The sequence below is a fragment of the Acetomicrobium sp. S15 = DSM 107314 genome, assembly GCF_016125955.1.
In the GTDB taxonomy this organism is placed as follows: domain Bacteria; phylum Synergistota; class Synergistia; order Synergistales; family Thermosynergistaceae; genus Thermosynergistes; species Thermosynergistes pyruvativorans.
Genome location: NZ_JADEVE010000336.1, coordinates 173,015 through 265,678 on the forward strand (window position 1 = coordinate 173,015; position 92,664 = coordinate 265,678).

At 50.3% G+C, this 92,664-nt stretch carries 89 protein-coding genes, 10 tRNA genes and 1 pseudogene (1 of these 100 running past the window's edge); 18 read left to right on the forward strand and 82 right to left on the reverse strand.

Annotated elements, in window-relative coordinates; genetic code table 11:
• The 16 genes from EZM41_RS10435 to EZM41_RS10510 form a co-directional block, all read right to left on the reverse strand.
• Positions 1–122, reverse strand: partial view of a flagellar biosynthesis protein FliR gene (locus tag EZM41_RS10435; protein WP_198471026.1) — the 5' portion only. 91 nt of this gene lie to the left of the window's left edge; only the first 122 of its 213 coding nucleotides appear in the window; it begins with the start codon at positions 120–122; its stop codon lies off the left edge, out of view.
• 339 nt (positions 123–461) lie between these two features.
• Positions 462–1,436, reverse strand: coding sequence for a Gfo/Idh/MocA family protein (locus EZM41_RS10440; RefSeq protein WP_198471027.1), 975 nt, complete (start codon positions 1,434–1,436; stop codon positions 462–464).
• Between the two features lie 95 nt (positions 1,437–1,531).
• Positions 1,532–2,281, reverse strand: coding sequence for a polyphenol oxidase family protein (locus EZM41_RS10445; RefSeq protein ID WP_198471028.1), 750 nt, complete (start codon positions 2,279–2,281; stop codon positions 1,532–1,534).
• Positions 2,256–3,638, reverse strand: coding sequence for a bifunctional folylpolyglutamate synthase/dihydrofolate synthase (locus EZM41_RS10450; protein WP_198471029.1), 1,383 nt, complete (start codon positions 3,636–3,638; stop codon positions 2,256–2,258). Before EZM41_RS10450 ends, EZM41_RS10445 begins: the two co-directional genes overlap by 26 nt.
• Entirely contained in the window at positions 3,602–6,259 is a 2,658-nt protein-coding gene (locus tag EZM41_RS10455; RefSeq protein WP_198471030.1) for a valine--tRNA ligase, read from the reverse strand. The genes EZM41_RS10450 and EZM41_RS10455 overlap by 37 nt, the downstream gene beginning before the upstream one ends.
• Positions 6,260–6,271: 12 nt before the next feature.
• Positions 6,272–8,623: an endopeptidase La gene (gene lon, locus EZM41_RS10460; RefSeq protein ID WP_198471031.1), complete on the reverse strand. Its 2,352-nt coding sequence runs from the start codon at positions 8,621–8,623 to the stop codon at positions 6,272–6,274.
• Positions 8,624–8,626: 3 nt separating this feature from the next.
• Positions 8,627–9,901: an ATP-dependent Clp protease ATP-binding subunit ClpX gene (gene clpX / locus EZM41_RS10465; protein ID WP_198471032.1), complete on the reverse strand. Its 1,275-nt coding sequence runs from the start codon at positions 9,899–9,901 to the stop codon at positions 8,627–8,629.
• Positions 9,902–10,041: 140 nt separating this feature from the next.
• Positions 10,042–11,325 (reverse strand): TRAP transporter large permease, encoded by a 1,284-nt coding sequence (locus EZM41_RS10470; protein ID WP_198471033.1) that lies wholly within the window; start codon positions 11,323–11,325, stop codon positions 10,042–10,044.
• A gap of 1 nt (position 11,326) precedes the next feature.
• Positions 11,327–11,809 (reverse strand): TRAP transporter small permease, encoded by a 483-nt coding sequence (locus EZM41_RS10475; RefSeq protein WP_198471034.1) that lies wholly within the window; start codon positions 11,807–11,809, stop codon positions 11,327–11,329.
• Positions 11,810–11,821: 12 nt separating this feature from the next.
• A complete protein-coding gene (locus tag EZM41_RS10480; RefSeq protein WP_198471035.1) occupies positions 11,822–12,832 on the reverse strand; it encodes a DctP family TRAP transporter solute-binding subunit in 1,011 nt (336 codons plus the stop codon).
• A gap of 325 nt (positions 12,833–13,157) precedes the next feature.
• A complete protein-coding gene (gene clpP / locus EZM41_RS10485; protein ID WP_198471036.1) occupies positions 13,158–13,739 on the reverse strand; it encodes an ATP-dependent Clp endopeptidase proteolytic subunit ClpP in 582 nt (193 codons plus the stop codon).
• Between the two features lie 32 nt (positions 13,740–13,771).
• Positions 13,772–15,148, reverse strand: coding sequence for a trigger factor (gene tig, locus EZM41_RS10490; RefSeq protein ID WP_198471037.1), 1,377 nt, complete (start codon positions 15,146–15,148; stop codon positions 13,772–13,774).
• A gap of 163 nt (positions 15,149–15,311) precedes the next feature.
• Positions 15,312–15,396 (reverse strand) — tRNA-Leu (locus EZM41_RS10495).
• 16 nt (positions 15,397–15,412) lie between these two features.
• Positions 15,413–15,488: transfer RNA gene (locus EZM41_RS10500), tRNA-Lys, on the reverse strand.
• Between the two features lie 15 nt (positions 15,489–15,503).
• Positions 15,504–15,579, reverse strand: a tRNA-Arg gene (locus EZM41_RS10505).
• A gap of 198 nt (positions 15,580–15,777) precedes the next feature.
• Positions 15,778–15,854 (reverse strand) — tRNA-His (locus EZM41_RS10510).
• Positions 15,855–16,377: 523 nt separating this feature from the next.
• On the opposite strand from EZM41_RS10510, the gene EZM41_RS10515 reads away from it, so the two are divergent.
• Positions 16,378–17,181: a cyclase family protein gene (locus tag EZM41_RS10515; protein ID WP_198471038.1), complete on the forward strand. Its 804-nt coding sequence runs from the start codon at positions 16,378–16,380 to the stop codon at positions 17,179–17,181.
• 42 nt (positions 17,182–17,223) lie between these two features.
• Here EZM41_RS10515 and EZM41_RS10520 read toward each other — a convergent pair.
• Positions 17,224–17,300, reverse strand: a tRNA-Arg gene (locus EZM41_RS10520).
• Between the two features lie 214 nt (positions 17,301–17,514).
• Between EZM41_RS10520 and EZM41_RS10525 the strand changes: the two genes are divergently transcribed.
• From EZM41_RS10525 to EZM41_RS10550, 6 genes are all read left to right on the forward strand, one after another.
• Complete coding sequence (locus tag EZM41_RS10525) at positions 17,515–18,462, forward strand: tyrosine-type recombinase/integrase (protein WP_342449294.1); 948 nt, start codon at positions 17,515–17,517, stop codon at positions 18,460–18,462.
• A 254-nt stretch (positions 18,463–18,716) separates the two neighbouring features.
• On the forward strand, positions 18,717–19,364 hold the full coding sequence (locus EZM41_RS10530; RefSeq protein ID WP_198471039.1) for a PH domain-containing protein: 648 nt from the start codon (positions 18,717–18,719) through the stop codon (positions 19,362–19,364).
• Between the two features lie 454 nt (positions 19,365–19,818).
• A complete protein-coding gene (locus tag EZM41_RS10535) occupies positions 19,819–20,154 on the forward strand; it encodes a hypothetical protein (protein WP_198471040.1) in 336 nt (111 codons plus the stop codon).
• A 50-nt stretch (positions 20,155–20,204) separates the two neighbouring features.
• Positions 20,205–20,891, forward strand: coding sequence for a hypothetical protein (locus EZM41_RS10540; protein WP_198471041.1), 687 nt, complete (start codon positions 20,205–20,207; stop codon positions 20,889–20,891).
• 85 nt (positions 20,892–20,976) lie between these two features.
• Positions 20,977–21,543 (forward strand): hypothetical protein, encoded by a 567-nt coding sequence (locus EZM41_RS10545; protein ID WP_198471042.1) that lies wholly within the window; start codon positions 20,977–20,979, stop codon positions 21,541–21,543.
• A gap of 60 nt (positions 21,544–21,603) precedes the next feature.
• Positions 21,604–22,356 (forward strand): hypothetical protein, encoded by a 753-nt coding sequence (locus EZM41_RS10550; RefSeq protein WP_198471043.1) that lies wholly within the window; start codon positions 21,604–21,606, stop codon positions 22,354–22,356.
• Positions 22,357–22,501: 145 nt separating this feature from the next.
• Here EZM41_RS10550 and hxsC read toward each other — a convergent pair whose 3' ends face one another.
• The 23 genes and pseudogenes from hxsC to EZM41_RS14395 all read right to left on the reverse strand — a co-directional run bounded on the left by hxsC (position 22,502) and on the right by EZM41_RS14395 (position 43,449).
• Positions 22,502–23,638 carry a His-Xaa-Ser system radical SAM maturase HxsC gene (hxsC, locus tag EZM41_RS10555; RefSeq protein ID WP_198471044.1) on the reverse strand — a complete coding sequence of 379 codons (1,137 nt, stop codon included), beginning with the start codon at positions 23,636–23,638 and terminating at the stop codon, positions 22,502–22,504.
• A pseudogene (gene hxsB, locus EZM41_RS10560) lies at positions 23,635–25,059 on the reverse strand (His-Xaa-Ser system radical SAM maturase HxsB); the annotation flags it as partial. The pseudogene hxsB and the gene hxsC, both read right to left, overlap by 4 nt.
• 38 nt (positions 25,060–25,097) lie before the next feature.
• On the reverse strand, positions 25,098–25,433 hold the full coding sequence (gene hxsD, locus EZM41_RS10565) for a His-Xaa-Ser system protein HxsD (RefSeq protein WP_198471046.1): 336 nt from the start codon (positions 25,431–25,433) through the stop codon (positions 25,098–25,100).
• Between the two features lie 984 nt (positions 25,434–26,417).
• Positions 26,418–26,494 (reverse strand) — tRNA-Gly (locus tag EZM41_RS10570).
• Between the two features lie 28 nt (positions 26,495–26,522).
• A tRNA-Pro gene (locus tag EZM41_RS10575) sits at positions 26,523–26,601 on the reverse strand.
• A 12-nt stretch (positions 26,602–26,613) separates the two neighbouring features.
• A tRNA-Ala gene (locus EZM41_RS10580) sits at positions 26,614–26,688 on the reverse strand.
• Between the two features lie 168 nt (positions 26,689–26,856).
• Positions 26,857–28,338 carry an IMP dehydrogenase gene (guaB, locus tag EZM41_RS10585; RefSeq protein WP_198471047.1) on the reverse strand — a complete coding sequence of 494 codons (1,482 nt, stop codon included), beginning with the start codon at positions 28,336–28,338 and terminating at the stop codon, positions 26,857–26,859.
• A gap of 13 nt (positions 28,339–28,351) precedes the next feature.
• Complete coding sequence (gene gltX / locus EZM41_RS10590; protein WP_198471048.1) at positions 28,352–29,755, reverse strand: glutamate--tRNA ligase; 1,404 nt, start codon at positions 29,753–29,755, stop codon at positions 28,352–28,354.
• A gap of 2 nt (positions 29,756–29,757) precedes the next feature.
• Entirely contained in the window at positions 29,758–30,942 is a 1,185-nt protein-coding gene (gene ispF, locus EZM41_RS10595) for a 2-C-methyl-D-erythritol 2,4-cyclodiphosphate synthase (protein ID WP_198471049.1), read from the reverse strand.
• A complete protein-coding gene (locus EZM41_RS10600) occupies positions 30,942–32,099 on the reverse strand; it encodes a PIN/TRAM domain-containing protein (protein WP_198471050.1) in 1,158 nt (385 codons plus the stop codon). Before EZM41_RS10600 ends, ispF begins: the two co-directional genes overlap by 1 nt.
• 38 nt (positions 32,100–32,137) lie before the next feature.
• A complete protein-coding gene (gene recR, locus EZM41_RS10605) occupies positions 32,138–32,746 on the reverse strand; it encodes a recombination mediator RecR (RefSeq protein WP_198471051.1) in 609 nt (202 codons plus the stop codon).
• 25 nt (positions 32,747–32,771) lie between these two features.
• Positions 32,772–33,074, reverse strand: coding sequence for a YbaB/EbfC family nucleoid-associated protein (locus EZM41_RS10610; protein WP_198471052.1), 303 nt, complete (start codon positions 33,072–33,074; stop codon positions 32,772–32,774).
• Between the two features lie 51 nt (positions 33,075–33,125).
• Positions 33,126–33,758 (reverse strand): V-type ATP synthase subunit D, encoded by a 633-nt coding sequence (locus tag EZM41_RS10615; RefSeq protein ID WP_198471053.1) that lies wholly within the window; start codon positions 33,756–33,758, stop codon positions 33,126–33,128.
• Entirely contained in the window at positions 33,751–35,139 is a 1,389-nt protein-coding gene (locus EZM41_RS10620; RefSeq protein ID WP_198471054.1) for a V-type ATP synthase subunit B, read from the reverse strand. The genes EZM41_RS10615 and EZM41_RS10620 overlap by 8 nt, the downstream gene beginning before the upstream one ends.
• Positions 35,136–36,884, reverse strand: coding sequence for a V-type ATP synthase subunit A (locus EZM41_RS10625; protein ID WP_198471055.1), 1,749 nt, complete (start codon positions 36,882–36,884; stop codon positions 35,136–35,138). Before EZM41_RS10625 ends, EZM41_RS10620 begins: the two co-directional genes overlap by 4 nt.
• A 3-nt stretch (positions 36,885–36,887) precedes the next feature.
• Entirely contained in the window at positions 36,888–37,154 is a 267-nt protein-coding gene (locus EZM41_RS10630) for a V-type ATP synthase subunit F (protein WP_198471056.1), read from the reverse strand.
• A 5-nt stretch (positions 37,155–37,159) separates the two neighbouring features.
• On the reverse strand, positions 37,160–38,194 hold the full coding sequence (locus EZM41_RS10635; RefSeq protein WP_198471057.1) for a V-type ATPase subunit: 1,035 nt from the start codon (positions 38,192–38,194) through the stop codon (positions 37,160–37,162).
• Positions 38,178–38,807 carry a V-type ATP synthase subunit E family protein gene (locus tag EZM41_RS10640; protein WP_198471058.1) on the reverse strand — a complete coding sequence of 210 codons (630 nt, stop codon included), beginning with the start codon at positions 38,805–38,807 and terminating at the stop codon, positions 38,178–38,180. Before EZM41_RS10640 ends, EZM41_RS10635 begins: the two co-directional genes overlap by 17 nt.
• Positions 38,808–38,811: 4 nt before the next feature.
• Positions 38,812–39,030, reverse strand: a complete 219-nt coding sequence (locus EZM41_RS10645) for an ATPase (RefSeq protein WP_198471059.1) — start codon at positions 39,028–39,030, stop codon at positions 38,812–38,814.
• Positions 39,015–40,928 (reverse strand): V-type ATPase 116kDa subunit family protein, encoded by a 1,914-nt coding sequence (locus tag EZM41_RS10650; protein ID WP_198471060.1) that lies wholly within the window; start codon positions 40,926–40,928, stop codon positions 39,015–39,017. Before EZM41_RS10650 ends, EZM41_RS10645 begins: the two co-directional genes overlap by 16 nt.
• Before the next feature lie 4 nt (positions 40,929–40,932).
• Positions 40,933–41,274 (reverse strand): hypothetical protein, encoded by a 342-nt coding sequence (locus tag EZM41_RS10655; protein ID WP_198471061.1) that lies wholly within the window; start codon positions 41,272–41,274, stop codon positions 40,933–40,935.
• Positions 41,258–41,722, reverse strand: a complete 465-nt coding sequence (locus EZM41_RS10660; protein ID WP_342449295.1) for a CBS domain-containing protein — start codon at positions 41,720–41,722, stop codon at positions 41,258–41,260. The genes EZM41_RS10655 and EZM41_RS10660 overlap by 17 nt, the downstream gene beginning before the upstream one ends.
• The gene (locus EZM41_RS14395) at positions 41,719–43,449 is read right to left on the reverse strand and encodes a WecB/TagA/CpsF family glycosyltransferase (protein ID WP_198471062.1); all 1,731 of its coding nucleotides are present in this window, start codon (positions 43,447–43,449) and stop codon (positions 41,719–41,721) included. The genes EZM41_RS10660 and EZM41_RS14395 overlap by 4 nt, the downstream gene beginning before the upstream one ends.
• 127 nt (positions 43,450–43,576) lie before the next feature.
• Here EZM41_RS14395 and EZM41_RS10670 point away from each other — a divergent pair, with 127 nt between their 5' ends.
• Entirely contained in the window at positions 43,577–44,377 is an 801-nt protein-coding gene (locus tag EZM41_RS10670) for an LmeA family phospholipid-binding protein (RefSeq protein WP_198471063.1), read from the forward strand.
• On the opposite strand, the gene serS is transcribed toward EZM41_RS10670, so the two are convergent.
• Genes serS through EZM41_RS10700 form a run of 6 tightly spaced genes read right to left on the reverse strand, consistent with a single transcriptional unit; the run spans position 44,352 to position 50,622 of the window.
• Positions 44,352–45,632, reverse strand: coding sequence for a serine--tRNA ligase (serS, locus tag EZM41_RS10675; protein ID WP_198471064.1), 1,281 nt, complete (start codon positions 45,630–45,632; stop codon positions 44,352–44,354). The genes EZM41_RS10670 and serS overlap by 26 nt on opposite strands.
• Positions 45,633–45,634: 2 nt before the next feature.
• Complete coding sequence (ribH, locus tag EZM41_RS10680) at positions 45,635–46,117, reverse strand: 6,7-dimethyl-8-ribityllumazine synthase (protein ID WP_198471065.1); 483 nt, start codon at positions 46,115–46,117, stop codon at positions 45,635–45,637.
• A gap of 33 nt (positions 46,118–46,150) precedes the next feature.
• Positions 46,151–47,422, reverse strand: a complete 1,272-nt coding sequence (locus EZM41_RS10685; RefSeq protein ID WP_198471125.1) for a bifunctional 3,4-dihydroxy-2-butanone-4-phosphate synthase/GTP cyclohydrolase II — start codon at positions 47,420–47,422, stop codon at positions 46,151–46,153.
• Complete coding sequence (locus EZM41_RS10690) at positions 47,419–48,060, reverse strand: riboflavin synthase (protein WP_198471066.1); 642 nt, start codon at positions 48,058–48,060, stop codon at positions 47,419–47,421. Before EZM41_RS10690 ends, EZM41_RS10685 begins: the two co-directional genes overlap by 4 nt.
• Positions 48,042–49,151 carry a bifunctional diaminohydroxyphosphoribosylaminopyrimidine deaminase/5-amino-6-(5-phosphoribosylamino)uracil reductase RibD gene (gene ribD, locus EZM41_RS10695; RefSeq protein WP_198471067.1) on the reverse strand — a complete coding sequence of 370 codons (1,110 nt, stop codon included), beginning with the start codon at positions 49,149–49,151 and terminating at the stop codon, positions 48,042–48,044. Before ribD ends, EZM41_RS10690 begins: the two co-directional genes overlap by 19 nt.
• The gene (locus tag EZM41_RS10700) at positions 49,126–50,622 is read right to left on the reverse strand and encodes an excinuclease ABC subunit UvrC (RefSeq protein ID WP_198471068.1); all 1,497 of its coding nucleotides are present in this window, start codon (positions 50,620–50,622) and stop codon (positions 49,126–49,128) included. Before EZM41_RS10700 ends, ribD begins: the two co-directional genes overlap by 26 nt.
• 61 nt (positions 50,623–50,683) lie before the next feature.
• Between EZM41_RS10700 and cysS the strand changes: the two genes are divergently transcribed.
• Entirely contained in the window at positions 50,684–52,102 is a 1,419-nt protein-coding gene (gene cysS, locus EZM41_RS10705) for a cysteine--tRNA ligase (protein WP_198471069.1), read from the forward strand.
• Between the two features lie 6 nt (positions 52,103–52,108).
• Here cysS and EZM41_RS10710 read toward each other — a convergent pair whose 3' ends face one another.
• The gene (locus EZM41_RS10710; protein ID WP_198471070.1) at positions 52,109–53,239 is read right to left on the reverse strand and encodes a sensor histidine kinase; all 1,131 of its coding nucleotides are present in this window, start codon (positions 53,237–53,239) and stop codon (positions 52,109–52,111) included.
• Positions 53,240–53,341: 102 nt separating this feature from the next.
• Between EZM41_RS10710 and EZM41_RS10715 the strand changes: the two genes are divergently transcribed.
• On the forward strand, positions 53,342–54,082 hold the full coding sequence (locus EZM41_RS10715; protein ID WP_198471071.1) for a DUF72 domain-containing protein: 741 nt from the start codon (positions 53,342–53,344) through the stop codon (positions 54,080–54,082).
• A gap of 6 nt (positions 54,083–54,088) precedes the next feature.
• Here the strand turns inward: EZM41_RS10715 and EZM41_RS10720 are convergent, their stop codons facing one another.
• Complete coding sequence (locus EZM41_RS10720; protein ID WP_198471072.1) at positions 54,089–55,372, reverse strand: acetylornithine deacetylase/succinyl-diaminopimelate desuccinylase family protein; 1,284 nt, start codon at positions 55,370–55,372, stop codon at positions 54,089–54,091.
• A gap of 164 nt (positions 55,373–55,536) precedes the next feature.
• Between EZM41_RS10720 and EZM41_RS10725 the strand changes: the two genes are divergently transcribed.
• The 6 genes from EZM41_RS10725 (at position 55,537) to rsmA (ending at position 60,585) form a co-directional block, all read left to right on the forward strand.
• Positions 55,537–56,580 (forward strand): M20/M25/M40 family metallo-hydrolase, encoded by a 1,044-nt coding sequence (locus EZM41_RS10725; protein WP_198471073.1) that lies wholly within the window; start codon positions 55,537–55,539, stop codon positions 56,578–56,580.
• A gap of 431 nt (positions 56,581–57,011) precedes the next feature.
• A complete protein-coding gene (locus EZM41_RS10730; RefSeq protein ID WP_232619292.1) occupies positions 57,012–58,106 on the forward strand; it encodes a D-alanine--D-alanine ligase family protein in 1,095 nt (364 codons plus the stop codon).
• Entirely contained in the window at positions 58,093–59,184 is a 1,092-nt protein-coding gene (locus tag EZM41_RS10735) for a D-alanine--D-alanine ligase family protein (RefSeq protein WP_198471074.1), read from the forward strand. Before EZM41_RS10730 ends, EZM41_RS10735 begins: the two co-directional genes overlap by 14 nt.
• The gene (locus EZM41_RS10740; RefSeq protein WP_198471075.1) at positions 59,102–59,575 is read left to right on the forward strand and encodes a GNAT family N-acetyltransferase; all 474 of its coding nucleotides are present in this window, start codon (positions 59,102–59,104) and stop codon (positions 59,573–59,575) included. The genes EZM41_RS10735 and EZM41_RS10740 overlap by 83 nt, the downstream gene beginning before the upstream one ends.
• Positions 59,576–59,613: 38 nt before the next feature.
• Positions 59,614–59,692: transfer RNA gene (locus EZM41_RS10745), tRNA-Pro, on the forward strand.
• A 56-nt stretch (positions 59,693–59,748) separates the two neighbouring features.
• Entirely contained in the window at positions 59,749–60,585 is an 837-nt protein-coding gene (rsmA, locus tag EZM41_RS10750) for a 16S rRNA (adenine(1518)-N(6)/adenine(1519)-N(6))-dimethyltransferase RsmA (RefSeq protein ID WP_198471076.1), read from the forward strand.
• A gap of 15 nt (positions 60,586–60,600) precedes the next feature.
• Here the strand turns inward: rsmA and EZM41_RS10755 are convergent, their stop codons facing one another.
• The 23 genes from EZM41_RS10755 to selA all read right to left on the reverse strand — a co-directional run bounded on the left by EZM41_RS10755 (position 60,601) and on the right by selA (position 79,258).
• Positions 60,601–60,879 carry an HU family DNA-binding protein gene (locus EZM41_RS10755; RefSeq protein WP_198471077.1) on the reverse strand — a complete coding sequence of 93 codons (279 nt, stop codon included), beginning with the start codon at positions 60,877–60,879 and terminating at the stop codon, positions 60,601–60,603.
• Positions 60,880–60,974: 95 nt separating this feature from the next.
• Entirely contained in the window at positions 60,975–62,297 is a 1,323-nt protein-coding gene (gene der / locus EZM41_RS10760) for a ribosome biogenesis GTPase Der (protein ID WP_198471078.1), read from the reverse strand.
• 7 nt (positions 62,298–62,304) lie between these two features.
• A complete protein-coding gene (locus EZM41_RS10765; protein WP_198471079.1) occupies positions 62,305–64,098 on the reverse strand; it encodes a primosomal protein N' family DNA-binding protein in 1,794 nt (597 codons plus the stop codon).
• Complete coding sequence (gene coaBC / locus EZM41_RS10770) at positions 64,095–65,318, reverse strand: bifunctional phosphopantothenoylcysteine decarboxylase/phosphopantothenate--cysteine ligase CoaBC (RefSeq protein WP_198471080.1); 1,224 nt, start codon at positions 65,316–65,318, stop codon at positions 64,095–64,097. The genes EZM41_RS10765 and coaBC overlap by 4 nt, the downstream gene beginning before the upstream one ends.
• Positions 65,296–65,568 (reverse strand): DNA-directed RNA polymerase subunit omega, encoded by a 273-nt coding sequence (gene rpoZ / locus EZM41_RS10775; protein ID WP_198471081.1) that lies wholly within the window; start codon positions 65,566–65,568, stop codon positions 65,296–65,298. The genes coaBC and rpoZ overlap by 23 nt, the downstream gene beginning before the upstream one ends.
• Before the next feature lie 6 nt (positions 65,569–65,574).
• Positions 65,575–66,150 carry a guanylate kinase gene (gene gmk, locus EZM41_RS10780; RefSeq protein WP_198471082.1) on the reverse strand — a complete coding sequence of 192 codons (576 nt, stop codon included), beginning with the start codon at positions 66,148–66,150 and terminating at the stop codon, positions 65,575–65,577.
• The gene (locus EZM41_RS10785; protein WP_198471083.1) at positions 66,107–66,394 is read right to left on the reverse strand and encodes a DUF370 domain-containing protein; all 288 of its coding nucleotides are present in this window, start codon (positions 66,392–66,394) and stop codon (positions 66,107–66,109) included. Before EZM41_RS10785 ends, gmk begins: the two co-directional genes overlap by 44 nt.
• A 3-nt stretch (positions 66,395–66,397) precedes the next feature.
• Entirely contained in the window at positions 66,398–67,282 is an 885-nt protein-coding gene (locus tag EZM41_RS10790) for a YicC/YloC family endoribonuclease (RefSeq protein WP_198471084.1), read from the reverse strand.
• Positions 67,283–67,296: 14 nt separating this feature from the next.
• Positions 67,297–68,442, reverse strand: coding sequence for a GTPase HflX (hflX, locus tag EZM41_RS10795; RefSeq protein WP_342449296.1), 1,146 nt, complete (start codon positions 68,440–68,442; stop codon positions 67,297–67,299).
• Entirely contained in the window at positions 68,439–69,059 is a 621-nt protein-coding gene (locus tag EZM41_RS10800; RefSeq protein WP_198471085.1) for a lysophospholipid acyltransferase family protein, read from the reverse strand. The genes hflX and EZM41_RS10800 overlap by 4 nt, the downstream gene beginning before the upstream one ends.
• Complete coding sequence (gene cmk / locus EZM41_RS10805; RefSeq protein WP_198471086.1) at positions 69,052–69,732, reverse strand: (d)CMP kinase; 681 nt, start codon at positions 69,730–69,732, stop codon at positions 69,052–69,054. The genes EZM41_RS10800 and cmk overlap by 8 nt, the downstream gene beginning before the upstream one ends.
• Positions 69,729–70,601, reverse strand: a complete 873-nt coding sequence (locus EZM41_RS10810; protein WP_198471087.1) for an HDOD domain-containing protein — start codon at positions 70,599–70,601, stop codon at positions 69,729–69,731. Before EZM41_RS10810 ends, cmk begins: the two co-directional genes overlap by 4 nt.
• A gap of 32 nt (positions 70,602–70,633) precedes the next feature.
• Positions 70,634–71,389 (reverse strand): pseudouridine synthase, encoded by a 756-nt coding sequence (locus EZM41_RS10815; protein WP_232619293.1) that lies wholly within the window; start codon positions 71,387–71,389, stop codon positions 70,634–70,636.
• Positions 71,373–71,945, reverse strand: a complete 573-nt coding sequence (gene scpB, locus EZM41_RS10820; RefSeq protein ID WP_198471088.1) for an SMC-Scp complex subunit ScpB — start codon at positions 71,943–71,945, stop codon at positions 71,373–71,375. The genes EZM41_RS10815 and scpB overlap by 17 nt, the downstream gene beginning before the upstream one ends.
• A complete protein-coding gene (locus tag EZM41_RS10825) occupies positions 71,923–72,639 on the reverse strand; it encodes a segregation/condensation protein A (RefSeq protein ID WP_232619321.1) in 717 nt (238 codons plus the stop codon). Before EZM41_RS10825 ends, scpB begins: the two co-directional genes overlap by 23 nt.
• Entirely contained in the window at positions 72,639–73,628 is a 990-nt protein-coding gene (trpS, locus tag EZM41_RS10830) for a tryptophan--tRNA ligase (RefSeq protein WP_198471090.1), read from the reverse strand. Before trpS ends, EZM41_RS10825 begins: the two co-directional genes overlap by 1 nt.
• 22 nt (positions 73,629–73,650) lie before the next feature.
• Positions 73,651–74,061: a ribonuclease HI family protein gene (locus EZM41_RS10835; RefSeq protein WP_342449304.1), complete on the reverse strand. Its 411-nt coding sequence runs from the start codon at positions 74,059–74,061 to the stop codon at positions 73,651–73,653.
• Positions 74,062–74,144: 83 nt separating this feature from the next.
• A tRNA-Ile gene (locus tag EZM41_RS10840) sits at positions 74,145–74,219 on the reverse strand.
• 52 nt (positions 74,220–74,271) lie between these two features.
• The gene (locus tag EZM41_RS10845) at positions 74,272–74,463 is read right to left on the reverse strand and encodes a ferredoxin (protein WP_198471092.1); all 192 of its coding nucleotides are present in this window, start codon (positions 74,461–74,463) and stop codon (positions 74,272–74,274) included.
• Positions 74,464–74,665: 202 nt separating this feature from the next.
• Positions 74,666–75,541 carry a 4-(cytidine 5'-diphospho)-2-C-methyl-D-erythritol kinase gene (locus EZM41_RS10850; RefSeq protein ID WP_198471093.1) on the reverse strand — a complete coding sequence of 292 codons (876 nt, stop codon included), beginning with the start codon at positions 75,539–75,541 and terminating at the stop codon, positions 74,666–74,668.
• Between the two features lie 60 nt (positions 75,542–75,601).
• A complete protein-coding gene (locus EZM41_RS10855; protein WP_198471094.1) occupies positions 75,602–75,847 on the reverse strand; it encodes a Veg family protein in 246 nt (81 codons plus the stop codon).
• 82 nt (positions 75,848–75,929) lie between these two features.
• Complete coding sequence (gene selB, locus EZM41_RS10860) at positions 75,930–77,864, reverse strand: selenocysteine-specific translation elongation factor (protein ID WP_342449297.1); 1,935 nt, start codon at positions 77,862–77,864, stop codon at positions 75,930–75,932.
• Positions 77,861–79,258 carry an L-seryl-tRNA(Sec) selenium transferase gene (gene selA, locus EZM41_RS10865; protein ID WP_198471095.1) on the reverse strand — a complete coding sequence of 466 codons (1,398 nt, stop codon included), beginning with the start codon at positions 79,256–79,258 and terminating at the stop codon, positions 77,861–77,863. Before selA ends, selB begins: the two co-directional genes overlap by 4 nt.
• A 255-nt stretch (positions 79,259–79,513) precedes the next feature.
• Here selA and EZM41_RS10870 point away from each other — a divergent pair, with 255 nt between their 5' ends.
• Complete coding sequence (locus EZM41_RS10870; RefSeq protein WP_198471096.1) at positions 79,514–80,089, forward strand: nicotinamidase; 576 nt, start codon at positions 79,514–79,516, stop codon at positions 80,087–80,089.
• 96 nt (positions 80,090–80,185) lie between these two features.
• Here the strand turns inward: EZM41_RS10870 and hemW are convergent, their stop codons facing one another.
• Positions 80,186–81,277 carry a radical SAM family heme chaperone HemW gene (hemW, locus tag EZM41_RS10875; protein WP_342449305.1) on the reverse strand — a complete coding sequence of 364 codons (1,092 nt, stop codon included), beginning with the start codon at positions 81,275–81,277 and terminating at the stop codon, positions 80,186–80,188.
• A gap of 62 nt (positions 81,278–81,339) precedes the next feature.
• A complete protein-coding gene (gene lepA / locus EZM41_RS10880) occupies positions 81,340–83,145 on the reverse strand; it encodes a translation elongation factor 4 (protein WP_198471097.1) in 1,806 nt (601 codons plus the stop codon).
• 81 nt (positions 83,146–83,226) lie between these two features.
• Between lepA and EZM41_RS10885 the strand changes: the two genes are divergently transcribed.
• Positions 83,227–84,312 (forward strand): hypothetical protein, encoded by a 1,086-nt coding sequence (locus tag EZM41_RS10885; RefSeq protein ID WP_198471098.1) that lies wholly within the window; start codon positions 83,227–83,229, stop codon positions 84,310–84,312.
• Here EZM41_RS10885 and EZM41_RS10890 read toward each other — a convergent pair.
• From EZM41_RS10890 to nhaC, 9 genes are all read right to left on the reverse strand, one after another.
• Positions 84,237–85,106: a formate/nitrite transporter family protein gene (locus EZM41_RS10890; protein ID WP_198471099.1), complete on the reverse strand. Its 870-nt coding sequence runs from the start codon at positions 85,104–85,106 to the stop codon at positions 84,237–84,239. The genes EZM41_RS10885 and EZM41_RS10890 overlap by 76 nt on opposite strands.
• Before the next feature lie 12 nt (positions 85,107–85,118).
• On the reverse strand, positions 85,119–85,835 hold the full coding sequence (locus EZM41_RS10895; RefSeq protein ID WP_198471100.1) for an ABC transporter ATP-binding protein: 717 nt from the start codon (positions 85,833–85,835) through the stop codon (positions 85,119–85,121).
• The gene (locus EZM41_RS10900; protein WP_198471101.1) at positions 85,832–86,578 is read right to left on the reverse strand and encodes an ABC transporter ATP-binding protein; all 747 of its coding nucleotides are present in this window, start codon (positions 86,576–86,578) and stop codon (positions 85,832–85,834) included. The genes EZM41_RS10895 and EZM41_RS10900 overlap by 4 nt, the downstream gene beginning before the upstream one ends.
• Before the next feature lie 3 nt (positions 86,579–86,581).
• Positions 86,582–87,562 (reverse strand): branched-chain amino acid ABC transporter permease, encoded by a 981-nt coding sequence (locus EZM41_RS10905; RefSeq protein WP_198471102.1) that lies wholly within the window; start codon positions 87,560–87,562, stop codon positions 86,582–86,584.
• A gap of 6 nt (positions 87,563–87,568) precedes the next feature.
• Positions 87,569–88,429 (reverse strand): branched-chain amino acid ABC transporter permease, encoded by an 861-nt coding sequence (locus EZM41_RS10910; RefSeq protein WP_198471103.1) that lies wholly within the window; start codon positions 88,427–88,429, stop codon positions 87,569–87,571.
• A 71-nt stretch (positions 88,430–88,500) separates the two neighbouring features.
• Positions 88,501–89,769: an ABC transporter substrate-binding protein gene (locus EZM41_RS10915; protein ID WP_198471104.1), complete on the reverse strand. Its 1,269-nt coding sequence runs from the start codon at positions 89,767–89,769 to the stop codon at positions 88,501–88,503.
• 182 nt (positions 89,770–89,951) lie between these two features.
• A complete protein-coding gene (locus tag EZM41_RS10920) occupies positions 89,952–90,332 on the reverse strand; it encodes a RidA family protein (protein WP_342449298.1) in 381 nt (126 codons plus the stop codon).
• 58 nt (positions 90,333–90,390) lie between these two features.
• Complete coding sequence (locus tag EZM41_RS10925) at positions 90,391–90,807, reverse strand: hypothetical protein (RefSeq protein ID WP_342449299.1); 417 nt, start codon at positions 90,805–90,807, stop codon at positions 90,391–90,393.
• 74 nt (positions 90,808–90,881) lie between these two features.
• Entirely contained in the window at positions 90,882–92,414 is a 1,533-nt protein-coding gene (nhaC, locus tag EZM41_RS10930) for a Na+/H+ antiporter NhaC (protein ID WP_198471107.1), read from the reverse strand.
• Between the last annotated feature and the right edge of the window lie 250 nt (positions 92,415–92,664).

A 92,664-nucleotide genomic window follows, 5' to 3' on the forward strand; every position in this document is an offset into this window, starting at 1 on the left:
GCGACCCACATAGTTCCACCTGGCCATTTGCCGGCGCTTATATTGTTCACCGCCTTGGCCACAACTAAAGCTGCAAGGAAAAAAACTATGGATAGAAGCCCCTCAATATTTGCTGCAGGCATCGCTCATCCTCCGAGTTTAATCCTCAAACCAATGCACAGAGCGCGTGTGCTTTTCGTAAATCAGTCTGAGCAAGGCATTCTCCATATATACCCTATGGGGATGCACATACATGCTCGCGAAGAAAACCAAAGAGAGCGCCACAACGGACACTATAACGATAACTAAGATCTGTCTGCTTAACGAAGATTTTCGGCGACCCGACATCGGCCGTCACCCCACTTTCAGACAGACAAAGGGAGGGATCTCTCCCTCCCCACTATAGCACATTTTTAGCCTTCGCTATCCAGTTAGCTGCTGTTGGGTTCTATGCAGGTTTCTTATATCTCGCATTTTACATCTTACGTTGATGCGATAGCTTCTATCGAGCCACTCTGACCCCCTTGGTGGATTTGCCTCAAAATCGCGATAGCCACCTCCAAAGCTCTTTTTCCGTCCGCTATTCCAACCAACGGCTGTCTTCCCTCTTTGACGCACATAACAAAGTGTTGCAATTCGAGCCTCAAAGGCTCATATTTCGGGAAAACGGGATGCTCGACGATCTCAACAAGACCGCGTCCGTTTTGTCTTACACAGCGATATATGGTGACATCTTGCGTCTCGTAATTCAGCGTTATGTAACGGGTAGGCTCCATAATCTCAAGGGTCCTAAGGCGCCTTTCTGCCACCCTGCTAACCAGTATATGGGCCATAGCTCCGTTTGCGAAGGCCATCTGAGCCGAGGCCACATCCTCAAAGTCAGATTTTATAGAACGGCCCAAAGCAGAGATGCTCGAAATCTCAGAGTGGACGAGAGAGAGGATTATGTCGATATCGTGAATCATCAGGTCCATGACCACGCCCACATCCGTAGCTCGAGGCGTAAACGGGCCCATGCGGCGAGATTGGATGAAATGAGGAGGGTTTAGGATTTTTTTGACGTATTGCACGGCACCGTTGAAGCGCTCGACGTGTCCCACCTGAAGGACGCATCTCTTCTCCGCGGCCAGGCGGAGCAATTCCTCAGCCTCTTCAACAGTGGTTGTAACGGGCTTCTCTATTAAAACGTTGGTCCCTAACTTTATAGCCTTGCAAGCTATCTCGTAGTGCAGGCTAGTCGGAACAACTATGCTCACCGCATCCGGTTTCGTTACCTCAAAAAAGTGATCTATATCCGTGAAATACGGTACGCCCATGTCCTCGCTGACTGCAGCAGCACGCTCTTCATTGATATCCACTATACCTACAAGTTCAGCCTCGGATAGTTCAGCACATATCCTGGCATGATGATAACCCAAATGCCCCACGCCTATCACGCCAACGCGAACTGGCTCCATTTTCATTTCACTCCTCGCCTCACAACTTCATCGATCTTTCGAAAAACGCTTTTCTTTTTATTATATTCTCACGTTTATCGCGCAAAAGCTGGCCTTTAGGCGAAAAAGGCGAGCAAGATCATGCGCCTTCCCGCATCACCTTTGCGATACGAATAGAAGACATCGCTATTGCAAGATGTGCAATCTCTCAGGATGAAGATTTGGTTTTCCACGAGGCCGCATTGCCACATCTCGGCCTTTATTGCGCTGGCGATGTCGAAATTGACGCTCTTTCCGCTCGAGCGGCTAATAGCCCTTGAAGGAAAGCTTTTGAATGCCCTTTTGGTCCAAAGATCGCCTGTGGCGCTGCGCGCATAGCAGCATGGCCCAATGCCCGGCCCGAGCCAAGCCCAAATGTCCTTGCCATCTGCGCTCCATTCTTTGCGGGCCCAGCTCAATGCCTTAGTGACGAAATGAGAAACAGCACCATTAAAACCGCAGTGAAGGAGCAAAAATCTCGGCTCTGGCGTTGGAGTTCCGAGTATAACAGGCCAACAATCGGCAAACTGAAGCGCTACGGCTACGTTTGCGCTCCGCGAGATTGCGACACCATCTGCCTCACGGCGCTCAGGAAGGGAGCAAGACGGATCCGCCAAAAGAATGTTAGTGCCATGAACCTGACGGGGCATAACTAACGGCAACTCCGGCGACAAGAGCTCTTTTACGCTTTCGCTCACGTCGATCTGCTCCATGAGCGCTCCTTTGAGATAGAGCGTTGCAGAAAACCCGCAAAAAACTGGCGGGAAAAGATAGCGCAATATTGGTTGGTCACCTTGGCGATCAAGCTGAAAGCCTTCCATTTCCATGGTGCACCCTCTCGAGATATGATTTGAGCCATCCTACGAAGTAAAGGCTCCCACAGCATAAAACCGGCAATCCGAAGCGCCTCGCGCGGTGGTATGCTTCCTCTGCGTCATCATAAGCTTCAATTTGGGAGTTTCTACGAAAGACCCCTTTTGCCATCCTGAGCAACTCTTCTGGCTTAGCGCTGCGTTCAAGTGATGGAACCGCTGTGAGCACCAAGCTTTTCGGATTGAGCTCCGATAACATGGCAAGCAGCGTGCGGTAATCTTTGTCTCTCATAACCGCGAACAGAATGACAAATTGAGCCTTTTCGGTGAAGAGTACTTTCAAGCTTTTTACCAAAGATGCCATGCCATGGGGGTTATGGGCGCCGTCCAAGAGCAAAGGAGGGTTTTCGTTAACCCATTCCAAGCGGCCAGGCCATTTCACATTGTGCAAGCCCTCTCTTATGCTCTTTTCCGTTACGTTGGCAAACTGGTCCTTGAGCTCCCACGCCGACGATGCAGCGAGCGCGGTGTTTTTTACTTGATGCAGACCCAAAAGATGGGTCGCGAGGCCCGTAAGTTTAACATCGGATCCCACGAGATCGTATTCGTTGCCGTTGTAGGAAGAGCGCACGTTCTCCACTCTCCAATCCTCAGACAACATGTGCCCAGACACATTTAACTTCTTGCATAAGACCTTGAAGAGCGGTACGAGCCCTTCGGGCTCGCCGGAAAAGAAAGCCTTGCCGTGTGGGCGAAGGACCGCAAATTTCTCCTCGCCTATCTTAAATATGGTGTCCCCTAAGAAAGACTCGTGATCCATAGCTATCGAAGTGATCACGCTCATCGCGACGGGATTGATCAGGTTTGTGGCATCTAATCGCCCGCCCAACCCTGCCTCAACGATGGCTATATCAGGCATCTCTTCGGCTGTTATCGAAAGCGAAAGAGCGGTGATAAGTTCAAATAATGTTGGAGGGTCGCTTCTGAGCTTTTCGTCTTGCTTCAACGCAGCATCGAGGCGGTTGAAATGATCGCTCCACTTCTCCTCGGCCACCAGCCGCTCGTTTATCCTCAATCTTTCTCCCATGTGGATCAGATGAGGGCTCGTATAGAGAGCGGTTTTGTATCCTGAGGCAGAAAATATAGCGCTAAGCGAGGCTGCGGTTGACCCCTTGCCGTTTGTCCCCACAACATGAATAGCAGGGATTCCGAGATGTGGATTTCCCAGCGATGCCAACAGCCGACTGATGCGCTTTAGCCCCGGCCTGACTCCAGGACTTGAAAGGCTTATTAAGCGAGATTCAAGATAGTTAAAAAAATCAGCACTTTTTTTACTTATGATTTCAAGCTCGCCAGGTTTCTCTCTATCCATTCTTTTTGAGAAGCGGCTTCATGTAGGCGCGCCTTCTCTTTTTCCACCACCTCTTCGGGGGCTTTGGAGAGGAAGCTTTCATCGGCAAGTTTTCTTTCGGAACGCTCCATCTCCTTGCAAGTCTCTGCAAGGAGCTTCTCTAAGCGCCCGATCTCTGCATCCACGTCTATCATTTCTCCGACCTCGAGGTATATGTTCCCCTGAGGGAGGACGGCAGTGAGCGACCTGTGTGGTTTTTCCTCTACGAAGCGGATCTCTTCCACCGAGGCAAGCAGAGAAATGAGGTCTGCGTTTTCTTCTACGACGCATCTGGCTTCGGGTACGAAAGAAAAGCATGCCCTCGGCGCTTTTTTCTGAGGGGTGAGCCTCGATTGGGCTCGGAGATTACGAATTGCGCGGATTGATTCTTGAAGCAGGGCTATATCCTCTGCTGCCTTGGGATCATCGAGAACAGGCATGTCCTGTGGCCATGGAACCGTCTCTATAGATTGACCTTCAAAGGCAAAGGCATGCCACAGCTCTTCCGTCACGAATGGAACAAAAGGATGCAAGAGGAGGAGAAGGCGTCTAAAGACGCAAAGCAAGGTCTCCAACGAGGCAGTTCGCCTTTCCTCTCCTTCGTCTCCTCGGAGGGCGGGCTTTGCCATCTCCAGATACCAGTCGCACAGCTCACCCCAAGTGAAATCGTATAGGAGACGACTCGCCTCGCCGAAGAAATATCCCTCCAGGAAATTCGTAACTTCCTTAATTGTCTGGTTGATCTTAGACAATATCCACCTGTCGTGCAAACGAAGGGCAGAGGAAGCAAGAGCGGAAGAAACCCCATCCCCCTCGTAATCGCCGAGGTTTATCAAAGCCAGACGGCAAGCGTTCCACAACTTATTAAGGAAGAAACGGTACGTCTCTATCCTCTGAGCGCTCAAGAATATGTCCCGCCCTTGTACTGTGAGAGAGCAAAGGGTGAAGCGCAGAGCGTCAGCGCCATATTCTGCTATCACATCTAATGGGTCGATGACGTTTCCCTTCGACTTGCTCATCTTCTGCCCCTCTTCGTCGCGCACAAGGGCATGTACGTAAACCTGACGAAACGGGACGTCGTCCATAAATTCGAGGCCCATCATGATCATTCTGGCCACCCAGAAGAATATGATGTCAAACCCGGTGACCAACAAACTTGTGGGATAAAAATAACGGAGTTCAGCGGTATCGTCCGGCCATCCAAGGGTGGAAAAGGGCCACAAGGCGCTGCTGAACCATGTATCCAAAACATCTTCGTCCTGCTTTATATTGGCGCTTCCGCACTTATCACACGATGACGGATCTTCCATCGAGACGGTCATGTGACCGCAATCACCACACGTCCAGGCGGGTATCCTGTGCCCCCACCACAACTGTCTCGATATACACCAGTCGCGGACGTTATCGAGCCATTGATAATATGTGTTGACCCACTGTTCTGGGATCCACTCGATTTGTCCTTCCTTTACGACTTTCATGGCCGGTTCAGCGAGTGGCTTTATGCGAACAAACCACTGCTCGGATAAGAAGGGTTCAATCGCGGTATGACAGCGGTAACAGTGCCCAACGGAATGTTCGTAATCTTCCACCTTCACCAACAATCCGGCATCCTCGAGCTCTTTAATGGCCCTTTGTCTCGCTTCGTAGCGGTCGAGTCCGGTATAAGACCCCGCCGAGCCGTTCATCACACCTCGTGAATCAATGACGGATATCGGCTCTAAACCATGCCTGAGGCCAACCTCGAAATCGTTTGGGTCGTGTGCGGGAGTTATCTTGACGCATCCCGTGCCGAAATCCGGATCGACCATATCGTCTTCTATGATCGGTACAATCCTCCCCGTGAGGGGCACCCGCACATGACGCCCGATCATCGCCCTGTAGCGCTCATCTTTCGGATGCACTGCCACGGCCACATCGCCGAGGATCGTCTCCGGACGCGTCGTCGCAACTATCACTGCTCCATCATTGTCCAAGAACGGATAGGAGACAAAGTAAAGTTTGCCAAGTTCTGGCTTGTATTCCACTTCAAGGTCGGAAAGGGCGGTCTGACAGCGGGGGCACCAATTTATGATATATTTGCCTTTATAGATTAAACCTTTTTCGTAAAGCCTTACAAAGACTGCCCTCACGGCTTTAGAGAGGCCTTCATCCATTGTAAATCGCTCTCTGCGCCAGTCGCAGGAGGCGCCGAGTCGTTTGAGCTGTGATATTATGCGGGAGCCGTAACGCTCCTTCCATTCCCACACCATCTTTATGAATGCTTCGCGCCCGACCTCCTGGCGAGAGAGACCCTCTTTGGCCAGCGAGCGCTCAACAACGTTTTGTGTTGCTATGCCAGCATGATCCGTGCCCGGCAACCAGAGGACGTTGTATCCACACATTCGCTTGTAACGGCATACGACATCCTGCAATGTATTGTTCAGTGCATGCCCCATATGGAGCGAACCCGTAACGTTCGGCGGAGGGATTACGATGCAAAAAGGTTTTCTTGAAAGATCTACATCGGCGTAGAATAGCCCCAATTCCAACCAGCGCTGGTACCACTTATCCTCGATAGGATTAGGGTCATAGCTTTTGTGCAGCGCAATCCGCTTAGCATTCATGGATGATCCCCCTCACTTTGCTATGATGGCCTTCTTAAAGACCGAAGAAATGTGATCGACAAAAGTTATATTCATACCCTTCTTCGTCCAGCTCGGCAACTCTTCGACTTCATTCTCGTTGTCGGCCGGCAGAATTACGTTGCGTATGCCTTGTCTCCTGGCAGCCAAGATCTTTTCCCTTATGCCGCCGACCGGCAATACATTGCCACGGAGGGTAATCTCGCCTGACATAGCTACATCGGAACGTATTTTGAGACCAGATACGGCAGAGTAAATGGCAGTGGCTATGGCCACGCCGGCGGAGGGGCCATCTTTAGGGATTGCCCCTTCGGGAACGTGGACATGGATATCTGTCTCTTCCCATTTCACGCTATCCAGCGCAAGGGTTTCGGCGTTAGCCTTAATATAACCGATGGCAGTCTGGGCAGACTCCTGCATTATTTCGCCCAGGTTTCCGGTTAGCGTAATATGCCCTTTCCCTCTCATCTTGACCGCTTCCAACACCAATACATCGCCGCCGGCCTCTGTCCAAGCAAGTCCTATGGCAGCGCCCATCTGTGGCTCCCTGGGCAGCCGCGGATCATGCTTGCGCGGAGCTCCTAAATAAGACGACAGAAGCCTTGCGTCTATCCGCGTACTTTTGTATGTTTCGATACCGCCTTTAGCCTTTTCTATGTCTTCGACGTAGCGGCGAGCGATACGGCGGGCAACTTTAGAGAGCTGGCGCTCCAAGTTGCGCACGCCGGCCTCATAGGTATACTCTACTATGACCTTGCGGAGCGCAGCGTCGGAGATACTTATGTCGAGCTTTGCGAGACCGTGTTCCTCGAGCAGCCTGGGCCAGAGATGGCGCCTCGCAATGTGGATTTTTTCCTCCTCCACATATCCAGGGATTTGGATGACCTCCATCCTGTCGAGGAGTGGCCTCGGTATTGTATGAGTTACGTTAGCAGTGGTTATGAACATCACGCGACTCAGATCAAACGGAACCTCCAAGAAGTGGTCCGTGAACTGAAAGTTCTGTTCAGGGTCAAGGACCTCCAGTAATGCCGATGCGGGGTCGCCTCGGAAGTCCATGCCTATTTTGTCCACTTCGTCCAATAGCATAACGGGGTTGCGCGCTCCTGCTTGCCTGATCTTTTGTATGATGCGACCTGGCATCGCGCCCACATATGTCCGCCTGTGACCGCGAATCTCGGCTTCGTCCTTCATCCCGCCCAAGGACATCTGGGCAAACTTGCGGTTTAAGGCACGAGCGATAGAGCGGGCAAGGGATGTCTTTCCCACGCCCGGGGGCCCAACGAAGCATATGACTTGCCCCCGCATCTTATTCCCACCCAACTTCTGAACGGCCAAGTACTCTAAAATGCGATCTTTCACGTCTTCTAAGCCGTAGTGGTCTGCATCGAGTGTTTCCCTTGCTACTGCGATATCGAGGTGTTCTCTGGAAGAGCGATGCCACGGCAGTTCGATCAGCCAATCAAGATAAGTTCGCACTACAGTGGCCTCAGCTGACATGGAAGGCATTTTCATGAGGCGATTGAGCTCGTGTAGGGCCTTCTTTTCTATTTCTTTTGGCATCTTGCTCTTCAGGATCTTCTGTTTGAGCTCCTCCGTTTCCGATGCGCCCTCGCCCTGGCCCAGCTCCTCTTGAATGACTTTGAGTTGCTCTCTTAGGTAGTATTCTCGCTGGCTATGTTCCATCTCCTGGCGCACGCGCTCGTTTATGCTGTGCTCCAGCTCGAGAATCTCCACTTCGGAAATGAGAATCTTTAACAGCGCCTCAAGTCTGTCCCTCGGGTCTGTCGTCTCTAATAGCCGTTGTTTTTCATCTATCTTTACGAGCAAATGCGATGCCACCAGATCGGCGAATGCCCCGGCGTCTTCGACGTCGGCCACCGACATGAGCGTACCGGCCGGCAATTTGGGATTGAGCGCAGCATATTTCTCGAATTGCTCCATTACATTCCGCCTCAGGGCTTCTATGTGTGGCCCCTCGATCCTTTCCGGCAACAGGACCTCCACCCATGCTTCCATCAATTCCCTGCCTATTGCAAATTCAAGTACTTTGGCGCGCTCAAGCCCCTCCACCAACACCTTCGTCGTACCGTCAGGCAGGCGGACTGCCTGCAACACAGTACAACAAACACCCATGCTGTACAGATCCTCAGCGGTGGGTTCGTCGATATGCATATCCCTCTGAGTAACGATGAAAAGCTTTTTATCCTGAAGCGTTGCCACTTCAATAGCTTTTAGAGAGCGAGGACGTCCGACAAAAAGGGACACGATCGCCCCCGGGAAAATCACCACATCTCTTACGGGAAGGATGGGGAGGCGAAGAGATGTCGGGGTCAAAACTGCCATCGTCTATGCTACCTCCTCGCCATCCCTTCGCTCTATCTTGGGCATGCCCCTGCCTTCTATAAATTCTTCGGTGAGGATTACCTTCGTTACATCGCTGCGAGACGGAAATTCATACATGAGATCCACCATTATAGATTCCATGATGGAGCGCAACCCCCTGGCACCTGTCTTCCAGGCATTAGCTTTGTGAGCTACTGCCCAGAGCGCTTTGTCGGTCACCTCAAGCTCGATTCCTTCCATGGCGAAGAGCTTTTGGTATTGCCGCATTAGGGCGTCTTTCGGTTCAATGAGTATCTTGACCAGGGCTTCCTCATCGAGGCCGCTCAGTGGAGCAATGACTGGCAGCCGTCCGATGAACTCCGGTATGAAGCCATAACGAACCAAGTCGCGAGGCTGAACCTCTTTGAGGATCTCGTAAGAATCTCCGCGCCTTGAGGCTATTATTTCTCCCTCAAACCCTATTACCTTCCTATTGATCCTTCTGGCAACTATGTCTTCCAGGCCATCAAAAGCTCCACCGCATATAAAGAGGATGTTTGTCGTATTGATCTGGATAAACTCTTGGTATGGATGCTTCCTGCCCCCCTTGGGTGGAACATTTGCCACAGTTCCCTCCATCAGGCGCAAAAGAGCCTGCTGAACGCCTTCTCCGGAGACGTCTCTGGTTATAGACGGGGACTCAGACTTGCGAGAAATCTTGTCAACTTCGTCCAGATAGACTATGCCTCTTTCCGCTGCTTTTACATCGTAATCCGCAGCCTGCAACAAGCGCACGAGAATGTTTTCCACATCTTCGCCCACATACCCTGCCTCGGTCAACGTCGTGGCGTCGGCCATCGCGAACGGGACGTTTAACATCTTCGCCAGGCTCTGAGCGAGAAGAGTCTTACCGCATCCCGTGGGACCAACGAGGAGAATGTTGCTCTTCTGAAGCTCTACGTCCTCGCCCGAATTGCAGTAAATTCGCTTATAGTGATTGTAAACAGCCACAGAAAGGATCTTTTTAGCGAGCTCTTGCCCGACGACATACTTGTCCAAAAATTCCTTGATCTCCACAGGTTTGGGAATCTCTGCGATCTCTTTTAGACCCTCACGGACATTTTTGCTTGAAGCATCCTCTTCGCTCAAGATGACATTGCACAGGTGTACGCACTCATCACATATAGACACACCAGGGCCGGCGATAATCTTTTGCACCTCATTCTGTCTCTTTCCGCAAAAGGAGCAGCGCAGGCCTTTGCGAGGGCTGCTCCCCTCTCCATTTTCAAAACCGAACATCTTCAAAACCCCCTTTGCGGGCGATCGCTCAATCGTCAAAAGCAGTTCATGCTTTATGTTTATATTACCTCAAGAACGACAAAAATGACACCTCGCGATGTAAAGTATTGCAGCTATTGTGATCGCGTTTTCGGTGGATATTATTTATGGAGCAAATTGACGAGACCCATCGATACCCATGGAACATAAGTGAATAAAAGGACACATCCGGTCATGGCTAATAATATATAAAGCAAATTCTTCGAGATGGATTCGATAGGCTCTCCAGAGATGGCCGAGGCAACGAAGAGGTTTATCCCATAAGGCGGTGTGACGAACCCCACGGCGAGGTTCACCGTCATAAACAAGCCAAAGTGGACTGGGTCAATTCCAAGTCGAGTAACTACAGGGAGGAGGATGGGAGTCAATATTATCACGGAGGCGATATTGTCCACAAAACAACCCACGATTAGGAGGAACATATTTATGACTATCAATGTAACCGCAGGTTTTTCTGAAATGGCAGAAAGCCAGGCTGCCACAGTAGCCGGTATCTGAGCCATTGCAAGATACGTAGCGAAGGCTATGGAGAGACCTATCATAAATTGAGTGGCCCCATTTACGAGGGACGAATCGAGAAGACATTCGTAAATCTTTTTTGCATTTAATTCTCTATAGACGAACTTGCCGACGAAGAGCGAATAAACGACCGCCACTACGGCGGCTTCGGTAGGAGTAAATATCCCTCCATATATTCCCCCAAGCACTACAATTGGAATGACCAGCGCCCAAGCCGCTTCCTTAAGCGCCTTACATACAGCGCCGAAAGAAAAGCTGCTGGTGGATCTATTATAGCCCCGCCTACGAGATTCGATGAAACAAACCCCCATCAGAGAGAGCCCTAAGATAAGGCCTGGAATTGCCCCGGCGATGAACATGTCACCGATCGATACCTGGGCAGCTACGCCGTATATTACAAAGGGGATGCTCGGGGGTATGATGACGCCTATCGTTCCAGCCGCAGCAGAGATTGCAGTGGCGAATCCCGCATCATATCCCTTCTCTTTCATGGCCGGAATCATAAAGGAGCCGATAGCGGAGACCGTAGCCGGCCCCGAGCCCGAAATTGCGGCGAAAAACATACAGGCTAATACCGTAACCATGGCCAAGCCTCCGGTTATGAAGCCGACCAGGCTCTCTGCCAGATTTACGAGGCGTTTCGATATACCACCTTGCAACATCAGAGCACCGGCCAGGATGAAAAACGGAATAGCGAGGAGGGGGAAGGAATCCAAACCCGTGACAGATTTCTGGGCTATCAAAACCATGGGAATGTTGGTGGTAAGGCCCAAACAGATGGCAGTGACGAGCCCTATGGTAACGCCTATGGGAATGCCCAGCGACATAAACAAGATCAGCAAACCGAATAGAAGAATCGCTTCCATGTTACGAAGATTTTCCTTCCTTACGTTGATTCAATAACCTCAATAGTTCCTCGAGAAGGTGAAAAGTCATCAAGGTACACCCGACCAAGACCGAAGCGTAGGCCCAACCCATAGGAATCCTCATGGCTGCAGATCTTTGACCGCTATTGAACAAAAACAACGTAAGGCGTGCGCCGTAATAAGCCAGAAATGCACCAAACCCGAACCAGACCAGCGCTATAAATATCTCGAATGCGAGCCGTCTCTTGCCAGTAAAGCGACTGACCAACACCTCCACGCGCAGATGGCTACCTCTGCTGGCAGCATAGCTCGCACCGATCCAGCATTGCCATAAGAATATATATCGGGCCAACTCTTCACTCCAGGAGAGCGAATTTTGAAAAACATAGCGCATCACTACTTGGAGGAATACCAAGGCCACATTTACGGCCATGCTGCCGACGAGAAAATATTCCTCTGCACGAACTAACCAATTATGCCACATGCTTAACCTAAATTATCTGGCGCTCCTTTCGGCGAGCTCGATGATGTCTGATCCAATTTCGCCTTTGAATTGATCATAAACGGCACGAGCAGCTTCGACGAGCGGCTGTTTGCTCTCTGGTGTTAGCTCATTTATGATCATGCCTTTGTTTTTAAGCTCAGCAAGAAACTTGTTCTCTTCCTGAGGCATAACCTCGCGATGTTTCATCACAAAACGACGAGCTCCCTCTTTAACCAACTCCTCAAGATCGTCTGGAAGATTTTCAATGAAGGAGCGATTCGCCAAGATGTGAACGACCGAGAAGACGTGACCCGTGAGCGAACAATACTTTTGGACCTCATAGAACCTGGAGTCGTATATGAGGACGATAGGGTTTTCTTGTCCGTCCACGGTTCCCTGCTGCAATGCGGTATAAAGTTCACCGAAGCTCATCGGCGTAGGGTTGGCTCCGACCTTCTTGAAAAAGGCCACATGGATAGGGGTCTCCATGGTGCGAATCTTAAGACCCTTCAAGTCGTCTATGTTTTGGATCGGACGGCGATTGTTGGTGATGTGCCTGAAGCCGTTTTCGAAGTAGCCCAAATTCATCATTCCCTTGGACAGCAATCGCCTATCGAGTTCCTCGCCAAGTTGGCCATCTAAAGCTTTGAAGGCAGCTTCGCGGGTTGTAAAGAGGTAGGGCATCTCGACCACATGAAAACTCCCTTCAAAGCTGGCCGTAATGGAGGTAACCGGTAGGGCCATTTGGAGTATGCCAAGCTGCACTCCCTCTGACATCTCTCGATCTCCCCCGAGCTGGGCGTTCGGATAAAGTTCGACCTTGATCCTACCATTTGAGCCCTTTCCCACATATTCCTGGAATACCTCCCGCATCAAGACGCAGTCGGGGTGGCTGTCCGGTTGTATAGTGCCCACCTTGATGACATAATCTGCGCCCAAAGCCTGACTGCTTGCAATGACGAGGATAATGAAAAGGAGAATACCCACTCTTGACGATATCGCTATTGACCGCCTCTTTGCCATATCTTCTTTCCCCCTTTATAGAGTCCAGAGTCTGCTGAAAACCTACATCATAGCTACACTATTAACAATATAACTTACAAAACACATAGGAGCCATCTTGATTCTTCTTTACTATTTAGACAAGCTAAGGATAATTGGAAGCAAATTGAGCGACTTTTTCAGTGGTCTCAGATCAATCTAAGCTTATAATATCATGCTTGCACTTTGTTCTACAAGAATAAAATGACAAAAGGAGGCCCTTCCATATATGTAAAGGTGCCGTTTACGCTTAAATCGAAAAGGCTGGGCACAACGGCGCCTCAGCCTTTTCATAGAGAAATAGCCCTTACGATCTCTTCGCTATCACCTTGTCCACTATGCCATACTGTTGGGCTTCCTCAGCGGACATAAAGAAATCGCGATCTGTGTCCTTTGCCACAACCTCTATAGGCTGGTTCGTGTGCTTGGCGAGTATCTCGTTGAGCCTATCCCGTATGCGCATGATCTCCCGCGCATGTATTTGGATATCTACAGCTTGTCCCTGCGCTCCACCTATGGGTTGATGTATCATGATCCGAGCATCTGGCAGGGCGATGCGCTTGCCAGGTGCTCCAGCTGCCAAGAGTACTGCGGCCATACTGGCTGCTTGCCCAACGCATATAGTCGAAACAGGACACTTGATATATTGCATTGTATCGTAGATGGCTAACCCGGCAGTTACCAGGCCCCCAGGGCTGTTGATGTAAAGAAAGATATCCTTGTCGGGGTCTTCGCTTTCGAGGAACAAAAGTTGTGCTATCACAAGGTTCGAAAGGTGGTCGTCTATCGGTTCGCCCACAAAGATTATTCTGTCCTTCAGGAGGCGACTATAGATGTCATATGCCCTTTCACCTCGCCCGGTTTGCTCTATAACCATTGGGATCAACATGGTTTCGTTCACCTTCCTTAAATTGACCGATATTAACCGTTGTCTTCCTCAGAGAGCACGTTGTTTTCTGGGGAAGAGGCAGAAGCGGAGTCCTCCCTTGCTTCTTTTACGGTAACTTGAGACATCAAATAATCCACCGCTTTCTCTAAGCGGATATTATCGATAACGTTTCTGAACAATTCTCTGTCCCGCTCTATGCGAGCACGCAGCCGCTCGATTTTTTCTCCCTGCGATGAGGCAACCCTAGTTATCCATTCATCGATATCGCCCGAAGTGACCTCCACGCCGGCAAGTTTAGCCAAAGCATCTAAGACAAACGCCTGTTTCAATGCTCTTTGTGCCCTTTCCCTTATCAAGCGTTCGTATTCTTCTGCCGTTAAATTTTGCTCAGCTAAGTATGCTTCCAGCGACATGCCGCGTTTTTGCTGTATAGCCTCCGCGTCTCTTCTTTTAAGTGCTTCGGCTTCGCGATCTATCATAGAGGTCGGGATGTCAACATCTGAAAGCTCTATCAGCTTCTCTAAGGCTTTATTGCGAGCATCCAGTCGACTTCTGTTCTCCAGTTGTCTTGCTATTTTGGCCTTCAGCGCTTCTCTAAGATCTTCTATATTTTTTTCTTCTCCACCGGTCACCTGAGCTATGAACTCCTCGCTCAGCTCCGGAAGGATGGGCTCGATAATTTTTTTAATCTCGAAATTGCAGCGAACAGACTTGCCGGCGACGGTAGCGTCTGAATGCCCTTCTTCTACGACCAGTTCTGCAATGACGTGCGACCCTACCTCCTTGGAAAGCAGAGCCTCCTTTATCTGCGGATGCAAATTGGGATGGGCCAGGTTTAGACTAACATCTTCCGCTTTCTCTAAAACGCGCTCGCCTTCCTCGTCTTGAATTGTTGTAATATAATCAACTACCACTGTGTCGCCATCGCGCGAGGGGCGCCCTTCTACGGGAAGGAGTTGGATGTGAAGCCTGCGCAGTTCCTCTATGGCCTCATCCACCATTTCATCCGTCACCTGAGGCAAGTTAATTTCCACCTCGATATCTTTCAGATCTGGTAGGACGGCCTCCGGACGCAGTTCAAGGGTAAATTCAAGATTTAGAGGCTCGCCTTCTTTTATTTCTTTCACGTTAACTGTCGGCTCTGTCGCGAGTTCTATCTCATAGTCCTCGACTATTTGGCTCAATGCTCTCGGCACAATCCTATCCAGCGCATCTTTATATATGGCATCTTTACCGAGATAGAGTTCCAAAACTCTGCGAGGTATGTGCCCTTTGCGAAAACCCTTTATGCTTATGCTTTGAGATAGCCTTCGAATGCTTTCGTTCACAGCCTTAGAAAAATCCGATGCATCGACCTCCACTTTTATGGAAACCGAGTCCTTATCCTGTGATACAATTTCGGATCTCACAAAAATCAACCTCCATTTATGCCTGCGACATCACAGTCCGTGCATCATAAGCATTTTATTTTACTACGCCAACGGCAATTTTGCTATCCCAACTGAAAATAATTCTACATAAAGCATGTCAAGCGCAGTAAAAATGCCTCGACGTCATGCGTCGAGGCGAAAGTGGTGCGAGAGGGGGGACTCGAACCCCCACGGTCGAAACCACTGGATCCTAAGTCCAGCGTGTCTACCAGTTCCACCACTCTCGCACGCTTAAAGTCCTGTTGGTGGGCCGTACAGGAGTCGAACCTGTAACCCCAGGATTAAGAGTCCCGTGCTCTGCCAATTGAGCTAACGGCCCACATAACACCCCAGCTGGCGCGCCCGGCAGGATTTGAACCCGCGACCAACGGATCCGAAGTCCGCCGCTCTGTCCACTGAGCTACGGGCGCATGCGAAGATTATCTCCGGCAGCAATAGGAAACTTATCATAGCTCGATGGATTAGTCAACAGGCATCAGACAACTTTTTGATGTAAGATTCTTTTGAAATCCTCTGGGCATCTCTTGTGGATTGTCCTGATCCTTTGGGAAAAGCAAGAGGTTAAAAGGTAAAGAAATCCTTGTACCGTATGGACTTATTGGTATTTTTGGGGTGGACGAGGGGACTTGAACCCCCAGCCCCTGGAGCCACAGTCCAGTGCTCTGACCAGTTGAGCTACGTCCACCATGTCTATTCGCCGAACATCCAGTCTGCGCAAATACACTTATACCAAAGCGCCTTGCCACGGTGCACATTCGCGCATTCCCATCCGAATATGCTTCCTGCACGAATATGCTACACGCTCTTTCAGGAAAGGTCAAGAAGCCAATGGTAGTTATGACGATTGCCACAGGTGCACGGAGAGGATAAATCGGAGTTAGCAAATTCAAAAGCGCTATCTTTTAAAAAAATATGCATGGGTGTTCTATAATTTGGACGGCGCTCGAGCATCGCAAGTTCGAGGGCGACGGGAATTTGCAGTTGGCATCTAAACGGCAAATGTAATTATCGCCCTCGCCTTTGATACAAGAGCAACTCATGGGAAGCAGAAGGAGGATATGTACAGTAACCCGAACAATCACACATTTACCAGGCTCTTTACCGGAGCAGCCGGGATTTTTGCGATGAATACCTTGTAAGGTAGACGAGTCCATAAATACATGTTCTCGTCTGTTTAGTTTAAAATATGATTCAGGAGGCGAGTTAATATGAGTGTAAACTGGGAACTGAAGAACTGGAAGAACGTGAAGATTTACGATCTCTCCATCCCGATTAGCCATTTAACCCCGCCATGGCCCACTTATGAACCGCTCCAGATTAAGTTCTTCAAGCGCTTGGCGCCAAATGGCGCAAACGGACAACTTTTAACACACTCAAATCACGTGGGCACCCATCTGGACGGCCCATTGCACTTCTGCACCCACGGCAAGGACATTGCAAGTCTCGAACTGAAAGACTTTCTCGTGGGGCCAGGAGTTGTGGTAGACATCAGCGACATCGCCGAGGATTTCGGGATCTATACCAGCAAAGACATTGAGGAGCGGGCAGAGGTTCATGACGGAGACATCCTCATCATCAACACAGGTTACCATCGTTATGGTTGGGACCAACCAGAGGCTGACGAAGTCCGCTACATGGTTATGCACCCAGGCCCTACTAAAGAGTTCGCTCAGTGGTGTAAGAAAAGAAAGATTAAGTGGATCGGCGTCGATTGCGGCTCGGCGGATCACCCGATGAACACTAAGATCCGCGAGTGGATGCCTCATTACGCCAAGCTGGCTGATGAGCATCTTAAAAATAAATACGGCAAGGGGCTCGATGACTTCTTCCCGCCGGAGGATTACCAGCTTATGCATGTCGATCTTTTTCCCGATGATATCATACACGCAGAATGCGTTGGTGGAGATATAGATCTGCTCTCGGGCAAGCGCGCTACTATCGGATGCTTTCCCTGGAGGTTTGAAGGCGGAGAATCCTGCATCAGCCGGATAGTGGCCTTCGTGGAGGAATAACGTTTCTTTAAGGGGGCCCCATCGGCCCCCGAAATTCCATATTGGCGCGCCCGGCGGGACTCGAACCCACAACCTACGGATTAGAAGTCCGTTGCTCTATCCCGTTGAGCTACGGGCGCAAATAAACTTGGAGCGGGAAACGGGATTCGAACCCGCGACCTACGGCTTGGAAGGCCGTCGCTCTAACCAGCTGAGCTATTCCCAACTACGACGCAGTTAATATTAGCATAAATGCGAACTTTAGAGCAACACTCCCAAGGCAAGACTTGCACAAAATCGACCGAGGCCGTTGCTCCTAAATTTTGCTCTCCCTCGAAATTATAAGACACAATCGTGAATGAAAGAGGCCATGTAGTTTTATTCCAGGAGAAGTTTCACTCATGGGATGATGCATTGGAAGCCTTCGCACTCTTCAGGAAGGCTGAGGGCTACTCGGAAAGGACCATCAAAGACTACCGCTATCACGTAACGCGCTTTTTCAAAGAATACCCGCAGGCTTGGAATCCTCAGGATGCCGGCAAAACAAGGATGGCTGTGCTTTCCTTCCTCGGCCAGGACGGTATCTCACCGGCAACGTTCAACATCAGGCGAAAGTATCTTAAAGCCTTCTTTTCATGGCTGATAGACGAGGGAGCTTGCACTAAAAACCCGCTCGACGGGATCGGGGCAAGGAAGGCCGAACCGAGGATCGTTCAGCACTCGGCGGAAGTCTTAGAAAAGCTCTTAAAGCTGCCGGATAGGTCAACTTACTGCGGCAAGCGAGACTACGCCTTGTTGTGCCTTTCCATAGACACAGCCATAAGGCCAGGTGAGGCACTGTCTCTGACCATTGAAGACGTCGACCTCAAAGACATGGTCGTTTTAGTCCGAGCTTCCGTGTCAAAGACCCGCAAGAGCAGGACGCTACCCTTCTCCATAGAGACGACCAAGGCGATACAGGCTCTTGTCATGGCAAGGCCGAAGGAGTGGGAAACACCGCTGCTTTTCACCAACCACGAAGGCCAAAAATTTACGCTCTCAGGATGGACGCAGAGGTTAAAGAAACATTACGCACCCAAGCTCGGCTTAAAAAAGCTTTCTCCCTACGACCTGCGCCACGATGCGGCCTTGCACTTTTTGCGCAACGGCATGAACCCCTTTGCGCTCCAGGCGATCATGGGACACTCAAACCTCGAGACCACTAAGCACTACATAGCCCTCGTGGAGGCGGACATACGCGAGGCGCACGAAGCGGCCTCGCCGGTGAAGAAGCTCCTCGGGAGCAAAAAGCGGGTTAGATAAGGTGAGGTGGGTTAGCCTTTGCTGAGGCCTTCTTAGATGATAGAATAGGAAAGAAAAATGTGACCAGGATGTATGCGTGAAACTATTGCAGGGATAAGGCGTGACACGAACACGGCCACCGCAATCCATCTTAACTCAAGGTCACTTCTTTTTACGGGGAGCATAAGATGTAACTATTAAGTGATACTATGGAAATTAAAGATGTATAAAAGTTTAGTTTTTAATAAAATTGTAATTATGTGGGAGATAATAATATGTATTGTCCAAACTGTGGAAAACAAGTAGATAATGAGAGCAACTTCTGTAGATATTGTGGTGCAAAGGTTTATAAAAGTGATATATGCGTTAGTGATAAAGAAATTCCACAAAATAGTGTACCAAATGGTGTGTCTTTGTATGATAGCCCTAAATTAATCACTGAAGACATGTTTAAATTAAAAAAAGGAGAAAAAATGGTTTTTGAAACAAAACCATCAATAAAATGCTCGCTTTTGATGCCTGTGCTTTGTGGAATTATTACTGCTCTGATAGGACTGCCTTTCTTATATTTTCCACTTCTTGCATTGTTTCTTACATGGATGGGTATAGTTATAGAGTTAATTGCCTTGGGAATAATATTAATTCCCTATTTAGTATTTAAAAATATGATTTATGGATTAACAACTCATAGAATTATAAAAATTACTGGAATAATAGGTAAAGATATGTATGAATGTTCGCTTAATAGAGTTCAAGACCTTAGATTTAGGATAAGCCCGTTACAGAAAATATTTAGTTGTGGAGATATATTGATATCCACCGCGGGCACAGCCGGGATTGAATGCATATGGAGAAACATCGAAAATCCACAAGAAGTACAAAGGATTTTGAGATCTTTATTAGATGCAGTAAGAAAGAATTGACGAATAATTAATAGTGAAGTGAGATAGACACCATTGTGTTCTGTGAAAGTTACGTATAATTGTAAAATTTAGGATGGCACTTTTCTAAAGTAATTTAAAAGGGCCATGCCCTCTTATAGAATAAAATTATCGCAAGCTCAAACTATCGAAGGGATGGAGATGATTCAATTTTATATTACCTTGTATGAGGAGGATTTACACCATCTATTTTCTAGCAATGACGAAAGCTTAAAAAGTCATAGAACAATTTACCAATCAACTCCTGGAACAACAGCGTACGAAGCAGATCAATGCAAAGCCTTACTAGCGTACAGAGCAAAGAAGAGTGGAAGACGCAACAGATGCAGGGAAAGAAGGCTAATTACCAAAGCGAGAACCTTGGCATTGAAAGTACCACAGATAAGAGGAAATTACTAAAACAGCGAAGGTAAAAATAGAGAGAAGGGGGAGGCAAATGAAAAGAAATAACACGGTATTGAGAACTTTACTGATAAGCCTGATTTTAGTAGTCATTTTTGTTTCGATAACTTCAGCGAGTACAAAGTATGTTACAAAAGGCGGTTATCCTTTTGCCACTACCAAAGAGTATCTCAAACAGGCTATTAGCTACATCATTAGCGGCGATAATGAAGCGCTTGCTAAGCTCATAGCGGCTGGCGTTGTAGGCATTCTTGAAGATGGGACGGTTGTTTACATGGAAGGCGCAACGTGGACACTAGTTGAATTTAGGTTTCCTGGAAAAACTAAGAAATTTTGGACGGTGATGGAAGCGTTGTCAGAAGTAAAATGAGATTCAATACTATTAAAGAAAGAAGGCGAGACAAAATGAAGGGGAAGCCTATGAAGAGATGGTTAATTGGGTGTATTGTTTTTGTAATTATTCTGACGAGTAGTTCAGCCTACGCACAAAAACTTGTAACTTTCAGGCCAGACGCTGAATCTGGAGTTTTTATGGGCTTCAAGTGGAATGAAAACATAGCAACAATAAATAACCCATCTTATAGTGTAATTGAAACATATACAACAGAACACCAAAACAGAGCAACAAACAAAGATGAACCTAAGATCATCCCAGGCCTTACGGCTGCGAATATTAAATCAATCCTTGAAAAAAGTTGGGGGTTAGTTTTTAGTGGGCCACAAAAAGGAAAATTACTTTTACATGATAGCGGCGAAGCGGTAGACTCTGACACTGGAATTCACTTAATGTGTGATATTTATGAAACATCACCGCAAAAAGTTCAGTGGGTAAATTTCATAGTTGATGCATCTTATGTTATGGGTTTAATTGAAATTGATCGGATAACCAAATTAGCGGAAAGATATTTCAGTAGTTGTGTGACCATATCTTATGATGGAGCCAACCCAACGAAAGCAAAACAATGGGTTGCAAAAAATGTTTCCAAGGCAATTAAACCAGGAGAGCTTTCAATACAAATTGGCAAGGCAGAAATTAAACTGTTTGGTACTGAATATATGCGTACCTTACAAATTACTCCAATTGGAGGTGCTACACCTCTGTATTGACATTAGATTGATATTTAAGTCATGCTAGAAAGATATATAAATTAATTAATGAACAATCTTGTGATTCAATAGGGGGTAGGATTTTATGCGAAAATGCTGCCATTTGGGGTTTTTATTATTGTTATTGTTACTTCCCATGGTTGCTTACGCAGGAACTCGATTTGTTGAAGGATCAGCTACAGGTAGATATTACAACAATGTATGGAAGACATGGAGCGAAGAACCTATTTATGTATATGTGGACGAAAAAGGCAACACTTACATTAAAGGTGGCGAGGGGCTTATATGTGCAAGAGGGATTATTTATGCAGGAGAGAGACAGAAATTTATAGAACTGCTAAGAAAAGGAATTAAATGGGCTGAAACTGCAAGGAAAGAACAATTAGAAATTACAAAAAATTTGGGTTCATTTATGAAAGAAGGATCATACGGTGACAAATATGGAATTAAACTTACATTCTTTTCCGCAAACAAAGGAAACCAAACTGATGTAATTTTAGATATAGTCGACTTTGATAATATATTTAATACAATAACCCTTTATTTGAATCCATCACAAGTAAAAGAGCTAATTGAATTACTGGAAAAAGTACCTCAAACTCTAAAGGAACTCAAGGAACACGAAAAGAAATCTAAGACATTATTAAAATAACAGTAGTTCAATGAGTTTGCTGAATTGTTCAATAACCAGGATAGCAGGATGCAAAGTAAAATGAAAGAGAAGATATATAGGGTGGCATTGCTAATTGGATGCATTGCTCTTATGTTCGTTTTATTAACACACGATGAATCTCCAGAAAATGAATCATTGACTAAGTATCGCAAACGTGCTAATTCTGATGATGCCCAAACAGTAGAAGAAGCGATATTTCACGCAACTGCCCGTGACCTCATAATTTCACATATAGAACCCAATAAACTAGGCATTAAAGGGCATGAATTCAGGGTAAAACGTAATCCAGTTGGTGAAGGCTGTTTTGTTTATGACCTCGCACCAAATCCAATAATACAGACACAGAAAGACTATTTGGTTTGGTGGGTCCGTGACGACACCCATGCTTATGCGCTTAACGGTCCGAGCAAGATGGTGACACCAACTTTGCCTTATCCAAGAGAGGATTTGGGGGCAAAGTATAATGAGATAACCACAATAGTGGTTAACTATACATTTAGAAACGTTCCAATAATTTACTGGCCAGCAAGCGTCAGCACACCTCCTACTGAGACTTATACCGTTATGGAATACAAAATATACGACTATGTGATCAATGCATCCATGCCAGAAGAGAAAGCCATACAGGAAATGGCCAAGCATTATAATATATCTACTGAGCAAGTAAAAGAGATATGCGATAAAGTCTCTAACATTCTTTACAAGAACAATTGGTTTGGAATGTCATGTGAGCAATTGCTTAAACAGGCATCTGATTGCAATTGGCGCTATAAGTACATTTTATATAGTTAGACAGTTTAAATATCCAAAATTGCGCTATGTAACAGGTAGAAGATACGTACCCCAACAGCATTGTTGTCTTACCCTCACCCTAATAACTTATGCACTTCTTATCAGCTTTTGATAATTCTTGCACAGAATTTTGTTGTTTGCCTATTTACTGTCCAAGAATAGGAGAAATATTTGGACTAACATGCACAGACGTTTCAAAAAGCCCGCAGCAATTTACCCTCTCTTCACAAGAAGAACAAAGATCTAAATAGGTTTTTTTCCATGTTGAAATGGAGTCTCTAGAAAATTCCCAAATATCACGAGGCAAAAGGCATCTTGGTACATTATAGATTGATATATTCATTTCCCGCCTATGAAGTTGAAGTATTGCCTCTCTAAGAAGACCTGCATAATCAACGGGATCTATTCTGATCGACTCAAGATTCTTTGCCGCTTCCCCCGTATACTCCAGCCCCATAAAGGCAATATGCGAAACGAACGGAAGGTTTCGATAGACAAATTCAGCATAATAAGGTAAGCGCTCGTAATTTTGTCGCATAATAACAAAGCGCAGCTCTATTCTGCATCTAAAGCGAGCTAAATTATATAACCCTCGCATTACATGACCAAAGGCGGCCTCGGCTCCTACGATCTCATCATGAACGTCATCAATGTCTCCGTTTAGAGAAATGCAAAAGAGAAGGAATTTGTTCCTTTGTTCAATAAGTTGTTTAGTTTTACTAAAATCAGCTAATGCAATTCCGTTTGTAAGAATAGCAAGATGTGCATTAGGCAATCTCTTTTTGCAAAAGACTAATAAATCTTTTAACTGTTCCATTTCTAACGTAGGTTCTCCGCCTGAAAAGCAGATGGAGTTTGTTTTTGAGCTGACCATAGAAAGAATCTCTTTATTCTCTTTCCAAAAAGACGATGATAAATTAGAGTTAGCAGGTTGTGGGCACATTATGCACCGGCAGTTACACTTATCTGTAACAAAAATCACATTTTGGAGAGATCCTTCTTCCCATACTCTAACAACATTTCCATTGGGATAGATCTTAATAATGTCCCCCGTGCGCAATTCCGAAAGAGATTCAGGACTTATGCCTCCAATATAAGGCATTTTGCCATACAATCTTGGCAAACTCGTACTCGAAGTTAAAAATGCTTTATGTCTTAAGCTCCAATGAAACTTTTCGGCCACAAGAACGGTTTTATGCCTACCAAACGACAAGGCCCTCCTTGAAACTTTTCCTATAAGTGGCTCTAAAATGTTATGTGAGGTTCCCTGAAGAGTTTTCATAAGCGTATTTCCTCTAATGGCCTATGAGTAATCCAAGACCAAAATACATTCATTACCTGTTCATCATTTTCCAAGATATAATTAAACAGGAAATCCATGATACTCTTGTTTTTCCTACAGAAGTCACTGTGTGGGCTAAATCCTACTACGTCTCCGGTTTCTACATAATTCCGGACGGGATCCGATCCACAATAAGTCTGATAAACGCAAGAAGAGCACTCTGGAAGTATTTCAACACAAGATTTAGAGGTAATTGATCTTAGTTTTTCGCCTCCAAATATTTCTTCATATGAATTTTTTTCAACGTTACCTAGGAGAAACCTTTTGTTTCCAGTTCTAGCAAGCATACGAGCCTCATCTGTAGGATAAACGTCTCCGTTATAGTCATAAATTGCTCCACTGATACCAGCACCCGCCGGAGATTGCAGATCCATAAATCCAGTAGTAAATGGAGTTAAAATCCTCGAAAGAAGAAGCGTAGCAAAGTACTCAGCAAAATACTCCCCGTTAAGATTTCTCTGTAAAATGTAACGAAAACCCTCCTTGTAGGTTTCGATGAACTCTTTCATTGAATAACCAAGCGTAGCAATGTCTTCCCTTGCAAAACCGTAAGGATTTAAAGATCTTAAAAAGATTCCTTTGAAACCAAGTCGCATATATTCATCAACAACTTCCCTAATCCTTCCTAAATGATCCCGCGTAATGGTTAGAAGTGGTGATATAGCTTCATCTCCCATAATACGACGTGCAAGTAGAAGATTTTCGACGAATTTATCATATGAGCTTGAGCCATTTCTCATCTTGCGATGCAGGTCATGCAGTTCCTTTGGGCCGTCTAAAGAGGTAGAAATTTGCACACCTTCTGCTTTTAGAAATTTTATTTTGCTCTCATCTAATAATGTCATATTGGTACAAACCACAAATTCTAACTTTTTATTTGCTTTCTTGTTATGTTTTTTGGCATAATGAACAATTCTTACCAGTGTTTCCCAATTGATAAGCGGTTCTCCTCCTTGAAACTCAATTTTGATCACTTTAGAAGGAGATATAAAGATCATATCGACCACTGCATCTGCAATATCAGGACGCATATTTTGCGACATATGTCCTTTTATCAAATCAGAACTAGAGGCATGGCAATAATCACAACGACCATTACAATGCCCTGTCAACACTATCATATGAAGAGAAGTAAAATTTTTTAGGAAGGCTTTTCGAGTTCTTAATTTTGTGGCAAGCATTTCAACTGATAGTTCCAAGTCATGATCTGTAATGAAGTTTTTACTTTTTAATAACGAAAATGTATGAGAATCAACAGTAAAAGGATTCTTCAAAAGAGTTTCGAATTCTTGAATCGAAATTACTGCATATTCTCCAGCATAGTTAACAAGCAAAACATTCGTATTTCCTAAAAACTTAAAGGAGAATGGAAGGAAGGAAAACCATTGTTCAGTCGCTTTTAAGGATTTTTTTTTACCGGCGAAAAGGCATACTCCACAATAATATCTCTAACATGTCCAAACTCTCGTTCAAGATTAACACGAACCTGCTGATCCAAAGCCTCATTTATGAATAATTGGGCATCTTTCTCGACCTCTGCAAGGGTTCTGCCATTTTTAGGTTCAAATAGAACGCCAATCGATTCTTCATCTATAGGGAATACTTTAATAACATTCTCACCTATAAAGTTATAGGCTGCTGAAAAAATGGCAGCCTGACTATAAAGCGACTTTTGAAGGCTAACTAAATAACCTTTCTCCTGAGAAATAACAAAAGAATGTTTAAGATCAATCATCTCTTCATATGATTAAAACATCATGAGATAAACTTGCTACTTGGACGAATAGTGCGAATAATGAGATCGGTGTGAATAATGAGATTGATGAGAGCTGTGCGAATAATGCTCTTGCGGGAGCTGTGTGATTACATTACTTTGAATGTCAGAATTCGCAAGCTCTAAGTAAACTGGTGTATCTTCTGAAATTCTCTCCAGCTTCTGTTTTTCCTGTGCTTGAGATATCTGCGAGAGGCCCAAAAACGAACTCCCACCAACAAGAAGTCCTAAGACTGCGGAAATAATCGAATTCTTCTTCATAGCCAAGCCCTCCAAAGGCTAAATTATAACCTGGCTCCTACCTCAGTTATTTATTATAGAAGTGGATTACTTTCTGTCAAGGCCTTTATCCCTTTCTCTTTGTTTATGCACGGCGTTTCGGGGATCAGGTCTTTGTTTTTTGGTGTTTCTTGGGCTACCATAGCTTCATAAAACGTCACAAGGGTATCTTTTATTGCTGTATTTTAGCACAGGCTTGCTGCCATACACAAACATAAGCCAACAAAAGCAGCTTAAGACCTAACCATTTACTTTATCTTCCCCACCCTCCTTTTAGTGGGCACGAGCTTATTCACTGGCGAGGCGTGCGCATGCTGCTCTTTTATGTCGTCTTGTGTATATGCCACGTAGCGCTTGGTCATGGTTAAGTCTGTGTGTCCGAGGATGCGCTGCAGAGACAATGTGTTGCCGGAAGCAAGCTTGGGAGAGAGGCTGATGTATTGAATGTTATTAATATGTCTCTTAGGATATAATTGAGACGTTGGGGCATCTTCAAAATAGCCGTAAGTTAAAAACAGAAAACACAGCGAAAGGAGGCGAAACTTATAATTCGAGGGAGTTTATTTTCAGTGTAGCTTAAGTTATGGCAAAAATGAGGAGGCCGTCGTTCCTAAATCGAGTATAAAAAATTCCCGACACAGCACAAAGCCGGTCGGGAACTAAACTTGGAGCGGGAAACGGGATTCGAACCCGCGACCTACGGCTTGGAAGGCCGTCGCTCTAACCAGCTGAGCTATTCCCGCCTCTCTGCACTACCAAACTTATAGTTAGTGGTCGGGGCGAAAGGATTTGAACCTTCGACTCCCTGCTCCCAAAGCAGGTGCGCTAAACCAGACTGCGCTACGCCCCGACTCCTTACGCTTGGTGGAGCTGGGGGGACTCGAACCCCCGACCTTTTCCGTGCGAAGGAAACGCGCTCCCTCTGCGCTACAGCCCCATCTGCTTTCGCGCAATCATTGTATTTGTAGGGCCTGGCTTTGTCAAGGTGACAGGGGCTATATGTTAGTAATAGCAATCTCAAGTTCAATAATTTTGTGTGGGTTAAAAATCAACGCATTATTTTTGCTATTTTGAAGCAACCCCCTGCATGTCAAAGCAATGCGTTTTATCCCTCTACGCTGTAGTTTGGCGCCTCTTTGGTTATAATCACGTCGTGAGGATGACTCTCTTTGACAGAAGCTGCTGTAATCTTTACAAAACACCCCTTCTTTTGGAGTTCTGCTATATCCTTTGACCCTGTGTACCCCATTCCTGAGCGCAAGCCACCGACCAGTTGGTATACAACGGCAGAAAGGGCACCCTTGAAAGGAGTTAACCCCTCTACGCCTTCGGCTACGAGCTTTTCCTCTGTCGTCACGCCTTCTTGAAAATAGCGATCTTTGCTGCGTCCTTCTCTCATCGCTGCAATAGAACCCATACCTCGATAACTCTTGAAAGACCTTCCGCGATAGATGACCTCTTCTCCCGGGCTTTCCTCTGTACCGGCAAAGAGAGAGCCTATCATGACCGTATCTGCTCCAGCCGCCAAGGCTTTCGTGATGTCGCCGGAATAGCGAATGCCACCATCAGCTATGACGCAACGGCCACGTTTTTTAGCCACGGAAGAAACTTCCATGATCGCCGTTAGTTGAGGAACACCGGCACCGGCTATAATGCGAGTGGTACAAATGGAACCGGGCCCTATGCCGACCTTGACTGCGTCAGCTCCTGCATCTATTAATGCATTTGCTGCGTCAGCAGTTGCGATATTGCCTCCCACTACCGGCATGTCGCCACATCGCTTTTTCAACGACCTTACCGCATCCAATACGCGTTTGGAATGGGCGTGGGCTGTATCTACGACTAAGATGTCCACTCCAGCCTTTATCAAAGCCTCCGCGCGTTCGTATAAGTCTTCACCGACGCCAACGGCGGCCCCAACCCGGAGGCGTCCCCGCTCGTCCTTACAGGCGTTTGGAAACTCTCGAGCCTTCTGAATGTCTTTTATCGTTATAAGGCCCTTCAGGTGTCCTTCTTTATCAACGAGAGGGAGCTTTTCCACTTTGTGCTTCTTTAATATTTCCTTGGCCTCCTCCAGCGTTGTTCCTACGGATGCCGTGATCAGCCCTTCCTTTGTCATCACAGCTGCGATGGGTTGGGCGTAATTTGTGACGAAGCGCAGGTCCCGATTGGTGATAATACCCACGAGTTTCTTTTGGTCGTTCACTATCGGTACACCGGATATGTGATAATGCTCCATGAGTTTTACGGCTTCGCCGACAGAATCCTCCGGGTGTAGATAAAATGGGTCGACGATCACGCCAGCTTCAGAGCGTTTTACCTTGTCCACCTCTCCTGCCTGTTTCTCTGGAGAATTATTGCGGTGAATGATCCCAATTCCTCCTTCACGGGCCAAGGCTATGGCAAGGCGCGCCTCTGTAACGGTATCCATAGCAGCACTACAAATGGGCACGTTGACCTGTATTTGCGGCGTGATGAAACTCTTAACATCCACATTTGCCGGAAGGACTTCGCTATAATTGGGAACCAATGACACATCGTCAAAAGTTAGCCCCTCAAAAGGTTTAAATTTAACATTCAAGTCCATAACTGATCACTCCTCAATGCCTCCAATCTCGTTCGAGGCGCAAAAGCGCCTCGTCGCGTCCTAAGCTCCACAATACAAGGGCGACGGAAGATCCGTCTCTTGTGCCTGTGAGCATTATTCGCAAGAGATGATAAAAGTCTTTGCTCTTTATCTCCTTTTCGCGGCAAAAGGATCTGAGGGCTTCCCCAATTTCCTCGGCGTTCCACTCCTTCAAGTTGCGCATGACCTGAACCAGCTCCGAAACCCACGGCGGAGACTCTTCACATTTTTGAGGGCGCTGGAAAAGCCAAACGATCTTTTGAGTTATCTCAACGAGCGTGGCACAATCTCCTCGGACGTCATCGATGAGAGCCAAAAACGCTCTTTCGTCGACGGGCTTAAAGTTACCTCCAACACAAGCTATGACTTTTTCGGCAAGCCACGTGAGATCGGCCTTTTTTATGGCTAATTTTCCCCAATAGCGCAGCCTTTCTTCGTCATGGATGGGAGGGGAAGAACTGACTTGATCAAGCGAAAATCTCTCGACCAGATCGTAGAGTGTGGGCACGGTGTCACTTACTTCAATAGACCAACTCAACGTCGCTAAATATGCCACGAGAGCCTTTGGCAGATATCCGAGACTACGATAATGGGCTATGCTTACAGCCCCTAATCTCTTGCTGAGCTTTCGCTTCTCTGCGTCGAGGATTGTAGGGATATGGGCGAAAATTGGTCTCTCCCATCCCAGTGCATCGTATATTAAGATTTGCCTGGCTGCGTTATCTAAATGCTCGTCACCTCGGATTATGTGAGTTATATTCATCAAGTGGTCGTCCACGGCGGCTGCAAATATATACGTTGGCCAGCCATCCGGCCGCATGATGATAAAGTCGCTCAAATCGTCCAAATCGTAAACTCTACGACCATGTATCGCGTCCTCAAAGTCGAGCCTCATGCCCTTTGGGGTGGCAAAACGCAGACTCGGCCTTCTCCCTTCTTTTTCCATGCTTAAACGTTCCGCTTCGGTTAGATGACGACAACGCCCCGAATAGCGGGGTGGTTTGCCTGCAGAAATTTGACTCGACCTCTCCGCCTCGAGCTCTTCTTTCGTGCAGTAACATGGATACGCTCGCTCGAGCGATTCCAAGCGTTTTGCAGCTTCTTGATATATAGAGAGTCGCTCGCTCTGGCGATATGGAGAGTAAGCCCCGCCCACGTCAGGCCCCTCGTCCCAATCGAGCCCGAGCCAGCGCAGGTCTTCCATTATGTTGCGCTCGTAGATTGTGCTCGACCGCGACTGATCGGTATCTTCTATCCGCAATACGAAAGCACCCCCACGATTGCGCGCCCAAAGCCAATTAAAGAGTGCAGTCCTGGCTCCCCCTATGTGAAGTTCACCAGTAGGGGAAGGAGCGAAGCGCGTTCTCACGCTCTTCATGGTCAGGATTCACTGCTCCAGCCGAGAGGTCGCCTCGCAACCGTGGCAGTGGCGTGACATACAAGACATTCACCTCTACCGACGCTTCCCACAGACTCGCCGGACTTCACTTTAATGTTGGCCACGCGCCCCGAGCGCCTCTGGCCTAACTGCAAGACCGACTCCAGGCTTCGTCGGATCGCTTCTATTTTGTCCGCCAATCGCGGGATCTGCGCTTGTAGCGTGGCGTCTACCCATTCTATAGACCAACCCTCGCTCGAGATCAAATCCACCACCTGTTTCAGAAGTTCCATGCTGTTGGCTCCTCTATACGTATCGTCATCGGCTGGGAAAAGTGTTCCTATGTCGGATTCCCCGGCAGCTCCGAGCAGGGCATCGGCCACGGCATGGGCTACGACATCGGCGTCGGAGTGCCCATGTAATCCGAGTGGAGCGTCTGGTATCTCAATGCCGCCCAAACGCAACCTGCGACCCGGCACCAACGGATGGACATCAAACCCGTTCCCTACGCGCATTACCTCCCCGCCCTCGACGATCGCGCTGGCGAGCTCCCAATCCTGTGCGTCTGTGATTTTAAAATTCAGCTTGGCGCCTCTTACGGGAACGAGCTCCTTGCCGGCCATGATCCAAGCTTCGGCCTCATCTCTGAAGCCGTCTTGATGTTCATCGAATGCGCGTAGCAGTTCTTCTCTGGGGAAAACTTGAGGTGTCTGAGTAGCCAGCAAATCCTCTCTTGGCACAATGGTCATTTTGCCATCTGGAAGGACCCTTTTAAGCGCGTCGGCCACAGGTATGACTGGTATTGCCCCTTTGCCGTCCGTCACCGCCTCCATGAGGCGACGGCAGAGTCCCGGCTTCACGAAAGGCCTAACGGCATCGTGCACGAGACACCCCCATGAGTTGGAGGCCAAAAGGCCGGCATGCACGGAATCGGATCTGCGCGGACCTCCAGTTATTACGGTCACTGGAAGCTCAAAATTTTGCGCTTGGTTCTTAACCTCTTCCTCCATCCCAGCTGGGACGACCAAAATTAGCTCTTCTACGAGACCCTGCTTATATAATTCCTCAGCCACCACAGCGCTCCAACACCATACAGGACGCCCTCCGAGTATGCGAAATTGCTTGAGCTCGCCGCCGAGACGGGTTCCCTTTCCGGCGGCAACTATTATGAACGACCATGTCTTCATCAACGTACCTCCCGTCGCATCCGTCCGAAGATCATTCTGCCCGCCGAGGTTTGAAGTATCGAGGTGACGGTCACTTCTACTCGCTTGCCGATATAAGCTTCCCCATCTTCCACGACGAGCATCGTGCCGTCGTCAAGATATCCAACTCCCTGGTCGGGCTCTTTTCCTTCGCGGATTATATCGACTACGACCGTCTCTCCTGGCAGGAGGATCGGCTTCATGGCATTAGCTAAGTCATTCACGTTCATAACTTGAACACCTTGAATTTGAGCGATCTTGTTCAGATTATAGTCGGTAGTGAGGATAGCGGCGTTCTCTCTCCTTGCCAAGGCCAAAAGGCCGTCATCGACGCTTTCTACGCCAAGCTCTCTGAGAGATATATCGACAATATTAAGCGTTATTACAGAAACTTCTTGTAACTCCCTGACAATGTCGAGCCCTCTCCTGCCTTTAGTTCGCCTTGTGGGATCCGACGAATCAGCTATAGCCTGAAGCTCGGCAAGCACGAACTGAGGCAACAAGAAAACGCCCTCTAAAAAACCAGTCCTGGCTATATCCAAGATCCTGCCGTCGATTATGACGCTCGTATCGAGGATTTTCTTTGGACAAGTTCCCTTCTTTTCTGCAGACCCTTCGTGACCTTCGACCGCGCCCTCCGGTTGCCTTCCCTTCCTCAGGGTGAGGTGTTCCTTCAGTGTCCCGAAACTGCTCCACCAGCTCATTATCTCGTCCTTGCGCCGCAAGAAGAGATGGATTCCCAAATAGCCGAGCGTTATGTTCAATACGACAGCTAAATAAATACCTATCCCAGGCAGATCCACGAAGGGGAGGGCCAGAAGATTTGCGATGATGAGCCCTATTATGAGACCCGCCAGGGCCATAGATATATCTTGCCAGCTCAATGATTGAAGGTTATGCTCTAAAAATAGGCCAATAAAGCCGACCAACCTGATAAAAAGAGGCGCTATCACAAAATAGCCTATTAAGGCAAGGACCAACACGAGGCCGGAAAAGATGGCCAACTTTTGCGGCAACCCAGTCCAGGGAAGCCATTGGTTCTGCTGTATATATTGAGCGATCTGGTAACCGGCCAATCCACCCAGCAAGGCAAAGAGTGCTTTCGCTATGCCTTGGAGTACGCCCTTTTCCTCATGCATGTCATCACTTCCTTTCAAAATTTGAATTTCAACTTCGATCATGGTTCATCTTTTATGGTGGTGCGCGATTCCATCGCGGCGTGAAGCGTGGCGCGATCGGCGAAGCTTATGCTGCCGCCCAGCGGCAGACCGTAGGACAAGCGCGAGATTTTTACCTTTAGGCCAGACAATGCCGATAGCACTGACTGCGCAGTGAGTTCACCCTCTACTTGAGGGTCTAATGCCAGTATTATTTCTCTCACTCCTAATTCTTCCACCCGCCTCCTCAGGCGATCCAACGAAGACGGATCGATGTCTTCGCCATCTAAAGGAGAAACCCTACCGCCTAAAACATGATATATCCCCTGATGGATCCCATGCTCCTCCAAAACGAGAAGGTCTTCAGCGGTCTCAACCACGCAGAGAGATACGCGGTTTCGTAAAGGGTCTGCGCAGATATCGCATACTTCCCTTTCGGTGAGGTTGCCGCACTCGGGGCACGGATGAAGGTTCATTCTACATGATAAAATGGCTTCCGCCAACTCTTGAGCGAAGGACGGAGGCTGCTGCAGTATAAAAAACGCCAAACGGCGCGCACTCTTCTCTCCAATTCCAGGAAGGCGAAAGAGCAATTTTAATAATCGTTCAAGGGACCCGGTCGATGACAACGCCAATCCTCCCCATTTGGTCAATCTAAAAGAGACTGCCCATACCGCCTGTCAACTGGGCCATCTGCTCGTCCGCCAACTCCTTGCTCTTGCGCAATGCATCGCTGATCGCTGCAAGGACTAAATCTTCGAGCATTTCGACGTCATCAGGATCAACTACGTCCGGAGATATTTTTATGGAGACAATTTCACCTTGACCGTTAGATATCACCCTCACGGCACCGCCACCCGCTGCGCCCTCCACCTCCTTCGCTTTCAGTTCTTCCTGGATTTTCATCATCTGAGCCTGCATCCTTTGAGCCTGTTTTAAGATCTTGTCCATCTTCACCGGCAACACCTCCCATTTCTTATAAAATCATAGCCCTTCTTCGTCGAAACTTCATCGTTGGAAATACGGTCTCGATGTAATAGACTTTTTTATCAGGAAATGTTCGTACCTCTCTCTATCCCCTAAAATCTCACCAATCCGCTTCACCTCTTCAGTCAACGCAGGAAGGACCGTATGTTGAAGAGTGTTTATCTTAATCTGCGTGCGGCGCAGTTCGGTTTCCAAAGCCTTGAGCTTAGCTTGCAGGTTTATAAATTGCCAAAGCAACCCCTCCACTTTGTTTAAGGCCTCCAACAAGTCTTCTACGTATAGAGAAGTTAAAATGGGATTAAAAACGGCTTCGCCCCTTCTCTTAGATTCATCGATCGCCTCAACGAATTCCGGATATTTGCAGCCGGCGATGGCATGGTCGCGTTCGCGCAGCTTGAGCACCTTTACCCCGACCTCGAGCAGTTTTATCGCCGCATCCCCCTCGAAGAGTCTGACTAGCGAATAAGCGAGATAGACCTGCCTGTAACTTTCGCTGAAGGCAGATCGCATGGTTCTGTAAGCCCTGCGATCTGCCTCGATGGCCCTCATTATAGCGTCCCTTTTCTTCTCCAGCAGTCGCTTGCTGTGCTCTACTGTAGATATGCGGCGCTTGAGGTCTATGAGTTGGCTTCGCGTAGGGGGAGAGTTATTCAACTGCTTTACCTCCACGTCTCTGCGTCGCCTCAGTGGGAAGGCGGTATAGTTCAGTGGACGGCAGCGTTTCGAGACATTGCCAGGCGACGTTTATCGATTCCTCCAGAGAACGATACGTCTCACCTTGGTTTATAAATTTCCCCTCAAAACGATCGCCGAAGGAAAGATACTCCTTCTCAAGGGCGGATAACCCCTCCTCGCCCACGATCATTTTAAGCCTGCGCAGCTCCCTTGACCTCGCATAGGCAGCGTAAAGGGAATCTGCCATGACCCCGTGTATCGGATCAGTCTTGCCTTTTCCGATCCCCTTGCCCATCAATCTGCTGAGGCTCGGAAGGACATCGATCGGGGGAAATATACTTCGCTCGTGAAGCCCCCTGTCTAACACAATTTGCCCCTCCGTTATGTAACCTGAAAGGTCGACTACGGGATGTGTCATGTCATCGTCTGGCATAGTGAGTATCGGCAGTTGTGTTATGCTACCTTCATTTCCCCTGACACACCCCGCTCTCTCATAAATGCTGGCGAGATCTGAGTACATGTATCCAGGATATCCCCTTCTTCCTGGAGCCTCTTCGCGCGCGGCACTGACTTCTCTCAATGCCTCGCAATAGTACAGCATGTCGGTGAGTATCACGAGGACGTCATACCCTTTTTCTAAGGCCAAGTGTTCAGCTACGGTGAGCGCCAAGCGGGGCGTCAAGAGCCTTTCCACCGGAGAGTCACTCGCCAGATTGATGAAGAACACGCCGTGATAAAGAGCCCCGGTATCGCGGAATGCGTTCAGAAAATAAGATGCCTCTCTCCATGTAACGCCCATGGCGGCGAAGATCACCACAAAGCGCGACTCCTCCCCGGGAACGCGCGCTTGCCGGGCGATTTGGACAGCGATCCGAGAGGCCGGAAGACCTGCTCCAGAGAATATAGGAAGCTTCTGCCCCTTGATCAAAGTGTTCATGAGGTCGATGGCGGATATGCCTGTCTCCAGATAGGCATGCGGAGCCAGTCTCCTGACCGGGTTTATGGGGAGTCCAGCCACAGGAAGCTCTCCCTCAGCGCAATTTTCAACAGGAGGACCGCCATCAATAGGCTCTCCATGGCCGTTCAAGATTCGCCCGATGAGAGAAAGCCCCACGGGCATGCGAAAAATGTCCCTCTCAATCCACACGACGCTCTTGCCGGGGTCTATATCGATGTTCGATTCAAAGAGCTGAACGAGGCAAATATCACCATCTACCTGTAGAATCTGGCCTATTCGCGCCTCTCGGCCGGTTTCCACGGTAACGAGCTCACCGAAACCGGCCCCCTTTACTTTGTTTACGAAGACAAGGGGGCCGGAGATGCTATCGATTGCCCTGGAACCTTCTCGAAAAAGTCTCATCGCCCAAGGTCTCCTAAACGTATTGAGTCGATCCAATGCTTTGCCTCCACTTCAAAATCCTCAACGGGGAGCGAGCGCAACCTTAAGAGCTCCTGTTTAATCGGCAACGCTTCGATTTGCTCGTAAATCGTACCTCCCGATAGACTGGCTCTGACCTTCTCATCTAAAGATCGCAAAAGTGCAAGCATCGCTTTTTGTTTGCTCAGGGGGCAATAGGCATCCGCTGGGTCGAAGGCGTTTTGCTGTAGGTAAACGGTTTGGAGCAGTTCGGCGAACAAAAGGAGCCATCTATCCTCATCTGCGAGGGCATCACGTCCCACGAGCTGAACAATTTCCAATGCCTCCTGTCCCCTTTCCAGTGTTTCGTTCAGGAACATCTTAAGCTCAAGCCATTCTCTCCCCAGAAGCTGAACGAAATGATCACGCAGGTCCTCCTCGTAAAGGGTGTAACTCTGGCGCCAATTTATGGCTGGAAAGTGCCTTTGCTGAGCGAGGGATTTGTCCAAAGCCCAAAAGGCGCCAGATAGGCGAAGGCTCGCTTGGGTCACCGGTTCCGAAAAATCTCCCCCGGCAGGGGAGACGGCATTGATCACCGTTACGGATCCCTCTCTCAGTGGTTCACCCAACGGCACTGCACGTCCCGCCCTCTCGTAATATTGGGCAAGGCGACTACCGAGATAAGCTGGATAACCCTCTTCGCCCGGCATTTCGCCCAGACGACCGGATATCTCTCGCAACGCTTCGGCCCAACGCGATGTGGAATCGGCTATAATAGCTACGTTTTTCCCCATGTCTCTGAAATACTCTGCAATTGTCATGCCGAGGTACACGCTGGCTTCCCTTGCGGCCACCGGCATGTTGGATGTATTGGCTATCAAAACTGTGCGGTCCATCAGCGGCAGGCCGCTTTTGGGGTCAGCGAGTCTTGGGAACTCCTCCAAAACCTCGGTCATCTCGTTGCCCCGTTCGCCGCACCCAATGTAGACAATGATGTCGGCATTGCAGTATTTGGCAAGCTGTTGCTGGGTGACCGTCTTTCCTGTCCCGAACCCCCCCGGTATGACCGCGCTGCCTCCCAAGGCAATCGGAAACAGCGTGTCCAATACGCGCTGGCCTGCCAAAAAGGAAATTTCAAGCCCGAGCTTCCTTGCCACTGGGCGAGGTTCTCTGACATGCCATCGGCTTACCATGGTAAGTTCGATACCGTTGGATAACCTGCATATCTGGTCAAAGGCGCGATATTCCCCCTCTGGGGCTATCCACGCGATCTCGCTCTGGATTTCGGGGACGAAGGGAACCATGACCATATGGATAAACCCTTCCTTTTCCGCCACGTTGCCCAACACCGTGCCTGGCATTGCTATGTCTCCCACCTTGAGTCGCGGCTTAAACGGCCACTTTTTGTCCGTTGGTATGGGGCTTTCCCTCCATCCCCTGCCGATGTAAACCTCCCTGTCGGCCAAGAGGGCGAGAGGGCGACCTATGCCGTCCAAGACGCTCCCCAACAAGCCTGGCCCTAAATCGACAGACAGCAATTCACCGGAGAAGTATACAGGCTCGCCGGCTCTCACTCCATCGGTGGCCTCGTATACTTGGACATCCGCTGAGCCTTTCGAAATGCGGATCGCCTCTCCCAAGAGGCGATCGTGCCCCACATAAGCCACCTCGTATGGTCTGACTGGGAAGGGAAACCTCGCCCTCACCACCGGGCCGGATATGGCTGTAACCGTTCCAACCCTATCCATGCTTTACAAGTTCGGCGCTTCCATACCTGGAAGCAACACCCATACAGGATGAATCGAACGCAATGCGATCTTCTTAACGCGCTCCGGCATTTTTTTAAACCACTCCTCCTCAACCAGTACTACGCCTATATCTGCATCCATAACCCTTAATGTGCCCTCCACATCCAGAGGGTCTTCGCAAGTTATAGGCTCAAAGCCCAAGAGGGCCCACATGTCGACAAAGAGCCCTCTGCCGATTGCTGCAGCTCGCACACATAAAAATTCCTCCATGATCTTCACTCCAGGGGAATCAGGCTCTGTGTAATCTGTTCGGGTCTTAGGCCGAGCGAAAGCCCTACAGCCAAGGCGGTCAAATTTTGCCACTCAACTATCTGCCATGTCGAAAAGCCCATGGCCACCTCTATTCCTAAAGGATCTTTTCTGAGCTGCTTGGCCTGCCAGCGCCAAAATTCCACATTGAGGGCTCGGTAAAACTCGTGATGAGATGGTGCAGATATTCGCCTGGTTACGCTTTGCCATGGAGTTTCAGACACCGCTACTCCCACCACTTCGGCTTCCTCCAAGCGGCGGGGATCTATCCAGGCTCCGCCCGTCAGATACTCCACCCCTGTGAGCCCCCTGCCGTAGCCCGACCGTTTTCGTATCCAAAGCCCTAAGTTCCATAAGTCCACGAGTCTCCCCAAAAACTCAAGCACCAATCGCCCGTTTTTGGTGGGGAACTTTATTGCTATTCCTCTTTGAATTTCAAGGAAGCGCACCAAAAAAATCCCTTCGGCTGCGAGCAGGTTGCGATCTGCTTCGAGTTGTCGCAGCGCCTCCGCTATGGGCACCACGAAAGGGTGGTTGAACGAAAGGGCGCGCTCTACGGCCTCCATGGGGGATGAGCAATCAAAAAGCGATTTGTAGAAAGATCTGGGAAGACTGCCATAGAGATGCCATAGCGGTTCCTTCATATGTCCTCCTGAAACTGCGAATGACCGCAAAAGCAGTCTGAAGTTATAGAGGTCGGCACGAGCCAACAACACGGAGAGTAACGCTTTGGGTTCGCCCGACGCATGGGCCAAAAGCCATGAAAGCTGCCGGGTTGATTCATATGCCAGAGCCGTTTCTATCCGCTTGAGTGCCGATGGTTCGGCCGTGACGAGCTGGTATCGATAACTCTCTCCATATCTCCCGCTCAGGATAGCCCCCTCCAAGCCCGCGAGGCTTCCCTTGGCCAACGAGACCAACTCCTCCCATCTGAAGAATAACGAGAGGCGGGAGCGAATTAACGCATTCAGGTAAGCATAATTTTCAGCCGGACCGACCAATCTCCTCCATAAGAGGCCAAAGCGCGGCTGAAATGCGCCTAACGATCGATTTCTTGACCCTCTTTCGTCGTCCTTCAAACGTGTTGTCGACAATCCTCTCTCCCTCTGCATCCGTCACCGTGCATCCTCCTAAAGGTATGTCCTCCTCGTGCACGGCCGACACCCTATCGCACTGAGACAAAAACCTTCCGTCGCCTCTTCCCACGATCGCAACCGCCATCCCGTCTATTTCTATCAGCGCTTCATCTAAGAGTGTCCTCATTACCCTTGTATAGTGCTCTTCATCTTGTCTTATCGTCGCCAATGTCTTCGTTATGCGCTCTTCGGCTGACCGTAGCAATTCATCGGAAAATGCGAGGAGTCTCTCTCTTCCCAATTTTTGCGTGCGTCTTGCAATCAGCTTAAGGTTTTCGTCGTAGCGCCTATTCAGATCTTGCTGGATAGCGACGACCTTTTTTTCTACCGCCAAGCGAGAGCTCGCAATCAGCTCCTCCAGTTCTCTTTCGAGGCGTTTCTCCAAATCGGAGATCTTGCGCTCATATTCTTCGTTTAGAGAACGCTTGAACGCCTCGATCTCTTCTTCGGTCGCCGCAAAGCGCGGTAAATCCGGCATCTCGTTACGCAAACTGGAGGATGAGCATAATTGCTACAACGAAGCCCAAAATGACCATCGTCTCGGGAATAGCTTCAAGAATGATCATTGTGCCCGCTGTTTCCGGTTTTTCTGCCACTGTGCCAGCTCCTGCGCTTCCGATCCTCGCTTGCGCGTAAGCCGTCGCTAAAGCCGGAATGCTCACTGCGAGAGCTGCTGCCAAAGCTATTAACGCCTTTTCCACACGAGGCTCCCCCTTTTCCTTGCGAATGGTTTGTATTCCTTCCCGCCGCCCTTGTAGAACTTCCCCAGAAATTCCACATAGTGCAAGCGGGCTGCGTGCAGGCCAGATCCAGCTACCGCTAAAATCAGATTCAGGAGATGGATGGAAAGTGCCAGGAAGATGCCGAGGAAAGACACCCCTAAGGCATCGACGAAACGAGATGCTACAACGGCCAAGATGGCCGACGAGAGCCCTATAGCGGCTATGCGCACGTAGCTTAAAATGTTTCCCACAGCTCCTATGGTCTCTACGAGACCCCCGAGGAAGCCGACCTTGAGGAGAAGGAGCAGTCCTACGATGGTAATTGAGACTGAAAGAGTGAAAAACGACTTCGGGAGCCATCCCTTAACGTGCACCAAAACGATTATCAGTGCTGTTATGAGCAATATGTTGGCCAAGCGTTCCATCCACATATGTTTATCCCTGTGCCTGAGACCGCGCAAAAAACCGACGAATAACCCCAAAAGCACATGTACGGCGCCAAGGCCTACAGTAAAAGAAATCACGGGCAAGACTGCCTGGCTGCGTTCCACCCATAAAGGTTCCATATGAATGAGGCGATGCCCGAGATCCCCGAAAAATTCGCCGAAGGCGACTCCCCAGAAGGCACTCCAACAAGCCATGTGAACGATCACAGACCCAATGTCGCGCCACAGCTCTCTTTTGCACTTGCGCCGCAAGAGCCACCCCAGCACGCCCATAATTATTGCGTAGCCGATATCTCCAACCATGCACCCCGCAAAGAAAGGGAAAAAGATGGCGATCAAAGCGGTGGGGTCCATCTCGTTGTAACGAGGTACCGGAAGGAGTTTGAGGAAGACCTCAAAGGGTTTAAATTGCGAGGGATTGTCCAACGCGGTAGGGACCTCGTGCCATTCCTCGCTTGAGGGGTAACGCCATTGTATTAAAATTCTACCGTCAAAGCGCTCTTTTAGCCTTGTGATAAGAGCTTCAAGTGCTTCCGCCGGTATCCATCCCTCGATGACAAATATGCCTCCGTTTTCTTTGACCGCGAGCTGCTTGACTGTCAGTTGGTCTAATTTTTCTTCAACCAAAAAATAGAGCGCAGCCAAATGAGGGCCCCATTCCTCTTTGCACTTCTCAAGCTCCTCGTCTATGGATTTTAGTCTTTTAGGAACCCAAGAGAGCTTATCTTCAAGCGCCTCAATGGATTTGAGGAGACTTTCTCCCCTCGTCTCGTCCGGCGGATGCCACGGTATCCCACCGGTTAAACGCATGAAATCCTCCGCTATTTTTTCGCCTTGCGGATCCACGCTTATGGCCAAAATCGTCTCGTCGTCCTTAAGCCGCACACTGTGATGCGAAAGGTAAGGCCTCTCTTTCGGCGAAGTGACAACCTTGAGACGCGACCTCAATTGGGAAAGCGCTCTGGCATGAGATTTGTGATCGAGCCGCCATATGGATACACACTTACCCTTGGACATTTCCTCCTCGAGGAAGGTTTGGAAATGATACGCGACTTGATGACTCATCCTCAGAGATCTTAACATCTCCATCAAGGATGAGCGCTCTTCGAGGAGGAGGTGCAGCCTCCTTTTGAACTCTTCCAAGCTCTTCGCTATTTCGTCTACAACTTCCGGGTTTTCAAATTGGATCTTTCCTCTGATCCTTAAGAGGGCTTCATTGCTGATTCTGTCCCACTCTTTCCAGCCTAAGGCTTCTACCATGCCCAGAATTGTCGCGCCGAGCAGGCGTAATCCTTTGAGTTCCTCGCTAGCAAGCGGCGGAGCGCTCGGAATATCGAGGTGTAGCACACCCAACTCCTGAAGTTCCTCTACAATTGCATCCTTTTCGCTGCCGATTCCCCATACGGCGACGCGAACCATCTCCACTATCACGCTTTTATATCCCCTCCACAGACTCACCGAGGATTGTGCTCACAGCGAAGTCGACGATCTCACCGAGAAGGGCATTTCGATCTATTGTATCGGTTAGACGCCGACATTTTTCCTCTATTTCTGTTTTTAACCTATCTTCCTCTTGGACGAGGTCAGCTTCGAACTCTTTCCACTTTTCCATGGCTCGCTTAAGAGAGAGTTCCTCCAGTTCTCTTAGGCGCTCAAGCGCCTCAAGGCGCCGTTTTTCTAAGGCTTTTCGCTTAGCCTCAAGCTCTTCTTCCAACTGTAATCTATAGCGCTCAAGCTCAGCCTCCACGTTCCGGGTTGCGCTATGGTCTTCCTTCATGGGCCTCCTCCATTAGAAATTCGCAAAAGGCGCCGCGGTCTATGATACCGAGAAGCCTCCCTTCTTTCACTACAGGGAGGCGTTTTATCCTCTTCCGTATCATCAAATCTGCCACAGTCATAAGGCTGACCTCTGGCTCGACGCATATCGGATCTCGGTTCATGAATTCCCCTACCGCCTTATGTCCCAGCCTGCCAAGACGTTCTATGAGATTTCCTTCCGAATTGTCTAAGAAGCCGTTCTGGGCTAATATCTCCAAATAAGTTGGCAGAGCAAACCTTAGAATGTCGCTTTCCGAGAGAAAGCCTACCAGTATCCAATCATCCCTTACAACTGGCAAGCCAGAAAGGCGCTGCATGTATAAGATGCGCACCGCATCGAGCACCAAGTCATCCTCTGCAACCGCAGTGAGATCTCGGTGCATTAGGTCTTTTGCGGTTATAGTCACGGTTCCTCCCTCCACCTATCTATACCCAGGCACGTCATTATGACTAATATCGCGAAGATGGGCAAGCGACTGACGCGTTTTATCCTCCATGGCTCCTGGACAGTTCTGTATAGCCACTCGAGCCCCATCCTTTGCCAAAGAATAGGAGCCCTTTTCAGGCGTCCCGACAACACGTCGAAACTCCCCCCCACGCCCACGCTGACTATGCCGTTCAAACCTTTCAAGTTCCGATCGATCCAGATCTCCTGTTTAGGGGAACCCATGCCGACAAAGAGCAACCGCGCGCCGGAGTTTCGGATCTCTTCGCATATTAAGACATCTTGAGCCTCATTGAAGTAACCGTCATGGACACCGGCCACGACGAGACCCGGATATCTTGCAGATAACTTACAAGCCGCCTCTTCGGCCACGCCGGGTTTGCCGCCCAACAAATACACAGGCCACCCTTGCGCTGCGGCGACTCTGCAAAGTTGATCCATAAACTCTACGCCGGCTATCCGTTCCTGCACTCTATATCCAAGGCATCTCAAACCCCAGATCAATCCCACCCCGTCGGGCAAGACCATATCGGCGGCTCTGACGATTCGTCGATAATTCGCATCGGTGCGACTCCTATAGGCAGCCAACGCATCGGGCGTAACCACATAGCGCGCAAGGTCTCCGGATTCGATCCATCCGCAGACCTTGGAGAGGACATAGGTGAGTGATACGTTATCCACTCGTATACCCCACAATACGGGCCATCGCATGTCGCTTTTAGGTAGGAGCTTCCTGGTGCTGCCCAGCACAACTGCTATGCCGGCGCCCAAAAAGGCCATCGTGAGAGGGCGCGAAGCCCAGCCCAACGGTAGCTCGGAAGAAGCGACAGCGCCGCCGAGGCACATACACACCAAAGCAACCAACCTTATCGCCTTGGGATGATCGATGCCCATCGATATAAAGCGGCGATACAGCGATGGAAAGCGAGTCAAATCTACGGCAAAGGCTCGGCTTGCCACATAGAGCGATGTTTCTAAAATGGGGAGGGCGAAAAGCCCCAAAGGTAAGAATAGCAATACGGTGAACGTTACTCCCTTGCTCACCCCCAGGATTGAAGTGCCAGCTATGAGAACCCCCCACATCCCGGCAAGCGGTTCCCCTAAGCGACGGAAGGGGTGTCCATGGCGGCTCCAAAACACGGCCGTAAAGGCCAATCCCGCCGCCGAAAGCCAGACGGCGTCCGGCGTATGCTGCGGAAGTACGAATGTTACTATAGACATCAACAACCATACGACCGCTAACAGATGGCCCATGAGGCCAGGAGTTTGGTCCAGTTCCTGGAGTAGAAGGGGAAAGAGCGTCATCCAAATTGTGGTCACCATTACCGAGGCCCACGGTGAGAAATAGTAATACTCCCCTCGAGGCAGGCTCATGAAGGATATCCTGGGGCCAAAAGCGCAAAAAGCCATGCCGATAAGTATGTATGCAAGAGACCAAAGTCGATGAGGGTAATATTTGCGCGCTATGCCGACCACTAAGGCCAGAACAGCAAAAGCTACCACGACCTGGGCAGATCTGGAACCCATCGCTATTGCGAGCAGGGCTATGCTACCGATCAGCGTGAGATCGCGCACATAATCCCTCTGATCGGGCAAAAGGACTCTCTTTAGGTTTTTATGAATCAAAAGACAGGCGATCGCTGTGATCATTACTATAGCAATTTGGCCCCATACAAAGCTGCTTATCACCGTCGGGCCTCCCTTCGAGGCAAGGTATGATAGCTATAAGGTCAAAGTTATTGTATCATACCCATGTGCGACGAGGCTATGATCATGCAAAGTGTATCTTGGATCGAAAAAGGAGAGAGGGCGTATAATGAGGAAGGCAATCATGGGTGCGTTCATGTCTGTGCTTATATCTGCATCGATACTCTTTGCCTCCCCCTGCACATCGGCAAACGGATTGATCGACGAACTCGGCAAGGCCATGGTGAGGGAATTCTCCCCAGACTGTCTCGTTTTTACTTCAGCAGAGCCGATCGGTGACGACGGCTTTACTCCACACCTGCATCTCGCCGTCAAAGGCGGCATGATTGACAAGCTACGCGTCGATGAAATTTCGGTTGAGGCTTTCAGTGTGCGGTTCAATTCCCCGGAGATGTGGCATGAGAAATTGCGCCTCGAAACTGTCGACGAAGTAAGGCTCGCCGCGAGGATCACAGAGAAAGACATAAATGCAGCCTTGCTTGGGACAGAACTTGACGAACATTGGAAGAACGTGCGCATTGATTTGAGGCCTGAAGAAATAGTGGCCGTAGGCGTGTATCAGCAGAGTTTCATCTTTAAATTCCGTTTCCTGCTGAAGCTCGCAGGTGGACTGGAGGTCGTCGACGGAAACAAGGTTTATTTGACGAATTATCAATTTTATGCCAATGGCTTTCGCGTAAGTCAGGAAACCACGGACAAAATAGTCGAAAAAATACAGCCTATATTGGATTTGTCCAAGTTCATTTTCCCAGCTAAGCTCAAAGAGATACGCCTAAGCGAAGAGGAGCTGCTCTTATACAGCGACCCTCCGCCGTCTGAGATCAGCGGAGGGATCGTCTGGAGCTTTAAGCGCAGCGGAGTCGCCCAGTGCGACAATGCGAGGATTACCGAAGCGGACCGATCTCCCTGATTCCTCCCATGTAAGGGACTAAGGCATCGGGGACAGCTATAGAACCATCGGCTTTTTGGTAATTTTCCATTACAGCAATCAAGCATCTTCCTATGGCAATACCCGAGCCGTTTAATGTGTGCACAAAGCGAGGACGCCCTCCATCGCGCGGCCGGAAACGCGTGTTAATGCGACGGGCTTGAAAATCCTCGCAATTGCTGCACGAACTGATCTCTCTGTATTTGCCTTGGGAGGGCAACCACACCTCGATATCGTATGTCTTGCTGGCAGCGAACCCCATGTCGCCGCTGCACAGACATATAACTCTGTATGGAAGCTCCAAAAGCTGAAGCACCTTTTCCGCATTGCGCGTCAACCCTTCGAGTTCGTCGTAGCTCTTTTCGGGATGACATATTTTGACGAGCTCCACCTTGTCGAACTGGTGCTGGCGGAGCATCCCTCGCACATCCCTGCCGTGGCTTCCGGCCTCGCGGCGAAAGCATGGGGTGTAGGCGGTGTAATAGATCGGAAGGCGATCTTCGCTCAAGATCTCGCCGGCGTGCATGTTAGTCAATGGGACTTCTGCCGTCGGAATGAGCCAAAGGTCATCGTCGGCACATTTATACAGCTCCTCGGCGAATTTGGGCAATTGTCCCGTTCCGCGCATAGTTGCGGTATTGACAAGAAAGGGAGGTTCAATCTCTATATAACCATGCTCAACGGTGTGCAGATCGAGCATGAATTGAATTAAAGCCCTCTCCATCCTTGCCCCCATGCCCTTCAAGACAGTAAAACGACTCTGGGCGAGGCTGACACCGCGCTCAAAATCCAATATACCGAGGGCTGTCCCAAGGTCCCAGTGCGGCTTGGGCTCGAAGTCGAAATTGGGAGGGTCGCCACAGGTGCGCACGACTACGTTTTCCTCCTCGTCTCGCCCTATAGGAACAGAAGAGTGGATGCGGTTGGGAATCTGAAGTAGGAGGTCATCTATTTTGTCTTGGAGGGAAGAGATTTCCGCATCTAAATTGCCTATCTCTTCGTCCAGCTTTCGCAGCTCATCGAGCAATGTCGACGCATCCTTCCCCTCCCTCTTCAAGCTGCCTACGAGCTTCGACCCCTCGTTTCTGCGGGCCTTCAAGGCTTCTGCTGCGGTCAATCTTTCCCTGCGTACGGTATCGAGCTTTAGCAGTTCATCGAGAGGAAAGTTTGTACCTCGATGTTTCAGCATCAAACGCACTTCTTCTTCGTTCTCGCGTATCCACTTGAGGTCAAGCACCGTCAAGCCTCCCCCGTTTTTGCACGGATCTGGTTGAGCAAATCGGCCATCTCTATTGCGGCCACGGCGGCCTCTGCCCCCTTATTTCCGGCCTTGCTGCCTGCCCTTTGGAGCGCTTGTTCCAAATCGTCACAGGTGAGGACGCCGAACGATACGGGAACGCGATGTCCCAAACCTACGTTGGCCAAGCCTTTGGACATCTCGGAGGCTATGTAATCAAAGTGAGGCGTATCTCCTCTGATCACCGCACCCAAGGCTACTATTGCGTCGTAGCGTCCTGAAAGTGCTAGTTCCTTGACCGTTAAAGGAAGCTCCCACGATCCTGGCGTCCAATATACGTCTATGTTTTGATGGTTGACGCCATGGCGAATCAGAGCATCCTTGGCTCCCTCCAGGAGGCGGCCGGTTATGAGCTCGTTAAACCTCGATACCACTAAGGCGAAACGATAATCCTTCCCCAACAACTGTCCTTGAACGACTCGCATGTTTTCACACTCCCTTATCGACAAACTCTTGATTCAACCGATAAAATCGCGAATGTGCAAAAGGTGGCCCAATTTATCTTGCTTAGTCCTGAGGTAATTTTGGTTGTAAGAGTTGGGTGGTATTTCGATGGGAACCCTGTCCACCACCTCGAGTCCATACCCTCTTAGACCAACGATCTTTTTGGGGTTGTTCGTCATCAAGCGAATCTTGCGCAACCCCAGATGAACGAGGATCTGAGCGCCTATCCCGTAATCTCGCAAATCGGGAGGGTAACCCAATGCCAGGTTTGCCTCCACTGTATCGAGCCCCTTCTCCTGAAGCTCGTAGGCCTTCAACTTTTGAAGCAGGCCTATGCCCCTACCCTCTTGGCGCATGTAAAGGAGTACTCCCATGCCCTCTTTTTCAATAAGTTCCATGGCCTTATGGAGTTGTTGGCCGCAATCGCACTTGAGAGAGCCGAAAACCTCTCCCGTGAGGCATTCGGAGTGCACTCTGACCAATACCGGCATCTCTGTCGTCAGATCTCCTTTGACGAGCGCTATATGGAGCCGCTCCGGCGATTCGTCAAGTATAAAGCGGTATGCGTGAGCAATAAAATCGCCATAAATCGTGGGCAGATGAACGCTTGAAACCCTTTCAACCAGGCACTCCCTCTCATGACGATAGCGTATCAGCGCAGCAATGGTAAGTATTTTAAGCCCATGTTTTTCTGCAAATTGGATCAGATCGGGGACCCTCGCCATAGTGCCGTCGTCATTCATTATCTCACATATGACGCCGGCGGGCTGCAAGCCGGCGAGACGTGCCAAGTCTACCGCAGCCTCCGTGTGCCCAGCTCGCTTCAGTACCCCGCCCTTTCTGGCTACGAGCGGGAAAACGTGGCCAGGACGGCGAAAGTCGTCCGGACCGGCAGATGGATCGGCCAAGGACCGGCACGTCAATGCTCGTTCGGCCGCCGAAATACCTGTGGTTGTCCCTTTAGCGGCATCGACCGTAATTGTGAAAGCTGTCCCATGGCGATCCGTATTGCGCGGCACCATGAAGTCGAGCTGAAGCTCGTGCGCCCTCTCTTGAGTTATCGGGGCACATATTAAGCCTCTGCCATATTTGGCCATGAAGTTTATATCCTCAGGCCTCACTTTTTCTGCTGCCATGAGCAGGTCGCCCTCGTTCTCTCTCTCTTCATCATCCACCACGATTATCATCTTTCCCTGGCGGATATCTTCGAGGGCCTCTTCCACGCTACAAAATGTGCCCGTCGATGACGTTAGCGTCAAAATCCTTCCCCCCTTGCAAATTATCATATCCAGCCGTAGCGAGAAAGCTTCTCCCACGTGAGATGAGAACCGCTTTCGCTGCTGTGGAGGAAGCGTTCGATATATCTGCCGAGGATATCCGTTTCGATGTTGACCTGATCTCCCTCCCTCGCCTTACCGAGCGTGGTGCTTTCGAGTGTCGCCGGTATGAGGCCTACAGAAAAGGTGCTTCCTTCTATCTCTATCACGGTGAGACTGACGCCATCTACAGCGATCGATCCCTTCGGCACGATATATCGAGAGATCTCTTCTTCCGTTTTTATCCACATAGTCTTTGTGCGCTTGCCGCTCGCTACCTTTGAGATAACCCCCACGCCCTCCACATGTCCTTGGACTATGTGCCCATCGAGGCGAGAAGAAGGTTTCAATGACCTCTCGAGATTCAGAAGATCTCCGGGGCGCAGGAAGGAAAGTTTCGTCTTCTTAGCTGTCTCTTCCATCATCTCCGCTATAAAGATACCCCCCCTAATTCCCACAACCGTAAGGCATGCCCCCGAGACAGCTACAGAACTGCCCAGTGCCATATCCTTTGAAACTAAGGGAGCTTCAACCTCGAGTGTTATCGTCTCTCCCTCTCGCCTTATTGACTTGAGTTTTCCTATCTCTTCTACAATGCCGGTGAACATTTCGGCCTTACCTCCAACCACAGATCCCCGTCGAGGTTTTTTACCTCCTTTATCTCTCCTTCAAAAGCCCTCTCTATTGCTACCGTTTCCAGATAGCCCAAGACTGGAAGGCCAACGCCAAGAAATTTCGGAGCCACGAAGATCTCGAACAAATCGACGAACCCTTCTCTGGCGAAAGAGCTCGCTATGGACGGCCCTCCCTCAATCAGGAGGTAGCAGACCCCTCTGTCTGATAGAAAATTGAGCACATCGCTCAAGTTTGGGTGTCCTCTTTCGTCACGCGGCAGGATTACGACCTCGCCACCGGCATCCTCGAGCGCTCGTATGCGTGCGCTGTCGCATCCTTCGGCCGCTATTATCACACAGCTTCCGCCGTCGAGTACCTTAGCCCTTATGGGGGTGCGAAGATTGCTGTCGAGCACGACCTTCAAGGGGTTTCGCCCCTCCACATGGCGGACTGATAGCTCTGGGTCGTCTGATATCACTGTATTAACACCCACGACTACGGCATCGCTTTCGCTTCTCAAGAGGTGAGCCACGCTTCTCGAGCGCAAATTCGTTACCCATCGGCTCTCGCCGTTTTTTAGCGCAACCATGCCGTCCAAACTCACGGCGCACTTGAGCACGACCCAGGGGCGGCGCAGCTCTGTCATCCTGAAGAAGCCACGGTTTGCCCACTTCGCTTCTTCTTCTAAAACACCGACGGCGGTGCGAAGGCCCGACGTTTCGAGGATTTTCATACCGGAGCCGCTCACTGCGGGATTCGGATCGATTACAGCTGCCACCACTTCTGTCACGCCAGCTTCTACCAGGCGAGGCGCGCATGGTGGCGTCTTGCCCCAGTGGGAGCACGGTTCAAGGCTGACGTAGGCCGTGCTACCGGAGGCGTTCTTCCCGGCCATATCGAGGGCCATGACCTCTGCGTGTGGACCCCCAAAAGATTTGTGGTAGCCCCATCCTACCACAGACCCTTCTTTCACCAAAACACATCCTACCTTGGGGTTGGGGCTGACAAAGCCTGTACCCCTTTCTGCCAGACTCAAAGCCATGCGCATGAAGTGCTCGTCAAGGCGTCTTCGAGAGTTCGGCATCCTTACCCTCCCTAAGTGTATTTATTATACGCTTGGCTAATGAGGGGCCAACGCCTGGCACGGCAGTCAATTGCTCGGGCTCGAGGTCCGATATCCTGGCGACGCTTCCGAACATCGCCAAGAGCGCGGCGGCTCGCCTTTTGCCCACGCCAGGGATCTCTTCGAGCGCAGACCGCCGATATCGCTGATCTCGTCCGCGTCTATGGCTGCTTACGGCAAAGCGGTGGGCTTCATCGCGCACGCGTTGCAGCAGCTTAAGGCCCGGGTCTTCGCGCGAAAGCTTCAGGGGAGACCTCTTCCCTGGCAGGTAAAGTGCCTCTTCTTCCTTTGCCAGCGCCACAACCGGCAAGTCCTCGAGGCCCAGTTTGTGCAGGGCCTGAAGCGCAAACTGTAACTGCACTGCTCCTCCATCCACCAAAAGGAGCTGTGGCAGCGCTTCTTCCTCGTCGAGAAGGCGCCTATATCGCCTGTAAACCACTTCTTCTATGCACCTGAAGTCGTCCACGCCCTCGACGGTACGAATTCGAAACTTGCGGTACAGCGATGGATTTGCCACTCCCTGTTCGAAGACTACAAAGACGCCGTACGATTCGCGCCCGCTCAGATGAGATATGTCACAGCCGTCTATCCTCCACGGCAAAGCGGCGAGCCCCAAACGGCTTTGCAGAGCGGTCATTGCGCACCATGTGTCTTTGTCGAGGTCTTCCGATAGAGAGTAGGATACTTTTTGTCGGCTCAACCGCCAAACAGCCCTAATCGCGTCACGCATTCGTGCCGCTTCCTCGAAGGCTAAGGCTTCCGCGGCCTTTTCCATTTTTGCTCTTAGTCTTTCGACCAACGGCAAGGCTTGACCGCGGAGGAGCATGATGATCTCATCCACTCTATCACGATAATCGGACTCAGAGCAAGCACCGGTACACGGTGCCAGACACTTGCCGAGAAAATGGCGCAGACATGGCCTCTCTCGCGCAGGGATCTTTTCAAGCGTCGCGCTGCAGCTCCTCAAAGGAAAGTAGCGCTCTACTAAGCGCAACACCTGCCTCAATTCCGATACGCGCGTGTACGGGCCTATATAAATAGACCCGTCGTCTTCCTTGTGCCTGGTTATTACTAACCTTGGGAAGCGTTCGTTGGTTATTTTTACATAAGGGTAACGCTCCCCCATCTTCAGCTCCACGTTGAAAAACGGCTGATATTGTTTTATCAGCTTCGCTTCGACTACAAGCGCCTCGGCCTCCGTCTCCGTCCGTATGAACGATATATCGCTTATACTGTGGATCAGCTTACGCAACCGGGGCGAAGCTATTTGGGCATGGCGAAAGTAAGAAAGGACGCGCTTCTTCAAAGACCTCGCCTTCCCCACGTATATGACCCGTCCTGTCTCGTCGTGCATTATATAAACGCCAGGACGATCGGGAAATCGCCTCACTTTATCCCTGAGCGCCTCCGGCGTAGGTGGCTTCGTTTCCATAACACAAGTCTCTCCCTTCTGGTATCATTATAATCCCTGACGCAAAAAGGAGGTGCGACTCATGTCGCTGTCTTTATACAATGACTTGACGCATCAAAAGGAAATTTTTACTCCGCTCGAAGAGCGGAAGGTGCGTTTTTACGTATGCGGTCCCACCGTCTACGATTACATCCACGTGGGAAACGCCAGGCCGTTTATCTTGTTCGACATACTGAGGCGCCATATGGAAGACATGGGATACGAGGTGGTCTATGTACAGAACTTCACGGACATAGACGACAAGATGATAAACAAGGCGCGTAACTTAGGGATAAGCGTGGACGAGTTGGCAGAGCGCTTCATAACCGCTTATTTTGAGGACGCCGATGCGCTCGGCATACAGCGCGCCACAGCGCATCCAAGGGCCACGCATTATATCCCACAAATAATAAAACTCGTGGAGAGATTGATAGAAAGAGGGCATGCTTACGTAATCGACGGCGATGTATATTTTGATGTCTTGAGCTTCCCGGGATACGGAAGGCTGTCGAAGCAAAGCCTCGAAGAACTCCTCTCGGGAGCGCGCGTAGAAATTGACCCTAAGAAGAAACATCCGCTGGACTTCGCTCTGTGGAAGGCACAAAAACTGGGTGAGCCGGCTTGGAACAGCCCTTGGGGAATGGGTCGCCCGGGCTGGCACATAGAGTGCAGTGCCATGGCCATCAACATATTAGGAGAGACGATAGACATACACGCGGGCGGAAGCGATCTGCTCTTTCCTCACCACGAAAACGAAATAGCGCAGGCCGAAGCGGCTACGGGGAAGACATTCGTCCGCTATTGGATACATAACGGCTATCTGCTCATAGAGGAAGAAAAAATGTCTAAATCGTTAGGAAATATAGTGTCCGTACGGGAAGCGATGAAGCTCTATTCGCCCATCGCCGTACGCCTGTTCATGCTCAGCGCTCATTACCGTTCGCCTTTGAACTTCAGCGGCGAAGCCTTAAACCATGCCGTAGGCGCCGCGGAGAGACTGCAAAACGGCTGGAAAGAGCTCTCTTTCGCTCTGCGGCACAGACCGAGAAAAAAAGAGAGAGATGACGCCTTGAGAGAGACTATAGAGGCAACAGAAGCGCGTTACGAGGAGGAGTTGAACGATGACTTCAACACCGCCGGTGCGTTGGGTGCGGCATTTGAGTGCGTGCGCGCTGTAAATACATATCTCGCTCAACATGAAGAAGTGGACGAAGAATCTCTGATGGAGGCTGAGCGTTTTTTGGCACGCGTCGACCGGGTGATGGGGATAATAGGCATAGAGCGTTTAAACGACATCGATGATCTGATGACGAGCGAAATAGAAAGGCTCGTCTCCGAGAGAGAAAAGGCCCGCAAGGAAAAAGATTTCAAAAAAGCCGATGCAATCAGAGAGGAGCTGGCAAAAAAGGGAATAATCCTTGAGGATACACCACACGGCACGAGGTGGAGCAAGGCAATGTAGCTCATATCAAAGTGGAACGACGAGCGTGACGATCGTACCTCTCGATGGCGCGCTTTCGACAGAGATCTCTCCCCCCAAGATCTGCGCTCTGTCGAGCATGCTGCGCAAACCCCACGCCTCTTTCTCGGCGACATCAAGCGCTTTTCTAACGTCGAAGCCCACTCCGTCATCTACCACTTTGACTCGCAGGGCATCTTCGCCACCACTTACCATAATTTTTATCTCCTTAGCGCGCGCGTGCCTTGCAGCGTTGATCGTGGCTTCTTGTATAATATAAAACAAGTGTGCGAGCAGGATTTTTCTCAGCGAGGGCATCTTGCCCTCAAAAGATACCTTTACAGGAACGCCGTAGGTAACCTCGGTGCGGTGAGCGAGATTGCGTATGGCACCCTCAAGCGTGTCTTCCGGTTCTAAGGTTTTTAGCCCTTGAATAAAGTTGCGCATGCTCGTCATTGTGCCCTGAAGTTGAGCCTTGGCCTCTTTCAGGCAACTTACGACTTCATCAAATTTTCCCTCGGCACAGAACCGATCTAATAGCTCCAAGGAGAGCAAAAGCGATGCACATTCCTGAATCGGACCATCGTGCAGATCTCTCGATAGACGGCGTCTCTCCCTCTCGATCAACTCAAGCGCTATTGCCAAAGCCCTAAAGTCCGCGCCCTCGAGCAAAGAAGAGATATCGTCCGCTTGAGAGAGGAGAAGCTGTAATGCGAGCTCTAGCTTATGAAGCATTTGGTCGCTCTGCTTCAGCGTCTCCTCGAGTCTTGCTATCTCGCGCTCGAGGTCATTTCTCCTTCGCCTCAGATGAGCCTCTCTCTCTTCGAGTCTTCCTTTTTGCTGAAGGAGGTATTCAGCCTCGTGATACGCCTGCCATTCGGCTGCTTCGTCCTTTGATTTCGTCGCTTCGACAAGACGACGCCTTGCAGCAGCATATGCCCTTTGCGTGGTCTCGTGTTCTGCTATTGTGACCTCCATCTTGCTTTGAATCTCTCCAAACTCCTGCCTTACGATCTTCAAGCGATCCACAGTGCCGCTTCTGATCTTTTGAACCTCGGCGCATCCCTCTTCAAGCGCTTGGGCCACCTTGTCCAATACCTCTTGCAGTTTGCCGAGGAAAGCACCTTTATCTTCGGCCATTTGACCCCCATCCACACCTCATGCTTGGACTATGCGATGTATTTCATCTTACACCTTAAGAGTCAAAGTAGGTAGCTGTTATTATTATGTGGGGGGGCAGACATGATGACGAAGAGAGGAAAATCCTGGGTCGGAACCTCGGGGTGGTCGTATGTGCACTGGGTTGGGCCGTTTTATGCGCCTGAACTGCGACCCGGTGAGTTTCTCAAGTATTATGTGGAGCGCTTCAATACGGTCGAAATAAACAGCACCTTTTACAAGCTCCCGAAGGCGGAAACCGTGCGGCGCTGGCGCGCCTTGGCCCCATCCTGCTTTCTCTATGCGGTAAAAGCGAGTCGCCAGATAACCCACGTCAAGAGGTTGATAGATCCTAAGGACACAATTCCACCCTTTCTGGAACGAGTGAGCTTGCTCAAAGAGAAACTCGGTCCTATACTCTTTCAGCTTCCTCCCAGCATGAAGCTCGATCCGGAAAGGCTCGGCACTTTTCTGGATAACTTGGATAGGTCCCACTTGTGGGCCTTTGAGCTGAGAAACAAGTCTTGGTTTGATGATCGCATCTTCGACCTCCTCAAGCGCCACAATGCAGCCATGTGCCTCTATGATTTTGAAGGCTTGCGTCCGCCTGAAGTCGTAACGGCCAATTTCATTTACATAAGGCTACACGGCCCCGCGGTGAGGTACAGAGGGTCATACTCACAGCAGTTCATAGAGTCATTGGCCAACAAGATATATCGCTGGACCAGCAACGGCTACGACATCTTCTGTTACTTCGACAACGACGAGGCTGGGTATGCTGCCATAAACGCCTTGCAGCTCTCCCAGCTCGTCATGAAACAGTAATTTTTTCTACGCTTTGAAGCCCAACAGAGAAAGGGCGCCTATCGCCATTACTTTTGTGGCTTTGACGAGATGTTCTACTTCTACATATTCGTCGCTTTTATGAGCCAGGCTCAGAGGGCCAGGACCGTAGACTATACACTGATCTATGCCAGCTTTGTGGACCACGTATTTTTGGTCGTCGCTGCCAGGGCTTACGGAGAAATCTGGTTCCCTTCCCAATACTGTCTTGCCCGCTGCGAGAAAAGCCTTGACCACGCTCGTGTCGGTGGGAACGATGGTCGGCTCTGTCTCCATGATTTTGCTTACCTCATACTGAAATGTGGGATCGCTTCCTTTGATCTCTTCCAGACAGGACAGGAGCTCCGCATATGAATTTGATACATCCTGCTCCGGCACAAGCCGCCAATCGAATTGGGCCGTGCACTCATCTGGCACTACATTCACCTTAGCGCCTCCATTGATCACCGTAACGGTCAAGCTGGATTGCCGCGCCTCGGGCGGCATCACGGGATAGGCTGTATTTATGGCTTCTATTTTGGGCCTTATTTTTGCGTTAAACGCGTTTATTACAGTTACCATCTTTTCTATAGCGTTTATGCCCAAGACCGGCATGCTCCCGTGGCACATCTTCCCTTTGGTCTTGACCTCAAACCAGAGCGTGCCGCGGTGGCCTATGCATATCTTGTCATAGTCCAAACACTCTGTAATGACGCAATAATCGCTCTTGTCCTTGGAAATGACCCCTTGCTCTACCAAGTACCCTACGCCGGCCTGGCCGCCGCTCTCCTCGTCTGGAGTCGCGCTCGATTCAACCGTTCCCAACAGGGATATGCCTTCTCTCCTTATCGCCTCTATCGCGAATACTTGTGCCGCTATACCCGACTTCTGGTCCGAGGCTCCTCGCCCATAAATCTTGCCATCTTTCACCACTCCGCCGAAGGGGTCGACGGTCCAATTGCCCCCCGCCGGAACTACATCGTAGTGACCGTTGAAATGGAGCAGAGGCTTTTCTTTTTCTCCCTTTATGCGCCCTACGACGTTTACCCTCGGGAGGCCGTTCCCATGAGGAGCCAGCTCATGAAGCCTTTCTGGTGGGACCTCCACGTAATTGACTTCATGACCAAACTCGCGCATCTTTTCGCCTATGAGTTGAGCGCACTCCTTATAGTATCGACCGGGCGGGTTTTCTGTGGGCACTTTCACCATATCGCTCAAAAAAGTCACAAGCTCATCTCTCATCTCATCGACTCTGCGAGATATCCTATCTACGATATTAGCGGGTACATCCATCAGTTGGGCCTCCTTCTTGAAATAATTTCTAAAGCGGCCAAAGTATCATACCCTATTTTGAGTCACTTTTGAAGATGACAAAAAGCATCTGCGGAATATGACCGGCACGCCTAAATGCCTTTATGTTCTATAATGGGACTTTACATAAAGGTGAGCACATCACGGTGAAGGGAAGTGTAAGCTTGATAAGCAAACTCCTTTTTGAGGCAGTACAGATTCCCGGCCCGTCCGGCCACGAAGGACGCGTAGCGGCGTGGATGGAGGTGAAACTGAGCCCCCATGTGGATGAGGTCTGGCGCGACGGAGCGGGCAACGTCGTTGGGAAAAAGAAAGGCAAAAATTCCCAAAACAGCCTGATGCTCGCCGCTCATATGGACGAAGTCAGCCTCGTCGTAAGATCTGTAAGCGATGTCGTGCGCTTCGAGGTAGTCGGGTGGATAGATCCAAGGACGCTCCTCGGTTCGCCGGCCCTCATCCTTGCCAGGGGCGAAGACATTCCAGGCGTAATCCGCTCTACGAGCGCTCACCTTGCGGAAGCCGGAGGAGAAGTAGAGCTTTGGGTCGACGCGGGAAGCCGCACATCTGACGTGAGGATCGGCGATCCCATCGTGTTTGCCACAAATCCGAGATGGCTCAGCCCAGATGAGAGAATACTAGCGAGTCATGCCATAGATGACAGGATCGGTCTGTGCGTCCTCATCGAGGTGGCCAAAAAGCTGACGGAACAACCCGAGTACGACATATACTATGTAGCCACGGTCCAGGAGGAGGTCGGGGGGCATGGGGCAGTATTCGCCGCCGGAGAGATAAAACCCACCTGGGCTGTTGCAATAGACACGGCCTTCGCCTCCGACCCCGCTCTACCCGAAAACCCTCGTTTGGACTCTGGCCCAGTAGTGCGACGTTTTGTGATGTCTCAACCAAAAGGGCCGCTCTATCCGCCATCAGTTCTCTTTTCGAGCGCTCTCTTAGGCGATGCGATGATGGAAAGCGCTAGAAAGCAAAGTCTCCCCGTAAACGAGGACATAAACTGCCGCACATTCACAGATGCATGCCGAATCTTCGATGCCCACCCCGATATAGCTTGTTTGCCCTTCCTAATTCCGCGCCGTTACTCTCATTCGCCATACGAGGTGGTGGATGTGCGCAACGCAGATATCACCGCACAAATCATCCTTGGTGCTTTACCGCTCATATTCGCCTCATAGTCAGAGCGAGCCCTTGCCAAACGAAGACGGGCCTGTAATTAGAAACATTACCCTTTGTATTTTACCGAAAAAGCGCGGATTGGGTCGACAGGGGTCCTGGCATGTCTTTTGAAAAACTGAGTAAAAATTCGCGCCTCAAACCTATTGTATTTCGTCCAAAGCCGAGTATAATCCGCAAATAAAAGACGTCGAATACAAACGATCTTTCGACATTGCAAGCGAGAAAGCGCGTGGATTATGTGAGTGTGTGCCCCCTGACGGCTATGCGAATGATGCTTTGGGACCGCGATGCCGGTATCACAGGAAGGTCTTGTAGCGTGTCGAAAGATAAATGGAGGTGACGTGAATCGAAGGACTGGAATGGTAGACTTCCGGCCTTAGCTTCACTTCCCGCAAGGGAATAACTCTTAATTTCGGGGGGCGTAGTTGTAATGATGGAAAAGGAGGATCCTGGACCATCGCATGTAAATGAAAAAGCGGAAGTCAGAGTTATAGGCATCGCTTATAATCTGCGGCGCTGCGCCGCTGGCGATGAACCTGACGACCGCTATGAAGAATATGATTGCATAGAGACAGTTAGGTCACTTAAAGACACAATAGAGGCATTTGGGTTTAAAGTCGTTCTGCTGGAGCAGAACGACTTCTTCTTTGACGCCCTCAGGCAAACCAAGCCGGACTTCGTCGTAAACATTGCCGAAGGCTTGGGAGTCATGAGAGGGCGCGAATCGCAAGTGCCGGCAATTCTTGAAAGTCTTGGAATTCCCTATGCAGGCTCAGACTCCGTAGCTTGCGCCCTTGCGTTAGACAAGTGGCTCACACATCATATGCTCGTATCTGCCGGGCTGCCGGTGCCGACGCTCTTCATGTTCTCTGAGGAGGGTGACCTCTGGACACACGGACAGATTTTTTTGCATCACAGGGAATATATAGTGAAACCACGTTGGGAAGGTTCGTCCAAGGGCATATTTGCCGATTCTGTAGTGAGGACTCACACCGAGCTCACCGAAAAGGTGAGGAGGATTTGGGAACGCTACAGGCAGCCGGCCATCGTCGAGGAATACCTTCCAGGAATCGAGATCACCGTCGGTGTGCTTGGCAATAGGCCACCGCAAGTAATAGGCATGATGGCAGTCAACCCGGAACCCACCGACGATGGCCACAGCTTCTACACGCTTGAGCACAAGAGAAATTGGGAGCAAAAGGTCCATTATGCGCCTCCTGAGACCTTGAGCGAAGAGATTCGCCTATCGATCTCAAGAGATGCCATAAGATGCTTTCAATTCTTAGAGCTCAAGGACATCGCACGCATAGATTTCAAGCTTGATAGGTGGGGCGTTCCTAAGATCATAGACGTAAATCCATTGCCAGGCCTTTCTGAAGTTTACAGCGATCTTCCGATCCTCTATAGGCTCAGCGGTGGAAGGTACGAAGACCTCATACGAGGCTTCCTGAGTGAGTCTTTCGCTCGATATGGCCTGTCTTGGCCATATTTAGTCGAGGTGAAGGTCCCCTATGCCGAGTATTAATGATCGTCGCATAGTCGTAGTCGTGGGGCGCGAAGAGACCGATAGGGAAGACGTTTTGGACGTCTTGCGATGTCGCAATTCGGTAATGGAAGCATTGGAAAAGTCGGGTTATGAAGCCATCCCTGCAGATATAACGAGGGAAGATTTTTGCTCATACGAAAGCTTGATGATGAAAATCTTACAGTATGAGCCGGCATGTGTTTTTAACTTATTTGAGGGGTTTTCGAATTCGCCTTTCATGGAGGCGCAGTTCGCAGCTTTGCTCGAATCCCTGGGCATACCATTTACAGGCAATGGATCTCGTGCACTGGCAAACTGCCTCGACAAGGCTATCGCTCGTGAGATGCTTCGCAGGGCTGGGCTTCCGATAGCGCCTGGAGTTTGTATCGCCTCTGAAAGGGATTTACACAAAGTCTCAAGATTGAGGTTTCCTCTCTTCTTGAAGCCACGCTTAGAAGATGGCAGCGTCGGCATAGATGGTGACTCCATCGTCTACGACAAAGTCGATCTTTGGCACCTGTTGAAAGAAAGACTGCAACTCTTCCCCCATGGCGTCATTGTGGAAGAATACCTCGACGGACCTGAATACAGCGCTGCCCTCATGGGGGTGCAACCCTTTGAGTTTGTGGCGGCAGCGCGCGTGGAGTACAGGAAAGACCTTGGCACCAGCACATACCGCGGTTTCGATTCCAAATGGCGCCCTGAAAGTATCGATTATCAAAAGATCGTAACGGTCATAGAAAAAGGGATACAGCCGCAGCGTCGCAGGGAAATCGAGCAACTATGCAGAAAAGCAGGTTCCGTCATGGGCTGTCAGGGGTATTTCAGGGTCGATCTGCGAGAAGGAGCGGATGGACTCTATATCCTTGAGGTCAATCCAAACCCGGATATCAACGTCGACAGCGGCTTTACAAAGGAGAGCGAACATAGAGGGTATGATTATAGTTCTATGGTAGCGAGACTTGTCGAAATGGCCATGAATGGGAGGCTTGGATATGTCAAGCTACGCAAAGGATTTAGTAGCACAGTGCATCGATATAGCTCATCGGACGAATGCCTTCTCGGAAGCCGAAATTGATGTTCTCGAGGAGGTTCTACGCGACTGGGCTGTTTCTAAGGGGAAAGAATATCGCTTGCGTCTCTTTTTCGACGATCAAAAGGTCGGCGGGTTTGTCATCTTTGGGATGACCCCCATGACGAAATACGCCTGGGATGTATATTGGATAGCTGTGGATCCGGAGTTGCAAGGCAAGGGTATCGGGAAATCGCTGATGGCGCAGGTGGAACGAGAAGCTGTTGGACAGGCAGGACAGGCGATCCTAAGGATTGAAACCTCAGGTAAGTCCACTTACACAAGACAGAGGTCATTTTATAAGTCTTGCGGTTTTGAAGAAAAGGGGCGAATTGAGGATTTCTATCAGCTCGGAGACGATTTGGTGATTTACGCAAAGAAGATCTCGCGCGCTTGACCTGAGGACCTCGTCCAGCTAAAATATACGCATAAGCGCGGGACGTGGCGCAGCCTGGCTTAGCGCACCTGCATGGGGCGCAGGTGGTCGGAGGTTCAAATCCTCTCGTCCCGACCAGAAATCTAAGCGGGAAGCCGAAAAAGCTTCCCGCTTTCTTAATTCAAAAGAAGGATATGGCCAGAAGACTTCATTCGACGAAGAGCAAGCTCGGACAAAATTTCCTCGTAGACAAGAATATCCTCGACCAGATCGTGAAATTCGCCGAGGTCAACCAAGACGATGTAATATTAGAAATCGGAGCTGGGGAAGGTAACCTTACAAGGCTCCTCTTGGAGACGGGTTGTAGCCGCTTATATGCCGTAGAGATTGACACAGACCTGAAGCCTTTCCTAAAAACGCTTGAAGGGCCACGCCTTGAGCTCATTTTTGGGGATGCCGTGAAGTTGGATTTTACCGCTCTCGCCCCCGCGCCGAACAAGGTAGTGGCCAACATACCTTACCACATAACTACACCGCTTTTGTGGCATATTCTGGAGGATTTGGCTCCAAAGGGGCTCTGTAGGATCATCGTCATGGTGCAACAAGAGGTCGCACGGCGACTTCAAGCCCAGCCACACTCTAAAGAGCGTTCTCCTTTGGGGATTACGCTTCAGGCTATGGGAAACGTGAGGACATTGCGCTCAGTGCCGCCTACAGCCTTTCGCCCTATGCCTAAGGTCAACTCAGCAATCGTTGAAATGAATATAAGCAGATGGATCGGGTTGGCCAATGACAGGCTATGGAGGCGTGTCCTACGCGCGAGCTTTTCTAAAAGGCGTAAAACCTTGGTTAACGCGTTAAGTTCTTGCCTTCCAATCGAAAAAAAGGTTCTCGAGGAGCTATTAAAGAGACAAAACTTAAGTCCTCTCGTTCGTCCGGAGGACCTGAGCATTGAAGACTGGCTTTATCTTCGAGACAAGCTTGAAGATCTCTTGCTTGGGGGTGAGAGGAAACCCACCCCCGATAATTAAGAAAACGCAATACCGCTATTTGTCCACTGCCTCCCTGAGGGCTTTGCCTGGCCTGAACGCCGGAACCGCCTTTGCCGGAATCTTAATGACCTGGCTGGGGTTCTGGGGATTGCGTCCTTGGCGAGCAGCGCGATTGCGCACCTCGAAGGTGCCAAAACCCACAAGTTGCACCTTTTCGCCCTTGGCGAGAGCAGACGATATAGCGTCGAACACAGCTTCTACCGCCTCTCCGGATGCCTTTTTGCTAAGTCCAGTAGCCTTGGATACCGCATCGATCAAATCCACCTTCGTCATCAAGTACACCTCCTCACTCATGTTTTAGCTTACTTGTAGCAAGTACGCTCACTGGCTCCCATTATTACCTGTTCATTCCTGTCAAGTCAAGTCCTTTACCGCAATTTCGACCGCCTGCTGGCTTTTCTCCAGAAAAAGCGCAGAGGCGTTCCCTCAAATTCCCAAGCCTTTCTAAATAATTTATCTATATGACGTTCAAAGGTCTTGGGAACGAGATCGACATCGTTGACCGAAAAAGCGAACGTGGGAGGAGCTGTGCTCACCTGAGTGCATTTGACGATCTTAAGCTCCTTCCCCACCTTACTCGGAAGCGTCTGGAAAGTCAGAAGATCTCGTAACGTTTGATTCAGCTCTGCTGAAGGGATCTTCCTTTGCCAATTCTCGTGAATTTCTACAATGGCTGGATAAATTTTGTGGACGTTCATCCCGGTCTTAGCGGAGATAAAGAGCAATGGTGCGTAATCAACAAATTGCATGGCATCCCTGACTTCAGCAGTTAGATGGTCCAATGTCGTTCCATCTATCAGGTCGCATTTATTGACGATTAAGATGAGGCCCTTGCCCTTCTCTACAATCTGCCCCGCGATGCGTTTGTCCTGGTCTGTGGCATGCTCTGTGGCATCCATTACCAGGCAGACTACATGAGCTTTGTCTATAGCTCTCTGCGCTCTGAGCGTCGAATAAAACTCCACCGGAGAGTCTATATTGCTCCTTCGTCTGATGCCGGCGGTGTCTATAAAGCGAAAACGCCTGCCGCCGAAGACGATAGCGCTGTCGATCGCGTCTCTGGTGGTACCAGGAGATTCGCAGACCAATGATCTTTCCTGGCCGACAATGAGATTTAACAGACTGGACTTGCCCACATTGGGACGGCCCAATATGGCCACGGCGATCTCTTCATCTTCTCTGCCCTCTGCATATTTGTCCTCTGGCAGAAGCGAGATTATGACATCCAAAAGCTCACCGAGATTCCTGCTGTGTTCTGCGCTTATCCCTACTACATGCTCAAAACCGAGGTTTGAGGCTTCATATAAGGCTGAGTCATGCTTTGGATCGTCTAACTTATTGACGACCAATACGACGGGACGCCCTGTCTTCCTCAATAGGAGGGCGATGTCTCTGTCATCCCACGTGATACCTTGACGACCGTCGATGACGAAGAGGAACAGCTCGCTTTCTTCCATTGTGCGCATGACCTGCCTTTTAATCCCTTCGACAAGCGGTTCGTCTGGATGCGTAGACAGCCCTCCTGTATCGACTATCTGAAAGCGCTCCCCCCTCCACTCTACATCGACATAAAGCCTGTCTCGTGTGACGCCAGGCGTGCTGTCTACTATGGATATGCGCCTTCCCGCGATCTTGTTGAATAGCGTGGACTTGCCCACATTGGGACGGCCCACTATGGCAACGATTCTCAAGATTCCTTCACTCCCGCCGTATCTCGATCTTTGGGAAACCATTTCTCGACTGACCGATATGCATAAATGGCCGCAAAACCTCCCGCAAGCGACACAGTTGCTCAACCTTGACCCATAAGATGTCCTTGTCGGCTTCAGGATCATACACCGTTAAAGCCGCTTTCTTCAAGGTTGCCTCCAACTCTTTCTTGCGGCCGCGAGGGGAAGAGATCTCGACCAGATACACATATGGAGGCAAAGAAAGCTCTCGCCGCTCTTTGAGTTCGTCATCCCAAAAGACCTTCCATCCCCTGACAAGCCCTCTCTGCCATCCCTTACCGGGAATACGACTTTGGACTATCACTTCCCTCTCGTCGGGTTCGATCCCGCGCCAACATGAATCCCAAATCATCCTGAAGGCTTGGAATTTAGCGTCGTAAGAGGGCCTGGAAGCCTCAGCATCCGCGTTCATCCACCCGATCAAAGAAACCTTGTGTATATCCAACAGAGAGAGGGCCAATCTCGAACCCACTATAAGGCCTCCATCCTTAAGGGCCGTGAGCATCTCAGTCAGCTTACGCTGCCTCTGTAGTTCTTTGTGCCACAAAAACGTCGGGTGGCTTCCGCCCAATAAGGCATTTGCCGTATGGAAGAGGATATCCAGTCCCGGTCGGCGCCCCAAAATCAGCGAACTCCTGCACCGCGGGCAGAAGTCAGGCAGAGCGAGCCTCTCGCCGCACAACGGACAAAGCAGTTGCTCTCCCCTCTCACCCAACCTCATAGCAGCGCCGCATTTGGAACAAAAGAAAGACCATCCACACTCCTCGCAAAACGCCTCCATGGCATATCCCTTGCGATCCAAAACCCATAAAACCGTCCGCTTTGCCTTTACCTCTTCCAGTGTGCGTCGGATGAGCAACTGATTTATCGGCAATGCGTCGGCAATGCCCGGATGATCAAATAGATGGGCTCTTTGAATTGAAACGAGACGGACTTTTCCCTTTGAAAGCTTCAGAGGTAGGGGCGAATGCCTCGCGTAGATCGCGCTGGATGGCATGCGCCCACCCAAGACGAAAGATGCCCCTGTGAGATCTGCTCTTTTGGCGACGATATGCCTCGAATTGAAGTACGGCGCCATCTGCCACGTATGGGCGCCGCTGCATTCGTCGTCGATCACGATCAGATCGAGTGAGGGAAAGGGAGCGAAGGTCGCCGATGGAGATCCCACGACCAGCGAAACCTTTCCCAGCCGGACAGAAAGCCACGTTTCCCACGCCTTCTTACCGCCTCCGGCGGGCCAAAGCAATCCCTTTTCTTTTAACTCCGCCGGCAAGGCTTTCCAGAAGAGGTGAGCCTGTATTTGCTCTGGGAACAAAATCAGGGCATTGCCCCCGGCTTTTTCTAAAAGTTCGACATACTGCCCCCATCTGGTGACATCTCTCGGGGCATAGCGAAATGCCAGTTTGCCGCGGGTTGCCTTTGGCGCCACTTGGATGGACGTGCCCACAAGTTCTCCCTTCATGAGCGGTGCCGGTGACATTAGTTTGAGCACTCTTCCCAAGCTGCATAGATATGAAGCCGAAGCCCATTTGGCCAATTCCCAGAGCTCGAGGCCCAATGGTGGCGCGTCGTCCAAAACGGCCTCGACTTCGCGTATTTCACCCTCAGGAGGATGATCGGCCATCGATACCACAAAGCCTACTCGCTTTGTCTTTCTCAAGGGCACTACGACCCTGCAACCGGGATCTATCGGGCGCTCTGTGCGGTAGGTAAGGTTGTTCCACCAAAGACCTAAAAGGGCCACGTCCACAAATGAACTCATCGCGCATAAGGAAGCCGCGTTGACGCTATCTCCCAAACGGAGTCTGCCACAGCTTCCTTGCTCCCACTAAGCTCCGCTATCACGCCTTTTATATCCAAAACTTTGACGACGTTGGTGTCCGAAGCAAAACCAGCTCCGGGCGCCGTGATATCGTTTACGACGATCATGTCGAGGCCTTTGCGGGTCATCTTGGACCGTGCGTTCTCCAGAAAGTTCTCGCTCTCCGCAGCAAAGCCGATCAGCAGTTGATCCTGTCTCTTGTTTAAGCCCACCGCAGCGGCGATATCAGGATTTTGCACGAGTTTTAATTCGAGCTTCTCTTTCTCCTGACGCTTTATCTTTTGAGATTTTCTCTCTTCTGCTTTAAAATCACTTACAGCTGCTGCCTTTACAATCACATCTGCCCACGAGAGATGTTCCATCACCGCTCGGCCCATTTCTTCAGCAGAAGTGACCGAGACAAAGTGCGCCCAGTGAGGCTGAGGCAAATTGACTGGACCAGAGATGAGCACTACCTCTGCCCCCCTATACCAAGCGGTCCTGGCCATGGCGTATCCCATCTTGCCGCTGCTCGGATTACTCAAAAACCGCACGGGATCGATGAATTCCCATGTGGGGCCAGCGGTCACAAGGACGTGTTTGCCCTTCAAATCCTTTTGGGGGCAAAGGGATCGCCATGTCTCTTCCAAGACCACATCAATGCCGGGCAATCGCCCTTTGCCCTCGTACCCACAGGCCAGCTCTCCCTCCTCCGGCTCAAAGACGAAATACCCTAGCTCTCGCAACCGCCTGACGTGCTCCTGAGTGGCTTCATGTTCCCACATATGTACATTCATCGCCGGAAAGATGAGAACGGGAGCACGCGTGGCCAACAGCGCAGCGCCAAGGAGGGTTTCGGCTTCGCCCAGGGCGGCACGGCGCAATACGTTGGCAGTGGCGGGCGCCACAAGGGTCACTTCAGCCCAATCGGCCAATTTGATGTGAGGAATTTTCCACCCTTCCTCCGGATTCAAAAAGTCCGATTGGCGCCAAACCTTCCTTTCCGCCAATGTTGACAGGACCAAGGGAGCGACGAATCCCTCTGCCGCTTCAGTTAAGATTACCTCTACTTCGCAGTTGTAACTTTTAAGCGCCCTCACAATCTGAGGTGCCTTATACGCTGATATCCCACCCGATATGCCGAGGAGCACGCGGCGATTACTCTTCCACAGTGCCGCCACTGGGAATGCCGCCTCCTTCGTTCACTGGGCCTGGGTTGAGCGCAAACATGGGGATTCTGAAGGTGACCCTTCCTTCTGCCACTTCTTTGAGCGCCATGGAAATCAACTTTCTTCTCTCGTACTCTCCCGTCAAGATTTTGTCTTTCCTCGCGCTCAACTGATGGGCTCGCTTGGCTACGACGAGGGCGAGAATATATTTATTAGGTATCCTCCGCTCCCTGCATATTTTTCTCAAATCACAATAGATCATGCGTCTTCACCTCTCGTGTTTTCTATATTGTGCTATTATGCTTGCAAGCTTATCAACGGCTTTATTTATATCGTCATTTACTATGATATGGTCATAAGTAGCCGCGCTAGCTATTTCCTTTTGGGCATTATCCAAACGCACCTTTATGGCCTCCGGGGCCTCTGATCCGCGAGATAAGAGGCGCTCTTCCAAGGCGGTTTCAGAAGGTGGCATGACGAAGATCAACACTGACTCTGGCATCTGCTTTTTGACCTGAGAAGCCCCCTGAACGTCTATCTCCAATATAACATCGCAACCATCTTCCAAAGCCTTCTCCACGTCTTCCCGGTTTGTGCCATATAGATTTCCGTGAACCTGAGCCCACTCGAGAAATTTCCCCTCTCGCAAGAGCTTTCTGAATTTGTCCTCGTCCACGAAGCGGTAATCCCAGCCCTCCCTCTCGCCTGGGCGCGGAAGGCGCGTGGTGTAAGAAACCGAGTAGACGAGGTCGGGGAAGCGCTCCAAGAGCTTCTTCCTGAGCGTACTCTTACCGGCACCGCTAGGGCCGGAAATGATGAAAAGGTGCCCTCTCCTTCGTTCCATCCGTTTCTCCTTCAAATCGACGAGCGATTGTCTCCGGTAAAATCGCCGAGAGGACAACGTAGCCACTATCCGTTACTATCAGGGCTCGAGTCCTCCTTCCCTGGGTAGCATCCACAAGGCGCCCCTTCATCTTGGCTTCCTCCTTTAGTTTCTTAGCAGGGGCGGAATCGGCATGGATGATAGCTATTACGCGCTCAGCCATGACGACATTCCCAAAACCGATGTGGATCAGTCTGTATTCCATGGCCTACTCCACATTCTGAACCTGTTCCCTCAGCTTCTCTAAGGCAGTCTTAGCCTCTACGACGAGCCAACGGATCTCCGCGTCTCTCACCTTAGAGGCCATAGCGTTGACCTCCCTGTTCATCTCCTGGATGAGGAAGTCGAGTTTGCGCCCCACTTCCTCATCCCCGTCGACGGAAGCTCGAAATCTCTCCGCATGGCTGCGACAGCGACTCAGCTCCTCTTCGATGTCCCAACGATCTGCCAAGAGCGCGACCTCCTGACTCAGGCGACCTTCATCTAAAACTTCAAGCCCTTCCACGACTTGACGCAAACGACTTTTCATGGCATCGATGGTCGAATCCTTAGCAATGGGCCACCGTTTTTTAATAATAGCAATAATTTCTTCGAATCTTTCTAAATGCTTCAAGAGATCTCGATAGATGTTTCTACCCTCTGCCAACCGCATTTCCTGCCATCGCAATACAGCTACTCTTGTTAAGCCTTCGACAGCCTTCTGGATCTCTTCCTTCCGCGCCTCCTCCTCTTTAGAGGAGACGACTACCACTCCTGGCAGGTTTACGAGTTGTTCAAGACGAATCTCCTCCAGCAGCTTGAGCCGGTAGTGCACCTCGCTGAGATGGCGGTAATATTTCTCAAGCACTTCATCGTCGATTTTGGCGAGCTCAAAAGCCGGTGCCCAGACGACCGCCAGGCGAACCTGTGCTCTCCCTCGCTTAAAGAAGCCGCGAACAATATCCTGAATGATATATTCTAAATGAGAAAGCTCCTTCGGCAGGCTGACCGATATTTCTTTGTGACGGGCGTTCGTGCTCGAGATCGTGATTGTGGCCGAACCCCAATCGTGCTCCTCCGAAGCGCTTCCAAAACCTGTCATGCTCGACAGCATCGATCTCACCTGCTTTAACTGGATTTTACGAACAGCCTTTCGTGGAGATAGCTCACTTCCTCCTCGATGGCATCGAGAAGCGAGGGGATATTATCACCCCTAAGGGCGCTGATGGGAATAACCCTTTCTCCTTCGGCCACAAGGCGATTTACGATCTTGAGCGTCTCATCCCGAGAGAGCGCATCTACCTTGTTAAGTGCGATCATCCGAGGGATTTTAGCAGCTCCTATAGCTGCTAATGTTTCGTCTATCACCTTAAGTGTCTCGGCCCATCTATCATCGGTTCCGTCCAACACCACGAGGAGAATATCCGCATTTTTTAACTCTTCTAATGTAGCCTGAAATGCAGCGATCAGGTCAGGAGGCAGTTTTCTGATAAAGCCAACCGTGTCGGAAAAGAGGACACTCGTCCCGTGCGGCAAGACAATTTTGCGCACTGTAGTATCTAACGTGGAGAACAACTGATCGGCCACCAATATGCTTTTATCACCGCTCAGTCTCTTGAGGAGCGTAGACTTACCGCTGTTGGTGTAACCCACCAACGATACGGTCGGAAGCCCAACCCTCTTTCGCCTCTTCCGTCGGTCCTCTCTCTGCCTGCGCATGTTTTCTAATGTAGCGCGGATATTGTGCGTCCGTCGCATCAGCTTTCGGCGGTGGCGCTCAAACTCCGTTTCACCAGGTCCTCTCGTGCCTATGCCTCCCCCGGGGCGGGACATCTGCAACCCCAAACCCTTCAGACGCGGTATCTCGTACCGGCAACGAGCCAATTCTACCTGCAATTTCGCCTCAGCGGAGCGAGCTCTTGCTTCGAAGATCTTCATGATCACGAGGTGACGATCCCAAACCTCTAAACCGGTCAATTCGCCGATATTGCTCATCTGGCTTGGAGTGAGAGGGTCGTCGCAAACCAAGAGATTTGCGTCCATCGCCTCGGCTAAAACTTTAGCCTCTTCAACCTTGCCTCGACCCAAAAAATAGGCAGGATCTGGAGACCGCCGTTCTTGCAAAATTCGCCCCACTGGCGTGATGCCTAAATTCTTCAATAGCAGTTCCAACTCGCCGGCGAGCAGTTCGGCTTCTCGATCCTCTTGCGATCCCAAAATTAGCAATAATGCCCTTTTGCTGTCTTTGTCTTGGATTTCCACAGGTCTTTTCACATTTCACCTCCTAACGTTTTAAGCTCTTTTATCAATTGCTCAAGTAAACGTCGTCTCGCCTCATTCGGCGAAAGGCTTAAAAAATTTAGGGGATCTAAAAGAGGGCCGAAGGAGACGGACATGCGAACCGGTTTAATGCGGCTGCTCCCGGGAGGCATGGCCAGATGGCTACCCCTCACGTATGCGGGCACAATCGGCACGCAACACTTGATAGCCAAATATGCCACCCCAGCTTCCAGTGGTTGAAGTTTGCCATCTTGCGAGCGCCCCCCTTCAGGGAAAATCAGGACACTTTGACCATCTTGTAAGAACTCTATAAATTTCTTGAGAACTGCGGCGCGCTTTAGACTATCATCCCTGCTAACCGGTACAGCACCTAAGGCCCTTATGATAGACCCCAAGACAGGAATGCTGAACAGTTCTCCTTTGGCGAGGTATCGCAGCCTCCGCGGAAAGGCAACGCCTACCAACACGGGGTCCAAATTGCTGCAGTGATTAGACGCCACGATTACGGGCCCTTCTGGCAGCTTTGGAGGGTTGCCGCAATTCAGGCGGTTATACAGCTTGAAAAATGTCCAACAAAGCGCTTTCGAAAAGCCGTAAAAAACTCTATCCATCGCCGCCATCGTTTTGTTTTAAATTCTCCACAAGCTCTATTATTTGATCTACCACCTCATCTACAGAAAGGCCGGTGGTGTCGATTACGCAAGCATCTCGGGCAGCCCTGAGAGGCGAGAGGGAACGACCGGAATCGAAGGCGTCGCGTTCTCTTATTCCCTTTAAGATCTCCTCGTATGTGAGTCCTCCTTTGTCGGACGATTCAAGCCATCGACGCCTGGCGCGTTCTTCGGGCGAGGCCGTCAGGAAAACTTTTATTTGAGCCTCAGGAAAAACTACTGTGCCCATGTCTCTACCGTCTGCCACCAAGCCTTTGCAGTTGACTTGGGCTCTCTGAATGGAAAACAAGCACTCTCGAACAGTTGGAAGTGCCGAATAGGCTGAAACTACGGCGTCGACTCGCGACGAACGAATGGCTTCGGTCACATCACAACCGTCGACGTAAACCTTGTCGCCTTTAATCTTAATGCGCAACCTCCTTAGCTCTTCTCTAAGGCACTCTGATTCCTCAGGCGGCACGCCATGTTTATCCAACCACAGAGCTACCGCACGATATAAGGCACCTGTATCCAGATAATCTATGCCTAACCTTTGGGCCACCGCTTTGGCCACAGTGCTTTTACCCGAACCGGCTGGCCCATCGATCGCTATTATCAGGCAACCAGCGCTCATTCCAACTTTATCTCCTCGTCTAACGCTGTAAGTATTTCCACGGCCTCAGACATAACGGGTTCAAGATCTTTAATGCCCATGCGCTCCAATACACCGGGGGCAACTGGGTATTGCAACCCGTCTACGCCTAAGCCAAAACCGAGCATCAAACAGATGACGTTGGCCAAATGGACCCTGTCCACGATCGATCTATACTCCGCCTCGTCATGCGGCAAGGCCTCCGGCTCGTGATGAAAGCGGGCAGCGCAAGCGTAGGCCTCGGGAAGATTCCACTGCGTGATAACGAGCCCTCCTACCTCCGCATGGTCGAAACCCAAGATGGTGCGCTCCGCCTCCATAAAGGGCACACGTTCTTCTTCCGTGAGCTTGGCAATCAGGCTATATCCGAATCGCACGTATTCGTTCAGCACAATCTTTCCCACGTCATGAAGCATTCCGCCCACATACGATTCCTCGGGGTCTCCGTTGCCCACCTTCTGAGCCAAAAAGCGCGAAACATATGCCACCCCCAAAGAATGGCGCCACAGCTCTCCCCTGTCCAGGGCGTAACCGCTAAAATTCCCCCCTACGAATGGGTAAACTGATGCGGCAAGCAGTATCCCCCTTATAGCTTTAAAGCCGAGCAAGGCAACCGCTTCGGTAACGCTCGAGACCTTGCGGGGCAAACCATAAAAAGCTGAGTTGGCCAATTTCAAAACACGCATAACGAGACCTTCGTCTTTCGCAAGCGAAGCCGCAATATCGGAAGCACTCGTGCTCGGATCGTCAAGTTTTTTAAGCGTTTCGATGACAAATTGTGGTAACGAAGGGACGTCTTTAATCCGCTTCAGCACTCGTACCTGTATCAATTCTCGGGTTCGTTCATCCATGACAAGTCTTCACCTCCGGAGTTCCAATTCTCTCACACTGAGCCTCCATCCACGATCATGCGCCATAACGAGTCCTTGGACTTTATTGCCGTTTCTCCAGGCGCAATACTTTCTAAAGTCAGGCGGCCGATGCGCCTCCTGATCAGCCGCAGGATAGAATATCCGAGCACTTCGACCATCTTGCGAACCTCTCGGTTTAAACCCTCTCCCAGGGTTACAGAAACCCATTGTCCCTCCGGATCTCTATCGATCGATGTAACCCGCACGGGACGTCGCATTGACTCATCAACCCATAACCCGCTCATCCACCGTAGCATGTCTTTTTTCTCCAAGGGCCGATCGAGCAAGGCTTCATATTCTTTCAAGATGCCGAAACGCGGATGGGCGACGCGGAAAGCAAAATCCCCGTCGTTCGTAAGGATTAACAATCCCTCGCTCTCCTTATCGAGCCTCCCAACCGGAAATGGTCTCAATACCTTGACGTCAACTGGGAGGAGGTCCAAAACCGTCTTATTCCACTTGTCAGAGGCGGCGCAGATGATCCCTCGCGGCTTATGCATGACCGCATACAACAAACCTGTAGGGTGGACGACCAAGCCGTCTACAGTTACTACATCTCCGGGGAGAACCTTGAGCGCCAGCGAAGTCACCCTCTCTCCGTTTACGCACACGCGGCCTCGAAAGAGCAAACTTTCCACTTTCCTGCGCGACCCAAGGCCGCAGCGCGCCAGATAGCGGTTTATTCTCATAGCCTCATCCGAGGATCTGTCTTTAAGAGAGTTTTTCATCCAATTCCCCTACCTCAATACCGCTGTCATATTCGCTCAAGGGAGGTAGATCCCCTATGGAATTGAGGCCGAAAAGATCGAGAAACAGGTCCGTGGTTCGGTATAGAATCGGAGCTCCAGCCTCTTTTTTCCTTCCCGCTGATCTTATGAGACCACACCTCAAAAGCGTATCAATAACACGGTCGCTTCGAACGCCGCGAATCTCCTCTATCTCAGGACGAGTGACTGGTTGATTGTAGGCTATTATAGCCAGGCATTCCAAGGCTGCCCTGCTCAGGCGCAGACGTTCGGCGTTCACTTGAAATCCGCCTACCACCTCGCATAAATCTGGGGCTGTAGTCATCTGCCAACCACCAGCCGAACGCAAGAGCGACAAGCCATGATCTGCAGCATAGTGTTCGGTCAATCCCTCAAGGGCAGATTCAACCTCACCGAGTGGAAAGCCCAAGAACGAGGCGAGCTCCCGGGTTGAAACAGGCTGTGGCGACATGAATAACAAGGCTTCGATTTTTCTCGTCAAGTTGCGCCTTTCGTCATCGCAAGGCGATGGCCACATCGCTCCAACGGCCCTCCTGACTCAAGCTTATTCGACCCAAGCGGCATAGTTCCAGCAGTGCGAGCAACGTTACCACGAGATACGAGCGGCTACGCCTGCCCGCCAATAAATCGCCTAAAAAAAGCCTCCCCTTTTCCTTCAGGATAGAGCAAACCTCGGCAATGCGCTTTTCCACTTGCTCCTCCTCTGGAATCGGCATGGGAATACCTTCCCACCCCTCTTTATCCTCTACACGGCAGGCCAAGTGGTTCTTTTCCGCATATAATCCCCACCACATAGCCGATAATAAGTATACGTCTCCCACTTCAAATACGGGAGAGCCCTCTTCGGGCGGGCGGTTAAAGAACCTCTGACGCTCCGCAAACTTCTTAGCGAGAAGATCAACTGCTATGCGATAAGGAAGGAGGCTCTCCGTCGGAGGCAATGTATTTTCTTCCTCTTCTTCGATTACGGCATCGCTAACTGGGGGGATTAAAGCTTTGGCCTTGCTCAGTAAAAGATGCGCTGCCAAGATGAGAAACTCCGCGATCGCATCAAGAGAAGTGCGTCCGCTTTTATGGAGAAATTGCCAGTAAGCGGATACTATCTCTCTCGCATTGATGAGAGAAGCATCAAGTTCTCCGCTCTCGAGAAGAGAGCAAAGTAGCTCAAGCGGACCAGAAAATCCCTCAATTTCTACCTCAAATACATCCATCACAGCACGAGGCCAACCGATGCTTTAACCTCCTCCATGACGTTTTCTGCCACGCTCTTTGCCCTCTTAGCACCATCATACAATATATCCAGGAATTCTTCCCTGTGAGCTTCGTAATAGCGCCTTTTGTCTTGAATCGGGTAAAGAGCGCTCTTGATGTTCTCGAACAAAACCTTTTTGCAATCTATACAACCGATCCCAGCAGTGCGGCAACCCCGATCCAATTCCTTTCTCTTGTCCAGGTCCTGCGTGAAGACCTTATGTAGATCCCAGACCGGACATTTATCCGGGTCTCCTGGGTCAGTGCGACGGTAGCGAGCTGGGTCAGTAACCATCGTCCTGAGCTTCTCCCATATGAGATCGAAAGGGTCCGAGATGTTTATGGCATTCCCGTAAGACTTGCTCATCTTCCGTCCGTCTGTGCCGGGGACCCTCGGTGTGGGCGTAAGGAGCATTTGCGGTTCGGGGAAGACCTCTCCAAAGAAGCCGTTAAACCGCCTCGCGATCTCCCTGGTTATTTCCAGGTGGGCAGACTGGTCTTCACCCACAGGGACCACTTCTGCCTTGTAGAGCAAAATGTCTGCGGCCATTAGTACAGGATAACCCAAGAAGGCATAAGTGCCGAGATCCTTGTTTTGCATGTTTAAAATCTGTTCTTTATATGTAGGATTCCTCTCCAGCCAGCCCAAAGGCGTGATCATGGAGAGGGCCAAATGCAATTCAGCGTGTTCTGGCACATGAGATTGCATGAAGACTACTGAACGCCTCGGATCGATACCGACAGATAGCCAATCGAGCAAGACTTCAATGCAATTTTCTTTAATCATCTTACTATCGGCATATTCTGACATTAAGCCATGCCAGTCAACGATACAGAAGAAGCATTCGTATTCATTCTGAAGGCGTACCCAATTAGTGAGGGCGCCAGCCAGATGTCCCAGATGTAGTTTGCCAGTTGGTCGCATTCCGCTGAAAATACGCTTCATCATAAAGATGTCACCTCATCTATCGTTAAAATGCCGACATAGCAGCTCTTGCCGCATCCAGCGTCTCGTTCGCCCAGCAATCGGCCTCGAAGTTTTCCTCCCGGGGCACATGAGCCACGCAATACGAATCAAAGCGGGATAACAGCGACATCGCTTCCTCATGAAGGTGCTTTAAACGGGCTGACCGCACCGCATATCTCCCTCTGATCTGCCTTATCAATAACTCACTATCGGAGAAAAGAGCAAAGCTCTCGACTCCTCTCTTTAGGATGTAGCGCAAGGCCGCCACCAATGCCACATATTCGGCCACGTTGTTCGTGGTCCTGCCTAAATACAAGCCCATGTGATCGACGCGTCCGTCAGGCCAATATACCACAAAAGCGGCGGCAGCAGCTCCGGGATTGCCCCGAGATGCCCCATCCGTATATACCTTCACATCACCCAATGCGCCCTACCTCCGCTCGATAAAGAAAAGCCACCAAACCAGAGGTAGGTGGCCTTCATTGAATGAACCAAAAATGGTGGGCCCACCTGGACTCGAACCAGGAACCTTCCGGTTATGAGCCGGTGGCTCTACCATTGAGCTATGGGCCCCATCGAAATTATATACGAAGACTCGACAAAAGCAAGCGGCGGGACACGATATTTACTCTTTGTCCTCCTCGACTTTTATGCAAGAGACCGGACAACTATCCGCCGCCTCTTTTGCGCACTCCGCCCCTGCGGGCCTGATGACTTTGGCCTTGCCGGCATCTTCGTCAAGTTCGAAGACATCGGGACATATCTGTGCGCAGACGCCACACCCTATGCAATCGTCACGGTTAAGTTTAACTTGCACGCAAGTTCACCTCCTGTCAATTACGTGGGATTGTAGCGCAAAAGATAAAGGTGGTCAAATTTCAGAGTTTGAGGTTCGCGCGCAGCCTGAGAGCCCTCGGGGAATATCTTAATCTCGGGCCGGATAGCATAAAACGGGAGAAGGGCCTTAACCAGCACAGGAACGATTCGCCGCCTTCTCGCGAGGGGCACGCGCGCCTCGCTCAGGCAAAGACCATTATTTGATCTACCAGACTACAAGAGGAGAGCTTTTGCTTCGATCTTTGCGCCTCGCATGTGTCCTCGAATATAGCGAATGCCGCTGCGCCGCTGCCGCTCAAACCCCAAGCCAATGCACCGGTCTTTTCAATAGAGCAAAAAATTTCTTTATAAGCATCGTTATGCTCTGCTAAGGCAGGAAGGAAGTCGTTTGGTAAAAGACCGACTCTATCGCCTCTTTTGAGCCTGTTCAACAGCTTCAATGTCTCATCAATAGCCGCGTCTTCGTCCATCGGCCATCCTGAGCTGGCATAGTATCGGTCCAGCTTGCCGAAAGCATAAACTGTCGGAACCCTCCAATTGGGGATCAGGAATAGAAAGGCATATCCTTCAGGGGGTTCAATCGGCATGAAATCGTCTCCGATTTTACGAACAAGCGCTGCGCGATGACCGCTGAAAAGAAACGGCACGTCGGCTCCTATGACGCTCGTTTCCATAGGGGCAACATCGCCACCCCATCTGTTCTTCGCCCAACGAAGGATCGACGCAGCATTGCCGCTTCCCCCGCCGAGCCCGCTCCCCGGGGGTATCCGTTTCCAAACCTTCACTTCGAGCGGAGGTATCGGCAGATTCCTCTTCCTAAGAAAAGAGATGGCGGAGTTGATCAAGTTTTCGCCGTCAATACGAGCGTTGTAAGTTTGAACCACATCTTTTCCATTGCCATTGCAGATGTCACGAAATCTTACGGAAACCTCTTCAACTCCATCTATCCTTACGAATGTAGAGACGAGATCGTGATAGCCGTCAGCCCGCTTGGATACAATCCTCAGCGTGATATTCACTTTGGCTGGGCTGGGTAAAACGCACTCTTGTTCAGGCATCTCTCGCTTTCGCTCCCACGATCGAACAAGATCGTCAAGATCAACTCAATATGGTGAAATTCATATGGTCACTTCAGGGGCAGATAGAAGTTCTATTTCCACCTCATGGGTGAGCAAATCGGTATACCTGAAAGAAACCGTACTGTTTTGAGATTCGACGAACATAGTAAAAAGCCGCGGATAGGCTTCCAATATGACGCCTTGTTTGATTTCGACCTTCCTGCGACTCCTGAGTTCTCGACAGCGCACCTTTGCCCCCTTGTGGAGCGTCACCCATTCTCTGATATTCACTAGGTTCGAAGGCATGGTCCTCACTCCCGAAAATTGATGCATAAATTATACTATTATTCTCATTTATATACAAGACCCCTTCATCTTATTATAATGCTCAATTCAACTTTTGATTTTTTAGCAATATACGTTTATTGCCAGCTCGACGCGTTATCCCTTTTGCATCCATGTATTCCAATAAAGGAAGGAGGTACTTTCTGCTTGCATTAGTCGAATCTCTCACCGACGAAATCGTTATCTCCTCCAACCCTCGAAGGAGCCTCACAAACTCTTCCTCAATTTGGCGCACAAGGACGAATTCTCCGCCGACGAACTGCAATGCTCCTCCTTCTTTCAACATCTCCAACGCTTCCGTCAGTTTTTCTTCTTTAGCGCCCACTCTCTCAGCGAGTTCGCCAACCGTCGGCAATTGAAAACCACGCCCAAGGCAGAAGCTGATGATCTGATCACATATCTTCTGAAGATTCTCGTCGACAGAAGGGGAAAATTTCGCAAGTCGCAGCTTGTCATCTGACTCAATTGTAATCCCTCCTCTGCCTTGCATTTCTTTGACAATGGCTCGCAACAGGTTTGCACCTAACTTAAAAGAGAGCCTCGCCGCTGTCTCTTCGAGCGAAATGCCGCGAAGGTGTGGATTTTCTCCGTGGAAGTCTTCCATAATCTGTTTAAGTTCATCCTCGAGTTGATCAAAGGCCGAGATAGAAAGAAACAAACCTCCCCCTTCCCCGAAGAAGTACAACTTGCCCTTTCTCTGTAGCTTTTCGCCGACGGAAGTTATTTTCTCCCCATCTTCCTGTGCCAGAATAGCCAGTTCCTCAAGGCGTACAGACTTGAGAGACTCTACGATGGCTAAAACTCGCCCTTCTATGCTGGTGTCCGCCTTCAACTGCTCAAGAAATTGCAGTGTCTTGAGACGACCGACCTTCCCCTTCGGCCTCTTGCCATAGGGAAATAGGATTACGCCGCCTCCGATGGTCCTCAAAGGGCTGTAAGATCGGATGACGAACCTCTGCCCAATTTTAACCGCCACGTCGTCCTCTAAGAGGAGCTGGGCGAAGGTTTCGTCTCCAGGATGTATTTCAACCTTAGAAAGAAGAGAAACGCGGGCCAGGAGATCTGATGTGCCAACATGGAGCCTCACCCGTTGCCAGTGCCTCAGGCTGATCGGGGCAGAGGCGAGCAATTTGAGGGAGACATCGACACATTCGGTCGAACGCAAGAGTCCTACGCCGCAGAGCACATCTCCCCTATTCACTTTGTCTATCGAAATACCGGCGAGGTTTATCGCCGCGCGTTGGCCGGCTTGCGCCCGTCGAACAGGTCTGCCATGAACTTGGAGCGATCGCACCTTTGCACGTATCTCTTTAGGCATCAATTCCACAGCGTCGCCGAGGGAGACGGTGCCCTCATAGATTGTGCCCGTCACGACGGTGCCGAAGCCAGATATCGGAAAAGCTCTATCTATCGGCATAAAGAGTGATCCACTGGCGCTCCTCGGAGGAATGCGGTTCACAAGTGTTTCTATTTCTCTCACTAGTTCGTCGAGGTGCAATCCTTTTACCGCGGAGACAGCTACAATCGATTTCCCCTCAAGGAATGTGCCCTTGACGAGTTCCTCCACTTCTGCTCTGGCCAGAGATAGCGTATCTTCGTCTACAAGGTCAGCCTTGGTGAGGACGATGATTCCGTCGCGGATGCCAAGCAACTCCAATATCTCCAGGTGTTCTCTGGTTTGCTGCATCACGCCTTCATCTGCAGCCACCACGAAGATGACGGCATCGATACCTGCAGCTCCAGCGGTCATCTGACGTATGAAGCGCTCATGCCCAGGGACATCGACTATGCTCACAACACGGCCATCGGGCAACACCAAGGGAGCAAAGCCGAGCTCTATGGTAATGCCCCTTCGCTTTTCCTCAGAGAGTCGGTCGGTGTCAACGCCGGTAAGGGCGCGCACCAACTCTGTCTTCCCGTGGTCCACGTGGCCAGCCGTACCTAACGCCACTGGCACTTCGACGATCGTATCATTCACCCTTTATCACCCCGAGTTTCAACGAGGGCCCGTTCTATATGATCTTCGTCGCCCGGCAGCAACGTCCTCACGTGAAACAGTAAGGCCTTTTCTGAAACGTTGCATATGACGGGAGGGTTGAAGCCTCTCAAGAAACTACAAAGCTCATCTTCGCTCATATGGGGTGACACCACCGCCACGGCGTATCCCTCGAGCGGATGCTCCGGAAAAGCTCCCCCTCCGACGACGTCGCAAACTTTCTTCACAAAAACGCGCCATGACGGCAGCGCGTTTTTAAGCTTTTCAGCGAGCGCCTCGGAGCGAGAGAGGAGATCTTCGGCTGAGGCGGTCACCATGGCGAGCGCGGGAATGGAGGACCAACTTCCTCGCATGTGAAGCGAAAGCGTCGCTTCCAAAGCTGCCAGCGTCATTTTATCTATGCGCAATGCCCGCAAAAGAGGGTAGGATCTCATGCGATCTACCAGATCTCTTCTCCCCACTATGCAACCCGCCTGGGGCCCTCCGAGGAGTTTATCCCCGGAGAAGGTCACGAGATCTACACCATCTCTTACGCATTCGCTCACCGTTGGCTCTCCCGGCAAGCCGCTTTCTGTCAGGTCTTCGAGCACGCCGCTTCCGAGGTCTTCGACGAGGTATAACCCATTTTTGTGAGCCAAGTCTGTGAGGGTGTTGCGCGGAACGGAGGAGGTAAAGCCCACGATGCGGTAGTTTGATGGGTGAACCTTGAGTATGAGAGCCGTCTGGTCCGTTATGGCCGACTGATAATCCTTTGGGTGGGTGCGGTTTGTCGTCCCTACCTCCACCAATTTCGCGCCGGAAAGCCCCAATATCTCGGGTATTCTGAAGGACCCTCCGATCTCAACCAGTTCTCCTCGTGAAACTATAACCTCTCTCCCCTCAGCCAGAGTGGAGAGCGTTAACAGAACGGCGCCTGCGTTGTTATTGACTATGAGCGCGGACTCAGCGCCTGTTATTTGCTCTAACAACCATTCCGCGTGGTCGCCGCGGTGGCCGCGGCTTCCCCTGGATAGATCGTATTCCAAGTTGCTGTAAGAGCGGGCGACGCTCGCTACCGCTTCTACCGCCTCCCGTGCCAGGGGAGACCTTCCCAAGTTCGTGTGCACGACGACGCCGGTGGCGTTTACCAGAGGCTTTAGCTTCATCTTGACGCGCACCTCGAGGCATCGTCTTATTTCTTCTTCTACGGCATTTTCTTCCACTTCCACCCTTTGTCCGGCGATTATTTCTCTTCGCAACTCGTCCATTATCTCTGAGGCTATTATCTTGACGGCATTCCTCCCCAACTCGTCTTCGAAAGGGCGAACCCAACCCTTAGCCAACAAACTGTCCATCGAGGGCAGAGCTCGCAAGATAGCATTAAAAGGATCACTCATGATAGACCCTCCTCAAACCTTCACTCTTGAAAAAATTTTAACCTTTATTTGAGGCTACGGCAAAGTCTATAATATCGATGCAGGAAAGTTTAAAAGTCTGTTGCGCATATAAAGGCATCCGTCTCTTTCTGTAATGCATTGATCTCAGAAGCGCTGACGTTGAGGACTGAACGCATGGGGTTACAGCAACAAGTAGATAACCATGCAAACTGTTCACAATTGTAAACATAGCCTCAGTGGGGGGTGGACAAAGGAATGAAAGTAAATCACGGAGACGCATTGCTCGTGGTCGACCTTCAGGTCGACTTTTGCCCCGGGGGCGCACTGCCCGTGCCGGGTGGCGACGAAATAGTGCCGACGGTGAATAGCCTCGTCGGATTGTTTCTTGACAGAGGTGGAAAGGTGGTTTTCTCCCGCGACTGGCATCCGGAAAACCATTGCAGTTTCAAGAAGCATAACGGCATTTGGCCTCCCCACTGCGTTCAAAATTCATCCGGAGCCGCCTTTCACCCCGATCTGATCGTGCCGCCGGAAGTGATAGTCGTGAGCAAGGGCACAAATCCGAAAGAAGAAGCCTATTCCGCCTTCGGCGGCACAGATCTTCACGTCACGTTAAACGAAGCTGGAGCGAGGAGGATTTTTTTGTGCGGTCTGGCAACCGACTATTGCGTCAAGGCATCAGCTATAGACGCTCTAAAACTCGGCTTCGAGGCGTATGTGATAGCTGATGCCGTGCGAGGAGTAGACGTAAGTCACGGCGACAGCGCAAAGGCGCTCGAGGAGATTGAAGCGCAGGGCGGTAAGCTCATAAACTCCAAAGAGCTGGAATAAAGCTAAGAACCCGGCTTCCTGCTGTCTTAGCGGCGCAAAGTCAGCGCCGTTTACTGCCGCTTCCCATCAGCAAAAGCGCTAAAAGCGTGCGCGGTCTCAGATGATATCTGCCCACAAAGCATTGGCCACGCGTCGCCCTTTCTTAGACAAAGCGACCCTCCCCTTTCTGACGACTAAACACTCTTCCGGGAAATTGCCAATCAAGCTGAGTATCTTACTTGTGTAGTCCAAGCCATATTTACGAACGAAGTTCCTTGTAGAGATACCCCAACACGTTCGCAACGCCAATACCGCAGCTTCTCTTGCCCTCTTCTCGTCGTCGAGCCTCTCCCGAAATGCTATAGGAAGCGCTCTTTTTGCGATGCTATCCATATAGCTACTATATGAATTTACATTGCCAAAACGCAGACCCTCGAGGTAGCTCCAAGCGCCGGCTCCCAGCCCCAAGACATTGCCTCCATGCCAATAGGCCAGGTTGTGGCAACACCATTTACCGGGCAGAGAAAAACTTGCGATCTCGTATTGTATAAATCCCTTCTTTTCCAGGTACCATTGCACCCACCTGTAGAAGGGATATCCATCCGGCAGGCCTTCGGGTGGTGAAGATCCCCAAGGTGTGCCAGGCTCAAGGGTGAGTTGATAGGTAGAAAGATGAGAAACGCCGAGAGCGAGCGCTAAAGCGACGCTCTCGTGCCATTTTCTGAGCGTCTGTCCGTAAAGCCCGAAGAGTAAGTCCACGCTCACAGCAAAACCTGCCGATACTGATCTTTCTATGGCCTCTATGGCTTGGTGCCTATCGTAAGGCCTGGCGAGCCAAGACAGTTCATGATCATCGAAGCTCTGGACGCCCACGCTGAGCCTATTTATGCGCCACTCCTTGAAGATGTGCAAGTGGTCCGGAGAGAGAGAGCCTGGGTTCGCCTCTACTGTGCCCTCCAGGCAAGGCCCAAAATCTAATGCCCCATCTAACAAGCTCATCAGGCGCTCCCAGAGCCGAGGCGGCAAAACCGTAGGCGTCCCGCCGCCGAGGTATAGCGTATTTACGCCAGGAAGCCTGCCGCAGAGGTCTTTCCAGATGGCTAACTCCACCTCCAGGGCGTCCAGATAAAGGACCATTTCCTCCTCGGAGGCTCTAAAGCTGTAGAAAGAGCAATATGGACACTTCCTCACACAAAATGGCAGGTGCACATAGATGGAAACGGGGGAGTCGAACGCTTCTAAAGCGATATCTCTGACAGCGCCGTATCTTTTTATTTCTCTTCCATCTGCAGGAAAGCGAGGAAAGCCTCCTGAGGAATCATGACACGGCCCACCTGCTTCATGCGCCTCTTTCCCTCTTTCTGCTTCTCCAACAATTTTCTCTTTCGCGTCACATCCCCCCCGTAGCACTTCGCCAACACGTCCTTCTTAAGGGGTCTTACGCTCTGTCTTACGATAACCTTGCGCCCCACAGCGGCCTGAATGGCCACTTCGAAGAGTTGACGAGGGATGAGCTCTTTCAGCCTTTGGACGACCGCCAACGCTCTGTGGTAAGCGGCGTTGCGATGACATATAAACGAAAAGGCATCCACCTGCTCTCCGTGGATCAGTATATCGACCTTGACTAAGTCGTCTGCTCTGAAGCCTATGTGCTCGTAGTCCAGCGACGCAAAACCGTGGGTGGCCGAGTTGAGTTTGTCGTAAAAGTCTCCTATGAACTCCGCGAGCGGCAGGTCATAGATCAGACGCACTCGGTTTTGGGTTATGTATGACATAATCACAAATTGCCCTCTCCTGTTTTGGCACAGCTGCATAACCTTTCCGACGCAATCGGGGTTGACAAAAATCGTGAGACGTATATATGGCTCTCTGATCTCCTTGATTCTGCCGCTCTCCGGGAAATCGGAGGGGCGATGAACCTCCAGGATCGTCCCATCGGACAAGACGACCTGGTAGACCACGTTAGGGGCCGTGGCCACGAGCTCCACGCCGAACTCTCGACTCAGGCGCTCCTTAGTGATATCCATGTGAAGAAGACCCAAGAAACCGCAGCGGAAGCCGAAACCAAGGGCGGCTGATGTCTCCGGCTCGAACGCAAGGGAAGCGTCGTTCAACTGCAACTTCTCGAGGGACTCCCTGAGCTTGCCGTAATCATCGCTGTCTAACGGGTAAAAACCGCAAAAGACTACCGGTTTGATCTTTTCATATCCTGGCAATGGGGTCTCTGCGGGGCGAAGCGCATCGGTTATCGTGTCGCCTACCCTCGCTTCTACGAGTGACTTCACATTGGCAATCACATAACCCACATCTCCCGGCCCCAACTCATCGACGGGTACCAGATGGGGGCGAAAGGTGCCCACTTCTTCCACTTCGTAACCACGCTCGGTGGCCATAAATTTTATCGCCTGTCCCACCCTCAGCGTCCCGTTGAAAAGGCGCACGTAACATATGACCCCTCTATAATTGTCGTATATGGAGTCAAATATCAACGCTTGAAGGGGGGCATCAACGCTGCCGCCAGGCGGCGGGATCTGCTTCACTATGCGCTCCAGGATCTCCTCGATACCGATGCCTTCCTTGGCGGAGGCGAGGATGGCATCGCTCGCATCGATGCCTATAATATCTTCGATCTCCCTTTTTACTTCCTCCGCTCTCGCGTGAGGGAGGTCTATTTTATTTATGACAGGGATTATTTCAAGGCCCTGAGATACGGCCAAATAGGCATTCGCAACGGTCCTTGCTTGCACTCCCTGCGAGGCATCCACCACCAGCAAGGCCCCCTCACAGGCAGCCAAGGAACGGGAGACTTCGTAACTGAAGTCGACATGACCAGGCGTGTCTATCAAATTGAGGACATATTTGCGGCCGTCGCGAGCAGAATACCGCATCTGTACAGGAGAAAGCTTTACGGTTAGCCCTCTTTCTCTCTCGAGATCCATGGAATCGAGCATCTGGTCTCGTCTCTTGTTGAAATCTACGGAGTTCGTGAACTCCAAAAACCTGTCGGCCAAAGTTGACTTGCCGTGGTCTACATGAGCTATTATACAAAAGTTGCGCAGCTCTTCGCTTTTGTTCATCCTTTTCCACCTCTATTAAATTCTCCCGTTAGATTTTACCAGGCCTTTGGCCGTAACGCCCTTAAAGGAGGTCGACCTGCAATGAAAACGAAGAAAAGGGCCATTTTCCTCTTTTCGGGAGGGTTGGACTCCGTACTCGCAGCGGAGTTGCTCAAGAGGATCGGCGTAGAGGTCTATTACGTAACCTTCGTCACCCCATTTTTCTCGCCGGAAACGGCCCTCATCATGGCGAGAACCTACGGTTATTCCATAGAGATTATGCCCCTGCCCGAAAAGAGATATATGCCCCTCCTCTTTAATCCTCCGCATGGCTTCGGAAGACACAGAAATCCCTGCATCGATTGTCATGCCCTCATGATCGAGATGGCAGGAAAGCTAATGGAGGAGCGCGCATTCGATTTCTTGGCAACAGGAGAGGTGCTGGACGAGCGCCCAAAGTCGCAAAGCTTAGAAGCGTTGACGAAAGTGGATAAAGCTTCAGGCTATGCCGGTATGATCCTGCGGCCGCTTTCAGCTAAACTGCTACCACCCACAGTGCCCGAGATCTCAGGGTGGATAGAGCGCAGTCAACTGCTCGCCATACGAGGACGAAGCAGAAAAGAACAACTGAGACTCGCTAAAGCATGGGGCATATCGTTCTATCCTACTCCGGCTGGGGGGTGTCTCCTCACCGATCAAAATTATAGCAGGAAATTGAGCAGGCTCATCGAACACTTAGGAGAGTACGTTTCGTTTCGCCATGCCGAACTCCTCAAAATCGGGCGTCATTTCTGGCTGCCGCCCAAGACGCACTTAATTGTAGGCCGCAACGAAGGTGAAAACTGCAACCTGGAGGGGTTGCGGTCAGAGGAAGATTGGCTTATCTATCCGCAAAACAAGAAGGGCCCTCTTGCTCTCCTTCATCATTATGGCCATACCTTTGAGACGACGCTTCTCGTCGCAGCTAAAATTGTAGCTCGTTACTGCAAGCGAAGCGATGCTGAGGTTATCCTAACGCTTTGCCCTCCTTTAAACGAGACTTTCGAGCTTGCAACAACTCCTCTCTCTCAAGAAACAGTAAGTCTTTTTAGACTCGAAAGCGCAGACAGGCCTCAGGATTTGGCCTCTTTTTTGCGCGACGAAAGGTCGACGATTTCGTCAGATAGGCTGAGGAGCTCCCTTCGATAGACGAGAAAATAGAAACAGGCCACGAAGAGGACACCCCCTACTATGTTGCCCAGCGTTACAGGGATCATGTTGTTAAAAAAGCCGTGCCATGTAACGTTCGTCAACTCTTCTTGCGAAATACCAGCCAAAGCTGCCGCTTGGCTTCTTTTCATAAAATTGGCAAAGGTCAAAAAATACATGTTCGCAATTGAATGCTCGAAGCCGGAGGCTAAAAACGCCATGATGGGAAAGAAAATAATCCCTATCTTGCTTATAATGTCCATAGCAGCCATGCTCATCCAAACCGTGAGCACGACGATCCAATTGCAGGCTACACCCCTGGCGAAGGCTTGCAGAAACGGCAGGCTCATCTTTCCAGCAGCAATTTTTATGGCATTTGCGCCGGTCGTTCCTTCCCAAAGGCCTGTGGCATATATCAAGGCAGCGACTAAAGCAGAGCCTATGTAATTCGCCACAAATACCCAAAACCAGTTGCGAAGCATTTGCGAAATGGAGCAGTACCCCGCCATTACTCCCAACGGCATGATGCAATTGCCCGTGAACAACTCGGCCCCTCCGATTATCACCATCATGAGGCCAACCGTGAAAGCTGAAGCGCCTACGAGCTTTGTGAAGCCCATCCCAAATTTTTCGGTCATATCGCAGGTCACCACAGTATAAAGCCAGGCAGCAAAAGCTACATAAGCTCCGGCCAGTATTCCCAACAGTAGCATCTGCCCCACAGAGAGAGAAGCCTTGTTCCGGGCGAGACGACACGCCTCTGCTGCTACTTGCGATGGAGATCTGTAGTTCATAGAATAGCCCCCCTATATGCCGAGATATGCTCGCTTCACTTCTTCACTGTTCAACAATTGGCCGGACGGGCCGGACATAACTACTCGCCCAGATTGTATTACGTAGCCTCTGTCAGCTATCTCGAGCGCTTCCAAGACGCGCTGCTCTACCATTAACACTGTGACATTAAAGCGTCTTATTTCAGTGACAGCTAGCAATACCCGCTCTACAAGGCTCGGCTGAAGGCCGAGGCTCAGTTCATCGAGAAGGATCAGCTTGGGCGCACTCATAAGCCCCCTTGCAATGGCGAGCATTTGCTGCTCGCCCCCGCTCATAGTCTCAGCCTTCTGGCCTGACCTCTCTTTTAGAATGGGAAAGAGGTCGTAAACCCTGGCCAAGCGCTCTTCTATGGTATCCCTATTTCTCTCAGCAAAGGCCCCCAATTCCAAGTTCTCTCTCACGGAGAGTTTCTGAAAAAGCCTTCTGCCTTCCGGGACGTAGGTCAGCCCCTTTTTCACCATCACATGGGCGGGAAGTCCTGTCACGTCTTCTCCGTAAAATTCCACGTTGCCTCTCGTGGGACGCATGAGTCCAGCTATAGTGCGCATTGTGGTGGTCTTCCCAGCGCCATTCGCTCCCACGATAGCAACGAGCTCGCCCTCGCACACCTCTAAGGATATGCCGTGCAATACCGGCACGCTGCCATAACCGGCACACATATCGGTGACTTTGAGGATCGGGCCTGTCATTGCGCCTTCAGCTCCTTAAGTCGCTTGCTGAACTTCTCGCCTAAATATGCAGCTATGACCCTTTCGTTATCCACGATCTCTCGAGGTGGACCTTCTGCTATTTTGACTCCACCATCCAGAACCACCACTTTATCGGCTATGGGCATCAACGCTTCCATCACGTGCTCTACCACCAATAGCGTGACGCCCTGGGCCTTCATCTCCTTCAGAAGCTCCATGGCTTCTTTTAACTCTGTTCCAGAAAGGCCAGCCATCACTTCGTCTAACATTAAAAGTTTAGGCTGAGTGGCTAAAGCCCTCGCCAACTCGAGGCGTTTTTTCAAGCCTATCGTGAGGTCGCCGGCCAGTTTGTCTCTATAGTCCTCTAAGTGGCACAATCGCAAAGAGCGCTCAGCCACGTCTAAAGCCGAATTTAGGTCTCGCTCCCTCAAAAAAGCCCCCACCAATATGTTGTCGAAGACGCTCATATCGTTGAGCGGACGCACTACCTGAAAAGTCCTCACCGCTCCTAAGCGAGCCACTCGATAAGGGGGCCACCCGGTTATATCAGAATCAGCAAATAACACCTTCCCTGCGGTTGGCTTATAAGCGCCTGAGATACAGTTGAAGAGCGTCGTTTTACCAGCCCCATTGGGTCCTATGAGGCCTGTTATAGAGCCTTCTTCTACATCGAAAGAGATATCATGATTGGCCACTAAGGAGCCGAACTTCATGGTTAAACCTCGCACCTCAAGGAGAGCCATCCTCTACCCCCTTCCCTGGGCTCGTCCCATAACCCACGATACGAACCCCATTAAGCCCCTCGGCTGTCTTATTACAATGACGATTATGAGGAGGCCAAAGATGATCAGGTCCACGCCGCCACCAAGGCCGCCCCATATGGCCCTCGTATATTCCTGCAACGGAATGAGGACTGCCGCACCGAGGAGAGGCCCCCATAGCGTCCCCAATCCACCCAAAATCGTTATGAGCACGAATCGCATGGACATATCGAGGGACATAACCATAGGCGGGTCCACTCTGAGATTATACTGGACAAAGAATGCCCCACATAGGGCCGCCAAAAAGGCAGAAATGGCCATAGCCGCCAGTTTTACCCGAGGGCTGTTTACCCCTAAGGATTCAGCCGCTTCTTGGCCATCCCTTACGGCTCTCATGTAGTAACCGATGCGATGCCTCTCTATCCAACGTGTAATTGAAAAAACGAGAACGAAGAGGGCGAAAGCGCCATAATAGTACGGCGTTTTAGTATCGTACCACATGAAGTTTTGCCATCCCTCTTCGATGATCGGGTAATCGAGGCCAAGAGCTCCTCCGACCCAATACCACACCATGAAGAGCCTGTTAAATATTTCTACGATGGCGAACGTGGCTATGGCGAAATAGTGCCCCTTGAGTCTAAAGCACGGGTAACTGATGACTAAAGATACTATCGAGGCGATAATCGCCCCCAATAACGCGCCCGGCCATGGAGTAAGGCCGTATTTGACCACAGCCATGCCAGCCCCATAAGCCCCTATGCCAAAAAAGACCGAGTGCCCAAAGGATACTTGGCCACAATATCCGCCCAACAAATTCCAAGCCTGAGACATGCTGGCAAACAACAACACCATAACGAGGACATGTTTGGCGAAGGGCCCTTGTAGCGGCCCCGGAATGAGGGGCAATATGGCGAGTATGCCGAAGATCATGTAGCCGAAGCCGAAACCGCTTCGTCTATACCTCATGCGGCATCACCATCCGAAGAGTCCCTTTGGCTTCAGCATAACAACAACCAAGTAGAGTGCAAAAACAGCTACGTACTTAAATATGGGGGCGATGTAAAACCCCGCAAAGGCCTCAACTAATCCTATAAGGAGGGAGGCAAAAAACGAGCCCGCTATACTTCCAAACCCACCCATCGCCACGCAGATAAAAGCGATGAGGCCGAATAAGCTTCCCACCTCAGGATGCACCGGCATATAAGTGGGAAGGAGGCCCCCGGCTATGCCTACACAAACCCCTCCAAGGCCGAAGACCAGACCGTAGATCTTTTCTGTATCGATGCCCATGAGTTCGGCAGCTTCCTTGTCCATAGATGTAGCTTGGATAGCCCAGCCCATGCGAGTAGAAGTTATAAAGCGGTAAATAATAAAGATCACAATCAGTGAGAATATGGCAATGACGAATTGCGGTAACGACAAAATCAAGCTCCCCACGGAAATGGTCTTCCCGCTCAAAGCAGTTACGGAAAGGAGCTTAAAATTGGGGGAAAACCTATTAAGACATAAGTTCTTTAGGAACATCGATAGGCCAAACGTGGCCAAGAGGGCAGACAATGCGGGTTTTCCTATCAAGTGGCTTACCACGAGCTTATATGTCGCGAAGGCGAGTAAAAACACAAAAACGCCGGAAGCTACCCAAGAAACGAGCGGATCTATGTTCATCAGGAAGCCCAACCAATAGCTGACGTACATAGCTATCATCAAAAATTCCCCGTGGGCAAAGTTTATGACGTCCATAACGCCCCATATAAGCGTAAGACCTAAGGCCACAAGGGCATAGAGCATGCCGTTTAGAATCCCATCCAGGGCAATCTGAAGGAACAGGGTCATAGAGTTTCCTCCTCTATATTTTTAAGGAGGAAGGGCACCTCCAAAATAGCCCTTCCTCCTTAAAATGAGAGTTATCGCTTATCCCAGGAGGGAATTGGAAAGACCGGATCGGAGTTCGCCAACTCCAGAGGAAATACGCGCCTATACTCCCCACCCTTGAGCTGAGTGACGACGCTCATGGCCTTTATGTTTTGGCCGCCAGGGGCAAACGCCACCTTGCCACCGAGCGAGAGCGGAGATTCCCACTCGTTGGCGTATAGCGTCTCGGCGACTTTGTCAGGATCCAAGGTGCCAGCCTTCTCTATGGCCTGAGCCAAAACGAAGGTGGCTACAGCCTCTTGGATGCTGTCGCTGTCGAAGGGAACGGGAGGATCTATCTTGGTCTTATAGATCTCCTCCACAGGAGCTACGGCGGGCATCAATTCCGCCAACTCCGGAGAATAGCCCGTGGTTCCCATGAAATAATCGCCGTCAGGACCGAGCTGTTGAGCTATTATGGGATCTTGATAGCCGGAGCAGTAGTTCAGGCAAACCTTTGGGAGCCAGGCCAGCTGCTTCATCGTGCGGACCCACAAGATGTAATCGGCCCCGAGACAGGCTCCGAAGACTACATCAGGGTTTTTGCCCTTGAGCATCTGTACCTCGCTGTTCAGGTTCGTAGCGCCCGGGTTGAACGCCACATCAGCTATATATTGGAATCCCGCTGCTTCGATGGCCTTCTTGGCCTCTTCCGCCGCATGTTTGCCGAACTCTGTATTTTCATAAATTACGCCGAAAGTCTTGAGGTTGGCTCCCTTCGTTTCATTGAGCCACTTGACAAAGGTTACGAACTCCTGCGACTCGGTCTCGTCGGTGGGAGCCATGCGGAAGAAATACTTCATCCCCCTCTTGGTGAGCTCTGCAGAGCTTGAGCAACCGCACATAAAAAGTTTTTTTCTTCTCTCGGCTACGAGGCTCGCTGGCTTTGTTACTGCGCTGTTATAGCTTCCTATGATTGCATATACGCCTTCTTGGTCGAAGAGGCGCTCGGCTTCTGTTTTGCCGATATCCGGTTTACCTTGGTGATCCGCATGGACTAATACGATTTTGTAGCCCCCAAGAATTCCCTCCTGAGCAGCGAGCGGAACTTTGATATCGGGATAACTGTTATTTATGACCTCTACAGCAGTTTCCACTGCAGCCTTACAGCGCTGCCCCGCTAAGGCCACGGGCCCGGTGAGAGGAAAAAGGGTGCCGATCTTTATCACCTTTTCTTGAGAGAAAGCAACATCGCCTGCAAGGCCCACGAAGAGCAAGACCACCACCAGCGCCAAAACCTTCTTACTCCACTGCCGTTTCATTGCCAACACCTCCCTCTTAAAGCTGAAGAATCTATGACACTCGACTCATCGGCCTAATTTTAGTTTTGCCATTGAGCGACGTCAAGCGGAACAACCAAGTATGATGCTATCCCAACAACGCTTTATGGTATATGTTATGCAATCTTAAATGACAATCGCTTCGGACTTAGCCGAAAATGCGTCTACCCCTTATAGGCTACGGCCTCGATCTCCACCAGTGCATCTTTGGGCAAACGGGCAACCTCAACGAAGGCACGAGCTGGGCAGTCTATAGTGAAATATTTTGCGTATATCTCATTAACTGCCTGGAAGTCGTTCATATTTTTTGCAAATACAGTAGTTTTGACGACATCGCCGAAGGATAGGCCCTGTGTCTCAAGAATTGCTCCGATATTCTTTAGAACTTGTTCTGCCTGACTGGCGACGTCTTTAGCTGCCATCTCGCCAGTTTTTGGGTCAAGGCCCAACTGCCCAGAAATGTAAAGAAAATCCCCCGCCCATACCGCTTGACTATAGGGCCCAATCGCTGCCGGTGCGTTTTCGACTTTTACAACCTTTTTCACGTGCGTTATCCTCCTTCGTCTTCGTTTCATTGTCTGGTAACCGCGCTATCATTTTCTTCTATAGTGCTTCTATAGTGTTGATTTCTACTTCGGAAATGTACTTTTGCAAGATTGCTCTGAGCTTTGGCTCATCCTCGTCATTGAAGAGCACTCTCCAACCGGTGACGTCCTTTTCAAAGAAGACTATGATTTTAGAAGCACGCCTCGCCAAGCTTACGTGCTTTATTTCAGACCACGACAACACAGTCGTTCTGGTTCGACGCCACAGTCTCGTCTCCCTTACGAGGCCATCTTCTGATATGAAAATTCGCTTGCGATAGCCCGAAGCATATATGAAAGTTGCACCGATTAAGACTTCTTGAAATATGCCAGCGTATATCCCCCTTGCGATCAAAAAAAGACCCACCCCGATAATAGACCACGTGACCCACCTCGAAAAAGGCACGATGGATTGAGATATCAAAAGCTCACCCATAAAGAACCACACGGATTTTAGACATATATTACGTCCCTTTAAACCTGAAGTTTAAACGCCTGTCTTAAGATAATTTACGATGCAGAAGCTCGAACCTCGTCTGGTAACTCCTTTGCGACGACATCTTCTCCAGATTTGGTTCTCCAATAGATCCCAATTTTCATGTAAGACATGACAATCGAGACGATCGGATTCAAATAATTGAGGAATGCGTAGGGCGCATAGACTAAGGTTGAGACGCCAAGAGCCCCGCTTTGAAAAGCGCCACAGGTGTTCCAAGGGACCAACGCTGACGTAAGCGTGCCAGAATCTTCCAATGCTCTGGAAAGCATGCGGGGAGCAAGCCCCTTTTCTTCAAAGGTTTTCTTGAACATTCTGCCCGGAACGATCAGTGACAGATACTGATCGCCTAAGAACAAGTTCGATATAAAACAGGAGACTATGACGGCGCCTATTGTGCCTCCCACGGTCTTAATCCTGCTCATCATAGCGCCCACAATTGTCTCGAGGAATCCGCAAGCTTCCATAGCGCCGCCGAAAAAGAGGGCGCAGATGATGAGCGATATGGTCCACATCATCGAATCCAACCCGCCGCGCGTGAGCAGATCGTTCAAAATGTTTCCCACTTCTGTCGCCATTTCAGGCGCCATACTCAAATTATGTTGGCTCAAAAGCGCCAAGAGGGCATCTCCCTCCGCTCCGGCGATCTCGGCAGAAAGTTGAGCCTCATATCCGTAATGGAGGGCGTTGATGATGTCGCCCAGGCCGTTACCTTGAAAAACAGACATAATAATGGCGAGAATTACACCCGAAAAGAGACCCAAAATTGCTGGCACTTTTCTGGCCGCCAGGAAAATTACCACCAGCGGAGGTATAAAACCTATGGGGGTGATGGAGAATTCGGTCTTAAGCATAGTCTGGATCGCGCTGATTTTTTCCGTCTCGAGGGTCCCCCCACCATATCTCATGCCAAGAGCAATCGTGATGAGAATGACAATGATATAGGTCGGTCCAGTAGACCAAATCATCGCCCTTATGTGATCGAAAATATCCGAACCGGCCACGGCGGGCGCTAAATTTGTCGTATCCGACAAAGGCGACATTTTGTCTCCGAAATAAGCGCCGGAGATAACTATCCCTGCCGAAAGGGGGGCAGGGATACCCAAGCCGTAACCGATCCCCATCAACGCTACGCCGACTGTCCCAGATGTCGTCCAAGACGATCCCGTGGCGAGAGAAACGATAGAGCAAATGAGCAGCGTAGCCAAAAGAAAAATCGACGGCGATAAAATGGAGAGTCCAAAATAGATCAACGTTGGAACGATACCGCTTTGGATCCAGATTCCTATAATCATGCCGATGATCATAAGGATCACCATGGCCTTCAGGCCTACTACGATGGAATTTAGGCAGCCCTCCTCGATCTCCGCCCACGGTTTCTTAAGCACGATAAGACCTACACAGCACACCACTACCGTTGAAACGACGATCGGGATATGAGCATCCACGCCCAATACCAATACGCCACAGCTTATAATAACCGCTGCGACTATAAGAACTCCGAGAGACAAACCTAAACTCGGCCTTACTCCCTTCGCCTCAGCCATACTTCCCCTGCCCCCTTAGGCTTTTAAAGATTCAAATAAGATATGAGAATGGAGAAAAACAACATCGAAGTAAATATAAAACATCAAAAGCCCCAAAGTAAAGCCCTGACTTCAATCTATTGAAGGGTAAGCCCGCCTGAAACGCTCAAAAGAGAGACTGCATAAAAAAATATAGAGGACCTTGGCAGCTACCTACTCTCCAACAGGTACCCCCTGCAGTACCATCGGAGCTGGAGGGCTTAACTGCCGG

Bases quoted from the DNA above. Each gene is read 5' to 3' on its own strand.
- EZM41_RS10440 (WP_198471027.1), bottom strand. From the start codon at position 1,436: ATGGAGCCAGTTCGCGTTGGCGTGATAGGCGTGGGGCATTTGGGTTAT.
- EZM41_RS10445 (WP_198471028.1), bottom strand. From the start codon at position 2,281: ATGGAAATGGAAGGCTTTCAGCTTGATCGCCAAGGTGACCAACCAATA.
- EZM41_RS10450 (WP_198471029.1), bottom strand. From the start codon at position 3,638: ATGGATAGAGAGAAACCTGGCGAGCTTGAAATCATAAGTAAAAAAAGT.
- EZM41_RS10455 (WP_198471030.1), bottom strand. From the start codon at position 6,259: ATGAATGCTAAGCGGATTGCGCTGCACAAAAGCTATGACCCTAATCCT.
- lon (WP_198471031.1), bottom strand. From the start codon at position 8,623: ATGGCAGTTTTGACCCCGACATCTCTTCGCCTCCCCATCCTTCCCGTA.
- clpX (WP_198471032.1), bottom strand. From the start codon at position 9,901: ATGTTCGGTTTTGAAAATGGAGAGGGGAGCAGCCCTCGCAAAGGCCTG.
- EZM41_RS10470 (WP_198471033.1), bottom strand. From the start codon at position 11,325: ATGGAAGCGATTCTTCTATTCGGTTTGCTGATCTTGTTTATGTCGCTG.
- EZM41_RS10475 (WP_198471034.1), bottom strand. From the start codon at position 11,809: ATGTGGCATAATTGGTTAGTTCGTGCAGAGGAATATTTTCTCGTCGGC.
- EZM41_RS10480 (WP_198471035.1), bottom strand. From the start codon at position 12,832: ATGGCAAAGAGGCGGTCAATAGCGATATCGTCAAGAGTGGGTATTCTC.
- clpP (WP_198471036.1), bottom strand. From the start codon at position 13,739: ATGTTGATCCCAATGGTTATAGAGCAAACCGGGCGAGGTGAAAGGGCA.
- EZM41_RS10515 (WP_198471038.1), top strand. From the start codon at position 16,378: ATGAGTGTAAACTGGGAACTGAAGAACTGGAAGAACGTGAAGATTTAC.
- EZM41_RS10530 (WP_198471039.1), top strand. From the start codon at position 18,717: ATGTATTGTCCAAACTGTGGAAAACAAGTAGATAATGAGAGCAACTTC.
- EZM41_RS10535 (WP_198471040.1), top strand. From the start codon at position 19,819: ATGAAAAGAAATAACACGGTATTGAGAACTTTACTGATAAGCCTGATT.
- EZM41_RS10540 (WP_198471041.1), top strand. From the start codon at position 20,205: ATGAAGAGATGGTTAATTGGGTGTATTGTTTTTGTAATTATTCTGACG.
- EZM41_RS10545 (WP_198471042.1), top strand. From the start codon at position 20,977: ATGCGAAAATGCTGCCATTTGGGGTTTTTATTATTGTTATTGTTACTT.
- EZM41_RS10550 (WP_198471043.1), top strand. From the start codon at position 21,604: ATGAAAGAGAAGATATATAGGGTGGCATTGCTAATTGGATGCATTGCT.
- hxsC (WP_198471044.1), bottom strand. From the start codon at position 23,638: ATGAAAACTCTTCAGGGAACCTCACATAACATTTTAGAGCCACTTATA.
- hxsD (WP_198471046.1), bottom strand. From the start codon at position 25,433: ATGATTGATCTTAAACATTCTTTTGTTATTTCTCAGGAGAAAGGTTAT.
- guaB (WP_198471047.1), bottom strand. From the start codon at position 28,338: ATGGACTTGAATGTTAAATTTAAACCTTTTGAGGGGCTAACTTTTGAC.
- gltX (WP_198471048.1), bottom strand. From the start codon at position 29,755: ATGAAGAGCGTGAGAACGCGCTTCGCTCCTTCCCCTACTGGTGAACTT.
- ispF (WP_198471049.1), bottom strand. From the start codon at position 30,942: ATGAAGACATGGTCGTTCATAATAGTTGCCGCCGGAAAGGGAACCCGT.
- EZM41_RS10600 (WP_198471050.1), bottom strand. From the start codon at position 32,099: ATGCATGAGGAAAAGGGCGTACTCCAAGGCATAGCGAAAGCACTCTTT.
- EZM41_RS10620 (WP_198471054.1), bottom strand. From the start codon at position 35,139: ATGAGACTTTTTCGAGAAGGTTCCAGGGCAATCGATAGCATCTCCGGC.
- EZM41_RS10625 (WP_198471055.1), bottom strand. From the start codon at position 36,884: ATGGATAGGGTTGGAACGGTTACAGCCATATCCGGCCCGGTGGTGAGG.
- EZM41_RS10630 (WP_198471056.1), bottom strand. From the start codon at position 37,154: ATGGAGGAATTTTTATGTGTGCGAGCTGCAGCAATCGGCAGAGGGCTC.
- EZM41_RS10640 (WP_198471058.1), bottom strand. From the start codon at position 38,807: ATGCCGGATTTACCGCGCTTTGCGGCGACCGAAGAAGAGATCGAGGCG.
- EZM41_RS10655 (WP_198471061.1), bottom strand. From the start codon at position 41,274: ATGAAGGAAGACCATAGCGCAACCCGGAACGTGGAGGCTGAGCTTGAG.
- EZM41_RS10670 (WP_198471063.1), top strand. From the start codon at position 43,577: ATGAGGAAGGCAATCATGGGTGCGTTCATGTCTGTGCTTATATCTGCA.
- ribH (WP_198471065.1), bottom strand. From the start codon at position 46,117: ATGCGAGTCGTTCAAGGACAGTTGTTGGGGAAGGATTATCGTTTCGCC.
- EZM41_RS10685 (WP_198471125.1), bottom strand. From the start codon at position 47,422: ATGATAATTTGCAAGGGGGGAAGGATTTTGACGCTAACGTCATCGACG.
- EZM41_RS10690 (WP_198471066.1), bottom strand. From the start codon at position 48,060: ATGTTCACCGGCATTGTAGAAGAGATAGGAAAACTCAAGTCAATAAGG.
- ribD (WP_198471067.1), bottom strand. From the start codon at position 49,151: ATGCCGAACTCTCGAAGACGCCTTGACGAGCACTTCATGCGCATGGCT.
- EZM41_RS10700 (WP_198471068.1), bottom strand. From the start codon at position 50,622: ATGGAAACGAAGCCACCTACGCCGGAGGCGCTCAGGGATAAAGTGAGG.
- cysS (WP_198471069.1), top strand. From the start codon at position 50,684: ATGTCGCTGTCTTTATACAATGACTTGACGCATCAAAAGGAAATTTTT.
- EZM41_RS10710 (WP_198471070.1), bottom strand. From the start codon at position 53,239: ATGGCCGAAGATAAAGGTGCTTTCCTCGGCAAACTGCAAGAGGTATTG.
- EZM41_RS10715 (WP_198471071.1), top strand. From the start codon at position 53,342: ATGATGACGAAGAGAGGAAAATCCTGGGTCGGAACCTCGGGGTGGTCG.
- EZM41_RS10720 (WP_198471072.1), bottom strand. From the start codon at position 55,372: ATGGATGTACCCGCTAATATCGTAGATAGGATATCTCGCAGAGTCGAT.
- EZM41_RS10730 (WP_232619292.1), top strand. From the start codon at position 57,012: ATGATGGAAAAGGAGGATCCTGGACCATCGCATGTAAATGAAAAAGCG.
- EZM41_RS10735 (WP_198471074.1), top strand. From the start codon at position 58,093: ATGCCGAGTATTAATGATCGTCGCATAGTCGTAGTCGTGGGGCGCGAA.
- EZM41_RS10740 (WP_198471075.1), top strand. From the start codon at position 59,102: ATGTCAAGCTACGCAAAGGATTTAGTAGCACAGTGCATCGATATAGCT.
- rsmA (WP_198471076.1), top strand. From the start codon at position 59,749: ATGGCCAGAAGACTTCATTCGACGAAGAGCAAGCTCGGACAAAATTTC.
- EZM41_RS10755 (WP_198471077.1), bottom strand. From the start codon at position 60,879: ATGACGAAGGTGGATTTGATCGATGCGGTATCCAAGGCTACTGGACTT.
- EZM41_RS10765 (WP_198471079.1), bottom strand. From the start codon at position 64,098: ATGAGTTCATTTGTGGACGTGGCCCTTTTAGGTCTTTGGTGGAACAAC.
- rpoZ (WP_198471081.1), bottom strand. From the start codon at position 65,568: ATGATCTATTGTGATTTGAGAAAAATATGCAGGGAGCGGAGGATACCT.
- gmk (WP_198471082.1), bottom strand. From the start codon at position 66,150: ATGGAACGAAGGAGAGGGCACCTTTTCATCATTTCCGGCCCTAGCGGT.
- EZM41_RS10785 (WP_198471083.1), bottom strand. From the start codon at position 66,394: ATGGAATACAGACTGATCCACATCGGTTTTGGGAATGTCGTCATGGCT.
- EZM41_RS10790 (WP_198471084.1), bottom strand. From the start codon at position 67,282: ATGCTGTCGAGCATGACAGGTTTTGGAAGCGCTTCGGAGGAGCACGAT.
- EZM41_RS10800 (WP_198471085.1), bottom strand. From the start codon at position 69,059: ATGGATAGAGTTTTTTACGGCTTTTCGAAAGCGCTTTGTTGGACATTT.
- cmk (WP_198471086.1), bottom strand. From the start codon at position 69,732: ATGAGCGCTGGTTGCCTGATAATAGCGATCGATGGGCCAGCCGGTTCG.
- EZM41_RS10810 (WP_198471087.1), bottom strand. From the start codon at position 70,601: ATGGATGAACGAACCCGAGAATTGATACAGGTACGAGTGCTGAAGCGG.
- EZM41_RS10815 (WP_232619293.1), bottom strand. From the start codon at position 71,389: ATGAAAAACTCTCTTAAAGACAGATCCTCGGATGAGGCTATGAGAATA.
- scpB (WP_198471088.1), bottom strand. From the start codon at position 71,945: ATGTGGCCATCGCCTTGCGATGACGAAAGGCGCAACTTGACGAGAAAA.
- EZM41_RS10825 (WP_232619321.1), bottom strand. From the start codon at position 72,639: ATGGATGTATTTGAGGTAGAAATTGAGGGATTTTCTGGTCCGCTTGAG.
- trpS (WP_198471090.1), bottom strand. From the start codon at position 73,628: ATGATGAAGCGTATTTTCAGCGGAATGCGACCAACTGGCAAACTACAT.
- EZM41_RS10850 (WP_198471093.1), bottom strand. From the start codon at position 75,541: ATGCCTGAACAAGAGTGCGTTTTACCCAGCCCAGCCAAAGTGAATATC.
- EZM41_RS10855 (WP_198471094.1), bottom strand. From the start codon at position 75,847: ATGCCTTCGAACCTAGTGAATATCAGAGAATGGGTGACGCTCCACAAG.
- selA (WP_198471095.1), bottom strand. From the start codon at position 79,258: ATGAGTGATCCTTTTAATGCTATCTTGCGAGCTCTGCCCTCGATGGAC.
- EZM41_RS10870 (WP_198471096.1), top strand. From the start codon at position 79,514: ATGAAAGTAAATCACGGAGACGCATTGCTCGTGGTCGACCTTCAGGTC.
- lepA (WP_198471097.1), bottom strand. From the start codon at position 83,145: ATGAACAAAAGCGAAGAGCTGCGCAACTTTTGTATAATAGCTCATGTA.
- EZM41_RS10885 (WP_198471098.1), top strand. From the start codon at position 83,227: ATGAAAACGAAGAAAAGGGCCATTTTCCTCTTTTCGGGAGGGTTGGAC.
- EZM41_RS10890 (WP_198471099.1), bottom strand. From the start codon at position 85,106: ATGAACTACAGATCTCCATCGCAAGTAGCAGCAGAGGCGTGTCGTCTC.
- EZM41_RS10895 (WP_198471100.1), bottom strand. From the start codon at position 85,835: ATGACAGGCCCGATCCTCAAAGTCACCGATATGTGTGCCGGTTATGGC.
- EZM41_RS10900 (WP_198471101.1), bottom strand. From the start codon at position 86,578: ATGGCTCTCCTTGAGGTGCGAGGTTTAACCATGAAGTTCGGCTCCTTA.
- EZM41_RS10905 (WP_198471102.1), bottom strand. From the start codon at position 87,562: ATGAGGTATAGACGAAGCGGTTTCGGCTTCGGCTACATGATCTTCGGC.
- EZM41_RS10910 (WP_198471103.1), bottom strand. From the start codon at position 88,429: ATGACCCTGTTCCTTCAGATTGCCCTGGATGGGATTCTAAACGGCATG.
- EZM41_RS10915 (WP_198471104.1), bottom strand. From the start codon at position 89,769: ATGAAACGGCAGTGGAGTAAGAAGGTTTTGGCGCTGGTGGTGGTCTTG.
- EZM41_RS10925 (WP_342449299.1), bottom strand. From the start codon at position 90,807: ATGGGTGAGCTTTTGATATCTCAATCCATCGTGCCTTTTTCGAGGTGG.
- nhaC (WP_198471107.1), bottom strand. From the start codon at position 92,414: ATGGCTGAGGCGAAGGGAGTAAGGCCGAGTTTAGGTTTGTCTCTCGGA.